The 112,762-nt window shown below is 73.7% G+C and carries 105 protein-coding genes and 3 pseudogenes (1 of these 108 running past the window's edge); 36 read left to right on the top strand and 72 right to left on the bottom strand.

Annotation, left to right across the window (positions count from 1 at the left end; all coding sequences use genetic code 11):
• Positions 1–189 precede the first annotated feature (189 nt).
• On the bottom strand, positions 190–1,290 hold the full coding sequence (locus tag Phou_RS34705; protein WP_246274055.1) for a DNA glycosylase AlkZ-like family protein: 1,101 nt from the start codon (positions 1,288–1,290) through the stop codon (positions 190–192).
• 212 nt (positions 1,291–1,502) lie between these two features.
• Between Phou_RS34705 and Phou_RS34700 the strand changes: the two genes are divergently transcribed.
• Positions 1,503–2,681 carry an MFS transporter gene (locus Phou_RS34700; protein WP_173064256.1) on the top strand — a complete coding sequence of 393 codons (1,179 nt, stop codon included), beginning with the start codon at positions 1,503–1,505 and terminating at the stop codon, positions 2,679–2,681.
• Between the two features lie 252 nt (positions 2,682–2,933).
• Positions 2,934–3,305, top strand: a complete 372-nt coding sequence (locus Phou_RS34695) for a VOC family protein (RefSeq protein WP_173064254.1) — start codon at positions 2,934–2,936, stop codon at positions 3,303–3,305.
• A 336-nt stretch (positions 3,306–3,641) separates the two neighbouring features.
• Here the strand turns inward: Phou_RS34695 and Phou_RS34690 are convergent, their stop codons facing one another.
• The 8 genes from Phou_RS34690 to Phou_RS34655 form a co-directional block, all read right to left on the bottom strand.
• Positions 3,642–4,523, bottom strand: coding sequence for a class I SAM-dependent methyltransferase (locus tag Phou_RS34690; RefSeq protein ID WP_173064251.1), 882 nt, complete (start codon positions 4,521–4,523; stop codon positions 3,642–3,644).
• Positions 4,516–5,274, bottom strand: a complete 759-nt coding sequence (locus Phou_RS34685; protein WP_173064248.1) for an alpha/beta fold hydrolase — start codon at positions 5,272–5,274, stop codon at positions 4,516–4,518. Before Phou_RS34685 ends, Phou_RS34690 begins: the two co-directional genes overlap by 8 nt.
• A gap of 194 nt (positions 5,275–5,468) precedes the next feature.
• Positions 5,469–6,722, bottom strand: a complete 1,254-nt coding sequence (locus Phou_RS34680; RefSeq protein ID WP_173064245.1) for a cation:proton antiporter — start codon at positions 6,720–6,722, stop codon at positions 5,469–5,471.
• Between the two features lie 9 nt (positions 6,723–6,731).
• Positions 6,732–7,190: a hypothetical protein gene (locus tag Phou_RS34675; protein WP_173064242.1), complete on the bottom strand. Its 459-nt coding sequence runs from the start codon at positions 7,188–7,190 to the stop codon at positions 6,732–6,734.
• A 91-nt stretch (positions 7,191–7,281) separates the two neighbouring features.
• Positions 7,282–9,540, bottom strand: a complete 2,259-nt coding sequence (locus Phou_RS34670) for a molybdopterin oxidoreductase family protein (RefSeq protein WP_246274054.1) — start codon at positions 9,538–9,540, stop codon at positions 7,282–7,284.
• Positions 9,541–9,568: 28 nt separating this feature from the next.
• Complete coding sequence (locus Phou_RS34665) at positions 9,569–10,108, bottom strand: dihydrofolate reductase family protein (protein ID WP_173064239.1); 540 nt, start codon at positions 10,106–10,108, stop codon at positions 9,569–9,571.
• Complete coding sequence (locus Phou_RS34660) at positions 10,101–10,595, bottom strand: SRPBCC family protein (RefSeq protein WP_173064236.1); 495 nt, start codon at positions 10,593–10,595, stop codon at positions 10,101–10,103. The genes Phou_RS34665 and Phou_RS34660 overlap by 8 nt, the downstream gene beginning before the upstream one ends.
• A 1-nt stretch (position 10,596) precedes the next feature.
• A complete protein-coding gene (locus tag Phou_RS34655) occupies positions 10,597–10,938 on the bottom strand; it encodes an ArsR/SmtB family transcription factor (RefSeq protein ID WP_173064233.1) in 342 nt (113 codons plus the stop codon).
• 192 nt (positions 10,939–11,130) lie between these two features.
• On the opposite strand from Phou_RS34655, the gene Phou_RS34650 reads away from it, so the two are divergent.
• Positions 11,131–11,925, top strand: a complete 795-nt coding sequence (locus tag Phou_RS34650) for an RNA polymerase sigma factor SigF (protein ID WP_173064230.1) — start codon at positions 11,131–11,133, stop codon at positions 11,923–11,925.
• 51 nt (positions 11,926–11,976) lie between these two features.
• Here Phou_RS34650 and nhaA read toward each other — a convergent pair whose 3' ends face one another.
• The 3 genes from nhaA to Phou_RS34635 form a co-directional block, all read right to left on the bottom strand.
• Complete coding sequence (gene nhaA, locus Phou_RS34645; RefSeq protein ID WP_173064227.1) at positions 11,977–13,236, bottom strand: Na+/H+ antiporter NhaA; 1,260 nt, start codon at positions 13,234–13,236, stop codon at positions 11,977–11,979.
• Positions 13,237–13,412: 176 nt separating this feature from the next.
• Positions 13,413–15,704 (bottom strand): HelD family protein, encoded by a 2,292-nt coding sequence (locus tag Phou_RS34640; protein WP_246274053.1) that lies wholly within the window; start codon positions 15,702–15,704, stop codon positions 13,413–13,415.
• A 141-nt stretch (positions 15,705–15,845) separates the two neighbouring features.
• Positions 15,846–16,064, bottom strand: coding sequence for a hypothetical protein (locus tag Phou_RS34635; RefSeq protein WP_173064224.1), 219 nt, complete (start codon positions 16,062–16,064; stop codon positions 15,846–15,848).
• A 211-nt stretch (positions 16,065–16,275) separates the two neighbouring features.
• On the opposite strand from Phou_RS34635, the gene Phou_RS34630 reads away from it, so the two are divergent.
• A complete protein-coding gene (locus tag Phou_RS34630) occupies positions 16,276–17,019 on the top strand; it encodes a YcnI family protein (RefSeq protein WP_173064220.1) in 744 nt (247 codons plus the stop codon).
• Between the two features lie 48 nt (positions 17,020–17,067).
• Here the strand turns inward: Phou_RS34630 and Phou_RS34625 are convergent, their stop codons facing one another.
• Genes Phou_RS34625 through Phou_RS34615 form a run of 3 tightly spaced genes read right to left on the bottom strand, consistent with a single transcriptional unit; the run spans position 17,068 to position 20,167 of the window.
• A complete protein-coding gene (locus tag Phou_RS34625) occupies positions 17,068–18,903 on the bottom strand; it encodes an FtsX-like permease family protein (protein ID WP_173064217.1) in 1,836 nt (611 codons plus the stop codon).
• Positions 18,904–18,905: 2 nt separating this feature from the next.
• On the bottom strand, positions 18,906–19,643 hold the full coding sequence (locus Phou_RS34620; RefSeq protein WP_173064214.1) for an ABC transporter ATP-binding protein: 738 nt from the start codon (positions 19,641–19,643) through the stop codon (positions 18,906–18,908).
• Positions 19,640–20,167 (bottom strand): PadR family transcriptional regulator, encoded by a 528-nt coding sequence (locus Phou_RS34615; RefSeq protein WP_173064212.1) that lies wholly within the window; start codon positions 20,165–20,167, stop codon positions 19,640–19,642. The genes Phou_RS34620 and Phou_RS34615 overlap by 4 nt, the downstream gene beginning before the upstream one ends.
• 133 nt (positions 20,168–20,300) lie before the next feature.
• Here Phou_RS34615 and Phou_RS34610 point away from each other — a divergent pair, with 133 nt between their 5' ends.
• Positions 20,301–20,861, top strand: coding sequence for a sigma-70 family RNA polymerase sigma factor (locus Phou_RS34610; RefSeq protein WP_246274052.1), 561 nt, complete (start codon positions 20,301–20,303; stop codon positions 20,859–20,861).
• A gap of 158 nt (positions 20,862–21,019) precedes the next feature.
• On the opposite strand, the gene Phou_RS34605 is transcribed toward Phou_RS34610, so the two are convergent.
• From Phou_RS34605 to Phou_RS34555, 12 genes are all read right to left on the bottom strand, one after another.
• Positions 21,020–21,205 (bottom strand): hypothetical protein, encoded by a 186-nt coding sequence (locus tag Phou_RS34605; RefSeq protein ID WP_173064206.1) that lies wholly within the window; start codon positions 21,203–21,205, stop codon positions 21,020–21,022.
• 131 nt (positions 21,206–21,336) lie between these two features.
• A complete protein-coding gene (locus tag Phou_RS34600) occupies positions 21,337–22,197 on the bottom strand; it encodes a M48 family metalloprotease (RefSeq protein WP_173064203.1) in 861 nt (286 codons plus the stop codon).
• Positions 22,194–22,526 carry a BlaI/MecI/CopY family transcriptional regulator gene (locus tag Phou_RS34595; protein ID WP_246274051.1) on the bottom strand — a complete coding sequence of 111 codons (333 nt, stop codon included), beginning with the start codon at positions 22,524–22,526 and terminating at the stop codon, positions 22,194–22,196. Before Phou_RS34595 ends, Phou_RS34600 begins: the two co-directional genes overlap by 4 nt.
• 222 nt (positions 22,527–22,748) lie before the next feature.
• Positions 22,749–23,552, bottom strand: coding sequence for a 1-phosphofructokinase family hexose kinase (locus Phou_RS34590; protein WP_246274050.1), 804 nt, complete (start codon positions 23,550–23,552; stop codon positions 22,749–22,751).
• The gene (locus tag Phou_RS34585; RefSeq protein ID WP_371872225.1) at positions 23,549–24,181 is read right to left on the bottom strand and encodes an ROK family protein; all 633 of its coding nucleotides are present in this window, start codon (positions 24,179–24,181) and stop codon (positions 23,549–23,551) included. Before Phou_RS34585 ends, Phou_RS34590 begins: the two co-directional genes overlap by 4 nt.
• On the bottom strand, positions 24,127–24,354 hold the full coding sequence (locus Phou_RS34580; RefSeq protein ID WP_218579342.1) for a DUF4832 domain-containing protein: 228 nt from the start codon (positions 24,352–24,354) through the stop codon (positions 24,127–24,129). Before Phou_RS34580 ends, Phou_RS34585 begins: the two co-directional genes overlap by 55 nt.
• Entirely contained in the window at positions 24,351–24,809 is a 459-nt protein-coding gene (locus Phou_RS34575) for a spherulation-specific family 4 protein (protein ID WP_173064194.1), read from the bottom strand. The genes Phou_RS34580 and Phou_RS34575 overlap by 4 nt, the downstream gene beginning before the upstream one ends.
• A 98-nt stretch (positions 24,810–24,907) precedes the next feature.
• A complete protein-coding gene (locus Phou_RS34570; RefSeq protein WP_173064191.1) occupies positions 24,908–25,720 on the bottom strand; it encodes a carbohydrate ABC transporter permease in 813 nt (270 codons plus the stop codon).
• Entirely contained in the window at positions 25,713–26,582 is an 870-nt protein-coding gene (locus Phou_RS34565; protein ID WP_218579341.1) for a carbohydrate ABC transporter permease, read from the bottom strand. Before Phou_RS34565 ends, Phou_RS34570 begins: the two co-directional genes overlap by 8 nt.
• Positions 26,567–26,695, bottom strand: a complete 129-nt coding sequence (locus Phou_RS54700) for a hypothetical protein (RefSeq protein ID WP_281365115.1) — start codon at positions 26,693–26,695, stop codon at positions 26,567–26,569. The genes Phou_RS34565 and Phou_RS54700 overlap by 16 nt, the downstream gene beginning before the upstream one ends.
• Positions 26,696–26,701: 6 nt before the next feature.
• Positions 26,702–27,967 (bottom strand): ABC transporter substrate-binding protein, encoded by a 1,266-nt coding sequence (locus tag Phou_RS34560; protein WP_173064185.1) that lies wholly within the window; start codon positions 27,965–27,967, stop codon positions 26,702–26,704.
• Between the two features lie 276 nt (positions 27,968–28,243).
• Positions 28,244–29,407 (bottom strand): ROK family transcriptional regulator, encoded by a 1,164-nt coding sequence (locus Phou_RS34555; protein ID WP_173064182.1) that lies wholly within the window; start codon positions 29,405–29,407, stop codon positions 28,244–28,246.
• An 82-nt stretch (positions 29,408–29,489) separates the two neighbouring features.
• Here Phou_RS34555 and Phou_RS34550 point away from each other — a divergent pair, with 82 nt between their 5' ends.
• Positions 29,490–30,749 (top strand): Gfo/Idh/MocA family protein, encoded by a 1,260-nt coding sequence (locus tag Phou_RS34550; protein WP_173064179.1) that lies wholly within the window; start codon positions 29,490–29,492, stop codon positions 30,747–30,749.
• 296 nt (positions 30,750–31,045) lie between these two features.
• Here the strand turns inward: Phou_RS34550 and Phou_RS34545 are convergent, their stop codons facing one another.
• The gene (locus Phou_RS34545) at positions 31,046–31,486 is read right to left on the bottom strand and encodes a cytidine/deoxycytidylate deaminase family protein (RefSeq protein ID WP_173064176.1); all 441 of its coding nucleotides are present in this window, start codon (positions 31,484–31,486) and stop codon (positions 31,046–31,048) included.
• A 338-nt stretch (positions 31,487–31,824) separates the two neighbouring features.
• On the opposite strand from Phou_RS34545, the gene Phou_RS53490 reads away from it, so the two are divergent.
• Together Phou_RS53490 and Phou_RS34540 are read left to right on the top strand one after the other, a co-directional pair.
• Positions 31,825–32,322, top strand: a complete 498-nt coding sequence (locus tag Phou_RS53490) for a hypothetical protein (RefSeq protein ID WP_246274049.1) — start codon at positions 31,825–31,827, stop codon at positions 32,320–32,322.
• A complete protein-coding gene (locus Phou_RS34540) occupies positions 32,259–35,306 on the top strand; it encodes a family 78 glycoside hydrolase catalytic domain (RefSeq protein WP_246274048.1) in 3,048 nt (1,015 codons plus the stop codon). Before Phou_RS53490 ends, Phou_RS34540 begins: the two co-directional genes overlap by 64 nt.
• 115 nt (positions 35,307–35,421) lie before the next feature.
• Here the strand turns inward: Phou_RS34540 and Phou_RS34535 are convergent, their stop codons facing one another.
• The 9 genes from Phou_RS34535 to Phou_RS34495 form a co-directional block, all read right to left on the bottom strand.
• Complete coding sequence (locus Phou_RS34535) at positions 35,422–35,622, bottom strand: hypothetical protein (protein WP_173064173.1); 201 nt, start codon at positions 35,620–35,622, stop codon at positions 35,422–35,424.
• 11 nt (positions 35,623–35,633) lie between these two features.
• The gene (locus tag Phou_RS34530; protein ID WP_173064170.1) at positions 35,634–35,963 is read right to left on the bottom strand and encodes an ArsR/SmtB family transcription factor; all 330 of its coding nucleotides are present in this window, start codon (positions 35,961–35,963) and stop codon (positions 35,634–35,636) included.
• Complete coding sequence (locus Phou_RS34525) at positions 35,950–36,384, bottom strand: SRPBCC family protein (RefSeq protein WP_173064167.1); 435 nt, start codon at positions 36,382–36,384, stop codon at positions 35,950–35,952. The genes Phou_RS34530 and Phou_RS34525 overlap by 14 nt, the downstream gene beginning before the upstream one ends.
• Before the next feature lie 364 nt (positions 36,385–36,748).
• Positions 36,749–37,042 carry a hypothetical protein gene (locus Phou_RS34520; protein ID WP_173064164.1) on the bottom strand — a complete coding sequence of 98 codons (294 nt, stop codon included), beginning with the start codon at positions 37,040–37,042 and terminating at the stop codon, positions 36,749–36,751.
• Between the two features lie 740 nt (positions 37,043–37,782).
• Positions 37,783–38,541: an ABC transporter ATP-binding protein gene (locus Phou_RS34515; protein WP_218579408.1), complete on the bottom strand. Its 759-nt coding sequence runs from the start codon at positions 38,539–38,541 to the stop codon at positions 37,783–37,785.
• Positions 38,538–40,415, bottom strand: a complete 1,878-nt coding sequence (locus Phou_RS34510; RefSeq protein ID WP_173064161.1) for a dipeptide/oligopeptide/nickel ABC transporter permease/ATP-binding protein — start codon at positions 40,413–40,415, stop codon at positions 38,538–38,540. Before Phou_RS34510 ends, Phou_RS34515 begins: the two co-directional genes overlap by 4 nt.
• A gap of 4 nt (positions 40,416–40,419) precedes the next feature.
• A complete protein-coding gene (locus Phou_RS34505) occupies positions 40,420–41,442 on the bottom strand; it encodes an ABC transporter permease (protein ID WP_218579340.1) in 1,023 nt (340 codons plus the stop codon).
• 2 nt (positions 41,443–41,444) lie between these two features.
• Positions 41,445–43,034, bottom strand: coding sequence for an ABC transporter substrate-binding protein (locus Phou_RS34500; protein WP_173064158.1), 1,590 nt, complete (start codon positions 43,032–43,034; stop codon positions 41,445–41,447).
• A gap of 90 nt (positions 43,035–43,124) precedes the next feature.
• Positions 43,125–44,354, bottom strand: a complete 1,230-nt coding sequence (locus Phou_RS34495) for a metal-dependent hydrolase family protein (protein ID WP_173064155.1) — start codon at positions 44,352–44,354, stop codon at positions 43,125–43,127.
• 163 nt (positions 44,355–44,517) lie between these two features.
• Here Phou_RS34495 and Phou_RS34490 point away from each other — a divergent pair, with 163 nt between their 5' ends.
• Positions 44,518–45,501, top strand: coding sequence for an LLM class flavin-dependent oxidoreductase (locus Phou_RS34490; protein WP_173064151.1), 984 nt, complete (start codon positions 44,518–44,520; stop codon positions 45,499–45,501).
• Positions 45,498–46,382, top strand: a complete 885-nt coding sequence (locus Phou_RS34485) for an IclR family transcriptional regulator (RefSeq protein WP_173064147.1) — start codon at positions 45,498–45,500, stop codon at positions 46,380–46,382. The genes Phou_RS34490 and Phou_RS34485 overlap by 4 nt, the downstream gene beginning before the upstream one ends.
• Positions 46,383–47,693: 1,311 nt before the next feature.
• Here the strand turns inward: Phou_RS34485 and Phou_RS34480 are convergent.
• Positions 47,694–48,302: a cysteine hydrolase family protein gene (locus Phou_RS34480; protein WP_173064144.1), complete on the bottom strand. Its 609-nt coding sequence runs from the start codon at positions 48,300–48,302 to the stop codon at positions 47,694–47,696.
• A 73-nt stretch (positions 48,303–48,375) separates the two neighbouring features.
• Here Phou_RS34480 and Phou_RS34475 point away from each other — a divergent pair, with 73 nt between their 5' ends.
• Both Phou_RS34475 and Phou_RS50710 read left to right on the top strand, forming a co-directional pair.
• Positions 48,376–49,500: an amidohydrolase family protein gene (locus Phou_RS34475; protein ID WP_173064141.1), complete on the top strand. Its 1,125-nt coding sequence runs from the start codon at positions 48,376–48,378 to the stop codon at positions 49,498–49,500.
• Positions 49,457–50,875 (top strand): carbohydrate-binding domain-containing protein, encoded by a 1,419-nt coding sequence (locus tag Phou_RS50710; RefSeq protein WP_178134989.1) that lies wholly within the window; start codon positions 49,457–49,459, stop codon positions 50,873–50,875. Before Phou_RS34475 ends, Phou_RS50710 begins: the two co-directional genes overlap by 44 nt.
• Before the next feature lie 25 nt (positions 50,876–50,900).
• On the opposite strand, the pseudogene Phou_RS34465 reads toward Phou_RS50710, so the two are convergent.
• Together Phou_RS34465 and Phou_RS51500 are read right to left on the bottom strand one after the other, a co-directional pair.
• Positions 50,901–52,557, bottom strand: a pseudogene (locus Phou_RS34465) (FAD-binding dehydrogenase).
• Between the two features lie 44 nt (positions 52,558–52,601).
• Positions 52,602–52,844 (bottom strand): hypothetical protein, encoded by a 243-nt coding sequence (locus Phou_RS51500; protein ID WP_218579339.1) that lies wholly within the window; start codon positions 52,842–52,844, stop codon positions 52,602–52,604.
• A gap of 96 nt (positions 52,845–52,940) precedes the next feature.
• Between Phou_RS51500 and Phou_RS55815 the strand changes: the two are divergent.
• Positions 52,941–53,231, top strand: a pseudogene (locus Phou_RS55815) (putative glycolipid-binding domain-containing protein); the annotation flags it as partial.
• A gap of 48 nt (positions 53,232–53,279) precedes the next feature.
• Here the strand turns inward: Phou_RS55815 and Phou_RS34455 are convergent.
• The 3 genes from Phou_RS34455 to Phou_RS53470 form a co-directional block, all read right to left on the bottom strand.
• Positions 53,280–54,497, bottom strand: coding sequence for a serine hydrolase domain-containing protein (locus Phou_RS34455; protein ID WP_173064138.1), 1,218 nt, complete (start codon positions 54,495–54,497; stop codon positions 53,280–53,282).
• Between the two features lie 126 nt (positions 54,498–54,623).
• Complete coding sequence (locus Phou_RS53475) at positions 54,624–54,926, bottom strand: cellulose binding domain-containing protein (protein ID WP_246274045.1); 303 nt, start codon at positions 54,924–54,926, stop codon at positions 54,624–54,626.
• Complete coding sequence (locus tag Phou_RS53470) at positions 54,878–56,833, bottom strand: DUF6055 domain-containing protein (protein WP_246274044.1); 1,956 nt, start codon at positions 56,831–56,833, stop codon at positions 54,878–54,880. Before Phou_RS53470 ends, Phou_RS53475 begins: the two co-directional genes overlap by 49 nt.
• Before the next feature lie 234 nt (positions 56,834–57,067).
• Between Phou_RS53470 and Phou_RS34445 the strand changes: the two genes are divergently transcribed.
• Positions 57,068–58,531: a family 43 glycosylhydrolase gene (locus Phou_RS34445; RefSeq protein WP_173064134.1), complete on the top strand. Its 1,464-nt coding sequence runs from the start codon at positions 57,068–57,070 to the stop codon at positions 58,529–58,531.
• A gap of 27 nt (positions 58,532–58,558) precedes the next feature.
• Here Phou_RS34445 and Phou_RS34440 read toward each other — a convergent pair whose 3' ends face one another.
• From Phou_RS34440 to Phou_RS34430, 3 genes are all read right to left on the bottom strand, one after another.
• On the bottom strand, positions 58,559–59,257 hold the full coding sequence (locus Phou_RS34440) for a Crp/Fnr family transcriptional regulator (protein WP_173064131.1): 699 nt from the start codon (positions 59,255–59,257) through the stop codon (positions 58,559–58,561).
• A 39-nt stretch (positions 59,258–59,296) separates the two neighbouring features.
• Positions 59,297–59,806 carry a DUF3307 domain-containing protein gene (locus tag Phou_RS34435; RefSeq protein WP_173064128.1) on the bottom strand — a complete coding sequence of 170 codons (510 nt, stop codon included), beginning with the start codon at positions 59,804–59,806 and terminating at the stop codon, positions 59,297–59,299.
• Positions 59,807–59,888: 82 nt separating this feature from the next.
• The gene (locus tag Phou_RS34430; protein WP_173064125.1) at positions 59,889–60,917 is read right to left on the bottom strand and encodes a LacI family DNA-binding transcriptional regulator; all 1,029 of its coding nucleotides are present in this window, start codon (positions 60,915–60,917) and stop codon (positions 59,889–59,891) included.
• Between the two features lie 205 nt (positions 60,918–61,122).
• Here Phou_RS34430 and Phou_RS34425 point away from each other — a divergent pair, with 205 nt between their 5' ends.
• Positions 61,123–63,009 (top strand): glycoside hydrolase family 127 protein, encoded by a 1,887-nt coding sequence (locus Phou_RS34425; protein ID WP_246274043.1) that lies wholly within the window; start codon positions 61,123–61,125, stop codon positions 63,007–63,009.
• 253 nt (positions 63,010–63,262) lie between these two features.
• On the opposite strand, the gene Phou_RS34420 is transcribed toward Phou_RS34425, so the two are convergent.
• Together Phou_RS34420 and Phou_RS34415 are read right to left on the bottom strand one after the other, a co-directional pair.
• Complete coding sequence (locus Phou_RS34420; RefSeq protein WP_173064119.1) at positions 63,263–64,312, bottom strand: PorA family protein; 1,050 nt, start codon at positions 64,310–64,312, stop codon at positions 63,263–63,265.
• Between the two features lie 122 nt (positions 64,313–64,434).
• Positions 64,435–65,988, bottom strand: a complete 1,554-nt coding sequence (locus Phou_RS34415; RefSeq protein WP_173064116.1) for an FG-GAP-like repeat-containing protein — start codon at positions 65,986–65,988, stop codon at positions 64,435–64,437.
• A gap of 148 nt (positions 65,989–66,136) precedes the next feature.
• On the opposite strand from Phou_RS34415, the gene Phou_RS34410 reads away from it, so the two are divergent.
• The gene (locus Phou_RS34410) at positions 66,137–67,075 is read left to right on the top strand and encodes a hypothetical protein (RefSeq protein ID WP_173064113.1); all 939 of its coding nucleotides are present in this window, start codon (positions 66,137–66,139) and stop codon (positions 67,073–67,075) included.
• A gap of 51 nt (positions 67,076–67,126) precedes the next feature.
• On the opposite strand, the gene Phou_RS34405 is transcribed toward Phou_RS34410, so the two are convergent.
• A complete protein-coding gene (locus Phou_RS34405; protein ID WP_173064110.1) occupies positions 67,127–67,630 on the bottom strand; it encodes an Lrp/AsnC family transcriptional regulator in 504 nt (167 codons plus the stop codon).
• A gap of 103 nt (positions 67,631–67,733) precedes the next feature.
• Between Phou_RS34405 and pdhA the strand changes: the two genes are divergently transcribed.
• The 3 genes and pseudogenes from pdhA to Phou_RS34390 all read left to right on the top strand — a co-directional run bounded on the left by pdhA (position 67,734) and on the right by Phou_RS34390 (position 71,014).
• Positions 67,734–68,822: a pyruvate dehydrogenase (acetyl-transferring) E1 component subunit alpha gene (gene pdhA, locus Phou_RS34400; RefSeq protein WP_173064107.1), complete on the top strand. Its 1,089-nt coding sequence runs from the start codon at positions 67,734–67,736 to the stop codon at positions 68,820–68,822.
• A gap of 17 nt (positions 68,823–68,839) precedes the next feature.
• Entirely contained in the window at positions 68,840–69,805 is a 966-nt protein-coding gene (locus tag Phou_RS34395) for an alpha-ketoacid dehydrogenase subunit beta (RefSeq protein WP_173065007.1), read from the top strand.
• Positions 69,802–71,014: pseudogene (locus Phou_RS34390) on the top strand (dihydrolipoamide acetyltransferase family protein). The gene Phou_RS34395 and the pseudogene Phou_RS34390 overlap by 4 nt, the downstream one beginning before the upstream one ends.
• A 454-nt stretch (positions 71,015–71,468) precedes the next feature.
• Here the strand turns inward: Phou_RS34390 and paaK are convergent.
• A complete protein-coding gene (paaK, locus tag Phou_RS34385; RefSeq protein ID WP_218579337.1) occupies positions 71,469–72,773 on the bottom strand; it encodes a phenylacetate--CoA ligase PaaK in 1,305 nt (434 codons plus the stop codon).
• A 164-nt stretch (positions 72,774–72,937) separates the two neighbouring features.
• Here paaK and Phou_RS34380 point away from each other — a divergent pair, with 164 nt between their 5' ends.
• From Phou_RS34380 to Phou_RS34365, 4 genes are read left to right on the top strand one after another with little or no spacing between them, the layout of a single operon-like run.
• A complete protein-coding gene (locus Phou_RS34380) occupies positions 72,938–74,233 on the top strand; it encodes a threonine synthase (protein ID WP_173064101.1) in 1,296 nt (431 codons plus the stop codon).
• 1 nt (position 74,234) lies between these two features.
• The gene (locus Phou_RS34375; protein ID WP_173064098.1) at positions 74,235–75,431 is read left to right on the top strand and encodes a M24 family metallopeptidase; all 1,197 of its coding nucleotides are present in this window, start codon (positions 74,235–74,237) and stop codon (positions 75,429–75,431) included.
• A 60-nt stretch (positions 75,432–75,491) separates the two neighbouring features.
• A complete protein-coding gene (locus Phou_RS34370) occupies positions 75,492–76,505 on the top strand; it encodes an LLM class F420-dependent oxidoreductase (protein ID WP_173064095.1) in 1,014 nt (337 codons plus the stop codon).
• Between the two features lies 1 nt (position 76,506).
• Positions 76,507–76,968, top strand: coding sequence for a RidA family protein (locus Phou_RS34365; RefSeq protein WP_173064092.1), 462 nt, complete (start codon positions 76,507–76,509; stop codon positions 76,966–76,968).
• 251 nt (positions 76,969–77,219) lie between these two features.
• On the opposite strand, the gene Phou_RS34360 is transcribed toward Phou_RS34365, so the two are convergent.
• Both Phou_RS34360 and Phou_RS34355 read right to left on the bottom strand, forming a co-directional pair.
• Positions 77,220–77,558 carry an amidohydrolase family protein gene (locus tag Phou_RS34360; protein ID WP_218579336.1) on the bottom strand — a complete coding sequence of 113 codons (339 nt, stop codon included), beginning with the start codon at positions 77,556–77,558 and terminating at the stop codon, positions 77,220–77,222.
• Between the two features lie 34 nt (positions 77,559–77,592).
• On the bottom strand, positions 77,593–78,315 hold the full coding sequence (locus tag Phou_RS34355) for a carbohydrate-binding domain-containing protein (protein WP_173064089.1): 723 nt from the start codon (positions 78,313–78,315) through the stop codon (positions 77,593–77,595).
• A gap of 229 nt (positions 78,316–78,544) precedes the next feature.
• On the opposite strand from Phou_RS34355, the gene Phou_RS34350 reads away from it, so the two are divergent.
• The 3 genes from Phou_RS34350 to Phou_RS34340 are packed head-to-tail and all read left to right on the top strand — an operon-like array spanning position 78,545 to position 82,213.
• Entirely contained in the window at positions 78,545–79,621 is a 1,077-nt protein-coding gene (locus Phou_RS34350; protein WP_173064086.1) for a substrate-binding periplasmic protein, read from the top strand.
• Positions 79,618–81,036 (top strand): ABC transporter permease, encoded by a 1,419-nt coding sequence (locus Phou_RS34345; protein ID WP_173064083.1) that lies wholly within the window; start codon positions 79,618–79,620, stop codon positions 81,034–81,036. Before Phou_RS34350 ends, Phou_RS34345 begins: the two co-directional genes overlap by 4 nt.
• 16 nt (positions 81,037–81,052) lie before the next feature.
• Positions 81,053–82,213: an MFS transporter gene (locus Phou_RS34340; protein ID WP_173064080.1), complete on the top strand. Its 1,161-nt coding sequence runs from the start codon at positions 81,053–81,055 to the stop codon at positions 82,211–82,213.
• Here the strand turns inward: Phou_RS34340 and Phou_RS34335 are convergent.
• From Phou_RS34335 to Phou_RS34320, 5 genes are all read right to left on the bottom strand, one after another.
• Positions 82,210–83,517, bottom strand: a complete 1,308-nt coding sequence (locus Phou_RS34335; protein WP_173064078.1) for a metallophosphoesterase — start codon at positions 83,515–83,517, stop codon at positions 82,210–82,212. The genes Phou_RS34340 and Phou_RS34335 overlap by 4 nt on opposite strands.
• A 124-nt stretch (positions 83,518–83,641) precedes the next feature.
• Positions 83,642–84,973 carry a WD40 repeat domain-containing protein gene (locus tag Phou_RS34330; protein ID WP_173064075.1) on the bottom strand — a complete coding sequence of 444 codons (1,332 nt, stop codon included), beginning with the start codon at positions 84,971–84,973 and terminating at the stop codon, positions 83,642–83,644.
• A gap of 107 nt (positions 84,974–85,080) precedes the next feature.
• The gene (locus Phou_RS34325; RefSeq protein ID WP_173064072.1) at positions 85,081–85,851 is read right to left on the bottom strand and encodes an SIR2 family NAD-dependent protein deacylase; all 771 of its coding nucleotides are present in this window, start codon (positions 85,849–85,851) and stop codon (positions 85,081–85,083) included.
• A 95-nt stretch (positions 85,852–85,946) separates the two neighbouring features.
• Positions 85,947–86,222, bottom strand: a complete 276-nt coding sequence (locus Phou_RS51495; RefSeq protein ID WP_218579335.1) for a zinc-binding dehydrogenase — start codon at positions 86,220–86,222, stop codon at positions 85,947–85,949.
• Entirely contained in the window at positions 86,219–86,914 is a 696-nt protein-coding gene (locus Phou_RS34320) for a zinc-binding dehydrogenase (protein WP_218579334.1), read from the bottom strand. Before Phou_RS34320 ends, Phou_RS51495 begins: the two co-directional genes overlap by 4 nt.
• Positions 86,915–87,039: 125 nt before the next feature.
• On the opposite strand from Phou_RS34320, the gene Phou_RS34315 reads away from it, so the two are divergent.
• Positions 87,040–87,753, top strand: coding sequence for a PIG-L deacetylase family protein (locus Phou_RS34315; RefSeq protein WP_173064069.1), 714 nt, complete (start codon positions 87,040–87,042; stop codon positions 87,751–87,753).
• Here the strand turns inward: Phou_RS34315 and Phou_RS34310 are convergent.
• Complete coding sequence (locus Phou_RS34310) at positions 87,716–90,517, bottom strand: AfsR/SARP family transcriptional regulator (RefSeq protein WP_173064066.1); 2,802 nt, start codon at positions 90,515–90,517, stop codon at positions 87,716–87,718. The two genes, Phou_RS34315 and Phou_RS34310, sit on opposite strands and share 38 nt — an antisense overlap.
• Before the next feature lie 118 nt (positions 90,518–90,635).
• On the opposite strand from Phou_RS34310, the gene Phou_RS34305 reads away from it, so the two are divergent.
• Together Phou_RS34305 and Phou_RS34300 are read left to right on the top strand one after the other, a co-directional pair.
• Positions 90,636–91,664, top strand: coding sequence for a class I SAM-dependent methyltransferase (locus tag Phou_RS34305; protein WP_173064063.1), 1,029 nt, complete (start codon positions 90,636–90,638; stop codon positions 91,662–91,664).
• A gap of 86 nt (positions 91,665–91,750) precedes the next feature.
• A complete protein-coding gene (locus Phou_RS34300) occupies positions 91,751–93,109 on the top strand; it encodes an MFS transporter (protein ID WP_173064060.1) in 1,359 nt (452 codons plus the stop codon).
• On the opposite strand, the gene Phou_RS34295 is transcribed toward Phou_RS34300, so the two are convergent.
• Positions 93,099–95,873, bottom strand: coding sequence for an ATP-binding protein (locus Phou_RS34295; RefSeq protein WP_246274041.1), 2,775 nt, complete (start codon positions 95,871–95,873; stop codon positions 93,099–93,101). The genes Phou_RS34300 and Phou_RS34295 overlap by 11 nt on opposite strands.
• A 139-nt stretch (positions 95,874–96,012) precedes the next feature.
• On the opposite strand from Phou_RS34295, the gene Phou_RS34290 reads away from it, so the two are divergent.
• Complete coding sequence (locus tag Phou_RS34290) at positions 96,013–96,351, top strand: VOC family protein (RefSeq protein ID WP_173064054.1); 339 nt, start codon at positions 96,013–96,015, stop codon at positions 96,349–96,351.
• An 8-nt stretch (positions 96,352–96,359) separates the two neighbouring features.
• Complete coding sequence (locus Phou_RS34285; RefSeq protein WP_173064051.1) at positions 96,360–97,643, top strand: MFS transporter; 1,284 nt, start codon at positions 96,360–96,362, stop codon at positions 97,641–97,643.
• A gap of 141 nt (positions 97,644–97,784) precedes the next feature.
• On the opposite strand, the gene Phou_RS34280 is transcribed toward Phou_RS34285, so the two are convergent.
• From Phou_RS34280 to Phou_RS34260, 5 genes are read right to left on the bottom strand one after another with little or no spacing between them, the layout of a single operon-like run.
• The gene (locus tag Phou_RS34280) at positions 97,785–98,105 is read right to left on the bottom strand and encodes a YybH family protein (RefSeq protein WP_218579333.1); all 321 of its coding nucleotides are present in this window, start codon (positions 98,103–98,105) and stop codon (positions 97,785–97,787) included.
• Positions 98,092–98,958, bottom strand: a complete 867-nt coding sequence (locus Phou_RS34275; RefSeq protein ID WP_173064048.1) for a DUF1028 domain-containing protein — start codon at positions 98,956–98,958, stop codon at positions 98,092–98,094. Before Phou_RS34275 ends, Phou_RS34280 begins: the two co-directional genes overlap by 14 nt.
• Positions 98,955–99,335 carry a VOC family protein gene (locus tag Phou_RS34270; protein WP_173064045.1) on the bottom strand — a complete coding sequence of 127 codons (381 nt, stop codon included), beginning with the start codon at positions 99,333–99,335 and terminating at the stop codon, positions 98,955–98,957. Before Phou_RS34270 ends, Phou_RS34275 begins: the two co-directional genes overlap by 4 nt.
• Positions 99,336–99,347: 12 nt before the next feature.
• Entirely contained in the window at positions 99,348–99,806 is a 459-nt protein-coding gene (locus Phou_RS34265) for an ASCH domain-containing protein (RefSeq protein WP_173064042.1), read from the bottom strand.
• Positions 99,807–99,818: 12 nt separating this feature from the next.
• Complete coding sequence (locus Phou_RS34260; RefSeq protein WP_173064039.1) at positions 99,819–101,075, bottom strand: CehA/McbA family metallohydrolase; 1,257 nt, start codon at positions 101,073–101,075, stop codon at positions 99,819–99,821.
• An 89-nt stretch (positions 101,076–101,164) separates the two neighbouring features.
• On the opposite strand from Phou_RS34260, the gene Phou_RS34255 reads away from it, so the two are divergent.
• Complete coding sequence (locus Phou_RS34255; protein ID WP_246274040.1) at positions 101,165–101,839, top strand: RraA family protein; 675 nt, start codon at positions 101,165–101,167, stop codon at positions 101,837–101,839.
• A gap of 245 nt (positions 101,840–102,084) precedes the next feature.
• On the opposite strand, the gene Phou_RS34250 is transcribed toward Phou_RS34255, so the two are convergent.
• Together Phou_RS34250 and Phou_RS34245 are read right to left on the bottom strand one after the other, a co-directional pair.
• Positions 102,085–102,681 (bottom strand): hypothetical protein, encoded by a 597-nt coding sequence (locus Phou_RS34250; protein WP_173064036.1) that lies wholly within the window; start codon positions 102,679–102,681, stop codon positions 102,085–102,087.
• 120 nt (positions 102,682–102,801) lie between these two features.
• Positions 102,802–103,800, bottom strand: a complete 999-nt coding sequence (locus Phou_RS34245) for a zinc-dependent alcohol dehydrogenase (RefSeq protein ID WP_173065003.1) — start codon at positions 103,798–103,800, stop codon at positions 102,802–102,804.
• 92 nt (positions 103,801–103,892) lie between these two features.
• On the opposite strand from Phou_RS34245, the gene Phou_RS34240 reads away from it, so the two are divergent.
• Positions 103,893–104,468 (top strand): TetR/AcrR family transcriptional regulator, encoded by a 576-nt coding sequence (locus Phou_RS34240; RefSeq protein WP_173064033.1) that lies wholly within the window; start codon positions 103,893–103,895, stop codon positions 104,466–104,468.
• A 163-nt stretch (positions 104,469–104,631) separates the two neighbouring features.
• A complete protein-coding gene (locus Phou_RS34235; RefSeq protein ID WP_173064030.1) occupies positions 104,632–106,308 on the top strand; it encodes a WD40 repeat domain-containing protein in 1,677 nt (558 codons plus the stop codon).
• On the opposite strand, the gene Phou_RS34230 is transcribed toward Phou_RS34235, so the two are convergent.
• From Phou_RS34230 to Phou_RS54695, 4 genes are all read right to left on the bottom strand, one after another.
• Complete coding sequence (locus Phou_RS34230; RefSeq protein WP_246274108.1) at positions 106,305–106,607, bottom strand: MmcQ/YjbR family DNA-binding protein; 303 nt, start codon at positions 106,605–106,607, stop codon at positions 106,305–106,307. The genes Phou_RS34235 and Phou_RS34230 overlap by 4 nt on opposite strands.
• Complete coding sequence (locus tag Phou_RS53465; protein ID WP_246274039.1) at positions 106,520–108,103, bottom strand: hypothetical protein; 1,584 nt, start codon at positions 108,101–108,103, stop codon at positions 106,520–106,522. Before Phou_RS53465 ends, Phou_RS34230 begins: the two co-directional genes overlap by 88 nt.
• A 25-nt stretch (positions 108,104–108,128) precedes the next feature.
• Entirely contained in the window at positions 108,129–108,644 is a 516-nt protein-coding gene (locus Phou_RS34225) for a SigE family RNA polymerase sigma factor (protein ID WP_173064023.1), read from the bottom strand.
• A 116-nt stretch (positions 108,645–108,760) separates the two neighbouring features.
• A complete protein-coding gene (locus Phou_RS54695; protein ID WP_281365113.1) occupies positions 108,761–110,383 on the bottom strand; it encodes a M28 family peptidase in 1,623 nt (540 codons plus the stop codon).
• 275 nt (positions 110,384–110,658) lie between these two features.
• Between Phou_RS54695 and Phou_RS34215 the strand changes: the two genes are divergently transcribed.
• Positions 110,659–110,907: a hypothetical protein gene (locus tag Phou_RS34215; protein ID WP_173064017.1), complete on the top strand. Its 249-nt coding sequence runs from the start codon at positions 110,659–110,661 to the stop codon at positions 110,905–110,907.
• A 4-nt stretch (positions 110,908–110,911) separates the two neighbouring features.
• Here the strand turns inward: Phou_RS34215 and Phou_RS34210 are convergent, their stop codons facing one another.
• Both Phou_RS34210 and Phou_RS34205 read right to left on the bottom strand, forming a co-directional pair.
• Positions 110,912–111,637 (bottom strand): class I SAM-dependent methyltransferase, encoded by a 726-nt coding sequence (locus Phou_RS34210; protein WP_173064014.1) that lies wholly within the window; start codon positions 111,635–111,637, stop codon positions 110,912–110,914.
• A gap of 30 nt (positions 111,638–111,667) precedes the next feature.
• The gene (locus Phou_RS34205; protein ID WP_173064011.1) at positions 111,668–112,399 is read right to left on the bottom strand and encodes an arginase family protein; all 732 of its coding nucleotides are present in this window, start codon (positions 112,397–112,399) and stop codon (positions 111,668–111,670) included.
• Positions 112,400–112,452: 53 nt separating this feature from the next.
• On the opposite strand from Phou_RS34205, the gene Phou_RS54690 reads away from it, so the two are divergent.
• Positions 112,453–112,762: the start of an alpha/beta hydrolase gene (locus tag Phou_RS54690; protein ID WP_173064008.1), read on the top strand. 617 nt of this gene lie beyond the right edge of the window; 310 of the gene's 927 nt are visible here — the first part of the coding sequence; it begins with the start codon at positions 112,453–112,455; its stop codon lies beyond the right edge, outside the window.

The raw sequence follows: 112,762 nt of genomic DNA, 5'->3' as shown, positions 1-112,762 counted from the left end.
ATACGGCGATGGTGGCGGCGTTGACCGGGCGCAACGAGTACAGCGTGAGCAGATGCGGCAGGGTGCGGGCCAGGCCGGCTGTCGAGGTCTCCCACCAACAGTTGCGGGCCCCGATCGTGCTGATCTGGGACGACTGTCGCTGCACAAAACCCCGGGCCGCGCCGCACGCCCGCCGCTGCCGGCGGCTTCTCACGCGAACTCGCCCGGCAGGTCGAGCGGGAGCCCGAGCCAGCGAGCGAGATCACGGATCTCGGCCGTCACCGCCGCCCGCATCGCCTTCGTGAACCGCGCGTCCTCGTGGACCGCGTCGACGCGCAGCACACCGGCCTTGCGGTCGGCGGTGGCGTCGAGCTTGCCGACCAGGCGGTCGCCGTAGAGGATCGGCAGCGCGTAGTAGCCCCACCGGCGCTTCGCCGCCGGCTTGTACATCTCCACCGCGTAGTCGAACTCGAACAGCTCGGCCATCCGCCTGCGGTCGAAGACCAGCCGGTCCAGTGGCGACAGCAGCGCGGCCCGCCCCTGGAACGGGCGGCCCAGCTGCGCCGGGTCGACGCGCCACACGCCGCGTACACCCGCCACCCGCGCCGGCTCCCCCACCTGGCCGAGGTCGGCCGAGTCCTCGGACTGGCGGGGGCGGGCGATGCCCAGTGAGCGCAGGAGCCGTTCGCCGCGGATGTGCGCCGCCCGCGCCTCGGGCACGACCTCGTCCGGGTACACCCGCGCGGCCACGTCCCACAGCCGCTCCCGCCCGTCGTAGCCGGCCACCGCCACCTCGCCGCGGCGCACCATGAGGTCCAGGAGCATGCCGACGTTGCGGTTGTTGTTCCAGCCGGAGGAGCCCCACGGCACCGCGCACAGGTCGGGGAAGGCGGACGCCGGCAGCGGGCCGTCGACGTCGAGGCGGGCGAGGATGTCGCGGCGGCAGGCGTCGTTGGCGCGCACCCACGCGCGCTGGCCCACCTCCCAGTCCTTCAGCCCCGTGCGCCCCTCCCACGCGGCCATCCGCGCCGTGTAGAGCGCCAGGTCCTCGCGGGGGCGGATCCGGCCGCGCAGGTCGACCAGCGAACGCGTCTCCAGCGCGCGGGCCAGCTCGGCCGGCCGGTAGGCCGAGCCGAGGCGGCTCCACAGCACAAGGTCGGCGCTGGGCGCGACGGCGGACGTCCAGTCGACCTGCAGGAACGTCAGGTGGCGCACCACCTGCGCCATCCCGGACGGGCGCGCGCAGTCGAGCAGCTGCGCGCGCACGGCGATGCGGCGCGCCTCCTGCCGGGACAGCTCGTGCACCACCACGGCGCCAGGTTATGCCTCGCACGCGGCGGTGCCGGCGCGGTACGGTGTCGCGGTGATCCCGCACCGCGCCTTCCGCCAGTGGGTCACGCCTGACCTCCCGCTCTACGGCAACGACCACGAGCGCGGCGACTTCGCCCCCTGACCGGCCCGGCGCCCCAGCGCGCCCACCGCCGCCGTCCTGTCGCCGATTTTCCTCATCGGGAGTGTCCTGTATGTCCGACACCGGTGTGCTCGCCGTACTGCGCGCCGCCCAGGTGGCCCGCGTGCTCGCCGCCAGCACCGTCGGCCGCATCCCGCTCGCCTCCTCGCCGGTCGCGCTGCTGCTCTTCGCCCGCGAACGCTGGTCGATCGGCATAGCCGGCCTGCTCGTCGCCGGCTACACCCTCGGGCTCGCCGCCGGCGGTCCGATGCTCGCCCGGATCGCGGACCGGTGGCGCCAGCCGCCCGTCATGCTCGCCGGCGTCACCGTCTCCACCGCCGGCTTCCTCACGCTCGCGGCCGGCGAGCCGCCGCTCGGCGTGGCGGTGGCGGCGGCGGTGCTGGCCGGTGCGGGCGCGCCGCCGTTCGAGTCCGGCCTGCGGGTGCTGTGGCGCGACCTGCTGCCCGAGTCGCGCGTGCACACGGCGTACTCGCTGGACATCGCCGTCCAAGAGCTGATCTTCATCGTCGGCCCGCTGGTGTCGGTGGCCGCCATCGGCGCGGGCGGCCCGGCCGCCGGCCTGTACGCCACCGCGGCGCTGCAACTGGCCGGCACCGCCTGGTTCGTCTCCGCGCCGGCGGTGCGGCGCTGGCGCGGCGTCGCCGCCGAACGCCACTGGGCCGGCCCCCTCCGCTCCACCCCGCTGCGCCTCCTGCTCGCGGCGGTCGTGCTGGTGGGCGCCGGCGTGGGCTCGCTGCCGGTGGCGGTGACGCGGCTGGCCGAGGACGCCGGCGACCGCTCGTGGGCGGGGTGGCTGCTCGCCGCGCAGGCGACCGGCGCGCTGGTCGGCGGCCTCGTCAACACGCGGCTCAAGCTCCCCGAACGGCACGCGCCGTGGCTGGCCGCCGCGCTCGCCGCAGGCTACCTGCCGCTGGTGCTGGCCGCCCCGCCGCCGGTGATGCTGCCGCTCGCGGTGCTCAGCGGCCTGGCGCTCCCGCCGCTGCTGACCGCCACGTTCGTGACGGTCGACCGGATCGCGCCGAGCGGCACGGCGGCGGAGGCGTTCGCGTGGGTGGCGACCGCGTTCACCAGCGGCGCGGCGCTGGGAGCCGCGCTGGACGGCGCGATCCTGGACGGCACGGCGAGCGTCGCGGCGGGCTTCGTGCTCGCGCCGGTCGTGATCGCCGCCAGCGCCGGCCTCTACCGCCTGATGGCCGCCCGCCTGCCCGCCGACCGCGCGCCGGTCGCCTAGAGAAATACCTTCAGGCCTGATCTTCCCCCGCCCGCGTCACCTGCGGACCGCACGCTCCCGCGGGCACCGCTGCGGCCGGCGGCTCGCCAGGGCTCGCCGAGTTCCCCGGCCTCCGCTGCCGGGCCCGCGGGTCAAGCCCCGCCACCGGTACAAGGTGGACGGTGCACGGTCCGCGTCAGCTGCACGCGATGACGGGCCCGAGCCACGGCGATCGGCAACCGGATGTCGGACCGCCGTCCTAGGGTGGGGGTCATGGACTGGAAGATCGAACTCATCCCCGTGCCGGTCACCGACGTGGACCGGGCCAAGGACTTCTACGTGAAGGTGGGCTTCAACGCCGACCACGACCACAAGGTGCAGGACGGCCTGCGCTTCGTGCAGCTGACGCCGCCCGGCTCGGCCTGCTCGATCGTGATCGGCGACGGCATCACCGAGAAGGCCCCCGGCACGCAGGAGATCCAGGTGGTGGTCGCCGACGCCGCGGCCGCCCGCCAGCAGCTGCTTGACGCCGGCGTGGAGGCCAGCGACGTCGACCCGCAGCCGTGGGGCAACTTCGTCTACTTCCGCGACCCCGACGGCAACAGCTGGGCGCTGCAGGCGATCCCCTCCCGCCCGAACGGCTAGCCCTCACCACGCGTCACCGTGGTCTGCGCAGGAACAAACCACCCAAACCCGCCGCGCAGACCACGGCCAACGCGCCGGAAGCCACAGTCACGCAGCGCAACCCCACGGCTGCGCCACGGACCCCGGGACGGGCCGTTGATCAGGGATCTGGTGGGTGGACACGCCGGCCGGCGCGCCGACCAACTCCCTGATCAACCGCCCGGCAGGCAGGGCGGGTGACCGACCGCGGGCCCCCGCCGGCGGTCGGGGCCTGTCCGGGAGCTGGCCCACCGCGAAGGGTGAGGCCGCGGGAGCAACGGTCCGGACCACGGCGGACGCCGCGGCAGCTCGGAGGAGTCAGGGTCTGTCCGCGACGGCGACGCGACCCGCGCGCGTGCTGGCCGGGTAGCGGGAGGTGGTGCCCAGCCGGCCGGCGACCGTGAGCAGGTCGTCGTCGGTGGCGACCGCCCACCCCGCGGCCGTGAGCAGCTCGCCCAGCCGCACCGGGGTCCAGGCCGAGCGGCGCGGCTCGCCGGCCATCGGGTCCGGGCGGCGGGACAGCCGCGCGGTCAGGCGGGCGGCGCCGAGCCCGAGCGTGGCCTTGAGCGACGGTGACTGGTAGCTGACGACCAGCCGGCTGCCCTTGGCCGAGCGGACGGTGAGCGCGCGCACGGTGGCGGCGACGTCGGCGCGGCTGAGGTACGGGACGACGCCCTCCCAGATCCATGAGGTCGGCGACGCCTCGTCGTGGCCGGCGGCGGCGAGCGTCGGGCCGAGCGGGTCGTGGGCCAGGTCGGCGCTCACCCAGCGTAGCGACCGGACGATCGGCTCGAGGGCGGCCGCCCGGTCGCGCTTGTCGGCCTGGGATGCCGGGCGGTCCACCTCGTAGACGTCCACATCGGACAGCTCGGCCATGCGCCACGCGCGGCCGTCCAGCCCGGCGCCGAGGATGACGAGCTGCGGGTTGGCGCGGGCCGCGACCGCGTCGTCGATCGCGACCGTGCGCGGCACCATCGTCTCGGCGAGCGCGGACAGCGACTCGTACTCCATCCGGGCCGCCACGCCCCGCGGCGGCACGTCGGTGCGGGCCCGCTGGACGGCGGCCCGCTCGTCGGGGCGGAGCAGCGACATCGCGACCGGGTCGGCGAAGCGGCCCGGCGCGAGCCGCCCGTCGGCGACCGCCCGACCCTGGCACACCAGGACCGCGGTGCGGCTCGCCCCTGGGTGCGGCTCAGCCATCGCCACCGCGGAGGAAGTCGAGCAGCAGCGCGTTGAACGCCTCCGGGCGCTCCAGGCTCGGCAGGTGGCCGGCCCAGTCGAGCGGGACGTGGCGGGCGTGCGGCAGCCGGGCGGCCAGGCCGGCGGCGATGCGCGTGAAGTCGGGCAGGTCGTGCGCGCCGGAGACGAGCAGCGTCGGCGCGGTGACGGCCGAGACGTCGTACGCCACGCGCACCCGCTCGACCTCGGCGCTGTCGGCGAGCTGCACCTCGAACGCGTGCCGCTGCATCCGCGCCACCCACGCGCGGGTGGCCTCGTCGGCGTGCGGGCCGAGCCAGGTGGCGACGTTCAGCGCGGTGGCGGCGTCGACGTCGCCCGCCTCCAGCAGCGCCTCCTCCCGCTCGTCGAACGCGCGCAGCTCCTCGCCCGGCTCGTGCCCGTCCACCGCGGTGTTGACCAGCATCAGGGCGCTCACCCGCGCGGGCCAGCGGGCGGCGAGCTCCTGCCCCACCCGGCCGCCGCCGGAGGCCGCGACCACCGCCGCGCGGTCGGCGCCGGCGTCGTCGAGGACGTCGAGCATGTCGCGCGCGTTGTCGTACGGCCGGTCGGGCATCGGTGTCTCGCCGAAGCCGCGCAGGTCGGCGCGGACCGCCCGGTAGCCGGCGCCGACCAGCGCGGGCACCTGCGGGTCCCACATGCGCCGGTCACAGACGGTGGAGTGGATCAGAAGGACGGTGGGGCCGCTGCCGGCCACGTCATACGCGATAGTCATCGACCCAGACACTAGAGGCGCGGCGCGGCCGGTACATCCCGATTAGGCCCGCGGTCGGCGCGGCGCGGCGTGTCACGGCGCCGGCCGGCGACGGCCCGTGCGGCGCCGAGCGCCGCGGGCACGAGCAGAAACGCCCACGTGGTACCCGCGCGCTCGCTGACCTGCCCGGCGGCGGAGGCGCCCACCGCGACGGGTCAGGTCGGCCCGCTGGTGCGGGCGTTCGCCTGGTCCAGCCACCGCATCACCGGCGTGGCGGCGACGCCGTGCAGGACGACCGACGTGGCCACGGCGAACCCGACGACCGCCCACAGCAGGTCGGCGCCGGGCAGGTCGGCGTGCGTCAGGGCGTACGACACGTAGTAGAACGAGCCGATCCCGCGGATGCCGAACGCGGCGATCACCCACCGCTCGGCCCGCGTGCCGGGCGCGCCGCGCAGGGACAGCCAGCCGGCCGCGGGCCGGATCACGAGGATCAGGGCGAGGCCGACCGCCGCCGCGGGCCAGGTGAGCGGGGCCAGCAGGCCGCCGACGACGGCGCCGCCGAACAGCAGCAGCAGGAGTACCGTCAGCAGCCGCTCGGTCTGCTCCGCGAAGTCGTGCAGCACCTGGTGGTACTCGTGCGAGCGCTCGGCGGCGCGGATCGCCCGGGCGGCGACGAACACGGCCACGAAGCCGTAGCCGCCGGCGAGCTCGGCCGCGCCGTACGCGAGGAAGGTCGCGGCGAGCGCGAGGAAGCCCTCCGAGTGGTGGGCCATGCGCAGCACCTCGGAGCGGGCGCGGAAGAACAGCCGCCCGAGCAGCCGCCCGACGACCAGGCCGCCCACAAGCCCGGCGACCGACTTGTAGAGCACGTCGGTCAGCAGCCACTCGCCCAGCCAGGCGCCCGGGTCGCTGCCGACGGTGGCGATGGCGATGGCGGCGTACACGAACGGGAAGGCCAGCCCGTCGTTGAGGCCCGCCTCCGAGGTGAGGGTGATGCGCACCTCGTCCTCGGAGTCCTCGCGGTCGGTGGGCTCGCCGACCTGTACGTCCGAGGCGAGCACCGGGTCGGTCGGCGCGAGGGCGGCACCGAGCAGCAGCGCGGCCGCCGGCACGAGACCGGCCCACCACCAGCCCAGCAGCGCGGTGGCCGCGATGGTCAGCGGCATCGCGATCGCCAGCAGCCGCCAGGTGGCCGCCCACCGCCGCCACCCCATCGGCCGGTCGATCTTCAGCCCGGCGCCCATCAGCGCCACGATCACGCCGACCTCGGTCAGGTGCTCGGCCAGCTCGGGGTGGGCCAGCGGGTCCGGGTCGGGCAGTCCGGTCGGCAGCGCGAAGACCAGCACGCCCAGGCCCAGAAAGGCGATCGGCATGGACAGCGGCCGCCGCTCCAGCAGCCGCGGCAGGATCCCGGCCAGCAGCGCGCCCGCGCCGACGACCATGTACGCGAGGTCGGACTGCTCCATCCGAGGCGCTCAGCCGGCCACGACGAGCGCCTGGGGTGCCGCCTGCCTCATCCGGGTGCGCAGCCACGAGAGCTGCGTGGCGGTCTCCCGCTCGCAGTCCTGTACGGCGGCGAGCAGCTCGCGGTCGCGGGCGCCCTGTGCGGCCTGCCCGACGACCGTCCAGCAGACGTCGCACTCGGCGGCCATCAGGTACAGGTCCTGCAGGTCGCGCAGCAGCCCGATGCCGCCGGTCCGCGTGCCCCGGAACAGCTCCGAGTGCAGCCGGTCCGGCTCGTCCGGCGCCTGCGCCGCGTACCGCTCCACGAACGGCCGCAGCCGCTCGGCGTGGCTGTCGCTGACCTCCGCCTGCTGGGCGCAGAGCAGCCGGATGTCCGGCTCGTCGCCGTGCGCGGCGCCGACCTGCCGGAAGGCGTCCGCGAGGTTGACCTGGGCCCGGTGCAGCAGGCCGACGTAGTGCGCGAGGTGCACGGCTCTCACTCCCCCCGCTCGACCGCGGTGACCCGCACCGCGGCCGCCTTGAAGATGGGCTGCTTCGAGACCGGGTCCCACGCCGTGAGCGTCAGCTCGTTGGCCCCGCGGGGACCCGCTTGGCCGGGTCCACATCGAAGTATCCATAGTGGAACGGGATGAACACGGTGCCACGCCGTATCCCGCCGACCACCGCGCGGACCCGTACCGCGCCGCGCCGCGAGGCCACCTCGACGAGGTCGCCGTCCGCGATCCCGGCGGGGCCGGCGTCCTCCGGGTGGATCTCCGCCCACGGCTCGGGCGCGGCGGCGTTGAGCTCGGGCGCGCGGCCGGTCTTGGTACGGGTGTGGAACTGGTACAGCGAGCGGCCGGTGGTGAGCAGCAGCGGGTACTCCTCGTCGGGCACCTCGGGCGAGGGCCGGTAGTCGGCGGCGTGCAGGAAGGCCCGCCCGGCCGGCTGCCTGGCCCGGTACTGCTCGGCGGTGTGCTCGGCGCCGGTCGCCAGGTCCTGCCCGTACGTCTCGCAGTAGTCGGGGTCGGTGTGGAAGACGCCGTCGGTGTAGAGGCGCTCGGTGCCCTCCGGCGCGTCGGGCGTGCACGGCCACTGGACGCCGCTGCCGCCGCGCAGCTTGTCGTACGTGAGGCCGGTGTAGTCGCAGGGCCGCCCGGCCGAGCACTCCTTCCACGCCTCGAACGCGCCCTCCGCGTCCCGCCACCGGATCAGCGGCCGCCCGTCGCGGTCGCGCAGGTCCATCCGCCGCGCGTAGTCGAGGAAGATGTCGAGGTCGGCGCGGGCCTCGCCGGGCGGGTCGACCGCCTTCTCCGACAGGTGCACGGTGCGGTCCGCGTTGGTGAACGTGCCGGTCTTCTCGCCCCACGTCGCCGCCGGCAGCACGACGTCGGCGAGCTCGGCGGTCTCGGTGCGGAAGAGGTCCTGCACCACCACGAACAGGTCGTCCTTGGCTAAGATGCGGCGCACGCGGGCGAGGTCGGGCAGCGAGACGGCCGGGTTGGTGGCGCTGACCCACAGCAGCTTGACGCTGCCCTGCTCCGCGTACCGCCAGATCTGCATCGCGTGGGTCGGCGGCGACCAGTGCGGGATCGTCATCTCGTCGACGTTCCAGAGCGCGGCCAGCTCGCGCACGTGTGCGGGGTTGTCCCAGTTGCGCATGCCGGGCAGGTCGCCGTCGGCGCCGGTCTCGCGGGTGTTCTGCGCGGTCGGCTGGCCGTTCATCTGGTACAGCCCGGCGCCCGGCCGCCCGAGCATGCGGCGCAGCAGGTGCAGGTTGTTGACCTGGCAGGCCGCCGCCGTCGCCTGGTTGGACTGGTAGAAGCCCTGCAGCACGGTGGAGAGCAGGCGCTCGGAGCGGCCGAGCAGCTCGGCGGCGCGCTCGAGGTCGGCCGCCTCGAGGTCGCAGATCCGCGCGACCCGCCGCGGCGGGTACCCGTCCACGACCCGGGCCAGCTCGTCGAAGCCGACCGTGTGCGCGGCGACCCACCGCTCGTCGTACCATCCATTGTGGATGATGAGGTGGAGCAGCCCGTTCATCAGGGCCAGGTTCGTGCCGCCACGGGGGGCGAGGTGCACGTCGGCCTCGCGCGCGACGGGCGTGGTGCGGGGGTCGACGGCGAGCATCGCCGGCGGGTTGGGTCCGCGGCGCCGGTCGAGCATCCGCGTCCACAGCACGCTCTGCGTGGCGGCGACGTTGTGTCCCCACAGGGCGACCGCGTCGCAGTGGTCCACATCGGTGTAGGAGCCGGGCTGCCCGTCGGTGCCGAAGCTCGCCTTCAGCGCGGCCGCCGACGTCGCGGTGCACAGCCGGGTGTTGCCGTCCATGTGCGGCGTGCCGAGGCCGGCCTTGCCGATGACCGCGAGCGTGTAGTACTCCTCCAGGAACAGCTGCCCCGACGTGTAGAAGCCGAAGCGCCCCCACCCGCCGGGGCCGTCGAGCAGCTCGCGCGAGCGGGCGACGACCGCGCCCATCGCGGTGTCCCAGTCTGTCTCCACGAGCCGCCCGCCCCGGCGGACGAGCGGGCGGGTCAGCCGGTCCGGGCTGTTGTTCGCCTGCCACCCGTAGAGGTCCTTCGGGTCGAGCCGGCCGCGGTTGACGCGGTCCACCGCGCGGCCGCGTACGCCGGCGATCCGCCCGTCCTTGACCGCGATGTCCATCGCGTCGCCGTTGGAGTGCAGGATCGACGCGCTCTGCACCCAACGGTCCACATCGGACTCGGCGAGCCCGTCGGCGAGGTGGACGTCCACCCGGACCGGCCAGCGCTCCCCCGGCCCGTACGGCGTCCGCTGCCCCCACGGCTCCTCGACCCGGTCCGGCGTCTCCCGAAGATCAGCCACCGGATCCCTGTACCCACCTGGGGAAAAGCTATTCGTCGACGGAGAGGGGTTCGTACCGCTGGCGGATCACGCCGTTGCGGTACACGGTGGCGTCCTTGAGGCGCATCCGGACGTGGCCGAGGCCGTGGAAGGGGCGGTCCGGCTCGGACCACACGACGGGGTGCACCCAGAAGTGGACCTCGTCGGCGAGGCCGAGCCGCACCAGCGCGAACGCGAACTCGCCGCAGCCGTACGTCAGCAGGTTGCCCGCGTGCTCGGCCTTGAGGCGGCGCACCTCCTCGGCGAGGTCGCCCTTCAGCGGCGTGGCGTTCCACGCGAGCGTGCCGATGGGGCCGGTGGAGGCGACGTACTTCGGCATGGCGTTGACCATCTCCGCGTAGGGCCCGGTGGTCGCGGTCCAGATGGGGGCGAGCGCCTCGTAGGTCTTGCGGCCCAGCAGCATCGCGCCGGCGAGGCGCAGGTCGTCCTCGCTGTCGGCCTCGTGCTCGCCCCCCGGCGTGTACCAGCCGATGTCCGGGCCGATGCTGGCGTCCGCCGACATCTGCGCCGTGATGATCGACTTACCCACGGCCACTCACCCCCTTGTCGGCCGCGAGCGTGCGCAGGTACGCGTCGAGGCTGTCGTAGGACTCGCGGGCGCCGTCGGCCATGCCGGAGGCCACCATGCCGTCGCGCTCCTGCTTGGTGTCGAACCTGGTGACGCTGGTGACGGTCGTGCGGCCGCCGTCCTCGGTCAGCTCCAGCGTCTCCACACACACGTGACCGGGCATGCCCTCGAACTCGAAGGTCTGCACGATCAGCTCCGGCTCCTTGATCTCCCGGAACTCGCCGTGGAACGCGTAGTCGGCGCCGTCCGGCGCGTGCTCGACGAAGCGGTAGCCGCCGCCGGGCCGGAAGTCGATCTCGCAGTCCAGCGGGTTGCCCCGCCCCCACCAGTGCTTGAGGTGCTCGCACTTCGCGTGCGCCTCGAACACCAGCGCGCGCGGCGCGTCGAACACCCGCACCATCGTGACCTCCAGGTCGGACGGCATGGTCACCGTCAGGTTGCCGCTCATCTCACCCCTCCTGTCGCTCTTGGTCTCGCTGGAGCCGTTGCAGGTAGTCGCCGAGGTGGTCGTAGCGCTCCACCCAGAATCGCTGGTAGCCCGCCACCCAGTCGGCCACTTCGCGCAGCGGCCCGGCGTCCAGGCGGCACGGCCGCCACTGCGCGTTGCGGCCGCGGCTGACCAGCCCGGCGCGCTCGAGCACCTTCAGGTGCCGGGAGACGGCCTGCAGGCTGATCGGGAACGGCTCGGCGAGCTGGTTGACCGTCGCCTCGCCCTCGGCGAGCCGGGCCAGGATCGCCCGTCGCGTCGGGTCGGCGAGGGCACCGAACACCTCGCTCAGCCGGTCCTCCATCACCCGCCCCTATCCAACCAACTTGTTGATTAACCGACTCGTTGAATATGCCTGACAGCAGGCCCGCCGTCTATACGTAGGTAATCTACTCGTACGAACGGCTAGCCTTCTGGTGACCGATCGACTATGTTCTGTCTAGCCGTTCATCCGACTGCCCAGGTGAGGCGGCCAGCGACCCAGGGAGGAGTCACCATGACCGTCACATCGACACACCAGCCCGCACCAGCCACCCGGCTCGACGACGTCGCCTCCGACCTGCTGACGACGCTCGCGCGGATGCCGCAGGGACACCCCGACCGGGCGGCGGTCCGCGACCGTGCCATCGAGCAGCTGCTGCCGCTGGCGCAGCACCTGGCGCGCCGGTTCCGCGAGCGCGGCGAGCCGTACGACGACCTGGTGCAGACCGCGACGCTGGGCCTGATCAAGGCGGTGGACCGGTTCGACCCCGACCACGGCACGGACTTCGCCGGCTTCGCCGTACCGACGATCATCGGCGAGATCAAGCGGCACTTCCGCGACCGCACGTGGGCCGTGCGGGTGCCCCGCCGCCTCCAGGAGCTGCGGCTGATGATCAATGAGGCGAACACGACGCTGACCCACGAGCTGGGCCGCTCGCCGACGGTCGCGCAGGTCGCCACCCACCTCGGGATCAGCGAGGAGGACGTGCTGGAGGGCATGGAGGGCGCCCGGGCGTACAAGGCCGCCTCGCTGTCCAGGCCCATCTCCGACGACGCCGACGGCACCTCGCTCGCCGACCTGCTCGGCGACGACGACCCCGGCTACGCGACGGTCGATGCCCGCGCCACGCTCGCCAAGGCGCTGCGCACGCTGCCCGAGCGGGAGCGGGAGATCATCCTGCTGCGCTACTGCGGCAACCTGACCCAGCAGCAGATCGCCGAACGCGTCGGCGTGTCCCAGATGCACGTGTCACGCCTGCTCGCCCGGACCCTGAGCCGCTTACGAGACGAGCTGGGCGACATCGCCTAGCGCGGTGACCACCCTGGTTCGCCTGGTTCCCCGGCGAACCAGGCCCCCGCGCTAGCTCTGGTACGCGTCCGGCACCCCGTCGCGGTCCTCGTCCACCTCCTCGGCAGCCCGCAGCCGGCGGTACACCCGGTTGCGGGCCCGCAGCACGACGGCGGCCAGCAGCGCCGAGGCGACCGAGCCGGTCAGCACCGCGACCGTGACCACCTCCAGGCGGTCCGTGCCGTGGCCGAAGGCGAGCTCGCCGATCAGCAGCGACACGGTGAACCCGATCCCGCCGAGCATGCCCAGCCCGGCCACGTCCGCCCAGCCGAGCCCTTCGTCCAAAGTGGCCTTCGTGAAGCGGGCGGCCAGCCAGGTCGCGGCCGTGATGCCGACCACCTTGCCCACGACCAGCCCGGCGACGACACCGACCGCGAGCGGATCGCTGAGGGCGTCCGCGAGGCCGTCCAGGCCGCCGATGGTCACGCCGGCGGTGAGGAACGCGAACACGGGTACCGCGACGCCGGCGGAGATCGGCCGGAAGCGGTGCTCGAAGTGCTCGGCGAGCCCGCTGCGGGCCGGCACGGTGAACGCCAGCAGCACACCGGCCACCGTCGCGTGCACGCCGGACTCGTGGACCAGGACCCAGGTCGCGGCGGCGAGCGGGAGCAGCAGCCACCAGGAGCGGACCTGGCGGCGCACCAGCAGGGCGAAGGCGGTGAGCGGGACCAGCGCGCCCAGCAGCGGCAGCACCGCGAGGCCGGCGGTGTAGAAGATCGCGATGATCGCGATGGCGATCAGGTCGTCGACCACCGCCAGCGTCAGCATGAACGTGCGCAGCGCGCTCGGCAGGTGCCGGCCCACCACCGCGAGCACGGCCAGCGCGAACGCGATGTCCGTCGCGGTCGGCACCGCCCAGCCGCGGGCCGCGTCGCCGCCGGCGATCAGCAGGTACAGCAGCGCGGGTACCACCACGCCGCCGGCCGCCGCCGCGACGGGCACCGCGGCACGGCGCGGCTCGCGCAGGTCACCGGCGACGAACTCCCGCTTGAGCTCCAGGCCGGCCACGAAGAAGAAGATGGCCAGCAGCCCGTCGGCGGCCCAGGTGCCGACAGTGAGGTCGAGGTGCAGGGCCTCGGGGCCGAGCTGGTAGTCGCGCAGCGCCTCGTAGCCGCCGGACCACGGCGTGTTGGCCCAGATCATGCCGAGCAGCGCGGCGCCGAGCAGCAGCGCGCCGCCGATCGTCTCCTGGCGCAGGATCGCGGCCACCCGCCGCGCCTCGGCCCACCCGCCGAGCCCGAAGAGCCGTGGTGTGGAACGCGGTCGTGCCATGGGCGTGGTCGCCTTTCCCGGGGTCGCGGCAACGAGTTGCCGACCAGACTTCCCGGCGCACCGACCTGAACCCTACCGCCCGCGAGCAGCCGCTGCCCGGCCAACGCCACGACCAGCGCGGCCGATCAGTGAGTTGGTGGGCGTGCCGCCCGGCGTGTCCACCCACGAGGTCCCTATCAACCACGGGGGTGGGGCGCGTTGCCGAGCGCGGCGGGCAGCGGGCGGTGGTGCAGGACCACGAGGCCCGCGACCGCCCGGGTCAGCGCGACGTAGAGGCGGCTGAGGCCGCGCGGCTCGGCGTCGACGATGCCGGCCGGCTCCACCACGATGACGTGGTCGTACTCCAGCCCCTTGACCAGGCTGGCCGGCACCACCGCCGCGCCCGGCGCGTCGATGCGCGGGGCGAGGTCGTCGGCCGCGACCACCGCCACGGTCGCGCCGTGCGGCGCCTGCCGGACCGCCTCCCGGACGCCCTCCCGCAGGTCGCCGACCCGCCGCACGGCGAGCGTGCCACCCGGGCGGTACGACCTGGTCGGCGCGATCCCCGGCGCGAGCGCCCGCGCGGCGTAGTCGGCGATCAGCCGCGGCACCCGGTACCCGGTGGGCAGGTCCAGCGTGCGCACCTCGCGCTTGCCGAGCCGGGCGAGCAGCGCCGGCCACGAGTCGGCGGCGAGCGGGTGGGTGGCCTGGCCGAGGTCGCCGACCACGGTCATCGACGCGTACTCGGCGCGGCGCGCGATCATCCGGCACTCCATCGGCGACAGGTCCTGCGCCTCGTCGAGGATCACGTGCAGGTACGGCTCCAGCGCCGGCGCCTCGTCGTCCGGCTCCCGGACCGGCAGCGGCTCGGCCAGCACCGCCTTGTACCCCTCCTCGCCGTGCGGGTCGAACCCGTCCGTCCACCCCACCACCCGGTGCCCCTCGCGCAGGATGACCGCCTCGGCCCACCGTTGCGCGGCGCCCACCGCGTCGTTGTCGATCGCCGGTCCCGCGGCGGCGATGGGCGTCGGGTGCCCCGGCGCGTACAGCTCCCAGCCCTCGCGCAGGCCAGTGCCGAGCACGAAGTCGTCCACCCGCCGCGCACCGGTGCCGAGCTCGCGCAGCCGCCACTCGGGCTCGGGCGCCTTCGGGGCGGCCGGCGGCTCGCCGAGGATGACGGCGAGCTCGTCCAGCAGCGGCACGTCGTCGACCGACCAGTCGGTGCGGTCGCGGTACGAGGCGGCCAGCGGACCCGCCTCCGCCGCCGGCAGCCCCACCGCCCGCGCCGGGTCCGCGAGCCAGGCCAGCACATCCGCCGGTACCAGCGGCGGCCACCACTCGCGCAGGAAGCGGTGGAACTCGGGACGGTCGCCCACGTCCTCGGCGAACAGCCCGCGGTCGAGGTGCGCACCGTCCACCTTGGACCACAGCGCGTCCAGCAGTACCGCCGCGGCGTGCGGGCGGGCCGCGTTGGGCGCGGTGCCGGTCGTGGCGCACCGGGCGCGGACCCGGCGGCGCACGCCGGCCAGCTCGGCGGCGTCGAGGGTGAGCACCTGACCGGCGTACACCAGGCGCAGCCGGCCCGGCGCCGCCGGCGGCACCTGCCAGGCCAGCTCGGCCAACACCTCGCACATCCGCTCGGCGCCCTTGGTGCGGGCGAGCCCGGGCCCGTCCCGGCGGGTGGCGGTCACCCCGTCGACGAGCTCGCCGAGTGCGCGCAGGTGCACGCTCTCCTCGCCGAGCGAGGGCAGGACGCGTCCGATGTAGCTCGTGAACACCGTCGACGGCCCCACGACCAGGATGCGGCCGTCGGTGAACCGGCCGCGGTCGGTGTAGAGCAGGTACGCCGCGCGGTGCAGCGCCACCTGGGTCTTGCCGGTGCCCGGCCCGCCGGTGATCAGCGTGACGCCGCGGGCGGGGGCGCGGATCGCCTCGTCCTGCTCGCGCTGGATCGTGGTGACGATGTCGCGCATGTGCGGGCCGCGGGAGCGGCGCAGCGCGGCCAGCAGCGCCCCCTCGCCGAGCACCCGCAGGTCGCCGGCGTCGTCGGGCGACAGCACGTCGTCGTCGAGGTCGACGACCCGCTGGCCGCGGCAGATGATGACGCGGCGGCGCACCACGCCGAGCGGCTGGCCCGAGGTGGCGCGGTAGAACGGCGCCGCGGCCGGCGCCCGCCAGTCGACCAGCAGCGGCTCGCGGCGGTCGTCACGCACGCCGAGCCGGCCGATGTGGTACGTCTCGCCGTCGTCGAAGTCGAGCCGGCCGAACACGAGCCCCTCGGCCTCGGCGTCGACAGCGCGGATCCGCGCGGCGGCGCGGTGGACCATCGCGTCGCGTTCGACGAGGCCGGTGACCGGGCCGGCGGCGGCCCGCCGGTGGCCCTCGCCGGCCAGCGCGGCCGCCTGTTCCCGCATGCCGTCGAGGCGGGCGTAGACGCGGTCGACGACCTGCTGCTCGGCGGCGATCTCCTGCGTTCTGGCATCGGGCACGGTGTTTCCCCCGGGTACGCGCACGATCGGACCCGGCGAGCGTATGCCCAGGTCAGGGCAGAGAAATCATCATTCGGGCGGATCTGAAAGGGGGTGACCCACCGGTAGACTGGTAGTGGCGAAAGCGACCGGCACCCCCACTCACTTGTCCTCTGTGGACTCCTCGTCGTGGTGCCGGCCCTCCATGAAGGCGTCGGAGATCGCCGAGGTCAGGTCGTCACTGGGCACCGCGATCCGCTCCGCCTCCGCCTCCAAGCCGCGGTCGTGCACCACCTCGGGTGTCGTGGCACCGCCGGCGAAGCCCTCCCGGTTCGGCTCGTCGGCGAGGTCGCTGTCGTCCCGTTCCGGCGAATCAGACATTTCACCCACCCCCTCGCCGATGGTACTTCCCCCGCCGCCCGCGGTAAGCCAGTTCGCCATCCGCGCACGCATCCCCACCGCCCGCAATCCCGCGGGCCGCGCACGGGCGCGCGGGTTGATCGGGAACTTTTCGGGTCTCGTGACCGACTCGTCTATCCGATGCGTTTCGGCGCCGGCCCGACGTGCCGGCGGGATCGGATGAGGAGCGGCGATGCGAGCAGCACGGATGGTGGCGGGTCTCGGCGTGGCGGTGCTGGCCGGGGTGGTCGCGGCGGTGGGTGCCGGCGCCGCGCCGGCGTCCGCGCACGTGACGGTGAACCCGCGGGAGGCGACGCAGGGCGGTTACGCGAAGCTGGCGTTCCGGGTGCCGAACGAGCGCGACAACGCCTCCACCACCAAGGTCGAGGTGAACATCCCGCCGGAGACCGCGATCGCCTCCGTGTCGGTACGGCCCACGCCGGGCTGGACCGCGACCGTCGAGCGGGGAAAGCTGCCCACGCCACTGAAGGCGCACGGCGAGGACATCACCGAGGCGGTCGTGAAGATCACCTGGACGGCGGCGGCCGGCAGCGAGGTGAAGCCCGGCCAGTTCCAGGAGTTCGAGGTGTCGGCGGGGCCGCTGCCCGAGGTCGACCGGATCGTGTTCAAGGCGCTGCAGACGTACTCGAACAACGAGATCGTGCGCTGGATCGAGGAGCCGGCGGCGGCCGGCGGTGAGGAGCCCGAGCACCCCGCGCCGGTGTTGAAGCTGGCCAAGGCCGCGGCCACCGCATCGGCCACCCCGCCCGCGGCGGAGAACGCCAACGCCAGCCTCGCCGGCTCCACCGAGGACACCGACGACGGCGGCAACGGGCTGGCCACCGCCGCGGGCCTTGCCGGGCTGGTAGCGGGGCTCGCCGGCCTCGTCTTCGGCGTGCTGGCCTGGCGCCGGGCCGGGTCCGCCGGGGCCAGCTGAGCGCGGGAACGGCGGGACGGGCGCGCGCCGGCGGCGGCCCGGCGCACCTCACTGGTAGCTCAGCAGCGGGGTGACCGGCCGCCGCCCGAACAGGACGGCGGGCACCGCCACGATCGCCGCGTACACGAGCGGGACGCCCAGCGCGACCGCCGCGTAGGTGCTGAGGGGCAGCCGGATCGGGGTCAGGTCGGAGTCGAGCGTCCCGTTGAAGATCAGTACGCCCAGCGGGATGCCGGCCGCGCAGGCCAGCAGGCAGCCGCCGAGCTGCGCGACCACGAACGCGGCCACCGTCTGGCGCGGAGTGGCGCCGACGGTGCGCAGGACGGCGTGGTTGCGGGCGCTGTCGCGGGCGGCGAAGACGGCGACCACCACGGCGTTGATCGCGGCGAGCGCGAGGAGCAGCCCGGCCCCCGCGTACACGACGGTGACGATCCGGTCGACCACCTCGGCGACGAGCTCGCCGCCGGGCGCCTCGACCTCGTCCGGCGTCTGCTCGGCCATGAAGAGGTGGACGCCGCGGTCCAGCCCGAGGCCGATGACGACCATCGTCACGCCGAGCGTGAGGCCGGCCGCGTTGGCGAGCGCGCGGCCGGGCCGGCGCAGCGCGGAACGCAGGCCGAGCACCACCGGCAGCGGCAGCCCGAGGCGGGCGGCGACCCGGCCCGCGCGGCTGGCGCGGCGCGGCGGGCGGGCGCTCATCGTGAGCGAGCGCAGGGTGCTGCGCCGGGCGCCGCGCAACGCCGGCCGCACCGTCGCGAGCAGCACCACCGCGACGGCGACCGCGAGGACCAGCGCGGCCCGCTCCCAGGTCAGCGGCGGCGCCTGCGGCGTCCCGTACAGGCTGAGGGAGACACCGGCGAGCGCCGGGGTCAGCAGCTGCCCGGCGGCGAGCCCGACCGCCGCGGCGAGCCCAGCCACGCTCAGGTACTCGGTGAGCAGCACCAGCGTCACCTGCCCGGGCGTCACGCCGATCGCCTTCAACGTGCCGACCTGGCGGATCTGGGCCGCCATGCGGCTGGCCACCAGGACCGCCGCCGTGGCGATCGTCAGCAGCCCGAGCAGGACGCCGATGCCGACCAGCGCGACCGCGAAGGCGGACAGGTCGTCGTGCGACCCGGCGCGCATCTCCTCCCAGGTGGACATGCCGAACCGCTGGAAGCCGCCGGGCGGTGGCGGTGGGGCGTGCGCCGCCACGAACGCCGACGCGTCGCCGCCCGGTGCCAGCCGCAGCTGCACCTCCGTGGCGAACATCTCGACCTGGCCGGTGTCGATCCGCGCGGCGGTCGGCTCGCTGACCCAGATCCGGCCCGGCTGGTACATCGGGAAGCGCCCGGTCGTCGCGGTCATCGCCACGCCCCGCACGGGCAGCGACCGGCCGGCGACGGTCACCGTGTCGCCGGGCCCGACGCGCATGGTCGAGGCCAGCCCTTCCTCTAGCACCACGCCGTCGCCGCCGTCGAGCCACCGCCCGGCGGTGACCTTCGGCTGCCCCACGGCGGCCGGCGCGGCGTCGCGGACCAGCACCTCGAGCTCCATGCGGTCGCCGGCGACCTCGCCGGTGGTGACCATCGCGTCCAACGGGCCGGCGGCGGCGACCACGCCCGGCGCGGTGGTGAGCGCGACGAGGGAGGCCCGCGCCCGCTGCAGGGCGCGGTCGCCGGGCGAACGCCCCGCGCCCCACGCCATGGACGCCTGCACGTGCGGTCCGTTGGTGTCGTGCCAGACCCGCTCCCAGGAGCGGTCGCCGGCACCGTCGACCGCGAGGGCCAGGCTGAGCGTGGTGGTGGCCAGGCAGAGGGCGAGCAGCAGCAGGACGGCCTGGCCCGGCCGGTGGCGCAGGTTGCGCCAGGCGAGGCGGCCGATGACGGTGGCGGAGGCACGCACCGCTACGCCCCCCAGCCGGCGATCTCGGTGAGGACGGCCTGCCGCGGCAGGCCGCCGTCGAGCCGCGTGTCCTCCACGATCTGCCCGTCGCGCATGCCGAGCATCCGGTCGCCGCTCGCCGCGACCCGCGGGTCGTGGGTGACCAGCAGCAGCGTCTGGCGGGCCTCGCGGAGCCCGGCGAACAGCCGCAGGATCTCGCTCGTCGCGTGGCTGTCCAGGTTTCCGGTGGGCTCGTCGGCGAGCACCAGCACCGGCTCGTTGACCAGGGCCCGGGCCAGCGCCACCCGCTGCTGCTGCCCGCCGGAGAGGCGGTCGGGCAGGTGGCCGGCGCGGTCGGCGACGCCGAGCCGCTCCAGCAGCTCCGTCGCGCGCCGCCGGGCCGCGCGCCGCGCCGTGCCGGCCAGCAGGGCGGGCAGCTCCACGTTTTCTACCGCGGACAGCTCGTCGACGAGGTGGAACGCCTGGAAGACGAACCCGATGTGGCGCCGGCGCAGCCGCGCCCAGGCCGCCTCGGAGAGCGTGTCGACGCGCTCGCCGGCGATCGTCACGGTGCCGGCGGTGGGGCGATCGAGGCCGCCCAGCAGGAGCAGCAGCGTCGACTTACCGCAGCCACTCGGACCCATCACGGAGACGGACTCGCCCTCGGTGACCAGAAGGTCGACCCCGTCGACGGCGCGCACCGGCGCACCGTCCCCCCGGTAGAACCGGCTCAGCCCCGCCGTCTCGATGGTCACGCTCACGACTCACTCCCCGTGCTCCTCGCGCTCCACCGCTGCTCGCACGCTTCGAGCCAGCGGATGTCCGCCTGCAGACGGAGGGCGCTGCCCTCCAGGATCAAGACGCCGTCCCCACCGGCCGGCTCGGACTCGGCCAGCCGCTGCACGTCGCGGAGGCGGCGCAGCAGCTCGCGACGCTGCGCGTCGATGAGCGCCACCGGATCCGCCAGCCCCGTCGCGGCCGCGGCCACGAGCTTGAGATGGAACTCGGTGGGGGCGACCTTGGGCCACGACGCGTCCAGCAGCCAGCCGGCCACGTGCTCACGGCCCTCGGGGGTCGCTTCGTAGACCCGCTTGTCGGGCGCGGTGCTCTGCTCGACCTGCACACCCCGCACGAGACCGGCCTTTTCCAGCCGCTGGAGCGTGACGTAGATCTGGCCGGAGTTGACCACCTCGCCGATCGGCCCGAGCGCCTGGATCAGCCGCTGGCGCAGCTCGTATCCATGGGCGGGCTCCTTGGCCAGCATCGCCAACATCGCTTCCCGCACCGGCCACCTCCTCTAGATAACGGTAATCTACAACCGTTACCTAGCGATGTAAATGCCCGACCCGGCCGGGAACCAACGGCGCCTCCGGCACGACTATCCGTGGAGGCCGGCCCCATCCCCCCGTGGAGGCACCGTGGACGACGAGACGCGGACGACGCAGCTGGCGCTGGACGCGGGCCAGGGCGACAGGGCCGCGGCGGCGGCGTTCGTGCGCGCCACGCAGCAGCAGGTGTGGCGGTTCGTCGCGCACCTCGCCGGCCCCGCCGAGGCGGACGACCTGACCCAGGAGACGTACGTGCGGGCGCTGCGCAGCCTGCCCCGTTTCGCGGCCCGCTCCTCGGCGCTCACCTGGCTGTTCGCGATCGCCCGGCGGGTCGTCGTGGACCACCGCCGCACCGCCGCCGCCCGCCCGCGGCTCGCCACCCTCGACGACTGGCCGGCCGCGGCGGACGCGCGGGCGGCGGGAGCGTTTCCGGTCGAGGACGGCGTGGTGCTGCGCCACCTGCTGGCCGCGCTCACCCCGGAGCGGCGCGAGGCGCTGGTGGCCACCCAGGTGCTCGGCCTGTCCTACGCCGAGGCCGCGCGGGTGTGCGACTGCCCGGTGGGCACGATCCGGTCCCGGGTGGCCCGCGCCCGCGACGACCTCATCGCCGCGATGACCGACACCGACGCCGGCCGGAGCCGCCTCGGCTAGGCCCTGTTCGGAAAAGCCTTGCCGGGCTGCGCCGGGCCCAGACGACGCCCGGCGGCGTCGGGCGCAAGGCCGCGTACAACACCGGTATGCGACCTTGTACCCGACTTGCCGGCAAGCCTGCACTCCGGCTCGCCTCGACAATCCTTTTCAAACAGGGCCTAGGTGCCGGGGCGGCCGGTGTGGGGGCGGCGGTCGTGCCGGGCGGTGGTGCTGCGCCGGCGGCCCAGCCCGTGCGCCCTCGGCGCCGGATCCCGGTGCCGGCCCCGGTTTGGCGGCCCCGGTTTGGACGGGAGGTCCGCCCCGTCCTCGCCGTCGTCCTCCGGCTGCTCACCGCGCACTGCCATCCAAAGACCCCCTTGGTCGATTCAGCGTCCATCATGGACCGAGAAAAGACTGACCGATCGCACAGGCGGTGCGAGCGGACACCGCGGGGTCGGCTTCGCGACGGCGCCGGGCGGTGCCTGCTCGCCTCGGGTCAGGTAGCCAGCCAGGCCGCGCCGACGAGGAGCACCTCGGCCACCGCGACCGCGACGACGGCGAGCACGGCGGCGGCCACCACACGACGGCCGGCCCGCCGGTCCCGGTCGCCGTCCGGTGCGGGAAGACTCAATGCCCGTACCCGATGGAGGATGTCGGAGCGCCGCGCACCGGTCGTCGCCGGCGCGGGACGCCGCCCCGCGAGCGCCGCGCGGGCGACGGCGCGGGCGACCAGCGCGCGGTCGCCGACCACCGCGGCGGCCTCCTCGTCGGCCCACCGCTCGGCCTGGTGGGCGACCTCGTCACGGACCGGCGCGAGGAACGGGTCGACGGCCGCGGCGGCCGCCGCCCAGGAGACGAACCGGTGGTGGCGCCGCGTCAGGTGCGCCCGCTCGTGGGCGAGCATGGCCCTGCGCTCGCCGGCGTCCAGCGCCCGCAGCATGCCGGTGGTGACCAGCACGTGACCCGGGCGGCCGGGCACCGCGACCGCGTGCGGCTCGTCCCATTCGGCGACGACGACGCCGCTGCCGCGCGGGCGGCCGACACCGCGCAGCCGCCGCCGCACCGACCGGCGCACGGTCACGTCGCCGGCCAGCCGCCACAGCCCCCAGGCCAGCAGCACCGCGGCCGCGGCGGCGAGCGGACCCGCGCCACCATCCTCTGTGGACAGTGGGAGCAGGTCCTCCACGAGCGTGGAGGCGAGCATCAGAAGGCAGGCCGCGTACCCGGCGGACGCGAGCACCGCCGCCGCGGTGAGGCCACGGGTGGCGGCCTCGGGCGGTGCGCGCCGTACCGCCCGCGGCGCCGCGATCGCCAGCAGCACCGACAGCGCCACCGGCAGCGGCACGGCGAGGCTCACGGCCCGATCCCGGCCAGCAGCGCCCGCAGCAGCGCGGCGTCGGCCGCGTCGAACCCGCCCACGAACTGCGGCACCGCGCTGCGCCGCGGCCGGCGCCCGGCAAGCGCGGCCCGCATCCGCCGCGCGGCGTCGGCCGCGGCCTCGCGCATCGGCCAGTACACGTGGCCCCGCCCGTCCGGCCGGCGGGCCACCACCCCCATCTCCCACAGCCGGACGAGTGTCGTCTGCACCGACTCGTACCCCGGCTCCGACCCGAGTGCCGCCTGCACCTGGGCCGGACTGAGTGGTACGTCGGCCGCCGCGAGCGCCGCCACGACCTCGGCTGTCAATGCGCCATGCGCACGGTGTCCCCTCACCGCTCACCTCCAGGTCCCGCTCGCTCAACGCACGAGGGCGCGAAGCGTAACGTGCGCGAGACAGGTCGGGCAGCGGCGCGGTGCCGGATTTGTGCCGGTTCGACAATGTCCTTTATGGACGCCGCGGAAGCACGGAGACGTGCGCGCGCAGGCGCCGCCATTCGTCCAGCTCGATCTCGCCCGCCACCGGGGAGGTCACCGCGGCCGCGGACAGCGCCACCGCGTCGACGAGGCGCTCCGGCCACGGCTGCGCCCGCACCACGCCCGCGCGAGGGCGGCCACGCACGCGTCGCCGGCGCCGGTGGCGTTGCCGGGCAGCGGCCGCGCCAGCGCGGCGGTCCAGCTGCCGGCCGAGGTCGAGGCGACGAGCCCGGCCTCGCCGTGCGAGGAGACCACGTCGCGGGCGCCGAGCCGCTGCGGCGGGGCGCCGAGGCCGGCGAGCTCGTCGGCGTTCGGCTTGACGAGGTCGGGTCCGGCGGCCAGGCCGTGGCGCAGCGCCGGCCCGTCGGCGTCGAGGATCGTGGCGGCGCCGGCCGCGCGGGCCACCTCGACGAGCCGGGCGTACGCGTCCGCCGGCACGCCCCGCGGCAGCGAACCGGCGAGCACCACGAGGGCGGCCCGGCGGACCAGCGCGGGATACCCGGCGAGGAAGGCGGCCCACTCCCCCGCCGTCACCTCCGGCCCCGGCTCCCAGAAGCCGGTCGCGCCGGTGGGTGCGGCGACGACGACGGTACGGCGGGTCTCGCCCGCGATCGGCGTGAACGCCTCCTCGATCCCGGCCGCCGCCAGCTCGGCGCGCAGGCGGGCGCCGGTGCCGCCGCCGGCCAGCCCGGCCGCCACGACCGGTTCGCCGAGCGCGTGCAGGACGCGGGCGACGTTGACGCCCTTGCCGCCGGGCCGGCTGGCCACGCCGTCGACGCGGTGGGTGGCGCCGGGCACGAGGGCGGGCACGGCGTATGTGAGGTCGAGGGCGGGGTTGAGCGTGACGGTGAGGATCATCGGGCACCCTCCGCGAGCAGGCCGGCTCCCAGACAGCCTGCCTCGTCGCCGAGCGCCGCAGCCACCACCCACGGCTCCCGCAGGAAGGGCAGCCGCTGCCGCAGCGCCGCCCGCAGCGGGTCGAGCAGCGCCGCGCCGGCGCGGGACAGGCCACCGCCGACCACGACGAGGTCCGGGTCGAGCAGCACGTTGTCCGCGTGCCGCCCGGCACCCAGGCGCGCCTCGGCCAGGGCGCCGGCACGCACGTCGTGGCCGAGCGCCGCGGGCAGGTCCAGGTGGTCGGTGAGGAGGTCCCGCAGCGGTACCTCCCGCAGCGGCAGGTTCGCCGCCTTGACCGCCACGCCCCGCGCCTCGTCGACGACGCCGGGCACGACGACGCCGGCGGCGGTCGGCACGCATCCCTCGGCGCGCGCCCGCTCGGCCAGCCCGCGCGCCACGTCAAGGATCGCGCCGACAAGGTCCGCCCGGCCCGCGGTGGGGTGCCGCTCGCGGTGCCGGAGCACGCCGCCGCGGCCGACGAGGGCGCACTTCATCTGGGTACCGCCCACGTCGACCGCGACGACCACCTCCCGGGTCAACCGACGGTCACCGTGCGCAGCAGGTCGTTGAAGCCGGTGGCCGGCTCCCACACTCCCGTGTTCGCCAGCCGGATCGCGTACTCCGGCCGGGTCGCGAGGCCCGCGCGCGGGTCGGGGAGGTTGAGCAGCAGCCGGTAGCTGCCGGCCGGTACGCCGGACAGCGACACCGACTGGCTGACCGTGGTGGTCGTACCGGCCGCCCACCGCCGCGGGTCGGCGTTCAACGCTCGCTTGTGGACAGTGCCGGTGGCGGTGTTGCGCAGCCGTCGCCGCCGTGAAGCCGGTACCACGTCTCGATGTCCTGCTGCACCTGCGCCGACCAGGCGGCCGGCGCGGTGTCGCCGAGGCGGGTGGCCCGGCCGGTCGTGCCCAGGTACCCCGTCGGCACGTAGCCGAGCACGGTCACACCCGCCGCCTTCGCCGCGGCGATGGCGGCGCCGTAGTTGGGGTCGCGGGTCTTGCCCGGCCCGGAGAACGGGTTGGCGACGGCGATGCCGGTGCCCGGACCGGTGAGTCGCCGCCACAGGGCGGCGCCGTCGCCGCCGGGGTAGAAGTACGCGGGTACCGCGAGGCGCTGTCCGATGTGGTGCTCGCCGGCAGCCGCCGGCCGCGGTGTGGCGAGTGGCGCGACGGCCAGGACCAGCGCAGCGGCCACCACCCGGCCATGCCAACGGGACACTGCCTGCCACGCTCCGTCGCTCGGCGCGCGTCCGCCGTCGTGCGCAAGGCCCGTAGCCTCGCGACTCCCGCTCATGTCGGCTCCGTTTCTGTGTGAGGTCAGCCCTTGTTGCCGCTGAGCGTGATGCCGGCGATGAAGTGGCGCTGCATCACCACGAAGATCGCGATGACCGGCAGCGAGGCGAGCAGCGAACCGGCCATGAGCACCGGGTAGTCGGTCTGGAACTGGCCCTGCAGCGAGGCGAGTCCCGCGGACAGCGTCATCTTCTCCGGGTCGGTGTTGACGACCAGGGGCCAGAAGAGGTCGTTCCAGGACCACAGGATGGTGAGGATGGCGAGCGCCAGCAGGCCGGGCTTGGCCAGCGGGAGCATGACGGACCAGTAGATGCGCAGCGGCGAGGCGCCGTCGAGGCGGGCGGCCTCGTCGAGCTCCTTGGGCAGGCCGAGGAAGAACTGCCGGAGCAGGAACACGCCGAACGCGCTGAACAGCCCGGGGACGATCAGCGCCTGGAGGGAGTTGAGCCAGCCGAGCTTCGCCATGATCTCGTACTGCGGGATGATGAACAGCGGCGGCGGGACCATCAGCACCGACAGGAAGACGCCGAAGATGAGGTTGCGGCCGGGAAACTCAAGGCGGGCGAACGCGTACGCGGCCATCGAGCAGAACAGCAGCTGCCCGACCGTGCGCCCGGCCGTCATCAGCACGGTGTTGAGAAACTGGTCGCCGAACGGGAGCAGCTCGAAGACCTGCCCGTAGTTGCCCCACCGCCAGTCCGGCAGGAGCGAGGGCGGCACCTTGGTGGCGCTGGAGAGCGTCTTGACGGAGGTGAGAAACTCCCACAGGAACGGAATCACCATCAGCGCCGCGCCGATCGCGAGCACCGCGTGCGTGCCGGCGTGCCGTCTACCCATAGTGGACCCACCTCTTCTGCAGGCGGAACTGTACGGCGGTCAGCACCACGATGAGCGCGAGCAGCGCCATCACGATCGCGGCCGCGTAGCCGCGGTCGTTGGTGTAGAACGCCTTGTCGTAGAAGAGCGCGACGATCGTCTGGATCCGCGGGTAAGCGGGGTTGTTGCGGGCCGACTGGCCGCTGCCGCCGATCACGTACACCAGGTCGAAGAGCTGCAGCGAGCCGATCACCGAGATGACCGAGACGAAGAAGATGGACGGGGACAGCAGTGGGAGCGTCACCTTGCGAAACTGGGCGAGCGGGCCGGCGCCGTCGATCGCGGCCGCCTCGTAGTACTGGCGCGGGATGGCCTGCATGCCGGCGAGGAAGATGACCAGGTTGTAGCCGACCGTCGTCCAGATGCCGACGGCGGCGAGGGCGTAGAGCGCGGTGGCCGGGTCGGCGATCCAGTGTGGACCGTCGATGCCGGCGAGGGAGAGCACGTAGTTGATGAGCCCGTACTCGCCGTTGTATAGCCACCGCCACACCATCGCGACCGCCACCGGCATCGTCACGACCGGCAGGAAGAACAGCGTCCGGTACACCGAGACGCCGCGCAGCCGCCGCCGGTTGAGCAGCGCGGCGAAGACGATGGCCACCGGGATGCCGGCGAGGCCCAGCAGGGTGTAGAGGGCGGTGTTGCCGAGGGCCCGCAGCACCTCCTCGTCGCCGGCGAGCGTGCGGTAGTTTTCCAGCCCGGTCCACTCGTGCCCGCCGAACGGCCCCCACTCGGTGAACGAGAAGTAGGCGGTCTGCAGCACCGGCCACAGGTAGAACACGGCCAGGCCGATCCCGGTGGGGGCGATCAGCAGGTACCCCACAGCGCCTCGCTCCCCCGGCGCCGCCACGACCTGCGCCGCCGCTGTCGCGCGGTGGCCGGGGCGGGCACCGCGGCGGGGTTGGCCCGCGCGGTGCCCGACTCGGTGACCAGCATTCCGGTTTACTCCTTCGCCAGCAGCGCGTTCATGTCGGCGGCCAGCGCCTTGGCGGCGGTGTCCACGTCGACCTCGCCGCTGTACGCCTGGGTCAGGTGCTTGGCCTCGACCTCGTTCCACGCGGCGGTGTTGCGGGAGACCGGGTACGGCACCGCGTAGGCGACCGCGTCGAGGAACAGCTGCACCTTGAACTGCTTGTTGGCCTCGGCCCATGAGGTCTGCGTGCCGGTGTAGGCCGGGATGGGTCCCTTGCGGCCGAGGATCTCGGCGGCCGGCTGTGAGCCGAGGTACCTGACGAACTCCCACGCCTGCTCGGGGTGCGAGGTCTTCGCGGAGACGACGTTGGCCAGGCCGTGGATGATGGTGGCCTTCTTGGCGCCGGCCGGCAGCGGCGCGACGTCCACTCTGGACCTGGTGTACTCGTTCTTGCCGAACTCGGCGACGTTCCACGAGCCGCCCCAGTACATGGCGAGCTTGCCGGACTCGAACAGCTGCAGCGGCTGGGTGTCGGTCATCGTCTTGAGGTCGGGCGACTGCTTGGCCTTGATGAGGTCGGTCCAGAAGCGCAGGCCCTCGACGGTCGCCGGCTGGTCGTAGCCGGAGGTCCTGCCGTCGGGCGAGATGACCTGCCCGCCGGCCTGGTAGATGGTGTTGTAGTAGTACTCCTGGCCGGAGAGGTTGGCGCCGACCGCGTAGACGCCCTTGGCGGGGTTGGTGAGCTTGGCGGCGGCGGCCTTGAAGTCGGCCCAGGTCCAGTCGTCGGCGGGGTAGGCGACCTTCGCCGCGTCGAAGAGCTCCTTGTTGTACCAGACGCCGATCGTGTCGAAGTCCTTCGGCAGCCCGTAGAGCTTGCCCTCGAACGTGTACAGGTCGACGAGCGCCTTGGGGTACACACCCGTGTCGAGCTTGGCGTCCGCGACCTTGTCGGACAGCGGCATGATGACGCCGTTGTCGGCGAAGAGCTGGATGTTGGGCCCGTTCATCCAGAAGACGTCCGGTGCCGCTCCCCCGGTGACCGCGGCGCGCAGCTTGGTCCAGTAGTCGGCCCACGGGGTCATCTGCACGTCGATCGTGATGCTGGGGTGTTCCTTCGTGAACGCGGCCGCCAGCTCCTCCATCACCGGCACCTGGTTGACGTCCCACACCGCGTACGACAGCGTCACCGGGCCGCCGTCGCCGCCCGCCGGCTCGTCGTCGCCGCACCCCGCGGCGGTGAGGGCGAGCGTGGCTGCCACCATCGCGGTGAGCCCCAGCCGCACTGGTCTGAACATATCGGGGTACCCCTCTCGGGCAAGAGACTCAGGTCACACGTCGAGATACCCACTATTAATAGTCTCCTTCATAAGTCTGTCAATACTCACCCGAGTCCGCACACTCTGCGTTGCGCACTTGCGCCCGCTTTCCGCGCGTCGCGCTTTGCGCGTGCGTGTGCTTCGCGCGCTCGCGCCCTCTGCGCGTGCGTGCGCTTCGCGCGTTGATCAGGGAGTTGGTGGGCGCGTCGTGCGGCGTGCCGCTCCACGAGGTCCCTCATCAACCGCCCGCGGGGCTCAGCGCGGCGGTTCCGGGGCGGCCAGGCCGCTGCCGGGGTCGAAGATGTGCCGCTCCAGGTGATCCAGCGCGTGCTTCACCGCGCCGACCGCGACCGCGTCCTCGCCGAGCGCCGACTGGAGCACCTCGGGCGTGCGGATGCAGCGCTTGTCCAGCTCCCGGCGGAACGGCTCGAGGATCACGTCGGCCGACCGGGAGAAGCCGCCGCCCACGACGACGAGCTGCGGGTCGAGGGCGAGGACCAGCGCAGACGCGCCGAGGGCCAGGTCCTTGACGTACCGCCGGACGGCGGCCAGCGCGCTCCGGTCGCCCTCCCGCGCGGCGGCGAAGACGAAGCCGGCGCTGTCGTCCGGGTCGGCGCCGTCCGGCGTGCCGGGCCAGTCCCGCAGGTGCTCCTGCGCCCGGATCCAGCCCATCTCCGGCAGCGCCCCGATCTCGCCCGCCGCGCCGCCGAAGCCGCGGTGCGCCTGGCCGGCGATGATCAGGCCGGCGCCGGTGCGCAGGCCGGCGAGCAGGTACACGACGTCCCGCGCGTACCGCGCGACGCCGCGCCAGGTCTCGGCCAGCGCGGCCAGCCGGCTGTCGTTTTCCACCAGGACCGCGCCGGACACCAGGCGCCGCAGGTGCTCGGCCAGGTGCAGGCCGGTCCACTCGGGCAGCGCCACGGACAGCGCGACCCGGCCCGTGGCGTCGACGAGGCCGCTGGTGGCGACCGTGGTGGCCCACATCTCCGCCCCGGTGCGGCCGGCGCCCGCCAGGCACTCGGCGACGACCTTGTCGACGACGGCGAGCCGGTCGGCGCGGCCGGCGGCGGGCGACACCGGCTGGCGGGTGCCGAACTGGGTCTGCCCGTCGAGGTCGGCGACGATCGCGCGCACGGTGTGGCCGCCGATGTCGACGCCGAGCACCCAGCCCGCGTCGGACCGGAAGCGGTAGCGCCGCGCGGGGCGCCCCATCGTGCCGGCCGCCGGGTCGACCTGCGCGACCCAGCCCTGCGCCTCCAGCTCGCGCACCACGTCCTCGGTGGCCGGGCGGGACAGGCCGGCGGCGCGCGCCACCTCGGTCAACGTCCGTGGCGGCTGGCGGCGCAGCGCGTGCACGACGGCGAGCGTGTTGAGCTGTCGCAGCCGCGAAAGGTCCCCGCCGGCGAACTGTCCGGTCACCTGCCCACCCCTTGACGTCCGGGTCTTGCGTGCCTACTAATGATGGATACTTTCTAAAGTAGCTCCAGCGGAAGGCGCGGTAATGACTGTAGACGGGGTACGGCTGGTCGTGGCGGGCGCGGGGCTGAGGGGCATCGGCTACGCCCGCCGCGCCGCCGCGTCCGGGCGGGCGCGGGTGGTCGCCGTCGCCGAGCCCGATCCGGGGCGCCGCGCGCAGTTCGCGGCCGAGTTCGGCATCCCGGCGGAGCGGGCGTTCACGGACTGGCACGACCTGGCCGCCGCCGGCCGCATCGGCGACGCGGTGGTCGTGGCCACGCAGGACCAGATGCACGCCGACCCGACGGTCGCCTTCGCCGAGCTGGGTTATCACATCCTGCTGGAAAAGCCGATGGCCACGACCGAGGAGGACGCGCTGCGCATCGCCGCCGCGGTCGACAAGGCCGGCGTCATCTTCGGCGTGTGCCACGTGATGCGGTACACGCCGTATTCGACAGCGCTCAAGCGCCTGCTCGACGAGGGTGCGATCGGGCGGCTGGTCAGCGTGCAGCACCTGGAGCCGATCGGGTGGTGGCACTACGCGCACTCGTTCGTCCGCGGCAACTGGAGCAACAGCAGCACCTCCGCCCCGCTGCTGCTCACCAAGTCCTGCCACGACATCGACTGGCTGCTGTACCTCTTCGGCACCGCACCCACCAGGGTCAGCTCGTTCGGCGGCCTGCGCCACTTCCGGCCCGACCAGCGGCCGGAGGGCGCCACGGACACGTGCCTCACCTGCCCGGTCGAGCCGACGTGCCCCTACTCGGCGCCCCGCCTGTACCTGTCCTGCCTCGGCGACCCGGACCGCGAGTTCTGGCCGCTGTCGGCGGTCACCTCCGACCACACGGCGCAGGGCGTGGAGGCGGCGCTGCGCACCGGGCCGTACGGGCGCTGCGTCTACACCAGCGCCAACGACGTGGTCGACCACCAGGTCGTCACGATGTCCTTTGCGGACGGTGCGACGTGCGCGTTCACGCTCACCGCGTTCACGCCGATGGAGGGGCGGCACACGCGGCTGTTCGGCACGCACGGCTACATCGACGGCGACAACACGCTGCTGCACGTGACCGACTTCCGCACCGGCGAGCGGCGCACGATCGACACCGGCGAGGCGCCGAGCGGCACCGGCGGCGACGGCCACCACGGCGGCGACCTCGCCATCACGGACGCCTTCATCGCCGCGGTGGCCGAGGGCGACCCGTCGCTGCTGCCGTCGGACGCCGCGTCGAGCCTGCTCAGCCACCGGGTGGTCTGGGCGGCCGAGCGTGCCCGCACGACCGGCACGATCGTCGACCTGCCGGCGTAGGTCGCGCAGCGCCGGGCGGTCGCTGCGGCGGTCCGCCGTGGGGTGCATTCAGGTGGGCGGTCGTGGCGGGTGGCGCCGGCTCGCGTGGGCGGCGCCGGGCCCGAACGGCCGCGGTCGTGCCGGCGGTCCTTGTCGTGGCGCGCCGGCGGGCCCGGACGGACACCGAGGCCAGCTTCGGCGGCACGCAGCCCGCAGCGAAACCAGAGCACGCCGTGCGAAGGCGCAGCGGGCGGCGACGGCCGCGAAACAAGCCAAGCCGCACCGCGACACGACCCGCCCTCACCCATGGCGCGAGATCAGACGCCGAGGTGGGCGTTCACGGCGCGCGCCCCCGCGGCGAACTCGGGCAGCTCGACCACCTCCACCCCCGCCCCGGTCAGCAGCGCCACGCCCTCGCACGTGACGAAGAGGTCAGGCTCGCGCCAGGCGATCACCACCCGGCGGATGCCGGCGGCCAGGATCAGGCTCGTGCACGGTGGACGGGAGGCGGCCGTGCGCTTACTGCACGGTTCGAGCGTGCTGTAGAGCGTGGCCGCCGCGAGCCGGGGATCGCCGGTGAGCCCGGCGAGGGCGGACTCCTCGGCGTGTACCAGTGGGTCGTTGTCCCGGGACCACCCGGCGGCGATGGGTTGCCCGGCCGCGTCGACGAGCACCGCGCCGACCGTGAACGCGCGGTACGAGCGTGGTGACCGGCGCGCGAGGTCGACGGCGTGGCTCATCCACCGGCCGTGGTCCATGGGGGCAGTTTCACACGCGGGCACCGCGCCGGTGGCGGCGCATCGAGCGGCGAGAACCCACCGCGCACGCCAGGCCCCGCGGCGCACGGCGCCGACCCATCGAAGACCGTTCAATAAAGACTCTTGAATGTTTCCGCCGGATCGGCCTATCCTGACGGAGCCATGGCATTGAACCGTTTAAATCGTTGACTGACTCCCGCGCCTCTTCACCCACCGAGGAGAGCCCGCATGTCCTCAACCCTGCGGTTCGCCATGGCCTCTGTCCTGGCCATCGCGACCATCCTGCCCCGTCCGCAACCGCTGTCGCCGCCGCACCCGCCCAGAAGCGCGTTGAAACGTTGGCCAACGCGCGCTGGATCTGGTTTCCCGAAGGCGACCCCGCGGCCTCCGCACCGGCCGCCACCCGCTACCTGCGCCGCACGTTCACCGCGCCGGCCGGCCCGTACACCGCCGCGCACCTGGTCGTGACCGGCGACGACACCGTCGACGTCTGGCTCAACGACACGTGGCTCGCCGTCTCCCCGCGCGCCACCGACTCGTGGCGCCAGGCCATCCGCGTCGACCTTTCCGCCGCGCTGCGGCCCGGCGCCAACACGCTCACCCTCGCCGCCCGCAACACCAGCCAGGGCCCGGCGGGCGTCGTCGGGTACCTGGACATCGCCGCGGCCGGCGGTACCGTCGCTCTCGTCACCGACGGCGGGTGGCAGGCGGCGAACGCGGTGCCGCACGCGTGGGTCGCCGCCCGCGACCTCGGCGCGTACGGCACCGGCCCGTGGGGCACGGGCGTCCAGCTCCCCACCACCGGCGCCTCCTCCCCGTCACCGTCACGGGGCTGACCACCGAGCGGCGCGCCAACCCGCTCGGTGTCGACGCCGCCCGGCCGCGCTTCGGCTGGCAGCTGGCCAGCACAGCGAACGGCCAGGTACAGGGCCGGTACCAGGTCACGGTCGGCACGACCGCCGGCGCGGCGGATGTCTGGGACAGCGGCGAGGTCGCCTCGCGCGCCTCCGTCGACGTGCCGTACGGCGGTCCGGCCCTGGCCGCGAACCGCACGTACCACTGGCGGGTCCGGGTGTGGGACGCGCACGGCCGCGCGAGCGGGTGGAGCGCCCCGGCCCGCTTCGACACCGCGCCGTCCGGCTGGACCGCCGACTTCATCGGCGCGCCCGGCACCGCCGGGCTCGACGGCGCCTCCTGGATCTGGTACCCGGAGGGCGACCCCGCGGTCGACGCGCCGGTCGCGACCCGCTACTTCCGCCGCGCCTTCGACGTGGCCGCACCGGGCCGGGCGGTGCTGGTCGTGACCGGCGACGACACCGCCGACGCGTGGGTCAACGGCGTCAAGGTGGCCGCCTCCCGCCGGGTCACCGACTCGTGGAAGCGGGCCACGACGATCGACGTCACCGCGCACCTGCGCGCCGGGCGGAACACGATCGCGCTCGCCGCGCAGAACACCTCGGCCAGCCCCGCCTCGGTGATCGCCAAGCTGCAGGGCGCGGTCACGGTGCCGACCGACGCCTCGTGGAAGGCGTCGCAGAGCGGGTCCGCCGGCTGGGAGCAGCCGTCTTTCGACGACGGTGCCTGGCCGGCCGCGCGGGTGAGCGCCGCCCACCTCGCCGGCCCGTGGGGCAACCAGGTCCTGGTACCGGCCCCGGCGCCCCGCCTCGGCAAGACCTTCACCGTCGGCAAGCCGGTGGCCCGGGCGCGGCTCTTCGCGACCGCACTCGGCCTGCACGAGACGTACCTCAACGGGGTCAAGGTGAGCGCGGAACGGCTCGCGCCCGGCTGGACCGACTACACCAAGCGCCTGCAGTACCGCGGCTACGACGTGACCGCCGCGCTCCGGCAGGGCGACAACACGCTCTCCGCGCTGCTCGGCAACGGCTGGTACGCCGGGAGCCTCGGCTTCGCCGGCAGCCGCCGGTACGGCACGTCGCCGTGGTACTCGGCGCAGCTGATCGTCGAGTACACGGACGGCACCCGCGGCGAGGTGCGCACCGACGGCTCGTGGACGTGGACGAGCAGCCCGATCGTCTCCGACGACCTGTACCACGGCGAGGACCAGGACGCGCGGATCGCGGCCGGGCCGGCCCAGGCGGTCACCGTCCACACCGGACCGAGGCCGCGCCTGGTCGCGCAGGTGGACCCGGGCGTGACCGTGCGGCAGGAGCTGCGGCCGGTGCGCCTGACCCAGCCCCGGCCCGGTGTGTGGATCGCCGACCTGGGGCAGAACTTCGCCGGCTGGAACCGCCTGCGGGTCAGCGGCCCGGCCGGCACGACCGTGACGCTGCGGCACGGCGAGATCCTCAACCCGGACGGCACGCTCTACACCGCCAACCTGCGCGCGGCCCAGGCGACGGACACGTTCACGCTCGCCGGGCGGGGCGTGGAGACGTTCGAACCGTCGTTCACTGTGCACGGCTACCGCTACGTGGAGCTGACCGGCTTCCCTGGCACGCCCACAGTGGACAGCCTCACCGGCCTCGCGGCGTGGACGGCGGGCGCGGAGACCGGCACGTTCACCACGTCCGACCCGCTGGTCAACCAGCTCCAGCACAACATCCTGTGGGGCGCACGGTCGAACCTGCTGTCGATACCGACCGACTGTCCACAGCGGGACGAGCGGCTCGGCTGGACCGGTGACATCGCGGCGTTCGGCGCCACCGCCACGTTCAACTTCGACACGCACGGGCTGCTGGCCAAGTTCGCCGACGACATGGTGGACGCGCAGCGCGCGGACGGCGCGTTCACCGACGTCGCGCCGGACGTGCTCGGCTGGGCCGGCAAGGCGGGGTGGGGCGACGCGGGCGTCATCGTGCCGTACGTGCTGTGGCAGCGCTACGGCGACCTGTCCGCGGCCGACCGGCACTTCGACGCGCTAGCCCGCTGGGTCGACTACCTGCGCGCCACCTCGGGCGCCGACCTGATCCGCAACCAGGAGACGTACGGCGACTGGCTCAACGTCGACGACCCCACCGGCAACGACCTGACCAGCACCGCGTTCTTCGGCTGGTCGGCGCGTCTCGTCGCGCGGATGGCGGCGGCCACCGGGCGCACCGAGCGGGCGGCGGCGTACCACGCTCTGGCCGACCAGGTCGCGGCGGCGTTCACCAACCGGTTCGTCGCGGCCGACGGGACGGTCGGCAACGGCAGCCAGACCGGGTACGTGCTCGCGCTCGCCTTCGGCCTCGTCCCTCCACAGCGGACACAGGCGGTCGCGGACCGGCTCGCCGCCAAGGTGGCGTCCCGCGACGGGCACCTGTCGGTCGGCTTCATGGGCGTGGAGAACCTGCTGCCGGTCCTGGCCGAGCACGGGCACCTCGACACCGCGTACCGCGTGCTGCAGCAGCCCGGCTACCCCGGCTGGGGCTACATGGGCGCCCGCGGCGCGACCACCATCTGGGAGCGGTGGGACGGCATCCGCACGGACGGCACGCTGCAGGACCCCGGCATGAACTCGTTCAACCACTACGGCCTCGGCTCGGTCGGCGACTGGCTGTACCGCACGGTCGGCGGCCTCGGCCCGGCCGCCCCCGGCTACCAGCGGCTGCTCGTCGCGCCGAAGCCGGGCGGCTCGCTCACCGCCGCGACCACGTCACTGGCGACGCGGTACGGCCCCGCGCGCACCGAGTGGAGCCGCGGCGGGACGGGGCTGACGCTGCGGGTGACGGTACCGCCGAACACGACCGCGACCGTCCACGTGCCGGCGGCGTCGGCGGCCGCGGTGACCGCGCCGGCGGAGGCCGTGGCGCAGGGCTGGTCCGGTGGCGCGGCCGTGTACGCGCTGCCGTCCGGCTCGTACACGTTCACCGTCGCCTGAACCGCGCGACCCGGCCGGCCCTGTCCGCGGGCCGGCCGGCGAGCCACTGCTCGCGGGACACCACCTCGGGCAGGTTGCCCGTGCTCGCCATGTCGGTCACCCCTTCGCCGGTCGGTTACGACGCCGCCGGGACGCAGGTGGCGCGCGGCTCGACGCGGTCGGCGAGGCGGCGCAGGACCGTCGCGGTCAGCCGGCGCATCGCGTGGCGGCGCGGCCGGGCGGGTCGCTCGGGCCTCGTGCGCGCCCCGGGCCGGGCGGACAGCACGTGTTCCTTCGTCGCGCGGTCAGCCATGATCATCGCGGTCGGGTCGAACATTTGGTCCTCCCTCAGGTCAGCTGGTCACGCAGGGCCGCGAGCGGGCCGTCCCAGTCGCGGGCGAGCGCGGCCAGAAACTGCTGCGCCACCTTCATCGGCGCGGAATCCACCCGGTAGCGCACCCGGCGCCGCTCGCCCGGCTCGGCCACCACCAGGCCCGCGTCGGCCAGCAGGGCCAGGTGCTTGGCGATGGCCTGCCGGCTGATCGGCAGCTGGGCGGCCAGGTCGGTGGCGGTGGCCGGCCCGCCGGCGGCGAGCGCGGCGAGGATGCCCCGCCGGCTCGGGTCGGCCAGGGCGGAGAAGACCTCCTGGGCCACCGCCTCCGGGTCAGGCTTGTCCATCGAGGTACGCCACGAGCTCGCCCAGCTCGTTGGTCCAGCCGGTGGTGTTGCCCGAGAAGGCCGCCTTGTGCTCGTCGTCCGGCATCTGCGCGAACCCGCTCTCCACCATGGTCAGCGTGGTCCCGGTGCCGGTCGGCTCCAGCGTGAACTCCACATAGGTCCGCCGCGGGTCACCCTCGGGCAGGCCGTAGATCGGCCACGTGTACGCGAACACCCTCGGCGGCTCGAGCCGCTCGATCGTGAGCGTCGCGGTGTCGCCGCTGTCCCAGCTGAGCTTGGCCAGGCCGCCGACCCGCAGGTCGACCTCGGCCCGGTTGCCGAACCAGGTGCCCAGACCCTCCGCGCTGGTCAGCGCCGCCCACACCCGCTCCGGCGGGTGGGCGATCTCCAGCGTGCGCTCGATCCGGTCGGGGAATGCCATGTCCGCCTCCTATAGCAACCATTCAGTTGCCACTCACACTATAGCAATCGCCCGGTTGCGTCAACAGGCCGCATCCGGTCGCGGTGGCCAGGCCCGCGCGCGGGAGGCCGACCGGCCGGTCGGTGCGCTTCCGGTCCAGTGTGGACCCCCGTCCGCGTCACCTGCGGACCGCTCGCTCCCGCGGGCACCGCTGCGGTCGGCGGCTCGCAGGGCTCGCCGAAACCCCCGACCTCCGCTGCCGGGTCCGCGGGTCAAGCGCAGGTCCGCGCGCAGTCACCGCCGTCCCGTCGCCCCCGGGTGGTCAAACCGCGCCGTCGCACGATCATGGCGTCCCCCACGATCATGGCCCAACCGCGTCCCACGATCATGCCTTCCACCGCTCGATCACGGCGTCCACCACTCGATCACGGCGTCCGCCACGCAATCGTGGCGTCCGCAGCATGATCACGGCATGCTTCGGAATCCTGGGCGCCCGAAGCGTGATCATGGCGCGCCGCGTAACGACGGCGCGCGCCGCACGATCATGGCGTGCACAGCACCGCCATCGCATCCACAGCGCGACCATCGGCGTCCACAGCACCACGAACGCGCATCCACAGCGCGAGCATTGCGTCCACAGCGCCACCATCGGCGTCCACAGCACCACCATGGCGTGCACAGCGCCGCCACCGCGTCCACAGCGTCTGCCGCGCGACCATCGTGTGCCGAGCGACCACGGCGCCCGGCCACACGACCATGGCGTGCCGCGTAATCATGGCGTCCGCAGCGGGATCATGGTTTGCACGGGGAACCTCGACTTTCGGAGAGTTGGATTGGCTTGCCGTGCGACAGCTTCCGGCGTCCTCCCAGCTCACGGTGCTCACGCCGCGGTAGCCGGCTCTACGGGATAGGGGCGTTGGCCAGGCAAGACGCAAGACCCACCTGTCTTGATCGTCCCCTCCCGTGCTTCTGCAGGTCTTTCGAGACGGGAGTGCGCGAGTCCGCCCGCGGTTCGGCGCCGTCGTCGCGGTCTGTGACTGTCGATCTGGTGCAGGTGGTGTGAGCTACGAGATCTTGGTCAGTTGGCGCGCCATATCGACGCCAACTTGCCAAGATCTGCCCGAGCGGGCTCCTGGGCTGAGCTGGGCGACCACGGAGGGTGAGGCGGCGGCGGGGCCAGCCGCGGCAGCGCCAGGATCATGCCTGGCGGGCGGCGCCGCGGGCCCGCGGAGGGTGAGGCCGCGGGAACGCACCCCAAGAAACGCTCCGCTGCACTCCACGTTTCCCGGGGCCCCGCGCAGCGGTCTGGACCACGACGGGCATCGCGGTAGCTCGAATCTGGTGTGGTGGAAACCGTGGCCACGTCGAAGCCGGCACCCCGACGCGGCGCGGACGCGGCCGGAAGCGGGCCGGCGGTCGCTAGGCGGCGGGGTGCAGCTGCGGGATCGCGGCGAGCAGTTCCCTGGTGTAGGGATGGCGGGGCGCGGCCAACACCTCGTCGACCGGGCCGGTCTCGACGATCACGCCTTCGCGCATGACCGCGATGTCGTCGCTGATGTAGCGGACGACGGCGAGGTTGTGCGAGATGAAGAGCATCGAGAAGCGTTCAGCGGCGAGGATGCCGCGCAGGACGTTGAGCACCTGGGCCTGCACGGACACGTCCAGCGCGGAGGTGATCTCGTCCGCGATGAGCACGCCGGGGCGGGCGGCGAGTGCGCGGGCGATCGCGACCCGCTGGCGCTGGCCGCCAGAGAGGCGGCGGGGCAGGCGCTGGGCCAGGTCGGGTGAGAGCGAGACGAGTTCCAGCAGGCGGGTGACCTCGGCGGCCCGTGCGCGGGGTGGGAGGTCGCCTAGCGCTTCGAGGCCTTCGCGGATGATGCCGCCGACGGACATGCGCGGGTTGAGCGAGCCGAACGGGTCCTGGAAGATCATCTGCACGCGGCGGGCACGTTCGCGGGCGGAGAGGCGGCGGACCTCGTAGCCGCCCACCGTGATGGTGCCGGCGTGCACCGGCGCGAGGCCGAGCACGGCGCGGGCGATGGTGGACTTGCCCGAGCCTGACTCGCCGACCAGGCCGAGCACCCGGCCGTCGGTGACGTCGAGGTCCACATTGTCCACGACGGTCCGCCCTCCATATCGGACGGTCAGGCCGCGGACGATAAGAGCGCCGCTGTTCACAGCGTTCCTCCTTGTGGGTGCCAGCACGCCGCCAGGTGCCCGTCGGCCAGCGGCGCGAGGGCTGGCATCTGCTCGACGCAACGGTCGGTGGCGAACGCGCACCGGCTCGCGTACGGGCATCCGGTGGGCAGGTCGGAAAGCGACGGCGGCCGCCCCGGGATCGTGGCGAGGTCGGTGGAGCGGTCGGTCGCCATGTCGGGCACCGACGCGATCAGCGCCCGCGTGTACGGGTGCGCGGCCGCCCGCAGCAGGCTCGCCACCGGAAGGTCCTCGACGACGACGCCGGCGTACATGACGACGACCCGCTCGCAGACGTTGGCGATGACGGAGATGTCGTGGGAGATGAGCAGGATCGCCGCGCCCGCGTCCCGGTTGATGGCCAGCAGCAGGTCGAGGATCTGCCGCTGCACGGTCACGTCCAGGGCGGTGGTCGGCTCGTCCGCGATGATGAGGCGCGGCGTCTCCATGAGCCCCATCGCGATCATCGCGCGCTGCCGCATGCCGCCGGAGAACTCGTGCGGGTACTGGCGCAGCCGCCGCCCGGCGTCGGCGATGCCCACCTCGGCGAGCCGGTCCGCGGCGCGGGTGCGGGCGTCCGAGTGGGACAGTCCGGAGTGGACCCGCGCCACCTCGGTGAGCTGGGCGCCGATCCGCATGGCCGGGTTGAGGCTGCTCATCGGGTTCTGGAAGACCATGGCCAGGTTGGTGCCGAGGAAGCGGCGGCGGGCGGCGGGCGCCATAGTGGACAGCTCGGTGCCGAGGAAGCGCATGCGGTCGGCGGTGACCACGGCCGGGTGCTCGACGAGCTGGGCGATCGCCATCACGCTGACGCTCTTGCCGGAGCCGGACTCGCCGACGATGCCGACCCGCTCCCCCGCGGCGACCCGCAGCGCGACGCCGCGTACCGCGGGCAGTTCTCCATTTTCGGAGGGAAAGCCGACCCGCAGGTTCTCGACGTCCAGCAGCACTTCCGCGGGAGGGGCGGAGATGGGCGACAGGCGGCGGGCGGCCGCGGCCATCGCGCGGGCCACCCGTCCGAAGCGGCGGCTGGACTGGTTGTCGCCGAACGCGCCGGCGATCACCTCGCCGAGGAGGCTGAACACGATGCCGGACAGCGCGATCAGCGCGCCCGGCCCGATTGCCGCCATCGGGCTGGTGTAGATGGCTTTGAGGCCGGTGCTGAGCAGGCCGCCCCAGTCGTACTGCGGCGGCCGCGCGCCGAGCCCCAGGAAGCTGAGCGCGGAGATGCCCAGCAGCGAGGTGCCGACCGAGGTCGTGGCGGTGATGATGAGCGGCTCGGCGACGTTGGCGAGGATGTGGCGGCCGACGAGCTTGCGCAGCGGTACCCCCATCGTGCGCGCGGCCGCGACGTAGTCCAGTGAGGCCACGGAGGCGGTGAGGGTCTGGGTGAGGCGGGCGAACATCGGCGCCATCGCGATGCCGACGCCGAGGATCGCGCCGGGCACGCCGATGCCGATGATGGTGCCGACGAACATCGCGGTCAGCAGCGCGGGGAACGCGATCGCCACGTTCACCACCGACTGGAACGCGCTGGTCAGCCGCGGCCCGAAGAGGGCGGCGAGCAGCCCGATCGGCACGCCGACGACGATCGCGATGGCGCTGGCGGCGACCGCGCTGAGCAGCGAGAGGCGGGTGGCCACGAGGCTGCGGGCGAACATGTCGCGGCCGAGCTCGTCGGTGCCGAACCAGTGCTCGCCGCTCGGCGGCTGCCACGCCTTGGCCACGTCGATCGCGTTCGCCTTGTCCGACCAGATGATCGGGCCGGCGATCGCGAGGGCGACGAGCAGGAGCAGGGCGACCGCGGCGAAGGTGCCGGTCGCGGTGGAGAAGACGGTACGGAGCTGCCTGCGCATCGGGTCAGCCCCTCTGCCGCTTGGAGCGCGGGTCGAGCGCGCCGAGCGCGACGTCGATCAGCAGGTTGAGGATGAGCACCGCGCTGGCCAGCAGCACCATGATGGTCTGCACGACGGGGTAGTCGCGGGTGATGAGCGCCTGTACCAGCGCGGTGCCGAGGCCGGGGATGGCGAAGACGTTCTCCACGACGATCGTGCCGGTCACCACGGTGCCCAGCTGCAGGCCGCCGAGGGTGAGCGCGGCGGTGAGCAGGTTGGGCAGGCCGTGCCGCAGGTACACGCGGGTGGCGGGGAGCCGTTTCGCGCGGGCGACGAGCATGTAGTCCTGGTCGAGTACCACGGCGGTGGAGGAACGCACGACGCGCATCATCGTGGCCGCGGAGCCCAGCGTGATCGCGAGCGTGGGCAGCACGAATGATTCGGCGCCGGAGGCGCCGGCCACCGGGAAGACGGTGAACGTCACCGCGAACAGGAAGACGAGTCCCACCGCGACGAGGAAGTCGGGCAGCGCGGCGGCGACGCCAGTGGCCAGGGTGAAGCCGGTCTTGAGCGTCGGGCGGCGGCCGCGGTGGGTGGCGATGCCGACGAGCAGGCCGCCGAGGATGGCGATGACCGTGACGGCCAGCAGCGACAGCGCGACGATCGTGGCGGTGTTGGCGATGCGGGCCTCGACGAGCAGGCTCACCGGCTGCTGGGTGAGCAGCGAGTCGCCGAAGTCGCCGGTCAGCATCCGCCCCCAGTAGTCGAGGTACTGCACGATCAGCGGCTGGTCGAGGCCGAGCTGCTGGCGCCGCTCCTCGACGAGGCTGGCCGGCGCGTCCGGGCCGAGGGCCAGGCGCACCGGGTCGCCGGGGATGAACTGGATCATCAGGAACGTCAGCGTGAGCACCGCCCAGATCGAGACGACCAGGCGGAGCAGCTTCCACAGCAGGCCGCGCGCCCACCCCGGCAGGGTGGTGCGGCGCCGCCGGGGCTCGGGCGGCGATGCGGCGGAGGCCGGGCTCTTGCCGACCTCCGCCATGCTCATCGTCACTTCGGCTGCAGGAGCCGGACGCTTTCAGCGATCGGGCGCCCGCCGAGCGTGTCCATCACCGCGTTCTTGACCACCCAGTTGGTGGGCCAGCTGGCGATCGGGATCATGTCCGCCTCCTCGAAGAGGGACTTCGACGCCGCGGTCCAGCTCTGGCAGGCCGCTTCCTGGGTGGTCGCGGTCCGCGCGGCGGTGACCGCGTCGGTGTAGGCCTTGTTCTGCACGTGGCCCGCGTTGGTGCCGTCCGGCGGGAACGGGCCGGCGAGCAGCCCGATCAGCGTCGACGGGAACGGGTTGCTGAACTGCTGCAGCATCACGTCGTAGTCGCCGGTGGTGAAGACGCGCTGGGTGTAGTCGGCCTGCGCGAACGGGGTGATCGTGGCCTTGGCGCCGATCTTGCCGAACGCGTCCGCCATCAGCTCCGCCGCCGCGGCCGCGCCCGGTGTGGCGGTGCTGTACCCGAGCTGGAACGTGAGCTGCTTGCCGCCCTTGGCCATCACGCCGTCGCCGCCCTTGCTCCACCCGCCGGCCTGCAGCGTCGCCTCGGCGCCGGTGGCGTCGAAGGCCGGTATCGCGGAGGCGGCCGAGACGTCGTCGCAGATCTGCGGCTGCGCGGCCGACACACTGGTACCCGCGTCGGGAAGCAGGCCCTGCGTGACCACCTTGGCCACCGCGCCCCGGTCGAGCGCCTGGGTGAGCGCCACGCGCACCGCCTTGTCCGCGGTGATCCGCCCCGGCTGGTGGTTGAACGAGATCACCACGCCGCCGCTGACGTACGTCTTCTCGGCGGCGCCGGCCGCGGTCAGCCGCGCCCGGTCCTGGCCGTTGACGACCGCGGCGTTGATCGCGCCGGACAGCAGCAGGTTCGCCGCCGTGGACTCGCTGTCGACGATCTTCATGACGACCTGGTCGGGCACGCCGGCGGCGTCGTTGCCCGCGAACCCTTCCCGCTTGGTCATCACGTACTCGCTGTTCGGCGTGGCGGTCTTCAGCACGAACGGGCCGGAGCCGCTGCTCGCGGTGGTGAGGCCGGCCGGGTTGTCGGCGCCGGCGCCGCAGGCCTGGTGCATGAACGACAGCGACGGCAGCAGGTTGCTGAACGGGCCGTTGAGCGTGAGCGTGAAGGTGCCCGCCGCGTCGTCAGCCGCGAACGTGAACTCGCGGTTGGGCAGCGTCGCCCCGATGACCGTCGAGGTGTTCTTCGGGTCCTTGACCCACGCGAAGTTCTTCGCGATCACGCTCGGCGTGATCTTGCTGCCGTCCGAGCAGGTCGCGGCCGGGTCGAGCGTGAAGACGGCCTTGGTGCCGTCGAAGTCCCACTTGGTGGCGAGGCCCGGCCCGATCGACCCGTCCTGCTTGCGGACCACGAGCGGCTGGTACAGGAAGCGGAACAGCCAGTTGGCCGTCGTCGCGGTGTTGTTGAGGGGGTTGAGGGTGCCGGGGTCACCCGCGACGGCGAACGTGAAGGTGCCGCCGCTGGCGAGGTTCCCGTTCGCGGCCGAGCCGCCGTCACCGCTGTCAGAGCAGGCCGAGGTGGCCGCCAGCGCGAGCGCGAGGCCCGCCGCGGCCAGAAGCTGTGGTCTACGCATTTGCCAGGCCTCCGGGAGTGTTGCGTTGGACGCTATGCTATTGCGTCAGACGGAAATACAAGATCCGGAAGCGGAATCTTAACCAGGGAGTTACACAGGCTGGCCGGACGGCTGAGGCCCGCGGCGGACCAGCTTTCCCTTCCGGTACACGCGAAGGATGTTGGCGGGGTAGGCGGAGAAGTCGAACGGGTCGCCGCCGACCACCACGAGGTCGGCCTGCCTGCCGTCGGCGATCGTGCCGACCCGCTCCTCGATGCCGAGCAGCCGGGCGGCCGAGCCGGTGGCCGCCTCCAGCACGCGCAGCGGCGCCAGCCCGCCCTCGGCCATGAGCCGCAGCTCGACAAGGTTCTTGCCGTGCATCTCGGCGGCCGCGTCCGAGCCCATCGCGATCCGCACGCCGGCGTCCACCGCCCGCTTGAACGAGTCGGCCCGCATCGCGTGGTTGGCCCGCGCCTTCTCGGCGATGCCCGGCGCGACCGCGGCGCCCTGGTCGATCCGGTCGATGATGAACTGGCTGACCCCGAGCGTGGGTACCAGCCAGGTGCCGTGCTCCAGCATCAGCGCGATCGCCTCGTCGTCGAGGTCGGTGCCGTGCTCGACCGAGCGCACGCCGGCGCGGATCGCGGCCTTGATGCCGGCCGCGCCGTGCGCGTGCGCCATCGTCGGCACCTCGACGCGGGCCGCCTCGCCCACGATCGCGTCCAGTTCCTCCTGCGTGAAGTGGGCGTGCGCGGGGTTGTCCCGCGGCGAGAAGACGCCGCCGGACGTGTTCACCTTGATGAAGTTGGCGCCGTCGCGGATCAGCTCGCGCACCCGCTTGCGCGCCTCGTCCGGGCCGTCGACGATGCCGGACGGGCGGCCAGGATGCTCCAGCAGGATCTCCGGGGCGTTCCCGCTGGGCAGCCAGTGGTCACCGTGTCCCCCGGTCTGGCTGAGCGCGATGATCGAGATGCGCAGCGCCGGGCCGTCGATCAGGCCGTCGTCCACGGCACGCTGGATACCCAGGTCGGCACCGGACGCGTCACGCACAGTGGTGATTCCGGCGTCCAGGGTCTTTCGGAGGTTCCGTTCCGCCAGGAAAAACTGGTATGAAAACGGATAACCCAGGTTGGCCATGAGGTCGAGGTTGCTGAGGCAGACGTGTACGTGGGCGTCGATGAAGCCGGGCAGCACGGTGGCGCCGGTGAGGTCGACGGTCTCGTCGGCATCGCCGCCGGCATCGAGCCGCAGCGTCTCGCCGTCGATCACCAGGTCCTGTGCGCGCAGGTCCGCCCCGGTCCCGTCGAAGATCCGGGCACCGGTCAGCAGCGTGGTCGCCATGGGCGTCCTCCGAACTTGATCTTTTCGCGGAAGTATAGCGCTGGGCGCAACGGCGTCTTTCCTGGTGTAACCTTCTCGCATGTGTGCGGATGGAGGCCCTGCTCCCCCGGGCGCGGATGGTCGCGCGTTTCGCTGGGGCGTCGCCTCGCTCGTCGAGCAGCCGATGCCTGAGCTCGCCGCGCGGGCGCGGGAGTACGAGGCGCTCGGCTTCAGCGACGTGTGGGTGCCGGACGAGCGGCTGCTGCGCAACGTGTACGTGAGCCTCGCGACGATCGCCACGGCGACGCGGCGGATCGGGATGGGGCCGGCGGTCACCAACCCGTACACGCGGCACCCCGCGCACACCGCCGCCGCCATCGCCACGATCGACGAGCTCTCCGGCGGGCGCGCCACCCTCGCTTACGGCGCCGGCGGCGGCCTCGACGCGTACGGGATCAAGCGGCTGCACCCGGTCCGCGCGCTGCGCGAGGCGGTGCAGATCGCGCACCTGCTCTTCCAGGGTGAGACGGTGACCTTCGACGGTGAGGCCTTCTCGCTGCGCGCCACGCAGATCGACTTCGGCCCGCTGCGCCGGATCCCGGTCTACCTCGCCGCGCGCGGCCCGAAGATCCTCCAGCTGGCCGGCGAGGTCGCGGACGGCGCGATCATCGGCGGCTTCGCCGAGCCGGGCGGCCTCGGGTACGCGCTCGACATGGTCCGCCGCGGCATCGAGCGGGCCGGCCGCTCCCCCGCGGACGTGGACCTGATGTCCTGGCTGTACATCTGCGTCGACGACGACCCGGTCGCCGCCCGCACCGCGATCAGCAAGATCGTGCTCGCCTCGCTGATCACCAGCCGGCCGATCCTGGACCGCATCGGGATCACGCTGCCCGCCGCGCTCCGCGACCACCTCGACGCGCGGGGCTGGCGGTACCCCACGGAGACGCCGGAAGAGGCGGCCCGGCTGCTGCCCGACCACATCGTCGACGCGTTCGCCGTGCACGGCACGCCCGCGCGGGTCCGCGAGCGGCTGCGCGCGATCCGGGAGTGCGGCATCGACCACGTGTCGTTCGTCCTGTTTCCGTCCGCGGGCACATCGACCGCCGCGCTCGCCCGCCGGATCGCGCAGGATGTAGTGTCACCGCTGTCGCCGGGGGTTACGGCGTGAACGACGGGAGTGCGACGATGCCGAGGCGTTCGCCGGTTGGGCCACGGGCGAGCGGGACCCGCACCGAGTCCCGGCACCCGACCATCGCGTCCGAGCCGGCTGGCGAGGCGCGAAACTCGACAGTGGACCGTGCGCTGCGCGTGCTGGAGGCGTTCCTCGGCGAGGAGAGCCAGATCGGCGTGCTGGAGCTGTCCCGCCAGCTCGACCTCGACAAGAGCGTCATCCACCGCATCCTGTCCACTTTGGTCGCTCGCCGCTTCATCGAGCAGGACCCGGTCTCCCGCCGCTACCGGGTGGGGCTGCGGATCTGGGAGCTGGGCCAGCGGTACCTGGCCGGCCAGCTGCTCAAGGACGTGGCCGAGAAGGAGCTCACCCGGATGATCGCCGCGCACCCCTACGCGACGGCGTACCTGGCCCAGCTCGACGGCGGCGACGTCGTGGTCATCTCCACCATCCGCGGCCCCGGCCCGATCAACCTGTACATGGACCCCGGCAGCCGCCTGATCGCCGAGCACACCACGACCGGCCGCACGCTGCTGTCCTTCCTGCCCCCGGTCAAGGCGGACCAGATCGTCGCGCGGCGGCGGCAGGCGGGCGGCTCGATCCGGCAGTTCCCGGACATCGACGAGGTGCGGGCCGACTTCGCCGCGATCCGCGAGCGCGGCTTCGGCGAGAGCCAGGGCCGCTACAGCCCGGGCGTCAACACGGTCGCGGTCGCCCTCTGCGACCCGGACGGCTCGCCGATCCTCGCGCTCTCCGTGGATTACCTGGGCTTTCCGGAGACCGAGGGGCTGGGGCGCATCCTGCCCCGCGAGCTGCAGGACTGCGTACGCCGCATCGAACGCCTGGTCCGCGCCTCCGGCACCGAGCCGGAGGCCTGACCGGCGGCGGGCTCAGGTCCGCGGGCCGGCGGCGGCCAGCGATCGTGAACGGCTGCTGCCCCGTGAAGGGCACCACCCGTTGAGGGGCTGGGTCCGCTGTGACGGACCACCGGCCGCGTGATCGTGGCACGGCTGTTCGATAGTGGCTGGTGTAGGCGCCGATCAAGGCGGACAGCGGCGCCCTCGCTTTGTCCAGATTCTCGCTTCCATGATCGATGACCACGCGACCGATCCAGCTAGTGATCGTGGACGTGCACCGCCCTTCCGGGGGCGGCAAACGTCCACGATCCACCGACGGCCACGGTGATCACGACGTCCCGCCCTCGGCGGGCGGGGTCCGCTTGGTTGGCGTCCCTTGATCGGCAAGCCGCCCAGTGGTCGTGGGAGTGGCTGTCGCACTGGACGCCGCCCGACATCCGCGGCGCATCAAGTCACCGCACGGATCTTGAACGCCTCATAGAGGTCGTTCACCGCGCGGCGACGCCACCCGCCGGCACGACGCCGCCCGCGACGCGGAGGCCCCGTCCGACGCCCGAAATGCCTGAGTGCACCATCTCCGCGCGCTTGAGGGCGCGCCCGCAACCGCCTGCCACACGCAGCCGCCCGTGCGAAGTGCGCCCGCCACGCGGGAGCACTCACCGCACAGAGCCCTCACCACACGAAGAGTCCTCACCGGACTTGGCGTGCCCGCAGCACGAAGAGCCCGCACGAGGAGTACCCGCCACGCGAAGTCCTCGCCGCACAAAGGGTGCCCCCCGCACGAACGGCGTCTGCCGGACAAACCGCCCGGCGCCGAAAAGGTCCCGTCACACGAAGAGCGCCGCCGAGGCGAAAGGCCTCATCAGCGCACGAAGCGTCCCGCCAAGCGACGGGTGAGTGCCGCGAAGGGTGCACGCCACGGGTGACCAGCGCGTGGAGGATGACCGCCGCGCGAAGGATGCAGCCACACGGGTGGCCAGCGCACGAGGCGTCGCCGCCGCGCGGAGGGTGCGCGCCTCGTGGACGCCGAGCTCGGCGAGTACGTGCGCGAGCTCGAGGAGCGCGTCGGCGACGCAGGATGAGCAGCAGCGGCAGGTAGAGGGCGGGGTGATCGGCGTCCGAAGGGTGACGGCGCGAGAGCGCGGCACGGAGGGTGATCACCACGCGGAGGGTGACCACCACGCGGATGGACCCACGCGGAGGGTGAGGCCGCGGGAGCAACGGTCCGGACCACGGCGGACGTCGCGGTAGCTCGGAAATGGCGGGTCCAAGGCCTGGCCGCCGGCCAGGGGGTGCCTGACCGGACCGGCGGCCAGGCCGACCGGGGGATGGCTACGCCGCGGCGGCGCGCACGTCCTCGATCGAGACCGTCCAGCCGAAGAGGGCGCCCATGACGTGCAGCGAGTGCTCGTGGGCGGCGGGCGAGATGTCGCCGGTGGCCTCGGTGACCACGTAGGTGCGGAAGTCGCGCTGGCTGGCGTCGCGCACCGTGCTCTCCACGCACGCGCTGGTGCCCACGCCGCCGACCAGCAGGTTTTCGACGCCGAGCGCGCGGAGGCGGTCGGCGATGTCGGTCTCCACGAACGGGCTGAAGCGCGACTTGCTCACCACCAGGTCGCCGTCGGCCGGGGTGAGTGGGGCGAAGAACTCGGCGTCCCACGTGCCCTCGACGCAGCTGCCGATGCCGATCAGCCCTTTGTACATGGGCACCTCGGTCAGCATGCGCCAGTCGGAGAGGTCGTTCTCGTGGATGGCGCGGGTCCACACGACCGGGATGCCGGCGTCGTGACCGATCCGGGCCAGCTCCTCGCAGGCCGGTGCGGCGGCTCCGCAGCCGGAGACGTCGGCGCCGGCGCGGCCGAACGACCCGTCGGGGTGGCAGAAGCCGTTCTGCATGTCGACGATGACGACCGCGGCGCGGTCGAGGGTACGGAGAGTCACCTCACCAGCATAGCCATCTTAGGCGCAACACGATAGCGTCAAGCGCAACATGGACGCGAACTCGCATGCCGGGGTGTCCCGTGATGTCGGCGACGGGCCCTACGACCGGCTGATCCTGCGCGACGTGATGGTCATCGACGGTACCGGAGCGCCCGCGTACGGGCCCGCCGACGTGGTGATCGACAAGGACCGCATCAGCCGCATCCACCTCGTGGGGCACCCGACCGGGCCGCGGCTGCAGGAAGCGGAGCGCCCCGCGCACGGGCCGGGCGGCCGCGAGCTGGCCCTGGCCGGCCACACGGTGCTGCCCGGCCTCGTCGACGCGCACGGGCACATCGGGTGGCCGTCGATCGCGCCGGGTGCGCAGTACGTGTACGACCTCTGGCTCGGCCACGGCATCACGACCGTCCGCGAGCCGGGCTGCTTCGTCAACGGGCTCGACTTCGTGGTGTCGGAGGCGCACCGTGCCGAGCGCGGGCAGATCGCGGCGCCGCGCATCCATCCGTACGCGGGGTTCGGGTTGGGCCGCACGGCGCCGTTCACCACGCCGGACGAGGCGCGCGCGTGGGTGGCGGAGGCGGCCGGGGCGGGCGCGGCGGGGCTGAAGCTGTGGGGGTACCGGCGGGACATCTTCGAGGCGACGATCCGGGAGGCGTCCACGCTCGGCCTCGGCACCGCCTGCCATCTGCAACAGAGCTACGTATCCCAGGCGCACTCGCTCGACGCGGCGCGGTGGGGTTTGGGAAGTGTCGAGCACTGGTACGGGCTGCCCGAGGCCATGCTCGACGGCCGGCGGGTGCAGCACTTCCCGGCCGGGTACAACTACGAGGACGAGGTCTCCCGCTTCACCGAGTCGGGCCGGCTGTGGCGGCAGGCGGCCGAGCCGGGCAGCGCGCGGTGGGCGGAGACGGTGGACGAGCTCGTGGCCACCGGCGTGACGCTCGACCCGACCTTCAACGTGTACCAGGGCCTGCGCGACGCGGCCCGCGTCCGCACGCTCGAATGGCACGCCGACTACGCCGCGCCCGCGCTGTGGGACCACTGGCAGCCCGGCTCCGGCGGGCACGGCTCGTTCTTCTCCGACTGGGGCACCGAGCAGGAGGTGCTGTGGAAGGAGAACTTCCGGCTGTGGATGGCGTTCGTGAAGGAGTTCCGTGACGGCGACGACCCGCGACGGCGACGGGCTCAAGTCCGATGAGGACGGTGACGCGACGCTGGGCTACGTGCTGTTCACCGGCGGCACCACGAATGTGACCGCGGCCGGCGACGGCGTGCACGGCGAGACCGACGTCATCGTCGCCGGCGGTACCCTCTCGGTCCGGTCCGGCGGCGGACGCACCGCCACACTGCCCGCGGACGCCTCCGCCAAGGGCCTCAAGGCCGGCGTCCTCGTGGTGACCGGCGGCGGGCAGGTCACCGTGGACGCCGCCGACGACGCGGTCCACTCCGACGTCGCCGTGACCATCGACGGCGGCACGCTCACCCTCGCCACCGCCGACGACGCCGTACACGGGGAGACGACGCTCGACGTCACCGACGGCACGGTCAACGTCACCAACTCCGCCGAGGGGCTGGAGGCGCTGAAGCTCACCATCAGCGGCGGCTCCGTCAACGTGGTCTCCACGGACGACGGCCTCAACTCCGCCGAGGAAGGGCTCAACGAGTTCGCGGTCGCGCCGAACGCGTTCATCCGCATCACCGGCGGCTCGGTCGCGACCAGCGGCGGCACCGACGCCATCGACACCAACGGGACGCTCACCATCTCCGGCGGTACCGTCGTGGCGCACGGCTCGGCGACCACCTCCCTCGGCGAGGGCGGGCTCGACTCCAACGGCCCGATCACGTTCAACGGCGGTACCACGTTCGCCACCGGGCTGGCCGCGGTCACCGGCACCATCGCCAACAGCTCGCCCCAGCGGTGGATCACGTACCGGTTCGCCGCACGGCAGGCGGCCGGCACCGTCGTCCAGGTGGCCTCCGGCACCACGGTGATCGCCGCCTACCGCGCCACGAAGGCGTTCCAGCAGGTCGCACTCTCCTCCAACCAGGTGATCGGGGGGCGCACCTACGACATCTACACCGGCGGCAGCGTGACCGGCACGCCGGTCGGCGGCCTGTACCCGGGCGGCAACCTCACCGGCGCGACCCGGGCCGGCTCCGCGACGGCCAGCGGCACGACGGTGACCACCGGTCCGACGACGCCGGCACCCACCACGCCGGGCACTGTCACGCCGACCACGCCCGGGACCCCGACGGCGTGCCGGGTCACGTACGCGATCACGAACCAGTGGCAGGGCGGGTTCCAGGCCGACGTCACGATCGCCAACACCGGCGCCGCCGCCGTCAACGGGTGGACGCTGCGCTGGGCGTTCGCGAACGGCCAGCAGATCACCCAGGCGTGGAACGCGAGCCACACCCAGTCCGGCGCCCAGGTGACTGCCACCAACGCCGCGTGGAACGGCACCATCCCACCGAACGGCAGTGCCAGCTTCGGCTTCACCGGCAGTTGGACCGGTACCAACGCCAGGCCGGCCGCGTTCAGCCTCAACAACGCGGCCTGCGCGGTCGCCTGACCGTCCCGCCGCCGCGCGGTCGCCGTCAGCCCACGGCGGTGGCGGCCGCGCGGCCGGCGACCCGTCCGGAGAAGAGGCAGCCGCCGAGGAAGGTGCCCTCCAGCGAGTTGTAGCCGTGCATGCCGCCGCCGCCGAAGCCGGCGACCTCGCCGGCCGCGTACACGCCGGGCAGCGGCTGCCCGTCCGCCCGCAGGACCCGCCCGGACAGGTCGGTGTGCAGGCCGCCGAGGGTCTTGCGGGTGAGGATGCTCAGCCGGACCGCGATGAGGGACCGGCCTTGGGGTCCAGGAGGCGGTGCGGCGTGGCGACCCGGACCAGCTTGTCTCCGCGGTACCGGCGGGCGCCGCGGATCGCGGTCACCTGGGCGTCCTTGTTGTACGGGTTGTCGATCTCGCGGTCCCGGGCGGCCACCACCCGGTGCACCTCCGCCTCGTCGAGCGGCGGCCCGCCGGCCCGCGCCGCGAGGTCGTTCATCCCGGCGACCAGCCGCGGCAGCGTCTCCGCGACGACGAAGTCCTCGCCGTGCCGCTTGAACGCCTCGACCGGCCCGGGCGCCCCGGCCGTACCCGCTGCAGGACCTGGCGGACGCTGCGGTTGGTGAGGTCCGGGTTCTGCTCCGAGCCGGAGAGCGCGAACTCCTTCTCGATGATCTTCTGGGTGAGCACGAACCAGCTGTAGTCGTATCCGGTGCCCATCAGGTGCCTGAGCGTGGCGAGCGTGTCGAAGCCGGGGAACAGCGGCGCGGGCAGCCGCCGCCCGGTCGCGTCGAGCCACAGCGACGACGGTCCGGGCAGGATGCGGATGCCGTGGTTGGGCCACACCGGGTCCCAGTTGTGCAGGCCCTCGGTGTAGTGCCACATGCGGTCCGGGTTGATGACCTGGCCGCCGGCGGCCTCGGTGATCGCGAGCATGCGGCCGTCGACGTGCGCGGGCACGCCGGCCACCATCCGCTTCGGCGGGCTGCCGAGACGGGCCGGCCACGCCGCGCGGACCAGGTCGTGGTCGCCGCCGATCCCGCCGGAGGTGACGATGACGGCCTGCGCGGGGTACTCGAAGTCCGCGGTCTCCACCCGCGAGCTGGTGTGCCCGCGCGGGACGTCGCTGGGCTCGAGGATCCGCCCGCGCACCCCGGTGACCGCGCCGGCGGTGGTGACCAGCCCGTCGACCCGGTGCCGGAACCTCAGCTCGACCAGCCCGCGGTCCGCGGCGTCGCGGACCCGGCGGGCGAACGGCTCGACCACGCCCGGACCGGTGCCCCAGGTGATGTGGAACCGCGGCACGGAGTTGCCGTGCCCGTCGGCCGCGCCGCCGCCCCGCTCGGCCCAGCCGACCACGGGGAAGACCCGGTGGCCCATCGCCCGCAGCCAGGCGCGCTTCTCGCCGGCCGCGAAGTTGACGTACGCCTCGGCCCACCGGCGCGGCCAGTGGTCCTCGTCCCGGTCGAACGCCGCGCTGCCCAGCCAGTCCTGCCAGGCCAGCTCGACCGAGTCGCGGATGCCCATCCGCCGCTGCTCGGGGGAGCCGACGAGGAACAGCCCGCCGAACGACCAGAACGCCTGCCCGCCCAGGCTCTGCTCCGGCTCCTGGTCCAGCAGCAGCACCCGGCGGCCCGCGTCGGCCAGCTCGGCGGTGGCGACAAGACCGGCGAGGCCGGCGCCGACCACGACGACGTCAACGTTCATGAACGCTAACCATAGGCGCGCCGGCCGCCGTCGATGCCCGGTGGCTAGGAGGCGCGGCGGGCGCGGTACGAGCACCGCCGGCTCGTGCGGCGCCTCCTGCAGGGTGACCACCAGGTGGTGGCGGGCCACCCGTTCACCGAGGGTCGCGGGGTGGGTCCGGCCGAGCGCGGGCCGCGGAGCGCGCGCAGGTCGGCCAGGTCGGCCGGGCGGGGGCGGGGCAGGCCGGGAAACGCGCGCGCCCACCGCTCCGGCTCGGTGACCAGCGCCTCCAGGTGGTCGACCGGCACGCGCGTGTCGTTCGGAATCCCACGTGTTGAGGAAGTCGCGGACCTCGTCGAGCGCCTCGGACATGTGACGGGGACGCCCACCTCGGCCCCGGCGGCATCGCCGACCCGGCGGCGCTGCGCGGGGCGCTCGACTGCGACCTCGCGCTCTGCCCGCTCACCAACACCATGCCGGTGCTGCGCCACGACCTGCTCGCGGCCGCCCGGCGCGGCGAGCGGGCCACCGCGGACTTCCGGATGGCCTGGATCTCCGTGCCGGATCTGGCCGTCCACGTGTCCGAGCAGCGGTACACGAGCATCGGCCCGGCCGCGGACGGCGGCGCGCTCGTGGGCTTCGCCAGCGGCGACCTCACCGCCACGCTGCACCTCGACGGGCATGGCCTGGTCGTCGACTACCCCGGGTCTCGGCCGCCGCGTCGACACCTGGGGCGGCTGAGCTCAGACCGTCAGGGCGGGAGCGTGCAGGCCGGGCACGGCGGCACGCAGGGCGCGTTCGCGGGGGTCGGAGGTCAGGGCGGCGCCCATGCGGTTGGTGACGTACGCGTACCCGATGCCGGCCCGCGGGTCGGCGAAGCCGAGCGAGCCGCCGATGCCCGCCGTGCCGTACGCGTCGGGGCCGCCGAAGGGCCACGCCGCGCTCGACTTCATGTAACCGAGCGAGTGCGGCACCTCGCCGTCGAGGTACGCGTCGAGCGTGCCGTTGCGCGGCGGCACGGCCGGCGCGGCCAGCTCGGCGAGCGTGTCCGGGCCGAGGCCCAGGCGGCGCCCGCCGGTGGCGAACTCGCCGTACGCCTGGGCGATCGCGCGGGCCGTGCCGACGCCGAGAGCCGAGGGCACCTCGAGGTCGCGGGCGTAGACGCGCTCGCGGTGCATCGGCAGCCACGGTCCCGGCCCGCCGACCACCGAGCGGAAGAGGCTCGAACGCGGGTTGAGCGCGCCGAGCAGCAGCGCCGGCGACACGCTGCGCATCACCTTGAGCGGGTTGGGGCGCTGGATGCGGGCCAGCCGCACGTTCGGCACGGTGGCCGGCAGCCGCAGGTAGAAGTCCAGGCCGAGCGGCGTGGCGATCTCGTCGTGGAAGAAGCGGCCCAGCGTCCGGCGGGCCGGGTCGACCCGGCGCAGCAGCTCGCTCTGGTAGAAGCCGAGGGTCAGCGCGTGGTACGCCTGCCGGCTGCCCGGCTCCCACGCCGGCGCCTGCGCCGCCAGTACCGCGGCGAGCCGGTCGGGGTCGCGGACCGTGCCCCGGCCGATCGGCCGGTCCAGCGCGAAGAGCCCGGCCTGGTGCGCGAGCAGCTGGCGGACGGTGATGCCCTCCTTGCCGCGCTGGGCGAACTCCGGCCAGTACGCGCTCACCCGCTCGTCGAAGTCGAGCCAGCCGCGGGAGTGTGCCAGGGCCAGCGTCATGGCGGCCAGCCCTTTGGTGGTGGAGAAGACCAGCACCATCGTGTCGCGGGCCCACGGCGCGCCGGTGGACGCGTCCCGCACGCCGCCCCACAGGTCGACCACCGGCTCGCCGTCCCGGTAGACGCAGCACGCGGCGCCGAGCTCGTTGCGGCGGACCAGGTTTTCCACGAACGCGTCGCCGACGGCCTCGAAACCCTCGCGCACGTACCCACGGACGGAGACGGGTCCGGACACCCGCGTGTGCCATGCCATCCGCCTATGGTCCACCGTGAAGATGAGTCGACGACACTCGCTGTTCACCTCGTGGTCGACCTCCCGGAACGCGGACACGCGCCGGGGCGGGCCCGTGGGGCCCGCCCCGGCAGAGGGGAGGATGGCTCAGGTGGTGCAGGGGGAGCCGTTGAGCGCCCACCCGGTCGGCGGCTGGTTGGTGCCGCCGTGCGTGCCCTGGAAGCCGAACGACACCGTGCCGCCGGCCGCGATCGTGCCGTTGTAGCCCGCGTTCCGGGCGGTCACGGCCGCGCCGGACTGGGTCACCGCGGCGTTCCAGCTGTTGGTGACCTGCTGCCCGTTCGGGAACGAGAACGCCAGCGCCCACCCGTTGACGGCCGCGCCGCCGGTGTTCGTGATCGTCACGTCGCCGGTGAAGCCGTTGCTCCACGAGGTCGCCGTGTACGCCACCCGGCACGATGCCGTCCCACCGGTCGGTGGGGTGTGGTCGGCGCCGCGGTCGTGGGCGGCGGCGTGGTGGGCGGTGCGGTCGTCGGCGGGCCCGTCGTGGGCGGCGCGGTGGTCGGCGGCGGGGTGGTCGGGTTGGTGCCGGTGATGGCGAGCTCGTCCGAGGTGAACGTGCCGTGTGCCGGGTTGATGTCCGCCTCCGCGCCGCCGCCGTCGCAGCCGCGGCTCGGGTTGAACATCAGGTAGGTGCCGGAGCTGCACGAGCCGCCGGTCGGGCCGTGCGGCGGCTCGGCGTCGCCGCCGACGACCGCGCTGCCGCCGATCGTCACTCCACCTTGGACGATCGCGTTGCCCTTGACGACCGCGTTGCCGTTGACGGTGCCGCCGTTGACCCAGGCGAGGTCCTCGATGCGGGCGTTGCCGCTGACGGTTCCACTGTAGACAGCGGCGCGCGGTCCGACGTAGGCGGTGGACGCGACGTTCGCGCCGCCGCCGACCCAGCCGCCGCCGTTGCTGTGCCAGCGCCCGCCGTTGGTCGCCGCGGGCTTGGAGTACCCGGGCTCGTGGCCGGACGGGATCGCCCCGGAGATGCGGAACTCGTACGGGTAGCGGCGGTTCTTCGGCCAGCCGTCGAGGAACGCGTACTTCGGCACCGTGGTCGCCGGGGTGCCGGTCACCACGAGGAAGACCTGGCTCTCGCCGGCCTGGGTCTGGAAGCTGATCTGCCCGGACGTGCCCTGGGTCAGCGGCCCGTACCGCGGCACGCCGTTGCGCACCGCCACGAAGCCGAACGTCCACCCGGTCGCGCCGGTCTCCGCGTGCCCCTTCAGGTGCAGGCGGATCAGCGCGCCGTCGCCGTCCGGCACCAGCTGGACCTTGTTGTACCCGTAGTCGGACGGCGCCATCGCGTCGGAGATGCGGTAGTGGCGGGCGCCCGCGTTGACCGCCTCGACCGGCACGCCCTTGTACGCGTTGAGGAAGCCGGCGCCGTACACGCTGTTGATGAACGGCATGAAGTCGGCCCGGTTGGAGTAGTCCCACGTGACGTTGTGCTGCGCGTACTCGCCGACGCGCCGGTTGAGCTCGGCCTGGCTGATGCCGGCGATCCGCCGGTACACCTCGAGGGGGTGCTCGGTGTTGCGGGCCTCGTTCCAGATGCGGTTGAACATCTCGATGCCGTCGCGGTCCTTGATGTACTGCAGCAGCATCCAGGCGCCGTAGTGGTGGCGGGACGAGGAGTAGTACAGGTTTTCGGTGCGCAGCCAGCGGGTGAGGTCGCCGGCGGCGGTGCGCGGGTACACCTGCATCGCCATGAACTCCGCGCTCGCCTCCCAGAACGTGCCGGCCGAGGCGTGCGTGAAGCCCATGCCGGAGCGGCCCAGGAACGTGTAGTTCTGGAACACGTGCCCCAGCTCGTGCGCGAGGCCCCACGAGCCGGGCTGCGCCGCGGCGGGCGCGATGTTGATGACACCGACCCGGCCGTCGGTCGAGCCGCCGGTCGCCCAGGCGTCGAGGGCGGTGCGGTTCCAGGTGCGCGTGACGATGACGATGATCTTGTGCTGGGCGAGCAGCCCGGTCTCCGTCGTGAACCGCATCGTGTTGATGTAGAAGGAGTACAGCGACTCCAGCTGGCTCAGGATGTTGTCCGGGTCGAAGCGGTACTCGCCGGGCGCGGTCAGCGGGTTGGTGCCGGAGCGCTCACCCCAGAGCAGGATGAAGTTCGTCGACTCCTTCGTGCGGTTCTGCGCCCAGGGCACCTCACCGGTGCTCACCCAGCGCTCGGGTATCCAGACTGACTTGGCGGCGGCCTGCGCCGAGGGGGTGAACTGCGGCGCGACGAGCGCGGCGGCGCCGAGCAGGAGCACGGCGAGCGCGACCAGCCAGCGGCGCCACATGGCGCGAGGTTTCATCGGGCATCCCTAGGTGTCGAGACAGGTAACGGGAAGGCCTCCTTGATCCCTGCCCGGACAGGATGCGCGAATGGGGCCCAGCCATCACAGCGTGGACGCGCCCCACCGGCCTGTCAAGCGATCGACCTCGATGCACCGAGATAGTTGCATCTCCATACTTAACTGGCTATCTTGAGGCCCTGTGCGGCTCCCGGGCGACCGCGCCACCATCGTCGCCTGCCATCGGGAGCCACCATGCCGCTCGTCCCCTGGAAAACCGGAGCGCGCCTGCGCCCCCTGATCGCCGGTGCCGCGGCCTGCGCCGTCGCCGCTGTCGGCGCGGTCACGGCCGCCACCTCGGCGTCCGCCGCCGCCGGCTGCGCGGTCACCTACCGGGTCGGCTCCCAGTGGCCCGGCGGGTTCAGCGGCAGCGTCGACCTCACCAACCTCGGCGACCCGCTCACCAGTTGGACCCTGACCTGGTCGTTCACCGCCGGGCAGCAGGTCACCCAGGGCTGGAGCGCGGTCTACAGCCAGAGCGGCGCCCAGGTCACCGCCCGCAACCAGACCTGGAACGGCAACCTCGGCACCGGCGCCGCCGTCAACCTCGGCTTCAACGGCTCGTGGAACAACTCCACCAACCCGGCGCCGACCGGCTTCGCGCTCAACGGCGTCGCGTGCAACGGCTCGGCCACGCCCACGACCGGCGCCCCGCCGACCACGAGCGCGCCGACGACCGCCCCGCCCACGACGGCGCCGCCGCGGACCTTCACCAACCCGATCAAGATGCGTGGTCCGGATCCGTGGTTGACGTACTACAGCGGTTTCTACTATTTGGCGACGACGACGTGGAACAACACGATCACGATGCGCCGCTCCCGGACCCTGGGCGGGCTGGCGAGTGCGGCGGAGGCGGTGTTGTTCACGTTGACCCGGCCGAATGGTGCCGGGACGATGTGGGCGCCGGAGTTTCATCTGTTGAACGGTCCGAGTGGTCAGCGGTGGTATTTCTACTACACGGCCGGTCAGGAACCCTTCAACCTCGGCACACAGCGGATCCATGTGTTGGAGAGTGCGGGGTTGGATCCGATGGGGCCGTATGCGTTCAAGGCGGACCTGTTGGACCCGGTCTCGGACAACACGTGGGAGCTGGATCCGGGGATCCTGCAGCTGAACGGCAATCTCTACCTGTTGGGGACGTTTTACAACGGGTCGCAGCCGATGTTCATCCGGCCGTTGAGTAATCCGTGGACGGCGTCCGGTACGCGCAGGATTTTGACGACGCCGACGTTGTCGTGGGAGACGGTTGGTGGTGCGGTGGCTGAGGGTGGTGAGGTGTTGCAGCGTGGTGGGCGTACGTTCATCGTGTACTCGGCGTCGCATTGTTCGACGCCGGATTACAAGTTGGGGATGTTGGAGTACACCGGTGGTGATCCGCTCAGTAGTTCGTCGTGGCGGAAGTTTCCGAACCCGGTGTTCCAGCGCAGCAACGCCGCTGGGGTGTATGGGCCGGGGCACAACGGGTTTTTCACGTCGCCGGATGGGACTGAGGACTGGATCGTGTATCACGCGAACAGTTCGGCTGGTGGTGGGTGTGACATGAACCGGTCGACGCGGGCGCAGAAGTTCACCTGGAACGCGGACGGTACGCCGAACTTCGGTACCCCGGTGTCGTTGGGTGCCCAGTTGGCGGTGCCGTCGGGCGAACCGGCTTCCTGACGGGCTGGCCGCCGGGGAGCCCGACCCTCAAGCTCCCCGGCGCCCGGCCACGTCACGCAGGGCCTCGGGATCGCTGACCACCAGCTGCCGGTACCCGGTGCGCACGATCTCCCGCACCCGCAGCTCGGCCAGCGCCCGATGGACGGTCGGCTCCGACATGCCCGCCAGCGACGCCAGCTCCGGCTGGCTCAGCGGCACCTCGATGTGCGTGCCGTCACCGCGCACCGTGCCGTACGCGTCGGCCAGGTGACCGATGATGAGCGCGAGCCGGGCCGTCGCCGGTCCGGCGTGGGCGTCGAGCCGATGCCGGGTGGCCCGGCGCAGCTCCGCGACCACCGCCGCGTGTACCGCGCGGGTGGCGCCGGGACGGTCCTCCAGAAACGCCAGCAGCGCCGCGTGGGCGATCACCCGCGCCACCGTCGGCGTCGCCGCGACCACCGACGCCGAGCGCGGCTTGCCGTCCAGCGCCGCCAGCTCGCCCACCAGGTCGCCGGCGACCCGGATCGACAGCAGCACCGCCCGCCCGCCGGCGCCGCTGCCCAGCACCTTCGTGCAGCCCCGCAGCAGCAGGTAGGCGGCGCGGCCCGGTGCGCCCTCGCAGATCAGCGACTCACCCGCGCCGAACGCGCGCGACGGCCCGAGCCGCAGCAGCGCCTCCCGGTCGGCGCCGCCCAGCGCCGCCAGCAGGGTCCCCGGCGCCCAGGTCGCGGTCTCCACGGCGGTCACCACGTCACGCCGAGGCGCCGGCGACCGGCCCGCCCGCGGTCACGGCCCCCACCGCTCGACCGCCAGCGCCGCACCGACCAGCCCCACCGCGCCGGCCGCGACGGCGGCCGCCGTGACCGGGCCGGTGACGGCCGCGGCCGCCACGGCGGCCACCAGCAGCGCGCCGGCGTGCAGCGACTGGTCGATCAGGTACGGCGCCTCCGGCCAGTCCTGGCACCCCTTCGCCCTGATGATCAACCGGACGGGCCACCGCCGGTCGATGACCGCGTGCGTACCCGTGGAGACCGCCAGGGCCGCCACCACACCGCCCCACCGCAGCGGCGCGACGAGGCAGACGAGCCCGAGCGCCGCCGCCTGGACGAGGCCGTACGACGCCACGTGGCGCAGGCAGGCCGGCCAGCCGGTCCAGGGATGGGCCCCGGCGCCGGTCGGCGCGCCCTTGGCGGACGCCTGGGCGTGGCTCTGGATGACGTGGTCACCGACCTGGTGACCGGCGTAGAGGGCGACGAACGTCGCGGCGGCCACGGCGGCGCCTGCTGTCGTTGACATCAGCCCATCAGAACAGCCCGCGGCGCCCGGCACCCCATCGTCTGATGAGGACGGACGATGACGCCGCTCACACCCGGCGGGCTCAGGCGGGCTGGGCGCGCGGGCCGGTCGAGTCGCGGACCACGAGGCGGCACGGCTGGCGCACGACGCCGGAGCTGGGCTGGCCGTCGAGCGCGGCGAACAGGTGCTTGACCGCGGTCTCGCCCAGCTGCTGGAGGTTGAGGTCCACTGTGGTCAGCGGCGGCTGGCAGTCCGCGGCGAACTCGTGCCAGTTGTCGTACCCCACGATGGAGATGTCGTCGGGGACGCGGCGGCCGAGCTCCCGGACGGCGCCGGCCACCCCGGCGGCGATCTGGTCGTTGCCGCAGAAGATCGCGTCGATCTCCGGGTTGGCCGACAGCAGCATCCTCGCCGCGTTTCGCCCCCACCGCTGCGACCACTCGCCGTAGAGCGGCTCGCCGCCGGCCAGCGGCAGCCCGGCCGAGGCGAGCACCTTGCGCAGGCTGGCGACCCGGTCGCGGGCGGCGCGGTAGCTCTGCGGGCCGGTGATGTGCGCGATCTGCCGGCGGCCCAGCGACACGAGGTGCTCGGTCGCGAGGCGGGCGCCGTGCTCGTCGTCGGCGAGCACGGACAGGTCGCGGGGGTCGTCGGACTCGCCGTACACGTACACCGCCGGCACCGGGATCTGCCGGATGAGCGACGGGCGCACGTCGTTGGAGTCGCCGAGCACCACGAAGCCGTCGACCTGGCGGGCGATCAGTGCCCGGATGTAGTGCTGGCGCCGGATCGCGTCGCCGCGGGCGTCACAGAGCAGCACCGACATCTGGCCGTTGGCGAGGGCGTTTTCCACGCCGAGCAGGATCGGGATGGAGAACCGGTGGGCCAGCTCGTCGGTGAGCAGCCCGATCGTGCGGGTGCGGCCGGTCAGCAGGCCGCGGGCCAGCACGTTCGGCTGGAAGGAGAGCTCCTCGGCCGCCTCCAGCACCCGCCGCCGGGTCTCCGGGGCGACCTCGTCCCGCGCGTTGAGCGCCTTGGACGCGGTGGCCACCGAGACGCCGGCCAGCCGCGCCACATCGGTCAACGTGACCGTCCGGGATCGCTGCCTGCCCACCGAAATCCTTTCGAAAGATGTTTCGGAGCGAAAGCGTACATCATCAACCGGGCCAAACTCCTCTCTTGACTCGGGCGTAACCCGCTGGCTACATTGCCGAAAAGGTTTTCGGCCACCGGGCGGCCAGCGGTCTCGAGCGCCAGCGTCTGGCGCACGGGTGTACGGCGAGCGGAGGTGGCCAGCCACGGTGGGCACGATCGGACCGGTGCTACCCACGACGGGCGCCCTGCGCCCGCTCGGCCTCGACCAGGTGCGCCTCACCGGCGGCTTCTGGGGCGAGCGCCAGCAGCGCAACGCGAAGGCGACCATCCCGCACGCCCACCACTGGCTGGAGCAGACCGGCTGGCTGGGCAACTTCCACCTCGCCGCGACCGACGACCTCGCCCCGCACCGCCGGCGCGGCCGCGAGTTCTCCGACTCCGAGGTGTACAAGCTGGCCGAGGCCATGGCCTGGGAGATCGCCCGCGGCGGCAATGCGCCCCTCGACGAGCTGTCCACAGTGGTCGCCGCCGCGCAGGAGCCGGGCGGCTACCTCAACACGATGTTCGGCCGGCCCGGCCAGGCGCCCCGCTACAGCGACCTCACCTGGGGCCACGAGCTGTACTGCTACGGCCACCTCATCCAGGCCGGCGTGGCGCGGCTGCGCGGCGGGGTGCGGGACGCGCTCACCAACGCCGCGGTCCGCGCCGCCGACCACGTGTGCGTCGAGTTCGGCCCGTCCGGGCGGCAGGCGCTGTGCGGCCACCCGGAGATCGAGATGGCGCTCGTCGAGCTGTACCGGGCCACCGGCACCGCCCGCTACCTCGACCAGGCCCGCCTCTTCGTCGACCGCCGGGGCCAGGCCACGCTCCCGGACATCGAGCTCGGCCGGGCGTACTTCCAGGACGACATCCCCATCCGCGAGCGCGGTGTCTTCGCCGGGCACGCGGTCCGCGCCCTCTACCTCGCCTGCGGCGCCGTCGACGTGGCCGTGGAGACCGGCGACGACAAGCTCCTCGCCGCGGTCGTGCGGCAGTGGGAGGCGACCGTCGCCGCCCGCACGTACCTCACCGGCGGGATGGGCTCGCGCCACGAGGGTGAGGCGTTCGGCGACGACTACGAGCTGCCCAACGACCGGGCGTACATCGAGACCTGCGCCGCCGTCGCCTCCGTCATGCTGTCCTGGCGGCTGCTGCTGGCCACCGGCGAGGCCCGCTTCGCCGACCTGGCCGAGCGCACCCTCTTCAACGTGGTCGCCGCGTCCACCTCGCTGGACGGGCGGGCGTTCTTCTACGCCAACCCGCTGCAGCAGCGCAGCGCCGGCGAGGCGCTCGACCGGTCCCGGCCGTGGCCGAGGGCCTCCTCCAGCGAGCGCGCGCCGTGGCGCGACGTCTCCTGCTGCCCGACCAACGTGGCCCGCACCATCGCCTCGCTCGGCGGCTACGTCGCCACCGCCGACGGCGGCGGCATCCAGCTGCACCAGTACGCGGGCGGCACGGTGACCAGCGGCGACACCGCCCTCACGGTCGCCACCGCCTACCCGTGGAACGGCACCGTCCGGATCCGCGTCGACCGCACCGCCGACGCGCCGTGGTCGCTGTCGCTGCGGGTGCCCGCGTGGGCCGGCGAGGCCATGCTTGTCACCCCCGAGGGCGCCAAGCGGGTGGGGCCGGGCTACGCGGTGGTGTCGCGCGCGTGGTGCGCCGGCGACCAGGTCCGGCTCAAACTGCCGGTCGCTCCACGGTGGACCGACGCCGACCCGCGCATCGACGCGGTGCGCGGGTGCGTCGCGGTGGAGCGGGGCCCCCTGGTGTACTGCGCCGAGTCGGTCGACCACGACCCGGCGGTCGCGCTGGACGCGGTCAACGTGGACCGCTCGGCGCCGCTCTCCGAGCGCCCCCTGCCTGCGCTCGGCCGGGACGTCGTGGCGTTGGACCTCCCGGCGCCCACCACGAGCGCGGCCGGCAACGGCTGGCCGTACGGATCATCCAGCACCGCGGAAGCAGAGCCGGGCAACCTCACCCTCGTTCCATACCACCTGTGGGCCAACCGAGGTCCGGCGACCATGCGGGTCTGGCTCCCGGTTGCCCCGTCCACACCGGACAGGAGGTAGCCCGTGTCCCCGTCCCGCCGTACCGTCCTGCGCGCCTCGGCCGCCGGGGCCGTCGCCGCCGCGGGCGTCACCGCGCTCGAGCGCACGTTCGCCGCGGCCCGCCCCGACGCCGGCGTCTCCGTGTACGCGTTTCCGCTCTCCGCCGTCACCCTGCTCGCCGGCCCGTACCCCGCGGACCCCGGCTGGTGGCTCGACCTGCGCCCGGCTCGTCGGGCCACCAGCCGGCCTCGGCGCCCCCGCGTGGACGGCGCCGCTACGTGGTGTCGGCCGCCCGCGGGGAGCGGCGGCTCAGGAGGAACACCAGCACCGCGGCGAGCAGGAGCACGATGCCGACGATGAGCAGGATCAGGGGGATCGTCGTGCCGGCGAGGTCGATGGCGTCCTTCTTGTCCTTCGCGTCGCCGGCCGCCTCGGTGGCGCTCGCCTGCGTGTACGCGGTGTCCGCGTCGAGCACCGGCAGCACCGCCGCGATCGTCCGGCCCTGCAGGGACAGCCCCGCCTTGCGGACGTCCTGGCGCTGCAGGTCGACGACGAGGCCGGTGGACGGCTCGACCCAGTAGGTGGACTTGTTCTCGTACGTGTACGTCAGCGGCACCGGCTGGGTCGTCTGCGGGAGCAGCGTGGCGAGCTGCTGCTTGAGCTCGTCCGACAGCGGCAGCACCGCCGAGAGTGCCTGCAGGGCGCTGACCGGCAGTGCCGTGGGCAGCGACTGCAACACCTGCGGGTCCTTGATCGGCGCGGCCTCCGGGCTGGCCTCGTAGACGTAGGTGGAGACCCCGTTCCTCGTCTCCTCCCGCACGTACCTCAACGGCGTGGTCGCCTGCGTCTCCTGCACCCAGCCGGTGTAGTCCTTCTTGTCCGCGCCGATCGGCCAGCTCACCGTCAGGCCCTGCGCGGCCGTCACCTGCCAGTCCGAGGGGTGGTCGGTGGTGGCCTCCAGCGTCTTGCGGTCCACCGCGTACGCCGTCTTGGTCTGCCCGACCGTCTGGCCGCTCGCGGTGGCCAGCGTGCGCGAGTCCTCGACCTGCGCGGCGTCGCCGTCGGTGGTGAGCACCTTGACCGTGCGGGTGGCCGTGAGGGCCTCGTTGACCAGGAGCGCCTCGCGCAGGTTGCCGCTGCTCAGGGCCTGCGGGTTGATCAGCGTCTTCGCGGTCCCCTCGAACTGGCGCGTGGTGCTCTCGTCCGACGGCACCCGGGCCTGGCTCGGCAGCACGACCCATTTCAGGACGGCCGCGGCGGCCAGACAGAGCACGCCCAGGACGGCGAGGCCGATGACGAGGCCGCGCCGGGTGCTCAACGCCATGACGCACTCCCATCACGAGAGACCATCGTTTGATGGTATATGCCCCAATAGCGTCGTATCGTCAGATTGGTCAGACGGGGGTTCCCGGCGCTCGCGCCGGGAACCCCCGTTCCGCGGTACGCCTACGGGATCGCGTCGACGTTGCCCCACCCGGTGCCGATCTGGACCGGGCCGGTCTTCCAGCCGCCCGTGCCGTTGCCTTCGATCACGTAGAGGTTCTTGTCGCCGGCCTTGCGCCAGATGAGGTCCGGCTCGCCGTCGCCGCTGAAGTCGCCACGCGAGGTGAGCAGCTCGGCGTCGCCCCAGCCCGTGCCGATCTGCCGTGCCTGTCCGGTCTTCCACCCGCCGGCGCCGTTGCCTTCCAACATGTAGAGGTTCTTGTCGCCGGCCTTGCGCCAGATGAGGTCCGGCTCGCCGTCGCCGCTGAAGTCCGGCACCGACACGAGCAGCTCGGCGTCGCCCCACCCGGTGCCGATCCGCTTGACCTGCCCGGTCTTCCAGCCGCCGGTGCCGTTGCCCTCGATCATGTAGAGGTTCTTGTCGCCGGCCTTGCGCCAGATCAGATCCGGCTCGAGGTCGCCGCTGAAGTCGGGCACCGACGTGAGCAGTTCGGCGTCGCCCCAGCCGGTGCCGATCTGCCGTGCCTGTCCGGTCTTCCACCCGCCGGCGCCGTTGCCTTCCATCATGTAGAGGTTCTTGTCGCCGGCCTTGCGCCAGACAACGTCAGGCTTGCCGTCGCCGCTGAAGTCCGACACCCAGGTGAGGAGCTCGGCGTCGCCCCAGCCGTTACCGATCTGCCGCGGCTGCCCCGTCATCCAGCCGCGGGCGCCGTTGCCGTCGAGCAGGTGCAGGTTGCTGTCCGTCGAACGGCGGAAGACGAGGTCGGGCTTGCCGTCACCGGAGAAGTCGTATGCGGAAGGGATCGGCGTCGTGGACGTCGGCGGCGCGAACGCGATGCCGGCGACCAGGCGGCTCCAGTAGGGAACCAGCGGACCGTACAGCCCGTGTGAGTAAGCGTTTCCGGCGTCGTCGCAGACCAGGTCGGCGTAGATGCAGATGGCCTGGGTCCGCCCGTGGAACTCGGAGTTGATCAATGCGTGGTCGAGGATGCCGCCGCCGGTTCCAGGGCCGAGGTCCTCGCCGGTCGGCTGGTACAGCACGTGCGAGTAGCGGGCGTCGAGCCTGCCGGCGGGGTCCGCGATCAGCAGGATGGCCCGGATGACGCTCTTCTGCGCGGCGGTGAGGTTTCGGTCCAGCGCGGTGTGGATGACGTGCGCCCCTTGCGAGTATCCAATCAGGATGACCCGCTGACCGGGGCAGCCCAGCGCCACACCTTCCAGCGCCTGCTTGAGGGTGGTGACACCCTCCTCCATCGAGGTCCAGTACTCGCCGGAGATGATGTTCCACGCGTTGACCTTCGTGGCGGGGTAGACGAGCGAGTAGAACCCGATGTCGTCGGCCGATACGCCGTACGACATGAGCTGACCCGCGGCGTGGTCGGCGGCCGCACCGACCGTCCACGACATGCCGTGTGGGCCCACATAGGACTCACCCGAGCCGCGCACGCCGATGATCTCGTAGTCGCGGCAGCCGCCCGGGTCGGCCTGCGCCGGCGACCCGAGGCTCGAAGCGAGAGTGATGGCCAAAATCGTTGCCAGCCTTGAAAAACGCCTCATGCGTGTCTCCTGACATTGATCCCCCGAATTGGTTCAGAGCCTAGCCAGGCGCATGACACAGATCTGAATACGTGCACACATACGAGATCGACGATTGACCGGGGGCACTACAGTGTCGGCCACGTAACCCATTGCGGACGGGGGATGAATGTCCACAATCTACAGACTGCGCGTGCTCGCGGTCGCGTCGCTCTTCACCATCGCCAGCTCGCTGCTCGTCGTCACGCCGGCGAAGGCCGCACCGGTCGCCGAAAGCTCGCTGTCGTGGAAGATCGAGAGCGGCGACGGCGGCGAGCCGACGACCGGCGTCCTCACCGGTCCCGGCGTCTCCTTCCAGAGCCTGCGCGACCGCACCATCAGCCGCATCAACGTCACCTCTGACAGTGCGTTCTGGAGCATCTCGTTCGCGGCGCCGGTGGACGAGGAGCTACACCCCGGCATCTACCCGGACGCCGAGCGGGCCGGCTTCCAGACCGGTCGCGCCCCAGGCCTCGACGTGAGCGTCGGCAGCGGCGGCTGCAACGAGGTCTACGGCCGGTTCACCATCCACCAGATCGCGTTCGACACCGAAGGCACGGTCACCATGCTGGAGGCGTCGTTCGTGCGGCGCTGCTCGCCCGGGGCACCGGCGGTCAGCGGCGACCTCAGGTACAACGCGTTCCCGCTGTCGTACCGCTACACGCTCAGCGACCAGGAGCCGACCACGCCGGCCTCGCACACGTACCGCGGCGCCACGAGCACGTTCTTCGCGCAGCGGTTCTTCACCAACTCCGTGCGCTTCGACGCCTCGGGCGACCGCCTCCGCGACACCGTCGAGTTCTCACCGCCGGCGGGTGAGACCCTGGTGGTGGGCCGGACGTACCGCGACGTCCAGCCGGTCGGCCAGCAGGACCCCGGCCGGGCCGGGCTGTCGGTCGAGCGGTTCTCCTGCCGCCCCACGACCGGGACCTTCACGATCAAGGAGCTCGTCTACGGCAGCGACGGCGAGCCGGTCGCGCTCTCGGCGACGTTCACGCTGCGGTGCACGGTGTACCCCACCCCCGAAAACCCGAACGAGCTGAAGGGCACCATCCACTTCCACGCCTGAACACGGGGTACGGCTCGCGGATCCGATCCGGGTCCGCGAGCCGTTTCACGCTCAGGGCAGGACCATCTCGTCCGGTACCTCCTCGAAGACGAGCTGGGTCTGCGTGTTGCGGACGCCGGGGATGGACTGGATCTCGTCCAGGATGAGCGCGCGCAGGTGGGCCTGGTCGGGCACGCGGGCCAGCGCGATGATGTCGAAGGCGCCGCCGGTCAGCGCGAAGTGCTGGATCGCCGGCAGCCGGGTCAGCCGCTCGCGCACGTCCCGCCACGCGTCCTGCTCGATCTGCATCGTGACGTAGACGGCGGTCGTCATGCCCATCTGCGCCGGGTCGAGCCGCACCGAGAAGCCGCGGATCACCCGGTCGCGCACGAGGCGGCCGAGGCGGCTGTACGCGTTCGCCCGGGAGATGTGCAGCCGCTCGGCCAGCGTGCGCACCGCCATCCGGCCGTCCTTGACCAGCTCGGCGACCATCCGGCGGTCGACGTCGTCGAGCGCGGCAGGTTGTCTCGCCGCGGGGGTCCCCGGCCCGGGCGCCGGGCCTGTTTGTCTCTCCATACCGCCCTCCGGTGCGCATCTGTCTCGGAGATTTCCCAGTCTATGGACAGCTGCTCAAGATCGAACGCAAGGTAGCGGGCAGAGGCTCGTAAGGGAGGCAGAGGTGGCGGCCAGGTCGAAGGCACCGGGGGTGGAGCTGCTTCCCTCCGCCGAGCCGGTGCGGCTCATCGAGGCGGACGGCACTGCGGTACCGCGGCGGGTGCTGCCCGGGCCGACCGAGCTGCGCGCCGCGTACCGGGCGCTGGTGCTCGGGCGGCGCTTCGAGCAGCAGGCGACCGCGCTGGTCAAGCAGGGGCAGCTCGCGGTCTACCCGTCTGCGCACGGCCAGGAGGCGGCCGAGGTCGGTGCCGTCCTCGCGCTGCGCCCCACCGACTGGATCTTCCCGACGTACCGGGACAGCGTCGCGCTGCTCACCCGCGGCGTCGACCCGGTCGAGATCCTCACGCTGCTGCGCGGGGAGTGGCACTGCGGGTACGACCCCTACGTCCACCACGCCGCCCCGCAGTGCACGCCCCTCGCGACCCAGGCGCCGCACGCGGTCGGGCTGGCGTTCGCGGCGCAGGCGCGGCACGAGGACACGGTGGCGCTCGCGTTCGTCGGTGACGGCGCGACGAGCGAGGGCGACTTCCACGAGGCGCTCAACTTCGCCGCGGTCTTCCACCTGCCGGTCGTGTTCTTCGTGCAGAACAACCAGTACGCCATCTCGGTGCCGGTGAGCCGCCAGAGCGTCGCCCCCTCGTTCGCGCACAAGGCCGTCGGGTACGGCATGCCCGGCGTGCTTGTCGACGGCAACGACGCCGCCGCGGTGCTGTCGGTGGTCGGCGAGGCGGCGCGGCGGGCCCGCGAGGGTGAGGGGCCGACGCTTGTCGAGGCGGTGACCTACCGGATCGACGCGCACACAAACGCCGACGACGCCACGCGGTACCGCCCCGACGAGGAGGTCGCCGGCTGGCTGTCCCGCGACCCGGTCGCCCGGCTGTCCGCCTACCTGACCAACTCCGGCCAGCTCAACGTCGACGTCGAGGCGGCCATCGCGGCCGAGGCCGAGGACCTCGCGGCCGACCTGCGCACCCGCCTGGTGGCCGAGCTGCCGCCGCCCGCGGACGAGCTGTTCGCGCACGTGTACCACCGTCCGACGCAGCGCCTGCGCGACCAGGCCGAGCTGCTGCGGGCCGAGTCGGAGGAGCGGTGAGCGGCGTGGCCACCTCGATGGCACAGGCGATCAACCAGGCGCTCGCCGACTGCCTGGCGGAGGACGAGCGGGTGTTCGTCTTCGGCGAGGACGTGGGCACGCTCGGCGGCGTCTTCCGGATCACCGACGGCCTCGCCGCCAAGTACGGCGAGCGCCGCTGCTTCGACACCCCGCTGGCCGAGTCCGGCATCGTGGGGATGGCCGTCGGCATGGCCATGAACGGCATGCGCCCGGTCGTGGAGATGCAGTTCGACGCGTTCGCGTACCCCGCGTTCGAGCAGATCGTCAGCCACGTCGCCAAGATGCGCAACCGCACCCGGGGCACGGTGAGCTTGCCGATGGTGATCCGCGCGCCCTACGGCGGCGGGATCGGCGGCGTCGAGCACCACAGCGACTCCTCCGAGGCGTACTACGCGCACACCCCCGGGCTCACCGTGGTGGCGCCGGCGACGGTCGCGGACGCGTACGGCCTGCTGCGCGCGGCGGTCGCCTGGCCCGACCCGGTGATCTTCCTGGAGCCCAAGCGGCTCTACTGGAGCAAGGAGGAGGTCACGCTCCCGGCGCCGACCGAGCCGATCGGCCGTGCGGTGGTGCGGCGGCCCGGCACCGACGCCACCCTCGTCGCGTACGGCCCCAGCGTCCAGGTCGCCCTCGCCGCCGCCGAGGCCGCCCGCGAGGAGGGCTGGGACCTGGAGGTCGTCGACGTGCGCAGCATCGTGCCGCTGGACGAGCAGACGCTCGTGGCGAGCGTGCGCAGGACCGGCCGCGCGGTGGTCGTGGCCGAGGCGCCCGGCTTCGCCAGCGTGGCGTCGGAGATCGCCGCACTGCTCTCCGAACGCTGCTTCCACGCCCTCTCGGCCCCGGTGCGGCGGGTGACCGGCTTCGACATCCCGTACCCGTCGCCGAAGCTGGAGCACCACCACCTGCCCGACGTCGAGCGGGTCCTGGACGCCGTCGCCACCCTGCAGTGGGAGGACGCGTGAGCACGCAGCAGTTCCGCCTGCCCGACCTCGGCGAGGGGCTGACCGAGGCGGAGGTCCTGCGCTGGCTCGTCCAGGTCGGCGACACGGTCGCGGTGGACCAGCCGGTCGTCGAGGTGGAGACCGCGAAGGCGAGCGTCGAGGTGCCCTCGCCGTACGGCGGCGTGGTGGCCGAGCTGCACGCGGCCGAGGGCGGCACGGTCGACGTGGGCGCCCCGCTCATCTCGATCACGACCGGCGCGCCGTCGTCGTCGGGCAACGTCCTGGTGGGCTACGGCACCGCCGAGGTCCGCCGCACCCGCCGTGGCCGCCGCCGTCCGGCCGCCGCCACCGCCGCACCCGCCAACGGCGCCCGCCCGCTGGTCATCTCGCCGATCGTGCGCAAGCTCGCCCGCGACCACCACGTCGACCTGGCCACCCTCACCGGCACCGCACCGGGCGGCGTGATCGCCCGCCGCGACGTGGAGCAGGCCATCGCCGCCGCCCCGCGCCGCCGCCGGCCGCCGAGGGCCCGCTGCCGGTGCGTGACCGGGTGCCGCTGCGCGGCGTGCGCCGCGCTATGGCCGACCGCCTCGCCCGCAGCCGCCAGGAGATCCCGGACGCCACCACGTGGGTGGACGTGGACGCGACCGAGCTTGTCGCGCTGCGCCGCGCGATGCTCGCCCGGGACCCGGGCGCGCCGGTCGGCATCCTCGCGTTCATCGCGCGGTTCGTGGTGGCCGGCCTCGCCCGCTACCCGGACCTGAACAGCCGCGTCGACACAGACGCCGGCGAGATCCTCCACTTCGACGGCGTCAACCTGGGCATCGCCGCCCAGGGCGGACGCGGCCTGCTGGTGCCGGTCGTGGCCGCCGCCCACCGAGGCAACGTCCGCGAGCTGCACGCCGAGATCGCCCGCCTGACCGAGGCGGCGCGGGCCGGTGAGCTGGGGGTGGCCGACCTGACCGGCGGCACGTTCACGCTGAACAACTACGGCGTGTTCAACGTGGACGGTGCCACGCCGATCATCAACCACCCGAGACCGCGCTGCTCGGCGTGGGACGGATCCTGGACCGCCCGTGGGTCGTCGACGGCGAGATCGTGCCCCGCAAGATAGCCCAGTTTTCGCTGACCTTCGACCACCGCGTCTGCGACGGCGGCACGGCCGCGGGCTTCCTGCGCTTCGTCGTCGACTGCGTCGAACATCCCGGTGACGCGCTCGCACTCATCTGACGATCAGACAGATATTCCCGCGCCCGCTTCAGCTGCGGACCGCATGCTCCCGCGGGCACCGCGGAGGCCGGCGGCTCGCAGGGCTCGCCGAGATCCCCGACCTCCGCTGCCGGGTCCGCGGGCCAAGCCCAACCCCGCGGTCGCCCCGCTCTACCCAGGAGCCCGCTGCGGCAGATCTTGGCAAGTTGGCGTCGCAATAACGCGCTTACTCACCAAGATTTCGAAGCTCACACCGCCTGCACCTGATCGACAGTCACCGACCGCGACGGCGGTGCCAAGCTGCGGGCGGGCTCGCGCGCTCCCGCCCCGAAAGATCTGCGGGGGTGAGCTGGGCGACCGCGGAGGGTGAGGCCGCGGGAGCAACGGTCCGGACCACCGCGGGCGTCGCGGTAGCTCCATTGTGGAATTGCCTGTTTGTCAGGGTGAGCAGAGGCCGACCGACACGCGTGGCCGGCTAGCGGGGCCGTTCGTCGACGATGCGGCGCATCTTGCCCATCGAACGCTCGACCCCGTCCGGCTCGAGGACCTCGACCTGGACGCTCACGCCGATCGTGTTCTTGATCAGGGTGGCCAGCCGCGAGCCGGCCTCTACCGACGCGGTGAGGGTGGCGTTCATGCGGCGCTCGACCCGCACGGTCATCGCGTCCAGCCGGTCCTCGCGGGTCAGCACGCACTGGAAGTGGGCGGACAGCTCGGGGACGCGCAGGATCAGCTCCTCGATCTGGGTCGGGAAGAGGTTGACGCCGCGCAGGATGATCATGTCGTCGCTGCGGCCGGTGATCTTCTCCATCCGCCGCATGGGTCTGGCCGTGCCGGGCAGCAGCCGGGTGAGGTCGCGGGTGCGGTAGCGCACCACGGGCATGGCCTGCTTGGTCAGTGACGTGAACACCAGCTCGCCGAGCTCGCCGTCGGGCAGGACGGCGCCGGTCACCGGGTCGATGACCTCGGGGTAGAAGTGGTCCTCCCAGATGTGCAGGCCGTCCTTGGTCTCCACGCACTCGTTGGCCACGCCGGGACCGATCGCCTCCGACAGCCCGTAGATGTCCACCGCGTGGATGTCGAGTCGCTGCTCGATCTCGTGCCGCATGTCCTCGGTCCACGGCTCCGCGCCGAAGATGCCCACCTTCAGCGACGTGCCGCGCGGGTCCATGCCCTGCCGGACCATCTCGTCCATGATGGACAGCATGTAGCTGGGCGTCACCATGATGATGTCCGGCTCCAGGTCGCGGATCAGCATCACCTGCCGCTCGGTCATGCCGCCGGAGACGGGAATGACCGTGCAGCCCAGCTCCTCGGCGCCGTAGTGCGCGCCGAGCCCGCCGGTGAAGAGCCCGTACCCGTACGCCACGTGCACCCGGTCGCCCGGCCGCCCGCCGGAGGCGCGGATCGACCTCGCCACCAGCCGGGCCCAGGTGTCGATGTCGTCGCGGGTGTACCCGACCACGGTGGGCCGGCCGGTCGTGCCGGACGAGGCGTGCAGCCGCGCGATCCGTTCGCGGGGCACCGCGAACATGCCGTACGGGTAGTTGTCCCGCAGGTCGGCCTTGGTGGTGAGCGGAAACAGGGCGAGGTCGGCGAGCGCGCGGCAGTCGTCGGGGTGCGCGCCGGCCGCCTCGAACGCGGCGCGGTAGTGCGGCACGTTGTCGTACGCGTGGCGCAGCGACCACCGTAGCCGCTCCAGCTGGAGCGCGCGCACCTCGTCCACGGACGCCCGCTCGACCGGCTCCAGCTCCTCCGGCCGCGGCGTGAGGTCCTTCACGGGCTCCTCCTCGGGTGTCCGCTGCGACGATACGCCGCCCCGGCGGGCGCGACGGGCCGTTCGCGGACGGTGGCCCGCGAGCATGTTGATATCGTCTCTCGCAATGGTGTAGCGTTCAGCGCAACGTTCTGGATCAAGCTGGAGGTTCCCCGTCATGCGCCCACGTGCCCTTCGGTGCATCCGATGCGGGACCGAAGGGGAGGTCACCGGGCCGTTCAAGGGATGCCCGGTGTGCGCCGCCGACGGAAAGCCGGCGAACGTCCAGGTCGTCTACGACGACGCCGAGCTCCTGCCGGCGTTGCGCCGGGTCGCGGGGCGGGGCGGGTCGCTGCGGGACATGTGGCACTACCGCGAGGTACTGCCGGTCTCCGGCGAGGCGATCGTCAGCCTGGGGGAAGGGGCGACCCCCTGCTGCCCGCCCCGCGCCTCGGCGCCAAGCTCGGCGTCCCCGCCTGCACCTGAAGGACGAGAGCCGCAACCCCACCGGTTCGTTCAAGGACCGCCTGGCCGCCGCGGCGGTCTCGGCCGCCCGCGAGCTCGGCCGCCGCGTCGTCGTGGGCTCCTCGTCGGGGAACGCGGGCGCCGCCGTCGCCGCCATGTCGGCGCGGGCCGGGCTGCCCTGCGTGATGTTCACGACGCAGAGGTTTCCGCTGGCCATGAAGACGCAGATGGCCGTGTACGGCACCTATCTGCTGGCCGCGCCGACCGTGCAGGACCGGTGGAGCCTCATGGAGACCGGCGTCGACAAGCTCGGCTGGTTTCCGGTCACCGTGTTCGGCTACCCGTTCTTCGGCAGCAACTGCTACGGCATCGAGGGCTACAAGACCATCGGGTACGAGATCATCGACCAGCTCGACGCGGTGCCCGACCACGTCGTCTTCCCGGTCGGGGCCGGCGACGCGTTCTCCGGCGCCTTCAAGGCCATCGACGAGTACCGCCGGGCCGGCGTGATCGACCGACTGCCCGCGATGCACGCCGCCGAGGTGTACGGCCCGCTGGAGCAGGCCCTCGCCCGCGACGCCGACGTCGTCGAGGCGGTCGAGACGCCGGAGCCGACGGTGGCCATCTCGGTCGGCTCCAACCTCTCCACCTTCCAGGCGCTCGACGTGCTGCGGCGCACCGGCGGCGCGGCCCGCAGCGCCTCCAACGCGCAGATGCTCCAGGCCCAGCGCGACCTCGGCGCCCTCGAAGGCATCTGGGTGGAGACCTCGTCCGCGCTGTCCGTCGCGGCGCTGCCCCGGCTCGTCGCCGACGGCGCGGTCGACCCGGACTCGCTCGTCGTCGCGGTCCTCACCTCGAACGGCCTCAAGGATCCGGACACCACCGCGGCTGCGCTGCCGCCGATCCCGGACTGCGCCGCCGACTTCGACTCGGTGCTCGACACCCTCGCGGCGGGCTACGGCTTCGACGCGCGCGAAAACACGGTCACGGCCACCGGCCGGGCCACTGGAAGGGGATGACATGTCCGTCAACGTCGCTCGCGCCACCGCCCTCATGCGGGCGGAAGGTGTGGATGGCATCGTCTCGGCCACGCTCGAGAACAACTTCTACCTCTCCGGCGTGTGGGACGACGGGCAGGAGCTCTTCCCCCTCGACAGCGAGTTCTACACGGTGGCCACCGCCGACGTGCCCGACGGCGGCATCGTGGTCTGCTCGATCGGCGCCGCCGACCTGACGCTCGGCGGGTACCCGACGCTGAAGGACGTGGTCACGTTCGGCACGTTCTTCCGGGACATCGTGGACGGCGTGCCGCTCGACGCCGACGAGCAGCGGGTACGGGTCATCACCGAGGCGCACGAGGTCGGCCGCGCCTCGGTCGACGCGCTCGCCGAGGCCATCACCCGCCTCGGGCTCGCCGAGGGCGTCGTCGCCGTCGACGAGCGCGGCCCCAAGCGCGACCTGCTCGCCGCGCTCGCCGAGAGGTTTCCGAAGGCCCAGTTCCGGCCGGCTTCCGGGCTGTTCCGCAATATCCGCGCGGTCAAGATGCCCGACGAGATCGAGCGGATCACAGAAGCCTTGCGAATCACCGAGAACGGGCTGCGCGCCGCGTTCGCCGCGTTCAGCGAGGGGGTCAGCGAGAAGGACGTGCAGAACGCGTTCGAGCGCGCGGTGACCGCCGAGGGCGGGCGCACCGGCTTCTGCCTCGTGCGGTTCGGCAAGGGCCTCGCGCTCGGCCAGGTGCCGGCCTCGCCGGACATCAAGCTCGGCGCCAACGACTTCGCGTTCTTCGACGTCGGCATCAAGTACCGCGGCTACCGCTCCGACATCGGCCGCCTCGTCTCGTTCGGCGAGCCCTCGGACGAGCTGCGCTTCCTCTTCGACGCCTCGAAGGCCGGGCAGCAGACGGCCATCGACATGATGCGCCCCGGCGTGGTCGCCAAGGACGTCTTCGAGGCGGCCGTGCAGGCGGTCCGCGACGCCGGCATCCCCAGCTACCGGCGGCAGCACGTCGGCCACGGCATCGGCATCGAGTACTACGACCTGCCGGTCCTCACGCCGAACGCGCAGACCGTGCTGGAGCCCGGCATGGTGTTCGAGGTCGAGACGCCGTACTACCGGCTCGGGGTGGGCGGGTCGTTCATCGAGGACACGGTGGTGGTCACCGACTCGGGTTCGTCGATCATCACGACGCTCAGCCGCGACCTGACCGTACTCTGAGGTCCGCTATGTCTCGAGTTCGCGGGGTTCGAACTCGCCCGGTGTATTGAAGGAGCCCGGATGAAGTTCGGCATCAGCATCCCCACCTGCGTGGAAGGGATGGCGTATCCCATCCGGTTCGCCGACCAGCACGAGGTGGTCGCGCTCGGCGTCGAGGCGGAGGAGCTCGGCTTCGACTCGGTGCTCGTCAACGACCACTTCAGCACGATGCCGTACGTGCGGGCCCAGTTTCCCGACCCGCCCCGCTTCTACGAGCCGCTGATCACGCTCGGGTACCTGGCCGCCCGTACCAGCCGCATCCGGATGATGACCGGCGTCGTCGTGATGCCGATGCGCGAGCCGGTGCTGCTGGCCAAGCAGGCGGCCACGCTCGACCAGCTCAGCGACGGCCGGCTGACCCTGGGCATCGGCGTGGGGGCGTACCGGGCCGAGTTCGAGTCGGTGCACCCGGAGCTGGCCGGCGCGCCCCGCGGCGAGCTGGTCGCCGAGGGGATCGAGGCGCTGACCGCGCTGTTCACCCAGCGGGTCGCCGGCTACGAGGGCAGGCACTACCGCTTCACCGACGTCGAGCTGTACCCGAAGCCGAAGCAGGACCCGTTCCCGATGTTCTCGTGCGGCAACGCGGACGGCACCATCCGGCGGGCCGCGCGGTGGTGCGCCGGCTGGATGCCCGCCGGGATGCCGGCCGACCGCCTCGCCACCGGCGTGCAGCGGCTGCGCGGCCTGGCCGCCGAGGCCGGCCGCGACGGCGCCGCCCTCGAGGTCGCACCGCAGCTCGTGCTCTGCGTCGACCGCGACGCCGAGCGGGCGATGGAACGGTTCACCGGCTCGCAGGCGTACGAGCACCTGGTGAGCCTGCGCCGCTCCACGCTCAAGGGCATCGAGCTCTCCAGCTACGCCTCGCAGAACCTCATCGGCACCGTCGACGAGGTGATCGGCCGCGTGCGGCGGCTCAAGGAGGCCGGCGCCACGCAGCTGGCCGGCATGATCGTGGTGGCCAACTCGACGGACGAGATGCGCGAGCAGATGCGTCTGTTCGCCGCCGAGGTGCTGCCCGCGTTCGAGGAGGCGTGAGATGAGCACTCCCGAGGAGCGGCTCGCGGAGCTGGGGCTGGAGCTGCCGGCACCGTTTCCGCCCGCCGCCGCGTACGTCTCGGTGCGCGTGCACGGCGACATCGCCTACGTCGCCGGCCACGGGCCGATGCGCGACGGCAAGGCGGTGTACACCGGCAAGCTCGGCTCCGATGTGGACATCGAGACCGGCAGGCTGTCGGCCCAGCTGACCGCGCTCAACCTGCTCGCCTCACTCAAGGCGGAGCTGGGCGACCTGGGCCGGGTGACCGGCTTTCTCAAGCTGCTCGTGCTGGTCAACGCCACACCCGACTTCACCCGGCCGCACCTGGTCGCCGACGGCGCCAGCGACCTGATCCACGCGCTCTACGGCCCGTCCAGCCGGCACGCCCGCTCCGCGATCGGCGTCGCCGCGCTGCCCCTGAACATCGCCACCGAGATCGAGGCCGTCGTCACCGTCTCCTGAGGCGCGCCGTCCTCGCCCGCGCCGTCCTTGCCGTCCGGGGCACACCCGTGTCTGATCGTTCGGCGTCGGGTGGGTGGTAGCCGTCAGATCCGGGCCGGCTTGCCGGATCGTTGCGCGCGACGGTCCGGACCACGGCGGACATCGCGGCAGCTCACATCTCGTCTTGGGTTGGACATTTACCAGAAGCTCAACCCTGACCGCGAAGGTCTCCAATGCGGTAACCAGGACGCGGAAACGTCAGTGGCCACCGCCTAGCCGGCGGAGCGGGCCGCGCGTTCCTTGGCCCGCGCGAGCAGCGCCGGAGCGTCGTACACGATCCCGCCCTTGACCGTGTAGGCCACGCCGCCGACCCGCCGCACGCCCTCCGCGTCCGCCCGCAGGTGCCCGAGGCCGTTGAGCGTCTTGAGGTTGGCGAGGGGGTCCTCCCGCACCACCGCGAGGTCGGCCAGCTTGCCCGCCTCGACGCTGCCCACCTCGCCGGCGATGCCGAGCAGCTCGGCGCCGGCCAGCGTCGCGGCCCGCACGATCTCCAGGGGTGCAGTCCCGCCTCGCGCAGCAGCTCCAGCTCCTGCGTGACGTTGAAGCCCCACAGCGAGTAGATCGAGCCCGGATCGGTGCCCACCGTCACCCGGCCGCCCCGCGCGTGGAACCGCCGTTGACGACCAGGTAGTCCTTGCCCCGTACGCCCTCGTCGACGGCCGTCACCGTGACCGTGCCGGACGCGATGACAAGGCCGTCCTTGCTGGCGATGCCGTCGTACGCGTTGCCGGTCACGGTCAGCGAGCCGGTGCCGGCGACGGTGAGGTCGGCCGCGCTGAACAGCGCCGCGTTCGGCTCGTCGACGCTCGGGTCGGGGTAGACGTAGGTGGTGGCGTCGGTGAGGCGGTTGGTGGTGCCGGCGTTCAGGAAGACCATCACCTCGTCCGCGTCCACCACGTTGATCGCCGAACTTGTCGAGTTGGCGATGGTGGCGCCGTTCAGGATCAGCCGGACGATCCCGGACTCGGTGGTGTTGACGACCACCTGGCCGTTGGTGAGCGAGCCGGTCAGCTGGTACGTGCCCGCGCCGGTGACGGTCACACTGCCGCCGCTGATCGACACGTCCGGGCTGGTGCTGGAGGCGGTCGAGCCGGACAGCGTGATCGGCACCACGTCGGCGGTGTTCCACGAGTGGTCGGCCGGGTCGTCGTGGTCGGCGGCGTTCGCCGCGACGGCGGCGGCGGCCGCGTCACCCGCGGCGAGCGGGCGGACGTCGTCCGTCTCGGCGGCGAGGACCGTGCCCATCGAGGCGGTCGCCGCCATCGCCGCGGTGACGACCGCCATGGCCGGTTTCCAGGTGCGTCGCATTGTCCATCCTTGTCCTGTCGTGGCCGCGAGGGGCCAGCGGTGGTGAACGGCGCGGTGCGCGGCCCAGCGCCCAGACATTTACCGAAGTAAATGGATAGTACGACCCGTGGGGCCGAAAACAAGGCATTGACGTTCCTCAAAGTTTGCCGAGAATTTCCGGAACAGCCTCCGGCCGGTGACCCGGGACATCGGAGAACGTGGTTGAGGCGGCCGGCTACAGTGATCGATCATGGCGCTGTTCCCCCGTCGCTTGTCGGCCTGGCTCAGACCGCTGCGGACCTGGGGTCCGGTGCTCGTCCTCTCCGCCGTCGTGGCGGTGTCGGCGCTCGTCGTGGCGTTCGGGCTGCGCGCGTCCCCGGTCTCCCCGTCCCGTCCGGTGCCGGTCTCGAGCGGGTCGTGGGCCCCGTTCGTCGGCCCCGACCTGCCCGAGGGCGGGCCGGTCACCGAGCTTGTCGTCGAGACGCTGCGGCGGGCCGGCTACGCCCCCGAGGTCACGTACACCTCGTGGTCGCTGGCCGAGGACCAGGTCACCTCCGGCGCGTCTCTGGGCGTGTTTCCGCTGGTGGGAAGCGAGTCCCGGCGCGCGGAGCTGCTGCTGTCCGACCCGCTCGTCGACTTCGAGTACGTGCTGTTCTACAACCGCCGCACCGGCCAGCCGCGGGTCTCCTCGGCGGCGGACCTGGGCGCGCTGCGGGTCGGCGGGGTCGCCGGGTACGACTACTGGGACGAGCTGGAGTCCGCGGTCGGCGACCTCGTCGAGTTCGAGTCCACACTGGACGGTTTCCGGGCGCTGGCCGCGGGCGAGGTCGACCTGCTCGCCGAAGGGCTGCTGTCCGGCCGCGCGGTGCTGGCCGACGCGGACTTCGCCGGCGACGCCGCCGACTTCGACCACCTGCGCGGGGACAACCCGCTGGTGCACTCGGTCGAGGCCCTGTACTTCATGATGGCCGACACCGCCGCGGCCGCGACCGTGATGGGGCGGTTCAACCGGGAGCTGGCAAGGATGCGCCAGAGCGACGAGTACACCCGGATGGTCGCCGACCTCGAACCGGCCGCCGCCCAGGAGGTGGCGCTCACCCCGACCGGCGCCTCCGGACTGGTGGAGCTGCTGGACGAGGCCGGCAGGCCCGTGCTGCTCGCGCCGCGCGGCACCCGGGCGCGGGTGCTGGCGTGGCCGGAGGAGTTCACCGGCGGCGGGCGACCCGGGCGCGCCCTCGTGAAGGTGAAGGTCGTCAACGGGCCGGCACAGGGCCGGGTGCTGTACGTGGACGCCCGCTCCGTCGCGCTCGAGGCGGCCGGATCGTGACGCAGCTGCGGATCCTCGCGCCCGTGGTGGTGGACTACTACGCGGTGCCCGGCGCGACGCTGCGCGACCCGGTGGGCTACGCGACGTTCTGGGCCGGGCGGCAGCCCGAGCTGGACGCGCTGATGGCGCGGCTGTCCCCCGACCTGGCCGGGCCGCCACCCGCGGTCACGCTGGAGCACACCCGGCCCACCAGCTCCCTCAACCTGTACCGGACGATCAGCGACCACGCCGTCGAGCGGACGCTGCACGTGCTGACCGGCGCGCTGCGCCCGGCGCACCTGCCGGACGAGTTCGACGCCACCGGCGACCCGGTCCGGCTCGGCGTCACCGAGATCAGCTTCCGGCTCTACGACCACGGCCTGATGCTGCTGGAGCTGCTGGTGGACGTGGCGCCGTCGTTCACCGCGCCCGGCCCGGACCTGGCCGCCCGCCTCGACGACCTGCAGGCGCGCGCCGTCGAGCTGGGCGAGCGCGCGGCCCGCGAGACCGTGCGCCGCTACCTCGACCCGGTGCTGGAGGAGCTGCGCCGGGCCGACCGGGACGGCCGGATCATCGCGCCGCCCACGCCGCCGGAAGACCCGGTGACCGCCGAGTTCGGCGAGGCGCTGTGGGTCACCCGCAGCCTGGTCGTGGTGCCGTCGGAGCCGGGCGCCGACGGCGTGGTGCGGCACTGGCTCAAGGACGTGGTGATCCCCGCCGACGACCGGGCGCCGGCGGACCGGCTGCTGGACGGCGACGGCGAGCACTGCGTCCGCTGGCTCAACTACCTGTTCATGGACACCGCCGGCGCGGGCGGCGGCATGCGGCGCGGCGATCCGTTCCGGGACCAGTGGGACGCGCTGCGGTACGCGCAGGTGTACTACGGCGTGCTCGACCGGATCGACACCCGGCTGTCGAAGATCCTCGCGGACTCGGCGGCGGCGGACTCGCGGTGGGAGCTGGAGCAGCTCCGGGGCCACCTGATGGGGCTCAGCCAGCGCGCCGAGCTGATCATCATGGAGCGGCGCGACCTGGCCAAGTACCTCAAGCGGAGCGTCCGCACGGAGATGGACGCCATCCTCGCCTTCTGGGACTACGAGACGCTGCTGGAAGAGCCGGTGCGCTTCAAGATCGAGACCTGTGACCGCCGGCTGGCCGAGCTCGCCGCCCGGCGTACCGCGCGGTCGGCGATGTTCACCGACCTGATCCTGCTCGGCATCGGTGTGACGTCGATCCTCGGTACGGCGCTGGCGCTGACCGAGTTCGGCCGCTCGATCGCCAACGACCCGGACTCGTCCGTGTACGACCTCGGCCGTTCCTCCATTGTGGAGTGGGTGGCCGCGCAGCCGGCGGACGCCATCCTCATCGGCTCGGGCGTCACGTCGGTGCTGATGGTGGTGCTGTACCTGTTCTTCCGCCGCGACAAGAGCGCGTGAGGCGCGACGGCAGCGCATGAGGGCAGCACTCCGCAGCCGCACCATCCGCACGTTCGCGGTCGCCCAGTTCCTGCTCGAGGTGCAGTTCTGGTTTCCGATCTGGCTGATCTTCCTGCTGGACAAGGGGTTCTCGCTGACCACGGCGGTGCTCGCCGACGGGGTGTTCCGGATCGCGTCGGCGGCGTGCGAGCTTCCCGTCGGTGTGCTCGCCGACCGGATCGGGCGGCGCCGGGCGTACCTCACCCTCGCCGGCGGCTCGGTCCTCACGTTCGCCGCGATCACACAGATCGGTTCCGTGGGCGCGCTCTTCGGGGTGTGGGTCCTGTGGGCCGTGCTGTGGGCGCTGTCGTCGGGCGCGGCCAGCACGTACCTGTACGAGCTGTGCGCCCAGCAGGCGCCGGAGGTGACGCCGGCCCGGGCGTTCGGGCTGGTACGCGCCGTCGGCAGCGCCTCGGTGCTCGTCTCGCTGCTGGCCGCCGGGTACCTGTACGAGGTCGACCCGCGGCTGCCGTTCGCGGTCACCTCCGCGCTGGCGGCGGTCGCCTTCCTGCTCGCTTTCACGCTGCCGGAGATCCGCGGCTCGCGGGTGGTCTCCACGCTCTCCTCGGTGGTGGCCGACATCCGGGGCGCGGCCGCCGACACCCGGGTGCGGCGCGCGGTGTGGCTGGGCGCGCTGCTGCTGCTGTTCGGCTGGAGCGCGCGGATCCTGTTCCAGCCGCTGGTCCTGGACCTTTCCATGTCGGCGCAGGCGACCGGCTGGATGTACGCGGTGTTCGCCGCCGCCTCTCTGGTGGGTGGCCTGGCCGCCGGCTACGTCGACGCGCACCGGCGGCGGCTCGCCCTGGCGGCGGCCTTCCTGCTCACCTTCGGCGCGTTGGTGGCGACCAGCCAGGCGACCTGGCTCGGCCCGTTCCTGTTCCTGCCGCTGATGGGCTTCGGGTACGCGATCGGCACGACCGTGCTGGAGGTCTACACCAACGAGGTCACCCCGCGGCCGGTGCGGGCGACCATCTTCGGGGTCGTCGCCTCCCTCGCCGGCGTCGGCATCGCGGTGGCCCGGCCCGGCCTCGGCATCCTGTCCGGGGACCGGTCGGTCGCGTTCGCGTTCGGCACCTGGGCGGCGGTGGGCGCGGTCCTGCTCGCCCTCGCCGTACCGGCCATCCGCCGCCTGCGCTAGGCGGAGGTGAGCCGGACCGTGATCGGCTCGTCGGTCACCGTCCCGTCCGGGCGGCGCCGCGCGATCGGGACCGGGTCGGCGCCCGGCGGTGTCGGGCCGTACGGGGTGATGACCAGCCGGTCCGGCGTCACCTGTACCAGCAGGCAGTGCGGCACGCCGGCCCACGACAGCGTGCCGGCCTCGGCGAAGCGGCCGGGCATGCGCTCGTCCAGCTTGCCGCCGGCGCCGGACACGACGTAGTCGAGGTCATCGACGCGGCCGTGCTGGAAGTTGTGCTCGTGGCCGTGCAGCAGCAGCCGCACGCCGTGCCGCCGGTACAGCGGCACCAGGCGGTCCACCTGCTCCGGCATGCAATCGTGGTGCGGGCCGGCGCAGTAGGCGGGATGGTGCGAGAACGGCACCCGCCACACCGCGTCGCTGTCGCCGAGGGTCCGCTCCAGCCAGCCGCGCTGCCCCGGCTCGTCGAACCAGTGCATGCCCCGCCCGGCACCCCACGTGGTGTCGACGCAGACAAGCTCCAGCAGCGCGCCGACCCGCAGCCGGTAGAACAGGCCCGGGTCGATCGTGGCCCGCCCGGCCTCCACCCGCGGGCCGAAGCGGATCCGCAGGTACAGGTTGTCCTCCAGCTGCTCGCGGTCGTCGCTGGCCTCGTTGTCCGCGCTGTCGTGGTTGCCGGCCGTCGGGTAGAAGGCGAGGTGGTCGAACAGGTACCGGTACGGCTGGAAGAACGTCAGCCACCAGTCCTCGTCGAACGCGCCGGTCGCGTCCTGCCGGCCGCCGAGCCCGTGGTAGATCGAGTCGCCGAGACCGACGACGAACCGGATGTCGACCGCGTCCGCCAGCCGCTGCATCGTGCGGGCGACCGCGAGCTGCCGCGCCCCGTCGGCGCCGGAGCCGATGCCGACACCGAAGTCGCCGAGGGCCAGGAACGTCACCGGGTCGGGCTCCGCGGCGCTGGCGTGGGTGCGCAGCCGCAGGTCCAGCGGCCGCCACGCGGCGCCCAGGCCGCTCGGCGTCCAGTCGAAGCGCTTGCCGGCGCCCCACGGCTCGCCGTCGACGAGCACCCGGTACCGGTACGTCGTCGCCGGCCGCAGCCCTTCCACCCAGGCGTGGTTGTCGTCGCCGGTGACGGCCCGGCCGGCGACGGCACCGTCGCCGTCGAGCACCTCCACCACGGCCCGGCCGCGCGGCTGCGACCGGGCACCGAACGTCTCACCGGCCCGCTCCGCCCGCCACCCGCCGCCGTGCTCGCCGAGCTGGAACCCGCCCCAGGCGATCAGCGCCGCGTCGTCGGTGACGTCCACGAGCTGCACATACGGTTCGAAATGGCCTGCCACCACCGTCCGTTACCCGCCCGCGTGCCCGCTGGAAACCTGCCGTACGAGGCGGCCGGCCCGCCCCGGGAGCACGGGCGGCGGGAGCCGGGGCTCAGGCCGCGGACGGCGCGCCGATCCGCCAGCGCCGCAACGTGCGGTCCTCGACCTGTGCCAGCTCACCGGCGGTGGGATGGTGGTGCGCCGGCACGAAGCCGGGGATCCGGCCGGTGCGCTCGCCGGTGAACGGGTCCCAGATCTCCAGCCCGCCCGGCGCCGCCGCGTACAGCCGCCGCCCCACGCCGAACAGCGCGCCGCGGGGTCCGGCGAAGTGGTGCAGCTCCACGCCGCTGCCGACGTCGAAGAGCCGCACACCGGGCAGGATCGCGATGTCGTCCTGGCCGATGCCGCTGACCGCGAGCAGGTTGTCGCCGATCCAGCACATCGGCACGTTCCAGTGGTAGTCGCGGTGGCACAGCGCACGGCGGGTGGGCCCGTCCTCGGACTCCCACGGGTTGGTGTCCAGCCAGCGGTGCAGGTCCCAGACGGTGGGTATGCCGACCGGCGCCCACACCCAGCCGTCGTCGGCGAGCCACCGCCCGCTCGGCGAGGCGTGCAGGGCGCCGTGGAAGTAGTCCAGGTAGTGCTCGGGGGCGGCCTCGCCGCGCTCGTAGCTGGGTGACTGGCGCGGGGTGAGCGGCCGGCCGGTGGCGGGGTCGCTGACGTCGAGCCGGTTCCACGCCGTGCGGTGCACCGCGACGACGCCGCCGCCGTGCCGGGCGAAGGCGAAGGAGAGCGGGACCGTCTCGGGCCGGTAGTCGCCGCCGTCGAGGGCGAGGGTGGCCACGCCCCGGTCGAGGTCGAAGACCTGGCCGTGCCGCCCGAAGTCGGTGACCACCGCGGCGAACCGCCCGCCGGGCGCGACGAGGAGCCGCCGCCGCGGCGCGTTTCCCGCCCACGGCTCGCGGTCCGGCTCGTCCGGCACGGAGGTGGCGGCGAGCCGCTCGCAGGCGCCGGTGTCGGCGTCGAAGCGCACCAGGTGGCCACCCTCGTCGAGCACGAGCCACGCGGACCGGCCGTCGGCGGTGGCCAGGGCGGCGATGTCGACCACCACGCCGACGTCGTCCGGCAGCGGCGTCGCGGTGACCGTGCCGTCGACGTCCTCGGGCCGCTCGGCGATGCCCGGCTCACCCCGCCAGCCGGCGAGGTAGCCGTACTCGTCGTCGGCGTACTTGTCGACGCACCCTTCGCACACCTCGACCAGCGCGACCGCCACACCGTCCTGCCGGCGTTCGTCGCAGACGCCGCAGCAGAGGTCGGCGTCGAGGCCGCGCCCGGTCAGCAGCCGGACGTATCCCCCGATGCCCGACCCGGCGGGGTTGACCATGTGCGCGCACACGCGGCTCTCGCCGGCGTACGCGACGTGCCCGCAGGCGAGCGTCTCCACGGCGCCAGGCTAGAGGATCAGCTCCACGGGAGGCTGAGCTACCGCCACCCGGCGCGGACCACGGTACGGGCGGGTGTCACCCGGGCGGGGTGAGCCGGCCTGACCGGTCACCCGCCGGGCGGGTCCCACGCGGCGGCGACGAGCTGGGGCAGCACCTGGGCCGCGGTGCCGCGCAGGTTGACGTCGCAGACCGGGTCCAGCGGCGTCGGCGCGGGGTTGACCTGGACGACGAAGGCGCCGGCGCGGGCCGCGACGCGCGGGATCTCGGCCGCCGGGTAGACCACGCCGGAGGTGCCGACGCTCAGGAACACGTCGCAGCCGGCGGCCGCCTCGACGGCTTCGGCCAGGGCGGCCTCCGGCAGCGCCTCGCCGAACCACACCACGCCCGGCCGGACGAGTGCTCCACAGTGGACGCACCGCGGCGGCGGCACGCGACGCCCCTCCCCCGGCTCCGCGTCCGGCTCACCGGACGCCGCGGGATGGGCCGCCGCCGACACGCAGCGCGGCGCGAACAGGCTGCCGTGCAGGTGCACCGGGGCGCGAGAGCCGGCCCGCTCGTGCAGGTCGTCGACGTTCTGCGTGACCACGACGGTGCCGCTCACCCGGGCCTCGATGGCCGCCACGGCCAGGTGTCCGGGATTGGGGCGGGCGCGGGCGGCCCGGGCGCGGCGCCACTCGTACCAGCCCCAGACGAGGTCGGGGTCGGCGTGGAACGCCTCGGGGGTGGCGAGCCGCTCGGCGTCGAACCGCGCCCACAGGCCGGTCAGGTCGTCGCGGAAGGTCGGCACGCCGCTCTCGGCCGAGATCCCGGCACCGGTGAAGACCACGACCCGGCGGGCCCGGCCGAGCGCCTCGGCGGCCGGCAGCACACTGTCCACCGGCGCATCCTGCCATCCGCCCGATCCGTGCGCCCCTTTCAGGCGCGGGGTCGCCGCATCGGGACGCGCGGGCCCAGGTCGAGACCCGCGGTCAGCTAGGGGCGCGGCTTGACGAGGATCTTGCCGGTGGCGCGGCGCTCGTCGAGCTCGGCCACCGCGGCGGCGGCGTCCTCCAGCGGGTACTCGCGGCCCAGCGGCGGGTCCAGGCGGCCGGCCGAGAGCAGCGGCAGCAGGTCGTTCCACTGCTCGCGCAGGAACTCGGACCGGCCGTGCCAGAAGGCGCCCCAGCCCACGCCGACCACCGAGATGTTGTTGAGCAGCAGGCGGTTGACCTTGACGGTCGGGATCTCGCCGCCGGTGAAGCCGATCACCAGCAGGCGGCCCTCGGGGCGAGGCTGCGCAGCGAGTCGGTGAAGCGGTCGCCGCCCACCGGGTCCACGACGATGTCGACGCCGCGGCCGCCGGTGCGTTCCTTGACGGCCGGCAGGAAGCCGTCGGCCAGCACCGCGTCGTCGGCGCCGGCGGCCCGGGCGACGGCGGCCTTCTCTTCGGTGGAGACCACGGCGATGACCGTGGCGCCGTACGCCTTGGCGAGCTGGATCGCGGCGGTGCCGATGCCGCCGGCCGCGCCGTGCACGAGGACCGTCTCGCCGGGGTGCAGGCCGCCGCGGCGGACGAGTCCGAAGTGGACGGTGAGGTAGTTCATCGGCAGCGCGGCGCCGGCCTCGAACGACACGGTGCCGGGCAGCGGGAAGACCACGTTCGGCTCGGCGGCGACGGTCTCGGCGAAGCCGCCGAAGCCGGGGAACGCGGCCACCCGGTCCCCCTCGGCCAGCCCCGACCCGGCCGGCGCCGCGCGGACCACGCCGGCCACCTCGCAGCCGAGGATGAACGGGGGCGGCGGCTTGATCTGGTACTGGCCGCGCGTGAGCAGCGTATCGGGGAACGTGACGCCGGCCGCGACCACGTCCACCACGACCAGGCCCTCGCCGGTGGGCTCGGGCACGTCGCCGACCTCGATCGCCGCCGGCCCGTCCAGCCGGGTCACCCGCGCAGCGCGCATGCCGCCTCCCCATTCAGGTCACTCCCCGCCCGGATGGGCGCGATCATGACTGTAGCGGCAGCGCCGTGCAAGCGCCGTGACAGAACGCCCGGCCACGATGGCCTCCAGGAAGTGGGAGGACCGACATGGAGAAGCACGAGCTCGGCACCGTACTCGGGATCTGGGCGCATCCCGACGACGAGGCGTACCTGTCCGGCGGCCTGATGGCGCTCGCCACCGACGCCGGCGCCCGCGTGGCCTGCGTGACCGCGACCCGGGGCGAGCTCGGCACGCCCGACCCCGCGCTCTGGCCGCCGGACCGGCTGGCCGCGACGCGCGCCACCGAGCTGGCCAGCTGCCTGGAGATCCTCGGCGTGCGCGAGCACCACTGGCTGGGCCACCGCGACGGCGGGTGCGCGGCGGCCGACCCGGCCCCCGCCGTGGAGCGGCTGTGCGAGCTGCTGGACCAGGTGCGGCCGGACACGGTGCTGACGTTCGGGCCGGACGGGATCACCGGGCACCCGGACCACCGGGCGGTGTCCGCGTGGGCCACCGCCGCGTTCGCGAAGGCGGCGCCGCCGGGCGCCCGGCTGCTGTACAGCGCCGTGCCCGAGGCGTGGGAGCGGCGGTGGAGCGCGCTGCACGAGCGGTTCTCCGTGTACCTGCCCGGCTATCCGGTCACCGTCCCGGAGGCGGCGCTGGCGGTCGACCTCACGCTGGACGGGGCGCTCGCCGAGCGCAAGGTGCGCGCCCTGCTGGCGCAGCGGACGCAGACCGGCGGGATCGTCGAGGCGGTCGGCATCAAGACGTACACGGAGTGGGTCAGCGGCGAGGCGTTCGTGGAGCCGGCGGCGCGCTGAGGTTGCGGTCGATCGCCTCGCGGGCCAGGTCGAGCACGGCGGCGCGGCCGAGCACGGGCGCCGCCGGGCCGGCCGGGCGGGCACCGTCCACGGCGGGGGCGTCGGGTGCGGCGTTCGCGGCGGCGTCGATCCGCGCGGCCGCGTCGCCGTCGCCCAGCCGGCGCAGCAGGTCGGCGAGGTTGCGCAGGTTGACCCACTGGTGCGTCCAGTTGCCGGTGCGCGCGAAGTAGTCGACCACCTCGCGGTACCCGCGCAGCGCGTCCTGGACCCGGCCCATCCTGGCCCGGACGGCGAGCAGCCCGACGGTCGCGACCCCGGCGAGGAAGGTGGCGCCGGACGTGCGGGCCAGGTCGATCGCCCGGCGGTACCGCCGCTCGGCCTCCTCGTGCCGGCCGGCGCAGTTGTCGATCTCGCCGGCCACGTACGTCGCCCAGCCGCGCATCGACGGCGAGGGCGCGCCGGCCAGGCCCCGCTCGTTCAGCTCCCACGCGGCCTCGGTGTCGCCCGCGTACGCCCTGCCCAGCGCGGCGATCCCCAGGTTCTCGTACGGGCGGTCGGTCAGCGCGGCCGCGGCGAGGGAGTGGGAGACCACGTCGTCCCAGTCGTTGCGGGCCAGCGCGGCGATCGACAGCACGGTCCGGCAGTGCCACGACCCGCCGTCGCGGGCGAACCCGGCGCGGGCGAGCCGGTCGGCGCGCGCGTAGTCGCCGCGGTGGTACGCCGCCTCGGCCGCCGTGCCGAACACCGCCGCCGCCCGCGGGTGCCCGTCGAGCGCGGGGTCGTCGGCCAGCTCCTCGGCCCAGTCCCGGATCTCGACGAGGTCGCGGTACGCGATGGCGTGGTAGAGCGCGGTCACGATCGCGGCCGCCTCGTCGAGCCGCCCGCCGGACCTCGCCAGCCGCCACGCCGCCCGCAGGTTGGGCAGCTCACGGCGCAGGACCGCGTCGGCGTCCGGTTCCCGTTCCGTGGACATGGTCGTCTCGATCCACCCGGTGAGCGCGACCGCCCAGCGGACCAGGTGCGCGGCGGCGGCCTCGGCCTCCCCGGCGGCCGCGAGCCGGTCCAGGCCGAAGGCGCGCAGGGTCTCCAGCATCCGGTACCGCGTGCCGGCGCCGAAGTGTGCCTCGACCATCGAGGCGTCGACCAGGCGGGCGAGGGCGCTGCCCGGGTCGGTGCCGAGGCCGAGGTCCGCGGCGAGCTGCTCGGCGGTGGCGAGGTCGACACCGTCCGCGAAGATCGACAGGTGCCGGAAGAGGCGCCGCTCGTCGTCGGTGAGCAGCCGGTACGACCACTCGACGGTCTCCCGCAGCGTGCCGTGCCGCGCCTCGCCGCTGGGCCGGCCGCCGAGCAGGTCGAGCGAACGGTCGAGGCGCCCGTGCAGGTCGGCCAGGGAGAACGTGGAGAGCCGGCCGGCCGCGAGCTCGATCGCCAGCGGTATCCCGTCGAGCCGCCGCACGATGTCCGCGACCAGCCGCAGGTCGTCCGGCGCGGATGCGACGCCCTGGCGGACGCGGCCGGCCCGGTCCAGGAAGACCGCGACCGACGCCACCCGGGGCAGGTCTTCGCCGGCGCCCGGCAGCGGCAGCGGCGGCAGGCGGGAGACGCACTCCGCGGCGAGGCCGAGGGGCTCGCGGCTCGTCGCCAGCACGGTGACCTCGGGGCAGGCGGCCAGGACCGCGGCGGTCAGGTCGCGGGCGGCGTCCAGCAGGTGCTCGCAGTTGTCGACGACCAGCAGGCCCGGTGTGTCGGCGAGGACCGCGACGCAGGAGGCGAGCACGTCGCGCTGGACGACCTTGAGGCCGAGCGCGGCGGCCAGCGCGTGCGGGAGGGCGGCCGGGTCGGTCACCGGCGCGAGCCGCAGCACGGTCGCCGTCCCGCCGCGCGCCGCCACTTCGAGGGCGACCCGGGTCTTGCCGACGCCGCCCGGCCCGACGAGCGTGACAAGCCGCTCCCCCGCCAGCAGCCGCCGCAGCGCCGCGATCTCGGGGTCGCGGCCGAAGAGCCGGGTGGCGGGCCGGGTCGGCTGAGCGGGTGCCGAGCCGGCGGCGATCTCCCGGACCAGGTCGTCGAGGGCCGGCGACGGGTCGAGGCCGGCCTCGTCGGCGAGGCGGGCGCGGTACTCCCGCCCGGCGCGCAGCGCCTGCGCCGCCTGGCCGGTCGCGGCGAGCGCGCGCATGTGCGCCAGGACGGCGGGTTCGCGCAGCGGGTCCTCGGCGACGGCCGCGGCCGCGCGGGCCACCACCTCATCCACCCGTCCGGCGGCGATGCCGCTGGTCACGAGCGCGTCGGCGACGTCGCGGCGCAGCTGGGCGTGCCCGGCGACAGCCGCGGCGATCGGCCCGACGTCGGCGAGGTCGGCGAGCATGGGCCCCCGCCAGAGCGCGTCGGCCTCGGTGAGCAGCTGGAAAGCGCGTTCCGGGTCGGCCGCCCGCCCGGCGGCCAGCAGCGCGCGGGCCCGCGCCACGTCGAGGCCGTCGCCGCCGAGGTCGAGCCGGTACCCGTCCTGCAGCGTCCGCAGCCGGCCGGAGGCCGGTCCGAGGTGCCCGCGCAGCCGGAAGACGTGGCTGTGCAGCGCCTGGCGCCCCGACTCCGGCACCTCCCCCGGCCACAGCGCGTCCACGAGCTGGTCGACCGGCACCGTGCGCCCCTCGGCGAGGGCCAGGAGGGCGAGCACGGCCCGCCGCTTCGCCCCGCGCACGTCGACCGCCACCCCGTCGACGGTGAGCCGCAGCGGCCCGAGCACCTCCACCAGCACCGTCGCCATGCGCACAGGATCTCGCCACCGGGCCGCCCCGCGCCAGCGACTTGCGAGCGCGTGAAAGCGGCGTGTCAGCGGGCCGGCCGAACGTGGAAGCGACCACCACGCAGAGAGGGAGAAGACAGTGGAGCTTTTGGAGAGGTTCGCGGCCGACCTGGCCGCCACCGAAGCGGCCGGCCTGACCGTCGTCGGGCACCGGCTGGGCCTGTACCGCGCGCTCGCCGAGGGCCCGGCGACGCCGGAGTCGTTCGCCGACCGGACGGGGTGCCATCCGCGGTACCTGACGGAGTGGCTGCGGGGCCAGGCCGCCGGCGGGTACGTCACGTACGAGCCGGCGACGGGTGAGTTCTCGCTCACCGCCGAGCAGGCGTTCCTGCTGGCCGACCCGGACGGGCCGAACGTGCCGGCCGCCTTCCTGCTCGCGCTCGGCATGCTCCGCGCCGAGCCGAAGATCACCGAGGCGTTCCGCACCGGAGCGGGCGTCGGCTGGCACGAGCACCACGAGGACGTGTTCACCGGCTGCGACGCGTTCTACCGGCCGGGCTACGTCGCCAACCTGGTGCCCAACTGGATCCCGGCCCTCGACGGCGTCGAGGAGAAGCTCGCCGCCGGCGGCCGGGTGGCCGACATCGGCTGCGGCTTCGGCGCCTCGGCGGTGCTGCTGGCCAAGGCGTACCCGCGGGCCACCGTCACCGGCTCGGACTACCACGCCGCGTCGATCGAGCAGGCCCGCAAGCAGGCCGCGGAGGCCGGCGTCGGCGACCGGGTGACGTTCGAGGTGGCGACCGCCCAGGGCTTCAGCGGTACCGGTTACGACCTGGTGACGATGTTCGACTGCCTGCACGACATGGGCGACCCCCTCGCGGCCGCACGCCGGGTGTTCGAGGCCCTCGCGCCGGACGGCACGTGGCTGCTCGTCGAGCCGTACGCCTCGGACACCGTGGAGGAGAACTTCACGCCGCTGGGCCGTGGCTTCTACAGCGGATCGACGTTCCTGTGCCTGCCCAACGCGCTGTCCCAGCCGGGCGGGCACGCGCTGGGGGCGCAGGCGGGCGAGGCGCCGATCCGGGCGCTCGCCGAGCAGGCCGGGTTCACCCAGTTCCGGCGCGCGGCGCAGACGCCGTTCAACATCGTGTACGAGATCCGGCGGTAACCGGTCCGGCGGCGGCCACCTCCCGGGGTGGCCGCCGCCATAATCGCTGGACCTGAAGGAAGCTTGAGGTCATAGGGTCCATGTTCATGGGCAACATCAACGGGGACCGCCGCACGTTCTTCCAGCTGCTGGTCAGCACGCTGCTGGTCTCGGTGATCAACTTCACCGTCTGGTTCGCGATCACCTTCTACGTGTACCTGCAGACCCGCTCGGTGTTCGCCACCGGCGTCATCTCCGGCATCTTCCTCGCGCTCACCGCGTCGACCGGCATCTGGTTCGGCAGCCTGGTCGACCACCACCGCAAGAAGACGATGATGCAGGTGTCCACCGTGGCGTCGCTGGTGCTCTACGCGGTGGCGTTCGCGGTGTACCAGCTCACCCCGAAGGAGCACTTCACCGACCCGTCGAGCGTCGCGCTGTGGACGCTGGTCCTGCTGCTGATGTTCGGCGTGATCGCCGGCAACATCCGCACCATCGCGCTGCCCACGATGGTCACCCTGCTGGTCGAGGAGGAGAGCCGGGGCCGCGCGAACGGCCTGGTCGGCACCACCACCGGCGTCACCTTCCTGGTGACGTCGGTCATCAGTGGCGTGCTGGTGGCGGTCGGCGACATGTTCTGGGTGCTGGTGCTCGCGCTGGCGGTGCTCACCGTCGCGGTCGGCCACCTCTCGCTGGTGCCGGTGCGCGAGCCGGCTCCCGCGGCCGGGACCACCCGGTCCTCCGTGGACCTGCGCGGCACCGTACGGGTGATCCGCGGCGTGCCGGGGCTGATGGCGCTGATCGTGTTCTCCGCGTTCAACAACCTCCTCGGCGGGGTGTTCATGGCGCTGATGGACGCGTACGGGCTGTCGCTCGTCTCGGTGCAGGCGTGGGGCCTGCTCTGGGGTGTGCTGAGCACCGGCTTCATCGTGGGCGGCCTGCTCGTGTCCCGTACCGGCCTCGGCGCCAACCCGGTCCGCCTGCTGCTGGCCGTCAACCTCCTCCTGTGGACGGTCACGCTGCTGTTCCCGGTCCGCTCCTCGATCCTGCTGCTGACCGCCGGCATGTACGTGTACATGCTGTTCGTGCCGTACGCGGAGGCCGCCGAGCAGACCATCCTGCAGAAGGTCGTGCCGTACCAGCGGCAGGGCCGGGTGTTCGGCTTCGCGCAGAGCGTCGAGCAGGCCGCGTCGCCGCTGACCGCGTTCCTGATCTCGCCGGTGGCGCAGTTCGTGTTCATCCCGTTCATGACCGACGGGGCCGGCGCCCGGGCGGTCGGCGACTGGTTCGGCCGGGGCCCCGACCGCGGCCTCGCCCTCGTCTTCATGCTGGTCGGCGCGATCGGCATCGTGGCGACGGTGGCCGCGCTGCGCAGCCGCCCGTACCGCCGGCTCAGCGAGCGCTACGCCGAGCCGGAGCCGGCCGCGGCGCCACCGGTCGCGGCGGCGGAGGAGGTCATGACGTGAGGCCGAGGCCGGTGAGGGCGGCCGCGCCGCGGGTGGCGTGGTCGCCGCCGGCCAGCACGAGCGTGCGCGCCGCCTGGTAACGGCTGCCCGCCGCCGCGAACGCGTCCGCCGTCGCGAGCAGCCGGTCCTCGTCGCCGTCGAGCAGGGCCCGCGCCCGCTCGACGAGCGCGGCGGCGACCGGGTTGCCGGCCACGACGGCCGCGGCTTCGGTCGCGCGGTCGCCGGCGCCGGGGCTCCCGGCGAGGACGGCGGCTTCGGCCCGCAGCGCCACGTACCAGTGGTGCCAGATCCAGGTGACCCACCGCCACACCTGCGCGGGCTCGGGCGCGGTGCGCTCCACCGCCTCCGCCGCTTGTCCATTGTGGAGCAGCAACATCGCGTCGAAGACCGCGCCGTAGCCGTGGGCGTGCGCCTCCGCGGCGCCCAGCCGGTCCAGCACCGCCTGCCACTCCCGCCGCGCGTCCTCGTCGCCGCGCAGGCCGTGGACCGTCGCGACGCCGGTCACCGCCGGAGCCAGGTACGACCGCGCGGGGCTGCCGGCCCGCCGCCACGCGTCGAGGAACCGGTCGCTCACCGCGAGCACCTCCCCGGCGTCACCGGCCATCGCGCCGGCCACCAGCAGCCAGCTCGTCGCCCGGTGGCCCACCTCGGCCAGCAGGGGGTGGTCGGCCAGCTGGCGGGCCCAGCGGCGGGCGCCGGCCAGGTCGCCCGCGCCGAGGCTCGCCTCCGACGCGATGCCGAGCGCGTCGATCAGCTCGTGGGTGCCGGCCGGCGTGTCCGGTGTGGACGAGAGCACGGCGATCCGGCGCCGCGCCGTGTCGGCGGCGGCGAACGTGTCGCCGGCCCAGCAGCGCGCGCCCAGCAGCGCGTCCAGCGCGGCCGAGGCGGCGACGGGGTCGCCCACGCGCTCGGCCAGCGCGACGGCCTTCTCGGCGCGGGCGGTCGTCTCCGGCACCGCGTTTTCCTCCGGTCCCTGCACGGCGCCGAACGCGTCGGTCAGGACGCCGGCCTCGGCCAGCGCCACGGCGGCCAGGGCGACCGGGTCGTCGCCGGCCAGCTCGCGCGCCTCGTCGATGAGCGTGACCGCCTCCTGCCGCGTCGGGACCCGCACGAACCGGCCGGAGAACCGGTACGCGTTGGTGGCGGCCGTGGCCAGGTCGGCGGCGGTGCCGGCACGGTCGCCGGCCCGGCGGGCGGCGTCCGCGGCCGCGAGGTGGAGGCGGTACATGTCGTCGCCGCGCATCCGGCAGCCGGCGACCGCCGCGGCCCGCCGCAGCGCCGGCGCCGCCTCGGCCGGGTCGCCGGCGAGCGCGGCCGCCTGCTCGTAGCGCTGCTGGGACTCGCCGACCAGGTTGCGGGTGAAGGTCAGGTCGGCCAGGTCGCGGGCCAGGTGGTACGCCTCGGCGCGCCGCTCCGGCCGCTCCGCCGCCCACGCGAGGGCGGCGCGCAGCTCGTCCGCCACCGGGTCGAACCGGGCCCGCCAGTCCGCGCCGCCGCCGGCCAGCTCGGCGGCCCGGGCCAGGCACCAGCGCAGGTGCCGGGTCCTGGAGCCGTCCAGCTCGCCGGCCTCCTCGAGCCGCTCCGTCCCGTACTGGCGGATCGTCTCCAGCGCCCGGTACTCGGTGCCGCCCGCGCTCGCGGCGACCACCAGCAGGCTCTGCTCGGCGAGCCGGGCGAGGCCGTCCGCGGCCACCCAGAAGTCGACGCCGGCCACCTCCGCCGCGGCCGCGGCCGTGAACGGCGCCACGAAGACGGACACCCGGCGCAGCAGCGCCCGATCCTCCGGCTCCAGCAGCGCGTGGCTCCAGTCGAGCGCGGCCCGCACCGAGCGGTGGCGGTCGTCCGCGCGCGAGCCGCCGGCCAGCATCCGCAGCGGGTCGGACAGGGCCGCGGTGAGGCCGTCCAGCCCGAGCGTGGGCAGGCGGGCGGCGGCCAGCTCGATCGCCAGCGCCATCCCGTCCAGCCGGCCGCAGACCGCGGCGATGTGGTCGTGCAGCGCCGGGTCCGGGGGCCGGCCCACGGCGGCCGCCCGGTCCATGAACAGGGCGACCGCGTCCGACTCGCCCTCGCCGTCCAGGGACAGCGACGGTACCGGGTACACCCGCTCGAACGGCACCATCAGCCGCGCCCGGCTGGTGGCCAGCACGGTCAGCCGGGGACAGGTGGCGAGCAGCCGCTCGAGAAACGGCGCCACCCCGTCGCGCACCTGCTCGCAGTTGTCCAGCACCAGCAGCGCGTGCCGGTCGGCCAGCGCGGCGACCACCGACTCGTCCATCCCGCGGCCGGGCTGCTCGCCGAGGCCCAGCGCGCCGGCGACCGCGGCGCCGACCATGGCCGGGTCGGTGATCGGAACAAGATCGACAAACCAGACCCCGTCGGGGTACCCGCCCGCGGCGTCGGCCGCCACGGCCAGCGCCAGCCGCGTCTTGCCCACCCCGCCCGGTCCGAGCGCGGTGACCTGCCGCCCCACCTTGACCAGGTCGGCCAGCTCGGCCCGCTCCCGGGCCCGGCCGACGAACGACGTCAGCGGCGCCGGCAGCACCGGCGGCGGCTGGGAGCGGTCGGCGCCGGCCAGCTCGGCGGCGCGCTGGGCGAGGGCCCGCCGGTCCGGCAGCTCCAGCTTGCGCAGCAGCGAAGAGACGTGGCTTTCGACGGTGCGTACCGAGATGTAGAGTTTCGCCCCGATCTCGGCATTGCTGAGGTGGTCGCCGAGCAGCGCGAGCACCTCCGCCTCACGCGCCGAGATCTCCGCCGTCACCGCCACCGCGCCATTGTCGCGTACCTGGTCCGTGCCCCGGTTCCGTGGTCGGTTCCGTGGTCTCCACGGATTCGGAGCACCCCCTGCCGAGGCGATGCTTTTCGCACACCGGTCGACAACGACCCCCGAACACCAGGAGCGAACGATGAGCATCAAGACCGTCCTGCACCCCGTGTCCGACCTCGCGCAGGCCAAGGCCGTGTACTCCGCGCTGCTCGGCATCGCGCCGCAGACCGACGGCTCGTACTACGTCGGCTTCGACGTCGAGGGCCAGCACATCGGCCTGGTGCCGGGCGGCGGCCCGCAGGGCATGGCGGCGCCGGTGGCGTACTGGCACGTGGCCGACATCGAGGCCACGCTGGCCGAGGTCACCGCCGCGGGTGCCACCGTCAAGGAGGCCGCGCACGACGTCGGCGGCGGCCGGCTGGTGGCCACCGTCACCGACCCCGACGGCAACGTCCTCGGCCTGCTGCAGGACCGCTGAGCACCGTCATGACCACCACGACGCTCGAAGCCAACCAGTCGTACCGGGCGGTCCTGCGCGACCGCCGGGTCGCTGGCCTCCTTCTGGGCGACCTGCTGGCGAACGCCGGCACCGGCATGATCCTCGTGGCCATGCCGGTGCAGACGCTCGCCATCCACGGCGACGTCCCCCGGGCCGTCGCCGTGGGCATGGTCGAGGCGGCGCCGTTCGTCCTGTCCACGGTCCTGGCGCTGGCCATCGGACTGGGCCGGGTGAACATCCCGCCGCGCACGCTCCTCGTCGCCGACTGCGTGCTGCGCTCGCTCACGTTCGCCACGCTGGGCGTCCTGGCCCTGACCGGCCGCCTCACGCTGCCCGTCCTGATCGGCGGGCTCTTCTTCGGCGCCACGTTCCGGATGGCCGGGGCGAGCAGCCGGCGCCTGCTGGCGACGTCCATGGTGGACGGCACCGGCCGGTACGCGGTCAACGGCCTGCTCGGCGTCAACACCACCTTCGCCCTCTACATCGTCGGCCCAGTCGTGGGCGGCCTGATCGTGGCGACGACAAGCCCCGGCGTGGCCCTGGTCGCCGACGCGGCGGGCGCGCTGATCCTGCTCACCGCGGTCGCGGCGTCGACGTCCCGCTCCCCTTCGCCGCCCGCCACCCCGTCCTCACCCGCTACCGCTTCCTCATCCGCCGCCGCTTCCCGGGCTTCCCGCCGCCCGCGCCCCGAGTCCGGCTGGCGGATCCTGCGCCGCCGGCCGGTCGCCGCCCGCCTGCTGGTCGTCGAGTTCTTCTTCAACTTCCTCTACATGCCGATCGAGATCGCCCTGCCCCTGTTCGTCCGCGACAGGCTCGACACCGACGCGACCGGCCTCGGCCTGATGTGGGGCGCGCTGGGCCTGGGCGCCTTCGCCGGCGCCGCGCTCGTCAACCAGCTGCGCCACCTCCCGCAACGCCACCTGCTGATCGGCATCATCGCCCTGTGGGCCTTGTGCCCCGTCGCGCTGGCGACGGTCGAGACCCTCCCCGCGGCGATGGTGGTGTTCGCGCTGGGCGGCCTGGTGTGGGCCCCGTTCACCCCGGTCGCGTACAGCTTCCTGCAGTCCGGCCTCGCCCCCGACGAGCAGCAACAGGTGGTGACGCTGTGGACGACCGGCTCGATGGTGGCCGCACCGCTCGGCCTGCTGGTGGGCGGCCCGCTGATCGAGCTGTCCGGCACCGCGGGCGGCATGGTCCTGTCGGGCGCGCTGACGCTGCTGCTGGTGCCGATAGCCGCCTTCGCCGTCCTCCGCCCCCGCTCCACCGCGTGACCGCGGCCCGGCCGGCGGCTGCGCGGCCCCGCTATTCGGGCACGAGAGCCGTCGCCGCGCTTCCGCTTGCCAGGTCGACGGGGATCGAGACGTGCTCGTGCCCGATCAGCCAGCCGCCGCCGGACCGCTCGCAGCAGCTCGTCACCCGCAGCCAGGAGCCGGCCTGCCGGCCGCCCCGCAGGGTCCCGCTGGCCCGGCTGAACCAGTGCGCGAACGCGATGTCCCCCGCACCACCACCCGCAGGTCGCGGACCTCGATGGCGAGCGCGCTCTCCCAGCTGTCGAACCACCGCGTGAACCTGTCCCGGAGCGCGGCCGGCCCGGCAAACCGCAGCGGAGGCACGACGTCGAAGTACACGACGTCCGGCGCGTACATCGCCATCAGCCGGTCGATGTCCTTGGCCCGCATCGCCTCGGCCTGGCGGCCGAAGAGGTCCCGCACCTCGTCCTCAGCCGAGGCCATCGCGCCCCTCCGTCCCGCGGCCGCGCTGGGTGCGCAGGTGGGCGAGCACCACCGGGTCGATGCGGCCCGCCACCAGCCGCTCCTCGAGGTTTTCCACCCCGGCCCAGGCCGCCAGCGCCGTGTCCACGCTCCCACCGCCGGGCAGGTAGCCGGCGGAGGTGAGCAGCGTCGCCACCTCCTCGGCGAGCTCGCCCACCAGGTCGAGCAGGTCCTCCGGGTCCGAGCGGCCGAACAGCAGGGTGTGGATGTCCAGCAGCCGCGCCAGCTCCGCGACCGGGTCGGGATGGTCGTCGACGCGCAGGTCGACGAGCACGTCGCTGCCGCCGCCGTAACCGCCGCTCTTCGCGACCACCAGCAGCGCGGCGCTCTGCCGTCCCCGGCGGTCGCCGCCGGCCTCGTCGCCGGCGCGCAGCGCGGAGACGAGCCGGGCCGGGAAGGGCCCGTCGCCGGCGCCCGTCCAGGCGTCCCGCATCGCGTCGATCACCTCTGGCCCGGCGAGGATGTTGCCCTGCGCCGCCCATCCCGGCCCGCACGCGCCGCCGGCCCAGTCGTGGCAGTCCTCGCCCGTGTAGGTGGCGCCGTCGCCGTCGGCCCCGACCACGCCGAGCTGCCTGCTCGCCCGCCCCGCGTCCGCGGCGACCAGGCCGGCGACCACATCGGAGGCCGCGACGCCGGTGCGGAGCAGGGCCAGACCCTGCGGGCGGTACGCGAGGTTGGCGTGCGCCTGCGTGGCCAGCGCGCCCACCTGCGCCTCCGCGGCGGGCACGACGGCGCCGACGGCGAGAAACTTGCTGGCCACGGCCACGCCGTGCAGCTGGCCGTCGGCGGAACGGGCGACGATCGAGAAGGTCATGGCCACACCCGCGCGTTTCGCGTGAAGGTCTCCGGGTCGCTGTGCAGCGGGATCACGCACAGCAGGTGGCCGCCGGGCGCGCGCAGGATGCGGCACTCCAGCCACCGGTCGACCTCGACCGCGCCCAGCGCCACGAGCCGCGCCGTCTCGGCATCCACGTCGTCGGTCTCGAAGTCCACGTGGTAGCGGGCCCGGTCGTCGACGGCCTGCACGGCCAGGGTGAGGCCGGGCAGCGCGCCGGGCAGCGACGTGAACTGCTCCTCGTCAGGCACCGGCCGCGCGGGCACGCCGAGCGCCTGTGACCAGAAGTCGGCGCTCGTATCGGCCTCGGCGGTCGGCACATCGATCAGGATCGTCGAAAGTCGGCTCCGGTGCACTGTCGCAAGCTATCACCGCCGCGGCCACACCACCGCGAACCGTTCGAACACCGTGGGCAGGTCCTCCCGGAACGGCACGCCCGCCCGCTCGCACACCCGCGTGAAGTAGCGGCGGTGCGCCGCCTGCCAGTACGCGAGGCTGCGGTCGCCCTCACCCTCGTCGAAGGCGAACGCGGCGTCGACCGTGTCCAGCGGCGCGATCCGCACCTCGACCGTCCTGATGAGACAGACCGGCTGCCCGTCCCCGCCCAGGACCGCCCAGTGGTCGCCGGGCCGCGGGATCGGCTCGCCGTCCTGCTCGAACTCCAGCACCAGCCCGGCGGTCGCCCGCTTGGGGCCGTGGCGGACGAGCCGCGCGAGCTCGTCCGCCATCGCCGGCGAGTCCCCGAAGGCGAACGACCCGGCCAGCTCACCCCCGGCGCCGGTCGCCTCCCGGAACTCGTGCCACATCCGCTCGACAGCACCCGTCATGACCGCTGATTGTCAGGGCCGCAGCCACCACGGGCTCGTGTACGCCACGCCGAAGTCGTTGCACGGGTGGCCGGCGGGGCCGGGCGAGCCGTTGGCGGCGGCGGGGTCGGAGACGCGCAGCACGACCCAGTTGCCGTCGGCGGCGTCGAGCGGCACGGTGAAGTCCGCGACCGTGCCGTTGACGGTGTCGACGACGTCGACCACGGCCGGCGCCGACGTGCCGGGGCGCAGCACCTGCACCCGCAGCGGCTTGCCGTCCCACGCGGCGCCGCGGTCCACGTCCACGAGGAAGCGCACGTCCGCGGCGCCGGTGTTGAGCACGCCACCCATCCGTACCCCGTTGGCCGTCGCGTCCACCCGCAGCCCGGACACCCGCGTCGCGAACATCCGGCGCGCGGCCATCGCGGCGAAGACCGCGTCGCGGGTGTTCTCGGTGACCCACAGGCCGCTGCGGCCCTTGCCCTCGTGAAAGCCCCACGTGGTGCCGTGCTCGTCGGTGACGCCGGTCAGGCCGGGACGCCAGCCCGCGTTGAGGCAGGCGACAAGCGGCGAGGTGAGCCCCGAGGACCAGCCCTCGAAGAGGTAGTCGTCAGTTCTGTTGAACATCTCCAGGCCGACCAGCTGCGCCCGCGCGGAGGCATTGAAAGAGAAGTTGTTGAACCGCCCCACCTCGCGCCCCGGGTGGTTGAAGCTCGCCAGGCCACCCGACCGTCCGGTCAGCCAGCTGTAGAGGCCGCCGGGGCTGCTCGCGCGCAGCAGGTCGGCGAAGTCGGACGTGTTCCACACGTTGATGTGCCCCTGCAGCGGGTGCGACCACTCGAAACCGCGGATCGCCGTGAACCGGCCCGGGTCGTTGGCCGCGTTCGCCAGCTCGCCGGTGGTGCGCCACTCGCCCGAGCTGAGCCCGTCGATCGCGAAGAGGGTGGCGTGGTCGGTCAGCGCGGCCACGTCGAGCCCGGCCTCGCGCATCGAGGCGAACGCGGCGTCCGCGCTCCCGTCCCCGTCGGACATGACGGTGTGGTTGTGCATGTCGGCGTGTACCAGCGTGGTGCCCTGCGTGACCGCGGAGGCCCGCGCGGCCCCGTCGGGCATCCTGCTCTGCGCGGCGCGCGCCTGGCCGGGCAGCGCGGCCAGCATCAGCGCGCCGCCCGCACCGGCGAGCAGCGCCCGCCGCGCGACGGCCGGCCCGGGTGGGACCTGCCCGTACGGGACCTCGCCGGCCGCGCGGCCGTCGTCGTGGTGGCAGTGATGGGAGTGGTGTCCGCTCATAGACAGACATCAGCAAACCGCGCCGGTACGCCGCCACCGCGCGGAGCCGTCCGCAAGGCAAACATCGCGGGTACCGGTAGGGTCGCGTCGTGCCGCAGACCCCCGCCGACCTGGACAACCTCCGGCGCCTCGCCGCCGCCGTCGACACCACCGCGCTGTGCGACGCCACGCCCGACATCCGCGTGATGTCGCCCGCGCTGCGCTGCCGCTCAGCCAATCCGGTGCTCTTCGGGCCGGCCGTGACCGTACGCTGCCGCCACGACTTCCTCGGCGTCATCCAGGCCATCGAGCACGCCGCGCCCGGCGACGTCATCGTGGTCGACGGCGGTGGCCACGAGACCGCCCTCGCCGGCGAGCTGTTCGCCCGGGCGGCACTCGCCAAGGGCGTGGCCGGCATCGTCGTCGACGGCGGCTACCGCGACCGCCGGTTCGTGGCTACCTGCGACCTCCCGGTCTACAGCCGCCACGTCACCCCGCAGGCCGGCACGACCGTCCGCCCCGCCGAGGTGGGCCAGACGGTCAGCTGCGGCGGCGTCCGCGTCACCGCCGGCGACCTCGTCCTCGCCGACCACGACGGCATCGTGGTCCTCGACCCGGCCTCCGCGCCCGCCGCCCTCACCGCGGCCGCCGAGGTGATGGCCGCCGAGGCCCGCATGACGGAACGCCTCGCGGCCGGCGCCACCCTCGCCGACTGCCTCAACCTGGCCGAGCACCGTGACCGCCTCTCCCGCGGCGAGCCGTCGCGGCTGCGCATCACCGCCTGAGCCGCAAACCCTTCCAATCCGGGCCCGCGTCCGCGCCAGCGCCGGACCGCACGCTCCCGCGGGCACCGCTCCGGCCGGCGGCTCGCCAGGGCTCGCCGACTTCCCCGACCTCCGCTGCCGGGTCCGCGGGCCAAGCCCAGGTCCCGCTCGCCGCCTTCCCCGCGAGCCGGGCTGTCGCGCGAGGCTGGCCTCGCGGTCGGGCGTCGCCGGGCCCGCTCTGGCCGGCGCCGCTTCCCCGGTCGGTCTCAGGCGGTCACGCGCGGCGGGCCCAGCCGGTCCAGCAGGTTGAAGAACATCTCCTCCGCGAAGACGTAACGCCGCCACGGCAGCCGCAGCCAGGCGGCGAGCCCCGGCGGGCGGCGGGTGGCGAGGATCTGGCGGATCGGGCGGGCGGGCACCCGGTAGCCCGCCTCGGCGGCCCAGCCCACCGCGCGCCGCGCCGCGGCGGCCGGGGTGAGGCCGAAGCCGTCGCGCATCTCGCGGGCGCGCCGGTCGGCGTCGGCCCTGGACATGCCGGTCATGACGTGGTGGTCGCGCTCGAATACGAATGCGGTCGGCGCGTCCAGCCACGCCTGCCACGGCTCGCGGGTCGGGCTCACGCCGGTCAGCCAGCCGTAGTCGCTGTCCGCGATGTACGCGGCCAGCACCGGAGCGCCGGTCTCCACCGTCAGGCTGGTCAGGACGGCGCCGTCGGCGATGAGGTTGTCCGCGACGCTGACCACCTGCCAGCCGTCGCCACGCCTGGCGTCCGGGTCGTCGCGCACGTCGGTGTCGCGGTCGCGAAGCGGCGCCGGGAGCTCGCCGTGTGTCCGCGCCGCGAGCAGCGTGCCCCAGTAGCCCATCCCGATCCCTCGCCTGCCTGTGCTTTTCGCCCGGCAGGTAGCGCCGGGCAGCTATCGGCTGGACAGTAGCGGTGGCGCGCTACCAGGCTGGGCCGGCCGCTCGCCGCGGCAGTCGGCGCGCTACCGGGTGACGACGAGCTTGCCCGCGTGGTTGGACCAGGCGTGCGCGGCCTCCTCCCACGGCACGACGTCCGCCGTCACCACGCTCGGGTCCAGGCGGCCGTCCGCGACCAGCGCCAGCACCTCCGGCAGGTCGGACCGGGCGTCGGCGCGGGCCGTCACCAGCGTCACGCCGCTCATGTACATCGCCCGCAGGGGCAGCCGCACGTCGCCGGGGAAGATGCCGGTGTCGGTGCACACGCCGCCGCGGGCGGTGGAGCCGAGCGCGAGCCGGATGCCCTCCGGCGTGGCGTCGGTGCTCACCGTCACCGGGTACCGCTCCAGCCGCAGGCCGTCCACGTGCTGCACCGGCGTGGCGCCGAGCCGCTCCGCGATGCCGAGCCGGGTCGCCGACGTGTCCACATAGGTCACGTCGGCGTCGAGCGCGCGGGCGACGGCCACCGCGTACAGCCCGATGGACTGCCGCCCCACCACCAGGACGCGCCGGTCGTCGCCGCGCAGGTGGGGTGCGACCGCGCGCCACGCGTCGGGGAGGTTGTCGAGGCTGGCGACCGTGGCGGGCGCGACGCCGGGCGGCAGGGCGAGGAGCATCGCGTCCGCGTACGGCACGCGCACCAGGTCGGTCAGCGCGCCGCCCCACGGGCCGCCGAGCGTGCCCAGCCCGTACATCGACGAGGGTGGGACGCTCGCGCAGTCGCGTGTCTGCCGCCGCAGGCACCGCCCGCACCGGCCGCACGAGATCTGGAACGGCACCGCCACCACGTCGCCCGGCCGCACCGTCCGCACGCCGCCGGAGACCTCGACGACCTCGGCGACGAACTCGTGCCCCACCGCGTAGGGCAGCTCCATCGGGAACACGCCCGCGTTGATGGCCGTGTCGAGGTCGCAGGTGGCGACCGCGACCGGGCGGACGAGCGCCTCGCCGTCGCCGCGGAGTCGGGGCACCGCGACCTCGGTCCAGTCGGCGTCGCCGGGCTTGTTGAGCACGAGCTGCGGCATCGTGGCCACGTGGCCACCTCCCCTTTTATGACGGTCGTCATAATCAGCTCCGATCGTCGGCTATGATGACCGTCATAGTCAAGGGAGATGACGTGCCAGCAACCAGCAGCCGGGAGCGGATGGTCCGCGCGGCGGTCGAGCTCTTCCGCGAGCGGGGGTACGCGGCGACCTCGTTCCACGACGTGATCGAGCGCAGCGGCGCCCCGCGCGGCTCGATCTACCACCACTTCCCGGAGGGCAAGCAGCAGCTGGCCCGCGAGGCCATCCACTGGTACGCGGAACGCACCATCCGCGCCCTCGACCGCGCCGTCGCCGCCGGGTCGGCGCTCGACGTGCTCGACCTGTTCGTCGCCGCGTCCCGGGACAGCCTCGTGGCCAGCGACTTCACGGCCGGCTGCGCGATCGCCGGCGTCACGCTCGACCTCGGCATCGCGGAGGAGCCGATCCGCACGTCGGTGGCGGTGGCGTTCGAGCGGTGGCGGGACGCCCTGGCCGACGTCTTCGGCCGGGAGGGCGCCACGCCGGCGCAGGCGCGGCGGCTGGCCCACTTCGTGGTGGCGGCCGCCGAGGGGGCGCTGCTGCTGGCCCGCGCCCAGCGCGACGCCCAGCCGATCGACGACGTGGCGGTCGAGCTGCGCACCCACGTGCGCGCCGCCCTGGCCGGCTGAGCGCGACACCCGCGCCGGGCGAGAAGCGCCGGGCCACGCGCTAGCGTGGTGATCGCCCGCACCCCGGCGGCCGAGGGGAAGCCATGACCACCCACGTCTGCGACGACATCATCCTCCACGCCTGCCCCGACGCAGCGGAGGCCGAACCGCTCATCCCGCGCTAGTGGAGCACGCCGCGCGCGGCCGGGCCGGCGCGTACCTGCGGGAGCCGGACGCGCCCGCCCAGCTGCAGCTCGCCGCCCGGCGGATCGGGGCGGACCAGCTCGCCGACCGCCTCGCGTACGAGGGTCGGCTGCCGTGGTCGGCCCGCTGGCTGCTGCCCGTCGAGGAGGCACCGCACCGCACGGTCGCGGCGCTGCGCGGGCCGGTCGTCGCACTGTGGACGGTCGCCGGTGTGGTGGGCGCGGTGGCGGAGTCCGGCGAGTACGGCGTGTGGGACCTCGACACCGGCGAGCCGCTCGTGCGGGGTAGCGGCGAGGCGAGCGTGGGCGCCACGACCGGCGGCGGGCGGCACGTGCTGGCCGGTACCGACGGGACGGTGCTGCGGCTCTGGGAGGCGGCCGAGGGGGCCCCGGTCGAGCGGGACCGGGTGGCGCTGGCCTTCCCGCTGCGGTCGCTGTCCGCGCTCACCCGCCCGGACGGCGTCCCCGTGCTGACCGGCGTCGAGGAGACGGTGACCACCACGGACTGGAGCATGTTCGACGTGGTCACCAGCGGCGGTGCCGTGCGCGGCTGGGCCGTCACCGGCGAACCGCCCCGCCTGCGCGAGCACCCCTCACCCCCGCCGCCCGCACCCGCCGGGCCGCCCACCGCCGAGGCGCGCGGCTGCCGGCTGACCGGCGGCTCAGACGGCGTGGTCCGCGCCTGGCCGCTCGGCGGCGGTCCGGTGGAGCCGCCCGTACCCGTCGCGTCGCCGGCGGCCGCCGCCTGCGCGGTCCGCTCGGACGGGTGCCCGGTCGCGGTGGTCGCCCACCACAATGGACGGATCGGCGCCTGGGACCTGGCCGAGGGCGCGCCACCGCCGGCCGCGCTGCACGACGCGCACGACGCGGCGTCCGTCGCCTGCGTAAAGCCCCCTGACAGCCCACCGCTCGCCGTGACCGGCGGTCTGGACGGGCGGCTGTGCGTGTTCGACGTGGACTCCGGCGCGCTGCTGCGCACGATCGTGATGCCGGTGGCGGACGAGCTGCCCGGCACCGGCGTGTACCGCCCGGCCGGCGTGCCCGGCGGGCCGCCCGGACCGGAGCCGGTGCGCGACGTCACCGCGACGCTCCTCGACGACGGGCGCCCCGTCGCGGTCTCCATCGGCGACCTCGGCTGGCTGCGCTGGTGGTGCCTGGCGAGCGGGCAGCCGCTCGCCGCGACGCGCCTGCCCGGATGGGGGCGGGCGGTCGCCGGCGACCGCCGGGTGGTCGTCGCCACGACCGGGCAGGACCTCCACGTGTACGACGCGGCCGGCGCCCGCCCGATCGCCGTCCTGCCCCGCGCCGGCGACGAGCCACTGTGGACGCTCGACCTCGCCGGCGACCTCGCCGTCGCGCTGGACGGGGCCGGCCGGCTGCACCGCTACCGGCTCGACGGCGGCGCGCCCGCGGGCGACCCTCTGCCGGGGCACTACCGCGACGCCCGCACCATCTCATGTGGACGGCACCCGGACGGCCGGGCGATAGCCGTGACCGGCGGCTTCGACGGCACGGTGCGCGTGTGGGACCTGGCGGCCGGCGCGCAGCTGCACCGCATCCCGGTCGAACACCCGGTCTACGCGGTCGCGCTCGCCGTCGACGGGTCCATCCTGGTCGGTGCGCACGGCGCGATCGGTGTGCTGCGGCTGCACGCCTAGCCCTCGCCGGCGAGCTCCCGCGGGGCGCGCATGTGCCACGCGTCGGTGACCAGCTCGGTGAGGCGGTCGACGTCGACGCGGTCGAGCCGGAGCATGACCAGCGGCAGCCCGTCGTACGCGGGGGTGGTGAAGAACAGGTCCGGCTCGCCGAGCACCAGCGCCTGCTTCTCCGCCTCGTCGCCGACGTAGAGCACGGCGATGTCGGTGCGGATCACGCGCGGCCGGCCCGGCGTGCGCTCCGGGTACGACCACACGAAACCCTTGTCGCCGACCCGGAAGTCGAAGCCGTCGCTGTCGATCTCGACAACGTGCGGCAGGGAGAGCGCCAGGCGCCGCACGTCCTCGGCGTCAGCCATCGTCGGCGCTCCCGCCCGGCGCGTCGTTCATGGAGCAGGACCCTAGTCCACGATCCGCGTCCCTCGGGTCGCGCCCGGCAGGTCCCCATCGACCGTTCGAAGGGCGGCACCGGCGTCGCCGCGATCCGCTCGCCGTCCGCCGCGTACGCGGTGACCTGCGCGGGCTGGTCCGGCGGCACGGTGCCGGTGCCGAACCCGGCCGCGTCCAGCGCCACCGCGACCGGCGCACCGGTGGCGGCCGTGACCGTCACGCGGGCCGCGCCGGGAGGGGCGACGACGTACACGCGGTCGGTCGAGTCGTCCCGCCCGTCGGCGCGCATCCGCCAGGCCAGTGGGCGGGTGTGCGCGCCCTCCGCCGGCAGCAGCAGGCGCAGGTCGTACCGGGCGGAGTCGGCCGTGCCGTGCATGGCGTACGCGATCACGCCGCCGCCGCGCGGCTGGATCGTGAACAGCGCCGCCGCGGCGCCGTTGACCTGGCCGGACCACAGCACGCGCAGCGTCGCCTCGGAGGCCGGTACCCGGCAGTCGGCGAAGCCCAGCCCCACGAACCAGGTGAGCACCGCGGCGTCGATCGGTGTACCCCTCGCGCCCTCGCGGGCCTTGGCCAGCGCGGCGGCCGGCAGCGGGTCCTCACCGCCGCCGCGGGAGCTCCATCCGCTGGAGATGCCGCCCTCGAAGATCACCTTGTCGCCCACGGTGACCCGCGCGTAGGGGTTGGGGTCGTTCGGGCTGGCCGGCAGCGCGACCGCGGCGACCCCGTCGCGGCTGGTGACGGGCTGGGGGCGGCGCTCGACGACGCCGGCGGGCGAGTAGACGAAGCCGAGGCTGATGGCGACCTCGGCGTCCGGCGGCCCGACGACCAGCGCGCCGCCGCCGTCCTCGTCGTCGCCGTACGCGTAGTGGGCGACCGGCGACTCGGCGCCCTCGTTGCCGCTCTCCTCCATCTGCTCCGGCGCGGCGCCCGGCGGGCCCTGGTAGTAGACGCGTTCCCAGACGGCGATGAGGCCCAGGCGCAGTCGCACGTGCGCGATGGCGAGCCGGCGGCCGGGGATGTCGCCGGCGTACACGACGTGGATCTCGTCCCGGTCGGCCACCCGCCAGAGCCCGTCGGGGTCGGCGATGTCCTTGACCTGCCGCCGGAGTCCGGCCAGCCATGCCTGGTCACCGGCGAGCTCCCCGCGGGTGGGCACGTCGGCGAACGCCGGCCCGTGTCCGGCGACGGCGATGCCCGGCGCCCAGCCCGGCAGCGGTACCACGTTTGTCTGGACACCGACCAGCGCGGCGACCGCGGCGGCGAGCGCCCCCGCGCGGAGGCGGCGGTTGCGGCGGTGGGTCGCCTCGCGGCGGGTGTAGGCCGCCCACGGGTCGGCCGGGCCCCGCACGGCCTCGGCGTCGCGGGTGAACGAGTCCCGCAGCTGCGTCTCGACGTCCGCGCTCATGCGAGCCCTCCAAGCAGAACGGCGGTCATGCCAGGCCTCCCAGCAGGCTCGTGGAGGTGTTGCCGGCACCCTCCTGGCGCAGCAGCTCGCGCAGGCGGGCGATGCCCCGCGACGCCTGGCTCTTGACCGAGCCGGCCGAGCAGCCGAGCACCTGCGCGATCTCCGCCTCGCTGCGGTCCTCGAAGTAGCGCAGCACCAGGATCGCCTGGGTGCGCGGCGGGAGGCTGCGCAGCGCCCGCAGCAGCACCTGCCGGTTGTCCGCCTGGCCGTACGGGTCGGACTGGCCGCCCTCGTCGGTCGGCAGCAGGGGCACCTCGGTCCACCGGCGGCGCCGCCGCCACGAGATCGCCGTATTGATCATGACTCGACGCGTGTACACCTCGGGCGCGTCCACCCGCCGCCAGTGCCGGTGCGTCTTCTCCAGCGCCGACTGCACGAGGTCCTCGGCGAGCGCGCGGTCCCGCGTGAGCAGGTACGCGGTGCGGCTCAGCGGCTCCCACTGCCGGGTCACGAAGTCGCGGAACGTCTCGTCGTCGCTCATCCACGCTCCACCCGTCGAGGGTTTCTCATGGGGGGTAAGACGCGGCCGGCGCCGAACAGGTTGAGTGAGGGGCCGGACGCGTCGCACCCGACCCCTCACTCATTCACGATCCCGGCTCAGCCGAGCCAGGCGCCCTGCGCCTCCTGGGCGGCTCCAGCCGCCGCGGTGCGGGCCGCCGCGGCCGCCGGCGGGGTACGCGGCGGGATCGTCGACGTGTCGTACGCGAAGGTGGCCACCGCCGTCGCCACGGCGTCGGCGTTGGTGTCCAGCGCGAACGTGTTCACGTTGCCGAAGAGCCGGTACTCGCGGCGCAGCTGCCGGTAGAGCTCGGCGTCGGCGCCGTTGCGCTCGGGCGTGAGGCTGTCGCACGGCGCGTGGTAGCACGGGTCGTACTGCGCACCCGCGACACCGCCCCACAGCGCGACGTCCGCCGCCGACTTCTGCACCTCGGCGCCGGTGAACAGGCCACCCGCCGGGATGCCGACGCCGGCCGCGATGAACGGACCGTAGTCGGAGCGGCCGGTGAAGTCGGACGCGTCCGTGGCCTCACCGCGCGAGGCGAAGAACGCCTCGAAGACGTCCTCGATCTGCGCCGAACCGGGTGGTCCGGCCGGCGAGCCCTCGGCGGCCGAGTCGTCACCGTCGTACACGCCGAACGTGTAGTTGGGCGACCCGATCATGTCGAAGTTGAGGTAGAGCGCGATCTTGTCCCGCTCCGCCTGCGGCAGGTTCGCGACGTAGAACGTGGAGCCGACGAGGTTTGACTCCTCCGCGCCCCACCAGGCGAAACGCACCTTGTTCTTGGTCTTGAACTTGGCCATCTGCAGCGCCACCTCGAGGATGCCCGCGCTGCCCGTGCCGTTGTCGTTGATGCCGGCGGTGTCCGGCTCGGAGTCGAGGTGCGCGCCGACCATGACGACCTCGTTCGGGTCGCCCCACCGGGACTCGGCGATCACGTTGGACGTGTTCCGCGTCTCGGAGATCGCGTCGACCGAGATCTCCATGGTGAGCGTGCCGGCCTGGGCGGCCGCGACGAGCGCCGCGCCCGTGTCGTACGAGACCGAGACCGCCGGGATGTTGACCGGCCCGCCGAGCGTGCCGAGGAACAGCCCGTACCGGTCGGGGTTGGCCTCGGGCGTGCCGTTGCCCTGGTTGAAGATGATCGCGCCGATCGCGCCGGCGGCCTGAGCGTTTTGCACCTTGAGGCCGAACCCGCAGGTGGCGCCGGGTGCGGCACCGCGCTGCATGATCGCGATCTTTCCGGCGACCTCGGGACCGAAGTCGCTGGCCTCACACCCGGACGTGCTGGCCCGCGGTGGCGTGAGGTTGACGTCCACGGGCACCACCTGGCCGCTCGCCGTGCCGTCCGCCGAGCAGTCGAGCACGTCGTAGTCGGTCTGGTCGACGTAGGTCGTCGGCGTCGGCGCGAGCTGGCGGAACGACGAGCCGGTGTCCTCGCAGAACGTGAACGAGAACGGCTGGCGCGTCACCTTGTAGCCGGCGTGCTTGGCGAGGGCCGCGACGTAGTCGGCGCTGCGGTCGTAGCCGGGCAGGCCGGACGCGCGGTTGCCGCCGTTGAGCGAGGCGATTCCCTGGAACGCCACGAGGTGGCGGAGCACGCCCGGAAGCGTGACTTCCTTCGTGAGCTTTTTGACGGGGTTGTTACTGGAATGCGCCTGCGCCGGTGTGGCGATGGTGAAAGCACCCAGCAGCACGGCCACGGAGGCCGCGCCACACAAGCGTCTAATCGTGCGAGACACCACGGTGTGTTCTCCCTTTCCCGAACAAGGAGCGAAAGCTCCGGTATCCAGCAATCTAGATACAGCACTCTCCGTGTGGAAGAGACTACGGAGCCGATGGCCCGCCCGCTCCAGAAGCGTGGCCGGGTGGACGACCCCGATACCTCAGACCAGATGTTGATTTCGCGGACCTCGTGTGAGCGCGATACGGCACCCGCCTCACCGCCGAGCACGAACGCGACTTCGCCGCCTGGGCGGCCACGCGCCGGCGCGGCGTGCCGGAGACGAACCCGCCACCGGACGAGTCCGGGATCCAGCGGCTGAGGCGGCTCGGCCCGAGCATCCGCGACGACGCCGGCACCCGCTATGTGCTGGTCTCCAGCGGGATGGGAGGCACAGGCTCCGAATGGCGCGGCGAATGGTCGTTTCGCCCCGGTCCGCCGCCGGCCGCGCGGACCCTCCACGTCGAGGCCGCCGACAGTGCCGGCCACCACACCATGTCGATCGCCATCCCGCCGGCGTAGACGGTCAGCCCGCGCGGGAGCGGACCGCGGTGACCGCGAGGTTCCACGGCACGACGCGGCCGTCCGAGGCGTCCGGCCGCCACGGCCGCAGCCGCGTGTCCAGCTCCTCCACAGAGGACAGCCGCAGCGCGGGTGGCGCCAGGAAGGCGCCGAGAAACGTGGCGAGCGTCAGGTTGCGCGCGCCCACCCGGCTGCGGACCGGGAAGCGGCCGCTGTCGTCGCGCTGGAGGCGCTCGTCGCCGTACCCGCGCGTGACGCGCAGCTCGCCGCCCTCCCGCTCGCCGCCGCGGTCGACGAACGCGCCCACGAAAGCCGGGTGCACCCCCAGGTACACCAGCCGCCCGCCCGGACGCAGCACCCGCGCGGCCTCGGCGACCGCGGCCGGAAAGTCGTCGATGTCGGTGTGCGTGAAGGTCATCAGCACGGTGGCGGCCGACGCCGTGGCGAGCGGAAGCCGCCTGGCGTCACCGCGCAGGACGTACCGCCCCCGGGTCGTCGCCCGGCGCAGCTGGTCGGCGGAGAAGTCGACACCCACCACCGTGTACCCGCACGCGCGCACCGCCGCGAAGTGCAGGCCCGTGCCGCACCCCACGTCGACGCAGACCGGGTCGCCCGGATCGGCCGGCCCGAGCAGGCGGGCGAGCACCCCGCCCGAGCCGGCCTCCGCGCCGTAGTCGCCGAACGTCTCGTCGTACCAGTCCGCGTGACCGTCGTATCGAGCCTCACCCATGCCGACCATCACACCACCTCGCCCGCCGCGTCACAGCGCGGCGAGGAGCGCCTCCACCGTGGGGCGGGCCAGGTCCGCCGTGCCCTCGCCGGCGTGCCAGGTGCAGGCGATCGTCAGCGCCGCCACGCGCCCGGTGGCGAGCAGGCGCAGCGCCGCCTGCCGTACCGCGTCCGCGTCCGGGCCCGGCGTGACCGGGAAACGCAGGCCGGGCAGGGCGGCCGCGTCGACGACGTCCAGGTCGATGTGCAGGTAGATGGGACCGTCCACATCGGGCACCGCGGCCACCGGCACGTGCCGCACCGCGCTGCGGCCGAGAAAGTCGACCTCCGCGGGGTCCAGGTCGCGCCCGTCGACCAGGACGACCCTTTCCGCGGGTACCGGACGCAGGCCGGTGCGGCCGGCGACCGTGGGGTCGCCCTCGCCCATCAGCATCCGCAGCGGCATGCCGCCCGGGTAGCCGGAGGTGCTGCTCTCCGGCGTGTGCAGGTCACCGTGCGCGTCGAACCAGACGACCGCCGGGTCGACGCCCCGGCGCTGGAGACCCGCCACGACGCCGAGCGCCAGGGAACAGTCGCCGGTCACGACCGCGGGCGGCCCCTGCTCGGCCGCGACGGCGTCGGCGAGCGCGGCGTGCAGGCCGGCAACCCGCTGCCAGAAGCCGCCGCCGCCCGGCTCCGCGGTCACCACGCGGCCGGCCGCCACCGGAAAGTCCACATCGGACAGCCGCTCGTCCAGGTGGTGCGGCACGAGAATGGTACCCATGCGTTGATCTTATTGGGTCAGCGGCGGCCGGCATGGTGTGCTGAGATCGCGGTGTGACCGACGACCGCGCCGCGTACCGCGCCCTGGAGGACCAGATCGTCGCCCGCTACGGCGAGGCACGCTACGCGGAGGCCGCCGACCTGGCGCGGACCGCGATCCCCCACCTGCCCGCCCGCCGCTCCGACCTCGCCCACCTGGCCGCCTGCGCGCTCGCGCTCGGCGGCCGGCCGGCGGAGGCGCTGGCCGAGCTGCGCGCCGCGTACGAGGCGGGCGGCTGGTGGCACCGCCGCATCCTCACCGAGGACCCCGACCTGGCGGCGCTGGCCGCGCTGCCCGGCTTCGACGACCTGGTCGAGGACGCGC

This window comes from Phytohabitans houttuyneae, assembly GCF_011764425.1.
GTDB lineage: Bacteria > Actinomycetota > Actinomycetes > Mycobacteriales > Micromonosporaceae > Phytohabitans > Phytohabitans houttuyneae.
Note: the sequence above shows the minus strand (reverse complement) of the source record. Positions and strands in the feature narration are given on the sequence as shown.

What these genes read in the sequence shown, in the direction of transcription:
- Phou_RS34700 (WP_173064256.1), top strand. Translation starts at nt 1,503, where the DNA reads ATGTCCGACACCGGTGTGCTCGCCGTACTGCGCGCCGCCCAGGTGGCC.
- Phou_RS34695 (WP_173064254.1), top strand. Translation starts at nt 2,934, where the DNA reads ATGGACTGGAAGATCGAACTCATCCCCGTGCCGGTCACCGACGTGGAC.
- Phou_RS34690 (WP_173064251.1), bottom strand. Translation starts at nt 4,523, where the DNA reads ATGGCTGAGCCGCACCCAGGGGCGAGCCGCACCGCGGTCCTGGTGTGC.
- Phou_RS34685 (WP_173064248.1), bottom strand. Translation starts at nt 5,274, where the DNA reads ATGACTATCGCGTATGACGTGGCCGGCAGCGGCCCCACCGTCCTTCTG.
- Phou_RS34680 (WP_173064245.1), bottom strand. Translation starts at nt 6,722, where the DNA reads ATGGAGCAGTCCGACCTCGCGTACATGGTCGTCGGCGCGGGCGCGCTG.
- Phou_RS34660 (WP_173064236.1), bottom strand. Translation starts at nt 10,595, where the DNA reads ATGAGCGGCAACCTGACGGTGACCATGCCGTCCGACCTGGAGGTCACG.
- Phou_RS34655 (WP_173064233.1), bottom strand. Translation starts at nt 10,938, where the DNA reads ATGGAGGACCGGCTGAGCGAGGTGTTCGGTGCCCTCGCCGACCCGACG.
- Phou_RS34650 (WP_173064230.1), top strand. Translation starts at nt 11,131, where the DNA reads ATGACCGTCACATCGACACACCAGCCCGCACCAGCCACCCGGCTCGAC.
- nhaA (WP_173064227.1), bottom strand. Translation starts at nt 13,236, where the DNA reads ATGGCACGACCGCGTTCCACACCACGGCTCTTCGGGCTCGGCGGGTGG.
- Phou_RS34635 (WP_173064224.1), bottom strand. Translation starts at nt 16,064, where the DNA reads ATGTCTGATTCGCCGGAACGGGACGACAGCGACCTCGCCGACGAGCCG.
- Phou_RS34630 (WP_173064220.1), top strand. Translation starts at nt 16,276, where the DNA reads ATGCGAGCAGCACGGATGGTGGCGGGTCTCGGCGTGGCGGTGCTGGCC.
- Phou_RS34605 (WP_173064206.1), bottom strand. Translation starts at nt 21,205, where the DNA reads ATGGCAGTGCGCGGTGAGCAGCCGGAGGACGACGGCGAGGACGGGGCG.
- Phou_RS34590 (WP_246274050.1), bottom strand. Translation starts at nt 23,552, where the DNA reads ATGATCCTCACCGTCACGCTCAACCCCGCCCTCGACCTCACATACGCC.
- Phou_RS34570 (WP_173064191.1), bottom strand. Translation starts at nt 25,720, where the DNA reads ATGGGTAGACGGCACGCCGGCACGCACGCGGTGCTCGCGATCGGCGCG.
- Phou_RS54700 (WP_281365115.1), bottom strand. Translation starts at nt 26,695, where the DNA reads ATGCTGGTCACCGAGTCGGGCACCGCGCGGGCCAACCCCGCCGCGGTG.
- Phou_RS34560 (WP_173064185.1), bottom strand. Translation starts at nt 27,967, where the DNA reads ATGTTCAGACCAGTGCGGCTGGGGCTCACCGCGATGGTGGCAGCCACG.
- Phou_RS34550 (WP_173064179.1), top strand. Translation starts at nt 29,490, where the DNA reads ATGACTGTAGACGGGGTACGGCTGGTCGTGGCGGGCGCGGGGCTGAGG.
- Phou_RS34545 (WP_173064176.1), bottom strand. Translation starts at nt 31,486, where the DNA reads ATGGACCACGGCCGGTGGATGAGCCACGCCGTCGACCTCGCGCGCCGG.
- Phou_RS34535 (WP_173064173.1), bottom strand. Translation starts at nt 35,622, where the DNA reads ATGTTCGACCCGACCGCGATGATCATGGCTGACCGCGCGACGAAGGAA.
- Phou_RS34530 (WP_173064170.1), bottom strand. Translation starts at nt 35,963, where the DNA reads ATGGACAAGCCTGACCCGGAGGCGGTGGCCCAGGAGGTCTTCTCCGCC.
- Phou_RS34525 (WP_173064167.1), bottom strand. Translation starts at nt 36,384, where the DNA reads ATGGCATTCCCCGACCGGATCGAGCGCACGCTGGAGATCGCCCACCCG.
- Phou_RS34510 (WP_173064161.1), bottom strand. Translation starts at nt 40,415, where the DNA reads ATGCGCAGGCAGCTCCGTACCGTCTTCTCCACCGCGACCGGCACCTTC.
- Phou_RS34505 (WP_218579340.1), bottom strand. Translation starts at nt 41,442, where the DNA reads ATGAGCATGGCGGAGGTCGGCAAGAGCCCGGCCTCCGCCGCATCGCCG.
- Phou_RS34500 (WP_173064158.1), bottom strand. Translation starts at nt 43,034, where the DNA reads ATGCGTAGACCACAGCTTCTGGCCGCGGCGGGCCTCGCGCTCGCGCTG.
- Phou_RS34495 (WP_173064155.1), bottom strand. Translation starts at nt 44,354, where the DNA reads ATGGCGACCACGCTGCTGACCGGTGCCCGGATCTTCGACGGGACCGGG.
- Phou_RS34490 (WP_173064151.1), top strand. Translation starts at nt 44,518, where the DNA reads ATGCCTGAGCTCGCCGCGCGGGCGCGGGAGTACGAGGCGCTCGGCTTC.
- Phou_RS34455 (WP_173064138.1), bottom strand. Translation starts at nt 54,497, where the DNA reads ATGGCATGGCACACGCGGGTGTCCGGACCCGTCTCCGTCCGTGGGTAC.
- Phou_RS53470 (WP_246274044.1), bottom strand. Translation starts at nt 56,833, where the DNA reads ATGAAACCTCGCGCCATGTGGCGCCGCTGGCTGGTCGCGCTCGCCGTG.
- Phou_RS34445 (WP_173064134.1), top strand. Translation starts at nt 57,068, where the DNA reads ATGCCGCTCGTCCCCTGGAAAACCGGAGCGCGCCTGCGCCCCCTGATC.
- Phou_RS34435 (WP_173064128.1), bottom strand. Translation starts at nt 59,806, where the DNA reads ATGTCAACGACAGCAGGCGCCGCCGTGGCCGCCGCGACGTTCGTCGCC.
- Phou_RS34420 (WP_173064119.1), bottom strand. Translation starts at nt 64,312, where the DNA reads ATGGCGTTGAGCACCCGGCGCGGCCTCGTCATCGGCCTCGCCGTCCTG.
- Phou_RS34415 (WP_173064116.1), bottom strand. Translation starts at nt 65,988, where the DNA reads ATGAGGCGTTTTTCAAGGCTGGCAACGATTTTGGCCATCACTCTCGCT.
- Phou_RS34410 (WP_173064113.1), top strand. Translation starts at nt 66,137, where the DNA reads ATGTCCACAATCTACAGACTGCGCGTGCTCGCGGTCGCGTCGCTCTTC.
- Phou_RS34405 (WP_173064110.1), bottom strand. Translation starts at nt 67,630, where the DNA reads ATGGAGAGACAAACAGGCCCGGCGCCCGGGCCGGGGACCCCCGCGGCG.
- Phou_RS34395 (WP_173065007.1), top strand. Translation starts at nt 68,840, where the DNA reads ATGGCACAGGCGATCAACCAGGCGCTCGCCGACTGCCTGGCGGAGGAC.
- Phou_RS34375 (WP_173064098.1), top strand. Translation starts at nt 74,235, where the DNA reads ATGTCCGTCAACGTCGCTCGCGCCACCGCCCTCATGCGGGCGGAAGGT.
- Phou_RS34370 (WP_173064095.1), top strand. Translation starts at nt 75,492, where the DNA reads ATGAAGTTCGGCATCAGCATCCCCACCTGCGTGGAAGGGATGGCGTAT.
- Phou_RS34365 (WP_173064092.1), top strand. Translation starts at nt 76,507, where the DNA reads ATGAGCACTCCCGAGGAGCGGCTCGCGGAGCTGGGGCTGGAGCTGCCG.
- Phou_RS34355 (WP_173064089.1), bottom strand. Translation starts at nt 78,315, where the DNA reads ATGCGACGCACCTGGAAACCGGCCATGGCGGTCGTCACCGCGGCGATG.
- Phou_RS34350 (WP_173064086.1), top strand. Translation starts at nt 78,545, where the DNA reads ATGGCGCTGTTCCCCCGTCGCTTGTCGGCCTGGCTCAGACCGCTGCGG.
- Phou_RS34340 (WP_173064080.1), top strand. Translation starts at nt 81,053, where the DNA reads ATGAGGGCAGCACTCCGCAGCCGCACCATCCGCACGTTCGCGGTCGCC.
- Phou_RS34320 (WP_218579334.1), bottom strand. Translation starts at nt 86,914, where the DNA reads ATGCGCGCTGCGCGGGTGACCCGGCTGGACGGGCCGGCGGCGATCGAG.
- Phou_RS34315 (WP_173064069.1), top strand. Translation starts at nt 87,040, where the DNA reads ATGGAGAAGCACGAGCTCGGCACCGTACTCGGGATCTGGGCGCATCCC.
- Phou_RS34310 (WP_173064066.1), bottom strand. Translation starts at nt 90,517, where the DNA reads ATGGCGACGGTGCTGGTGGAGGTGCTCGGGCCGCTGCGGCTCACCGTC.
- Phou_RS34300 (WP_173064060.1), top strand. Translation starts at nt 91,751, where the DNA reads ATGGGCAACATCAACGGGGACCGCCGCACGTTCTTCCAGCTGCTGGTC.
- Phou_RS34290 (WP_173064054.1), top strand. Translation starts at nt 96,013, where the DNA reads ATGAGCATCAAGACCGTCCTGCACCCCGTGTCCGACCTCGCGCAGGCC.
- Phou_RS34285 (WP_173064051.1), top strand. Translation starts at nt 96,360, where the DNA reads ATGACCACCACGACGCTCGAAGCCAACCAGTCGTACCGGGCGGTCCTG.
- Phou_RS34280 (WP_218579333.1), bottom strand. Translation starts at nt 98,105, where the DNA reads ATGGCCTCGGCTGAGGACGAGGTGCGGGACCTCTTCGGCCGCCAGGCC.
- Phou_RS34275 (WP_173064048.1), bottom strand. Translation starts at nt 98,958, where the DNA reads ATGACCTTCTCGATCGTCGCCCGTTCCGCCGACGGCCAGCTGCACGGC.
- Phou_RS34265 (WP_173064042.1), bottom strand. Translation starts at nt 99,806, where the DNA reads ATGACGGGTGCTGTCGAGCGGATGTGGCACGAGTTCCGGGAGGCGACC.
- Phou_RS34260 (WP_173064039.1), bottom strand. Translation starts at nt 101,075, where the DNA reads ATGAGCGGACACCACTCCCATCACTGCCACCACGACGACGGCCGCGCG.
- Phou_RS34250 (WP_173064036.1), bottom strand. Translation starts at nt 102,681, where the DNA reads ATGGGCTACTGGGGCACGCTGCTCGCGGCGCGGACACACGGCGAGCTC.
- Phou_RS34245 (WP_173065003.1), bottom strand. Translation starts at nt 103,800, where the DNA reads ATGCCGCAGCTCGTGCTCAACAAGCCCGGCGACGCCGACTGGACCGAG.
- Phou_RS53465 (WP_246274039.1), bottom strand. Translation starts at nt 108,103, where the DNA reads ATGAGCGCGGACGTCGAGACGCAGCTGCGGGACTCGTTCACCCGCGAC.
- Phou_RS34225 (WP_173064023.1), bottom strand. Translation starts at nt 108,644, where the DNA reads ATGAGCGACGACGAGACGTTCCGCGACTTCGTGACCCGGCAGTGGGAG.
- Phou_RS34210 (WP_173064014.1), bottom strand. Translation starts at nt 111,637, where the DNA reads ATGGGTGAGGCTCGATACGACGGTCACGCGGACTGGTACGACGAGACG.
- Phou_RS34205 (WP_173064011.1), bottom strand. Translation starts at nt 112,399, where the DNA reads ATGGGTACCATTCTCGTGCCGCACCACCTGGACGAGCGGCTGTCCGAT.